The following is a 110,663-nucleotide window of genomic DNA, read 5'->3' as shown; positions in this document are numbered from 1 at the left end:
GAAGACATGCTGGCGCGGCGCAGGCGTGTCTACTTCACGATGATGACGGCCTGCCTGGTGCTCTTCGTGGGCGCCTGGGCCGTCGTACGGCTGTGGTCGGCGCCCGCCGCCATCGCGATGTGCTTCGTCGCCATGGTCATCCCCCCGGTCGCGGCGATGATCGCCAACCGGCGGGGGCCGGACGACCGCTGGTGGGACGACCCGTCCGGCGACCCGCAGTCCGACCAGTGGTGGGACGAGCTCGACGGCAAGCGGCGCCGCGACTAGTACACGAGCGCCTGGGTGCCGTCGGCCATCGACTCGCTGACGAAGACCTGCGCCCCCGCGATCCGCACGCCGTCCAGCACGTCCTTCTCGGTGATCTCCCGCCGCGCCGCGCACTGGGTGCACAGCGTGATCCGGCCGCCCGCCAGGATCGAGTCGAGCAGGTCCGGCAGCGGCGCCGCGTGCGGCAGCTCGAACTCGGCCGCCCGCCCCGGCAGCGCGAACCACGAGGACTCGCCGGTCAGCCAGAGCGACACCTCCACCCCGCTGGCCACGGCGACCGCCGCCACCGTGAAGGCCTGGGAGCAGCGTTCGGGGGCGTCGGCCCCTGCGGTCACCTTGATCACGAGCTTCTTCGCCATACGCCGCACTGTAGTGCGCGGCGGGGAACCTCACACGGAGGGCCGCCTCCCCACCCATTACGCTGGGACCTGGCCCCTTTCTTCGCCCACACCGCTCACCGAGGAGCACCCTGTGCTTGAGGCTTTCTTCTCCGCCCTGCTGGTCCTGGTCTGCGTCGGCGTGCTCGGCTTCGCCGTCCTGACCGTGAAGAAGCTGTACCAGGGCCAGCGCTGACCACTCCTACAGATCGACAGAGCTGCTGATGATCGAGATCCCGTCCGACCTGAACCCCGAGCTCGTCCCCCTCGCGTTCCTCCTGGGCACGTGGGAAGGCGCGGGCGTGTCCGACTTCCCGGGCGCCGAGAAGTGCAACTTCGGCCAGTCCGTGACCTTCAGCCACGACGGCCGGGACTTCATCGAGTACGTCTCCCGCACCTGGGTGCTGGACGCCGAGGGCAACAAGGTCAAGCCCCTGGAGTCCGAGAGCGGCTACTGGCGCATCGACAAGGAGCGCAAGGTCGAGATCGTGATGGTGCGCGACCAGGGCATCGTCGAGGTCTGGTACGGCGAGCTCGCCGACCAGAAGCCGCAGATCGACCTGGTCACGGACGCCGTCGCCCGCACCGCGGCCTCCGGGCCCTACAGCGGCGGCAAGCGGCTGTACGGCTATGTGAAGGGCGACCTGATGTGGGTCGGCGAGAAGTCGACGCCCGAGGTGCCGCTGCGGCCGTACATGTCGGCCCACCTGAAGAAGGTCGTCACGCCCGAGCAGGTCGAGGCCTGGGCCAAGGACCTCGGCGACCTGCCGGACGACGGCATCGCCTTCTTCAAGTAGTCCCGCTTCGCGCGGGCCGGGGAATCGAGGGTCGGTGCTCCTACACTGGACGGCGTGGTGAGCACCGACTGGAAGAGTGACCTGCGGCAGCGCGGCTACCGGCTGACTCCCCAGCGCCAGCTCGTGCTGGAAGCGGTGGACGTGCTGGAGCACGCGACGCCCGACGACATCCTCACCGAGGTCCGCAAGACGGCCTCCGGGGTGAACATCTCCACCGTCTACCGGACCCTGGAGCTCCTGGAGGAGCTGGGGCTGGTCAGCCACGCCCACCTGGGCCACGGCGCGCCGACGTACCACCTCGCCGACCGCCACCACCACCTGCACCTCGTCTGCCGTGACTGCACCAACGTCATCGAGGCGGACGTGGCGGTGGCGGCCGAGTTCACCGGCAAGCTCCGGGAGACCTTCGGCTTCGACACCGACCTGAAGCACTTCGCGATCTTCGGGCGGTGCGAGGACTGCACAGCCAAACGTACGACTAACGGGTCGTAGGCTTGCTGCCATGAAGAGCCCTCTGCTGTCCCTGCCCGGCGCCGTGCCCGCCGAGGGACGCGACGAAGGTGTCGCCGCCCACTACGGCGACCTGTTCCGCGAGCAGCGCGCCCTCGCCGCCGGCACCGGCCTGGTCGACCTGAGCCACCGCGGTGTCGTCACCGTCACCGGCGCCGACCGGCTCAGTTGGCTGCACCTGCTGCTCACCCAGCACGTCAGCGAACTCCCGGCGGGCCACGCCACCGAAGCGCTGATCCTCTCCGCGCACGGCCACATCGAGCACGCCCTGTACCTGGTCGACGACGGCGAGACCGTCTGGGCGCACGTCGAGCCCGGGACGCAGGAGGCGCTGATCGGCTACCTGGAGTCGATGAAGTTCTTCTACCGCGTCGAGGTCGCCGACCGGACCGGGGACATCGCCGTCGTCCACCTCCCGGCCGGTTCCATCGCCGAGGTCCCCGAGGGCGTCGTCGTCCGGGAGACCCCGCACGGCCGCGACCTGTTCCTGCCGCGCGCCGACCTGGAGGCGTACGCGGCGGACCACGGGCCGCTCGCCGGGATCTGGGCGTACGAGGCGCTGCGCGTCGAGGCGCACCGGCCCCGGCTCGGCTTCGAGACCGACCACCGCACCATCCCGCACGAGATCGGCCTGATCGGCACCGCCGTCCACCTCCAGAAGGGCTGCTACCGGGGCCAGGAGACCGTGGCGCGCGTCCACAACCTGGGCAAGCCGCCGCGCCGGATGGTCTTCCTGCACCTCGACGGCAGCGAGGTGCACCTGCCGCCGCACGGCACGCCGGTCCGGCTGAAGGCGGACGGCGAGGAGGGGCGGCAGCTCGGGTTCGTCACCACCTCCGTACGCCACCACGAGCTCGGGCCCATCGCGCTCGCGCTGGTCAAGCGCAATGTGCCGGTGGACGCGGAGCTGATGGCGGGCAGCACGGCCGCCGCCCAGGAGACGGTCGTGGAGCCCTAGGGACCGGCCCTAGACGTCGACGACGATCGTGAACGGGCCGTGGTTCGTGAGCGAGACCCGCATGTCCGCTCCGAACCGGCCCGTCTCCACCGTCGCCCCCAGCTCGCGCAGCCGGGCCACCACCTCGTCGACCAGCGGTTCGGCGACCTCGCCCGGCGCCGCGGCGTTCCAGGTGGGGCGGCGGCCCTTGCGGGCGTCCCCGTAGAGGGTGAACTGCGAAATCACCAGGAGGGGTGCGTTCACGTCCGAACAGGACTTCTCGCCCTCCAGGATCCGCACCGACCACAGCTTCCGGGCGAGCTGCGCCGCCTTCTCGGCCGTGTCCTCGTGGGTGACGCCCACGAGCACGCACAAGCCCTCGCCGACGATTTCCCCGACGGTCTCACCGGCGACGACGACCTTGGCCCCGTCGACCCTCTGTACCACTGCACGCATACAGACCAACCTATCCGCGTCCGAACGGGTGCAGGCGCCTGCATTGACACTGGCACAAATGGCACCATGCCTCTCAGGCGGTGCTTTCCGCACCGGTCGAGGGGACGGATTCCTATGAGCACACCTGGCGCCGGGCAGACGCCACATCCCGCACCGATGACATGTGCCGGTGGCAGAGGGGCCCTGCGGCCACCGGCCCAGCGGACCGGTGACGCCGTCCTGCCGGAGGCGCGGCAGCACGACCTGAAGGCCATGCGGTTGCCGGAGCTGCGCGCGCTGCGCCGCGACTCGCACGGCGACGAGGCCGACCTGAGTTACGTACGGAGGCTGCTCCAGGGGCGGATCGACATCCTCCGCGCCGAGCTGGCGCGCCGCGGCGGTGCGCAGGTCCCGGTCGTGGACCGGCTGTCGGAGATCCTCGCCGACACCCCGTCGCGGCACCGTTCCTCGGCCCGCCACGTGACGGTGTCCACACCGCGCGGCGAGGAGTACCGGCGGCTGGCCGCCGAGATGCTCGCCGAGGTCGAGCTGTCGGACCTGACCGCCCGAACGGACGAAGAGCTGCACGCCGCGATGGGGCGGCTCGCACGCTACGAACAGCAGGTCTCCCGGCGCCGGCAGCAGCTCCAGCGGACCGCCGACGACTGTAGCGCCGAGATCGCCCGCCGGTACCGTGAAGGCGAAGCGCAAGTAGACGATCTGCTCCGCTGACCCGGCAGGGGCGGTCGCCGATCCGGAAGGTGCGCCGTCATGACCTCCTCCGCCACCACCGTCATACCCCCGGTCCTCGCCGAGGTCGTCCGGTCCGGATTCGTCGAAGGGCATCACCGCGGGTCGCTGGTGCTGCTGGCCGCCGACGGCACCGTCGAGGTGTCGGCCGGCGACCCGGCGGCGCCGGTCTTCCCCCGCTCGTCCAACAAGCCCATGCAGGCCGCCGCGGTGCTGCGGGCCGGCCTGGACCTGTCGGCGGAGGCGCTGGCCCTGGCCACCGGGAGCCACTCGGGCGAGCCGTTCCACCTCGACCTGGCCCGCAAGGTGCTCGCCGATCACGGGTTCACCGAGGCCGACCTCCGGACCCCGCCCGACCTGCCACTGGACCCGGTGGAGGCCGAGGCGTACCTGGCCGCCGGCAAGGTCCGGGAGCGGATCACCATGGACTGCTCGGGCAAGCACGCGGCGATGCTGGCCGCCTGCGCGGTGAACGGCTGGGACCACGGCTCCTACCTGGACCCGGCCCACCCGCTCCAGCGGCTGGTCCTCGACGAGGTGGGCGCGGCGGCCGGCGAGGACGTGCCGGTGGTCGGCACGGACGGGTGCGGCGCGCCGCTGATGGCGATCAGCCTGGTGGGGCTGGCCCGGGCGTTCCGCTCGTACGTGCTGGCCGAGCCGGGGACGCCGCAGCGGCGGGTCGCCGACGCGATGCGCGCGCACCCCGAGTACGTGGCGGGCACGCGGCGCCCGGACACCTGGCTGATGCGGGAGGTGCCGGGGACGCTGTCGAAGGTGGGCGCCGAGGGGGTCCAGGCGGTCGCCCTCGCGGACGGCCGGGCGCTCGCCTTCAAGATCGACGACGGTTCGGCGCGGGCCCGGGGCCCGGTCCTGGCGCGGGCGCTGCGGATGCTGGACGTGGACGCGCCGGTGCTCGACCGCATCGCCGACGTACCGCTGCTGGGCGGCGGGCAGCGGGTGGGCGAGATCCGGGCGGCGTTCTGAGAGGGGTGCCGTGGGCGGCAGGGGTGCGCCCGGTGCCCGGTGAAAACCGGGTGCGGCCGGCGGCCGGCGCCGCCTAGCGTGACGCCCATGAGCGTCGACGTCCGCACGGTCACCGCGTCCGAGTTCCCCGACTGGCTGCGCGCGCTGCGCACCGGGTTGCTGCGGCCGCCCGTGGTGCCGGACGGGGAGGCCGAGCGGCGCCTCCCGCACATGGACCTGGCGCGCACGCAGGGCGCGTTCGAGGCGGGCCGGTGCGTCGCGACGTTCCGGTCGTTCGCGCAGGAGCTCACCGCCGTGGGCGGCGCGCCCGTGCCCGCGAGCGCGGTGTCCAACGTGACGGTCTCGCCCACGCACCGGCGGCGCGGCCTGCTCACGCGCATGATGCGGACCGAGCTGGCGGCGGCCAAGGAGCGGGGCGAGGTCCTCTCGACGCTGATCGCCGCCGAGTACCCGATCTACGGGCGGTACGGCTACGGCCCGGCCACCTGGACCACCGAGTGGACGGTCGACCTGCGGCGCGCCGGCCTCGACCCGCGCTGGTCGGGCCCGGAGGATGGCGGCCGCATCGACCTGATCGACGCGCCCGACATCCGCAAGCTCGGCCCCGCCCTGCACGACCGGCTGCGCGCCGTGCGGCACGGCATGGTCAGCCGCGGCCAGCGCGGCTGGGACGTGTTCACGGGCGCCGTCCCGCAGCCGGGCGGCGAGCCGTTCACGGAGCCCTTCTACGCCACGTACAGCTCGGCCTCCGGCGAGGTGGAGGGGTACGCGGCGTACACGGCGGACGACACGTGGGACGATGCCAAGCAGCCGCTGAACACGGCGACCGTGCGGGACCTGATGGCGCTCACCCCGGCCGCCGAGCGCGCGCTGTGGCGGTTCGTCTGCTCCATCGACTGGGTCACGCGGGTCAAGAGCGGCTACCGAGCCCCGGACGACCTTTTGCCGCTGCTGCTGCCCGACCCGCGCGCGGCGCGCGTCACGACGCACGCCGACTTCCTGTGGGTGCGCATACTCGATGTCGTACGAGCCCTGGAGTCCCGTACCTACGGCACCACCGGCACGCTGGTGCTGGAGGTGCGGGACGCGGCGGGCCTCGCGGGCGGGCGCTACCGGCTGGACGCCTCGCCCGAGGGGGCGGCCTGCGCCCCGACGCGCCAGGCGCCGGACCTGGTCCTGGACGTCGCGGAGCTGGGCACGCTCCACCTGGGCGACGAGTCGGCGGTGCGGCTCGCCGCGCTGGGGCGCGTGGCGGAGTCCACCCCGGGCGCGGCGGCGGTGGCGGACGTGCTGCTGCGCACCCCGCGCCGGCCGTGGTGCCCGGACGTGTTCTAGTCCCCGCGGCGGCCCCTGCGCCCCGCCCCTGTGCGGATCACCTCCCGTCTGGCACCCTCGTCGTACCCCCGGCCCCCGACCCCTGGCGGCATCTGTGGACCACGACCTCACCGACGTCATCGACGGCACCCAGCACGTCCTGTTCGGCTTCGACGGCCCGCTGCTGCGTGCCGCGGCGACCGGGTGGCCCACGCCCTACGCCGACCCTCTGGTCCGCACCCTGGCCGCGGTCGGCACGGGTCTCGCCGTGGTCACCGACACCGCCCCGGCGGCGGTCTCCCGCTACCTCGCGGGGCGGGGCCTGGCCGACTGCTTCGGCCCGCACATCCACGGCCGCGTCGAGGACGCCCTCGCCTCGCTGGGCGCGTCGCCCGCCGTGTCCCTGCTGATCGGCAGCACGCCCGCCGACCTCGCCGCCGCACTGCGGGCGGGCGTGCCGTTCCTCGGCTACGGCCGCGACGAGCACCACGTCGAGCTGCTGCGCCGGGCGGGGGCGCAGCGGGTGGTGCCGTCGCTAGAGCCGGTGCTCACCGCCGTACGCGCCGCCGCCAAGTCCGGTTGAGGCCCACCGCGCGTCGCGCCACGACGTGCGTAGGCTCATCGGCATGAGCGGGTTGCGCGAACGCAAGAAGCGGCAGACGTACGAGGCGATCTCGGAGGCGGCGATCGCCCTCTTCCTGGACAAGGGCTTCGACCGGGTGTCGGTCGCCGAGGTCGCCGCGGCCGCCGACGTCTCCAAGCCGACGCTGTTCCGCTACTTCCCGGCCAAGGAGGACCTGGTCCTGCACCGGTTCGCCGACCACCGCGAGGAGGCGGCCCGCGTGGTCCTGGCACGGCCGGACGGTGTGGGCCCGCTGGACGCCCTGCACCGCCACTTCCGCGACGGGCTCGCGCGCCGCGATCCGGTGACCGGGTTGAGCGACGACCCCGACGTGCTCGCCTTCCACCAACTGCTGTACGGCACGCCCAGCCTGGTCGCGCGGCTGTACGCGTACCAGGGCGCGTCCGAACGGGCGCTGGCCGACGCGCTGGGCGGTGGCGTCCGGGCGCGACTGGCGGCGGGTCAGATCGTCGCCGTACAGCGGGTTCTGGCGGAGGAGAACTGGCGGCGCATCGAGGCGGGCGAGGCCGCCGACGCGGTGGAGGCGGACGCGGTCTCCGCCGCCGACCTGGCCTTCCGGCAGCTCGCGGAGGGGCTCTCGCCGTAAGCGGCACGAACGGCCTTCGAGCGGCAGGACCGCCGCTCAACGGCAGGACCGCCGCTCCCTCCTCCGGGCGAGCGGCGGTCCCGTTCGGGTGGCCGGCTACCACATCACGGGCAGCCGCTCCGGGATGCGCTTCATGAACCCGGTCCGCCACACCAACTGCTCGATCGGCACCGCGAGCTGGAGCCCGGGCATCCGGTCGAGCAGCGTCTCCAGGGCGATCTCCGCGTGCTTCTTGCCCAGCGCGGTCGCCGGGCAGTAGTGCCGGCCGCCGCCGAAGGAGAGGTGAGCCGTGTTGTTCTCACGCGTGAGGTCCACGGTGTGCGGGTCGCTGAACACCTCGGGGTCGAAGTTGGCGCCCTCGACCAGTACCAGCACCAGGTCGCCCTTCTTCACCTCCACGTCCCCGAGCGTCACGTCCTCCATGGCCAGGCGGGGCAGGCCGTCGCCGATGGACAGGTTGATCCGCAGCAGCTCGTCCACGGCCGCCGGGATCTTGGTGCGGTCCGCGAGGAGCTCGGCGGTCAGCTCGGGGTGCTGGATGAGCGAGACGAGGGCCATGGTCAGGAAGCCGGCGGTGGAGATGACCCCGGCGCCGAACATGGTCACGCCGACCGTCGCCAGCATCTCGTCCGTGAGGTGGTCGTACTCCGGGTCCTCGCGCAGCGCCGCGAGTTCGGCCATCAGCCCGGTGGTGGCCGGGTCGTCCAGGCGCTCCACCATGTAGGCGATGTCGCGGTCCCAGTTGAGCTTGGCGCCCGCGATGGGACAGGCCGAGTTCATGAACGCGATGTCCAGGCTGCGCATCAGCTTGGGCGCGTCCGCCTGCGGGATGCCGAGGATGTGGCAGTGCATGGCGGCGGAGTACGGGTCGGCGAACTGCCCGCGCAGGTCCGCCGGGGCGCCCTCGGCCATGAGCGCCTCGACCAGCTCGGCGGCGTTCGCCCGCATCCAGTCGGCGAGGCCGGGCGCCTTCGGGTTGAGCGCCTTGAGCACCGCCTTGCGCAGCCCGGCCCCGGTGATGTTGCCCATGTTGTTGACGACCTCGGGCGGGATCGTCAGCGCGTACTGCCGTGGCACGCCCGGCGCCGAGGTGTCCTTGAGGCTGAACCGCTGGTCCTCCAGGACCTGCTTGCACAGGGCGTGGGAGGACACCAGCCACGCCTCGTCACCGGCGATGGTCCGCACCCGCTTGACCGGCTCCTTGCGCAAAGTCTCGATCTCGGCGGGCAGTTGGTCGCCGCGCCAGGAGAACGGGAAGTCGACGATCCCGTCGAGCGCGGTCGCGACGGGCATGGTTTCAACGGACATCGGAGGAGTCTCCTTCGGCGGCGTGCCGCGCGGGCTGGGCGGGGGTCACGATCGCGTGGCCCTGGTTGCGGGAGGCGCGCAGTCCGGAGCCGCGCGAGTAGAGCAGCTCGGCCATCGGCAGTAGCTGGTGGTAGCAGTTGAGGGAGGACGGGACGCCCAGGATGGCCGGGGTGTCCAGGAACAGCGGCGCCTCGGCGCACACGTACTCCAGGCACACCGCGCGCTGCCGCTCGGTGGCGGTCTTCCCGCCCAGGACCTTGGAGGACAGGAAGGCGTCGATCAGCGCGTCGCAGGTCGCCCGGAAATCCTCGTCCACATCCAGTCGGCGGAGGAGGTGGTCGTGGATGGTCCGGTACGCCGGGTTGTCCTGGAACGCCGACATGGGGTGGGCGCGCAGGCGCCGTCCGTCCGGGTCGACGGCCGCGACGGCATTGGTGACCTTGGCCCGTACGCCCCGCAGGTTCTTCACGGCCTTGCGGCGGGCGTCTTCGGCGCTGTAGCCGGAGGCCTCGTACATCTCGGCCACGTGGAGGTCGGTATAGACGAAGTCCACCTGGTCGAAGTGGGCGATGCCCCAGCGCGCCAGGTCGGTGACGCGCTGGGCGGAGAAATAACTGTTGCCGGGTGACACACCGATCACGGCGTGGGCGCCCTCGGCGCAGATCACCTGGCAGTGGGCGGTGTAGGGCTGAACGGTGAACAGTCCGGCGGCAGTGTCCGGAGGAGTGAAGGCCTGGATCTCGAAGACGGTCTCAGTCGTCAACTGGAAGGAGTCCTTCGCGTCGCTAGTCCCAATGGAGCCTCGTGCTCCTGGTGTGGCGACGACGCCGAGAAGTTAGCTTCCGAACACGGAGAGTGTCAACGAGGCCCTCATCGTTTCCGGCCTGTACATGTCCTCTTACGGTGCGTGTAACCCGTGGTTCATCTTGAGGTCAAGTAAAAAACGTTACTCGGTTACGTTATTCTTGGCGGAATGACGTCACTCGACCATGAACTGAGCAAGGAACGGACCCACCACGACGCCTGCCGCGCGGCCCTGGACCGCATGGTCGACGGCGCCGCCCACCACGTCGTCACCGGCGAGGACGTCTCCGCGTCGGGCGCCGACGCCGAAGCCCTCGGCTACCACTTGCGCAGCCGGGCCAAGGAACTGCGCGAGGAGCCGCGCGGCCCGCTCTTCTTCGGCCGCCTCGACCACGAGGACGGCCGGCGCCACCACATCGGCCGCCGCCGCATCGGCGAACACCCGGCGGCCCCGCCGCTGGTCATCGACTGGCGCGCCCCCGTCGCACGCCCCTTCTACCAGGCGAGCACCCGTGACCCGCAAGGCGTGCTGGTGCGGCGGCGGTTCGGCTGGGCGCCGTTCAGCGACGGCGACTCGGCGGACCTGACGGGGCTGGAGGACGAGCACCTGACCGCGGGTGACGCGGGCCCCGGCGCGATCCTCACCGGCGAGATCGAACGCCCCCGCGTCGGACCCATGCGGGACATCGCGGCCACCATCCAGCCCGAGCAGGACGACCTCGTCCGCGCCGGGCTCACCGAATCCCTCTGCGTCCAGGGCGCCCCCGGCACCGGCAAGACCGCCGTGGGCCTGCACCGGGCCGCGTACCTGCTCTACACCCACCCGCAGCGCATCCGGCGCGGCGGGCTGCTGATCCTCGGGCCGAACCGCACGTTCCTGTCGTACATCGCCGAAGTCCTGCCCGCGCTGGGCGAGTCGGACGTCCGGCAGGCCACGATCGAGGACGAGGTCGACCGGGGCCACCAGGTGCGTGCGGTGGACTCGCCCGAGGCCGAGGCCGTCAAGCACGACGCCCGCATGGCCGGCGTCCTGCACCGCGCCCTGTACGCCCGGGTCGGCGCCCCCACGCAGCCGCTGGCCGTGCCCGACGGCTCCTACCGGTGGCGGGTGGGGCTGGACGAGCTGGCGGAGATCGTCGCGGACGTGCGGGCGGAGGCACCGCCCTACGCGGTGGGGCGCGAGCGGCTGCGCAGCCGGGTGGTGCGCGCGGTCCAGCTCCAGGCGGAGCGGCGGGCGGGGCCCAGGAGCGGGGCGTGGACGCAGCGGATCGGGCGGGCGCGGGCGGTGACGGCGTTCCTGGACGCCTGCTGGCCCAGGGTCACGCCGGAGGAGGTCCTCGCCGAGGTGCTGGCCGATCCGCGCGACCCGGCGCTCAGCGCCGAAGAGCGTGCGGCGATCCGGTGGGCGAAGCCGCCGCGTTCGTACCGGACCGCCCGGTGGAGCGCGGCCGACCTGGTGCTGCTCGACGAGCTCGCCGGGCTCGTCGAACGCCCCTCGGGCTACGGGCACATCGTGGTCGACGAGGCGCAGGACCTCTCCCCGATGCAGTGCCGCGCCATCGCCCGGCGCGCGGACTTCGGGTCCTTGACCGTGCTCGGCGACCTCGCGCAGGGCACCACCCCGTGGGCCGCCCGCGACTGGGCGGAGCACCTCGCCCACCTGGGCCGCGCGTCGGTCCCCGTGGTCGCCCTGACGACCGGGTTCCGGGCCCCGGCCGGGGTCGTCGCGCTGGCCAACAGGCTGCTGGCCGCACTGGACGTGGACGTACCGCCCGGAAGGTCACTGCGCCGGGACGGCGAGGTGACGGTCCGTGCGGTACGGGACGTGCGGGAGGCGGTGGCCGGCGCGGTACGGGCGGCGCTGACCCGCGAGGGCTCCATCGGCGTGATCGCCACGGAGGAGGCGGCCGGGGGGCTGCGGGCCGCGCTGGAGGCGGCGGGGCTGGCCGGGCCGCGGGTGACGGTGCTGCCCGCCACGCTGGCCAAGGGCCTGGAGTACGACCACGTCGTGGTGGCCGAACCCGCCGACATCGTGGCGGCCGAACCGCGCGGCCTGAACCGCCTGTACGTGGTCCTCACCCGCGCGGTCTCCCGCCTCGACGTCCTGCACGCCCGGCCGCTGCCTACACCGCTGCGGGACGGCTGACCGCCTCCGCCGGCGTGTGGCCGGCCTCGTGCGGCCGGCCCGGTCGCCGGGTGCGGCGCAGCACGGTGGACGCGATGGCGAGGGCGGCGACGAGGAGCCCCGTACCGACGGCGAAGGCCAGGCGGTAGCCGCCGGTCAGCGCCTCGGCCTGCCCGCTGCCGCCGGCGAGGAGGCTCTCCGTGCGGGAGGCGGCCAGGGTGGACAGGACGGCGACGCCCAGCGCCATGCCGATCTGCTGGGTGGTGTTGAACAGTCCGGACGCGAGCCCCGCGTCGTCCTCACCCGCGTCCGACATGCCGAGCGTGGTGAGGGCGGGCAGGGCCAGTCCGAATCCGGCGGCGAGCAGCATCACGGGCAGCAGGTCGACGACGTAGTTCGCCTGGACGGGGACACGGGTGAGCAGTCCGAGGACGCCGATCAGCAGGACCAGCCCGGTCAGCAGGACGTTGCGTTCACCGAAGCGGCCGATGAGGCGGGCGGAGACGCCCAGCGACACCGCGCCGATCACGGCGGCGGCCGGCAGCATCGCGAGGCCGGTGGCGGCGGCGCCGTAGCCGAGGACCTTCTGGAGGTAGAGCGCGACGAGCACCTGGAACGAGAACAGCGCGGCCACCATGAGGACCTGGACCAGGTTGGCCCCGGCGACGCTGCGGGAGCGGAGGACGCGCAGCGGCATGAGCGGGGTGGCGGCGGTGGCCTGGCGTATGACGAAGGCGGCGAGGAGTCCCAGGGCGAGGGCGCCGAGGCCCAGCGTGTGCGCGGAGGTCCAGCCGTACGCCTCGACCTTGACGACGGTGTAGATGCCGAGCATCAGCCCGCCGGTGACCAGGGCGGCACCGAGGACGTCGGCCCCGGCGGCCAGTCCCCGGCCTCGGTCGGCGGGGAGGACGGGAACCGCGACGGCGAGGGCGGCGACGCCGATCGGCAGGTTGATGAAGAAGATCCAGTGCCAGTCCAGGGCGTCGGTCAGGACGCCGCCGAGCACCTGGCCGAGGGAGGCCCCGGCCGCGCCGGTGAAGCTGAACACGGCGATGGCCCTGGCCCGTTCGCGCGGCTCGGTGAACAGCGTGACGAGGATGCCGAGGCTCACGGCGGAGGCCATCGCGCTGCCGGCGCCCTGGAGGAAGCGGGCGGCGATCAGCACGGCGGGCGAGCCCGCCACCCCGGCCAGCAGCGAGGCGGCGGTGAACACACCGGTACCCGCGAGGAACATCCGCTTGCGGCCGATCAGGTCGCCGAGCCGGCCGGCGAGCAGCAGCAGGCTGCCGAAGGCGATCAGGTAGGCGTTGACCACCCAGCTCAGGGCGGCGGGGGAGAAGCCGAGGTCGTTCTGGATGGCCGGCAGGGCGACGGTCACGATGCTGCCGTCGAGGACGGTCATCAGCATTCCGGTGGCGATGACGCCGAGGGCGAGGGTGCGTGGAGCGACGGTGCTCGGGACGAAGGACATGGCGGTCTCTCCTGTCGTGGGACGCGAGGCTGCGCGACAGGAGAGACCGTAGCAGATAGTTCTGTTGCAGACGATCTATTGCGGATTCTTTTGGGGATTGTGGGTGCGTGCTGTCGGTGTGGCGGTGGGTGCCTGCGGTGGGTGTTACTTCTCCCGCTGGCGGGCGCGCCGGGCCGGCCTGGGGCCCTCGACGGGGGTCGCCAGATGCCCCTCCACCAGGCGCTTCAGTGCCCGCAGGAGGGCCTCGCGGTCACCCTTGGGGAGGGCTGCCAGCGCCTCCGCGTGTACGCGGTCGACGATCTCCTGGCTCCGCCGCGCGACCCGGGCGCCCTCCTCGGTGACGGCGATGATCCGGGCGCGCCGGTCGGTGCTGGAGGGGCGGCGCTCGGCGAGCCCGGCCTCCTCCAGTGCGTCGACCGTGACGACCATCGTGGTCTTGTCCATGTCGCCGATCTCGGCGAGCTGGATCTGGGTGCGCTCCTCCTCCAGGGCGTGGACGAGGACGCAGTGCATGCGCGCCGTGAGTCCGATCTCCGCGAGGGCGGCCGACATCCGGGTGCGCAGGACGTGGCTGGTGTGGTCGAGGAGGAACGACAGGTCGGGCTCGGTGCGGGTGGGTGACATGGCGGTCATGCCCCCAGCGTAGCCATTCGGTCTGTGACGGATTATCCGAAACGAGACATTGCTCGGCTCAGTGCGTGATCGCCCGCTGGAGCAGGTCGTGCAGGGTGCGCTGCTGCTCCTGGGTGAGGCCCGCGAGGGGGGAGTCCTCGGTCAGCAGTTCCAGCAGCCGGCTCCGCAGCGCCGCGCCCTCGGTGGTGAGGACGAGCTGCTTGGCGCGCCGGTCGGTGGGGTGCGGGCGGCGCTCGATCAGGCCCTGCTTCTCCAGCTTGTCGACGACGAACGTGGCGTTCGAGGGCTCGCAGCTCATGCGGTCGGCGAGCTCGCGCATGGTCATCGGCCCGGTCAGCTCGCGCAGCGCGGTGGCCTGCGGGGCGGTGAGGCCCAGTCTGGCGGCGCGCTCGCGTACGTGTTCCGCGATCTGGTGGGCCATCCCGTTGACCAGGCCGCACAGCTCGCGCTCGGCGACGGCCTGTGCTTCCTGGTGCGTCATGGTGGCCAGCGTACCAAGCAACCCCATTCAGCCTGAATATTACGAGCTCGGATATTACTAGCTCTGATATTCCGAGCTTGAATGATTCAAGCTTGATGCATATGGTGATCGCCATGAGCATCCACACCACGCTGAACCACGAAGAACGACTGCGCCGTCCGTCGGTCATGCGATCGCTGCGGCTCGGTGAGACGAAAGTGACGTACGTGCCGGACGGGGCGGTGCAGTTGACGCCGCGCGGCTGGCTCCCGGCCACCACCGACGCCGTGTGGGAGGCCCATCCCGAGTACCTCGACGACTCCGGCCACCTCGTGGCGGGCATCGGCGGCCTGCTGGTCGAGCACGGCGACCGGGCCCTGCTGATCGACGCCGGCTTCGGGCCCCAGTCGTTCCCGGCCGAGCCCGGCAACGCGCACGGCGCCATCCACGGCGGGGCCCTGCTGGACAACCTGGCGCTCCTCGGCCGCCGCCCGGAGGACATCGAGGCGGTCGCCTTCACCCACCTGCACATCGACCACATCGGCTGGGCCTGGCACCCGGCCCCCGGCAGTGACCGCCCCGCCTTCGCCCGGGCCGACTACCTGGTGGCCGAGCCCGAGTGGACCCGGCGCCACCTGCTGGAGGCCCACGGCACCAGCAAGGAGACCCTCGCCGAACTGGCGCCCAGGGTGCGGACGGTGACCGACGGCCAGGAGGTCTTCCCCGGGGTACGGGTGCGGTTCGTCCCCGGCCACACCCCCGGGCATGCCGCCTACGTCATCACGGCGGGCGGGCGGCGGCTGATCGCCTTCGGCGACGCCCTCCACTCGCCCATCCAGGTCGCCCACCCGGAGTGGTCCGCGGCCCCCGACCACGACTCCGGCCAGTCGGCCGACTTCCGCCACCGGCTCGTCGCCGAACTCCAGCAGCCCGGCACGATCGGCTTCGGCATCCACTTCGCCGACGTGGTCTTCGGTCGCGTCCGCCCGGCCGCCCCCGCGAACGGAGGCCGGCCCGCCTGGTACCCCGTCGACGCCTGACCGGCGGCAGGGGGGCGGTGATGGCGGCGGCGAGGGTGATGGGAACACTTTTGCAAGCGCCTGCTTGCAAAAGTTAGCAAGTGGGTGCACCATCGGGGCATGGCATCACTCAACGTCGGCAATCTCGGCGAGTACCTGCGCGAGCAGCGGCGCAGTGCGCAGCTCTCGCTGCGTCAGCTCGCCGAAGCCGCCGGGGTGTCCAATCCGTATCTGAGCCAGATCGAGCGCGGGCTGCGCAAGCCGAGCGCGGAGGTGCTCCAGCAGGTCGCCAAGGCGCTGCGGATCTCCGCCGAGACGCTGTACGTGCGGGCCGGGATCCTGGACGAGCGGGAGCGCGAGGAGCTGGAGACGCGTGCCGTCATCCTCGCGGACCCGTCGATCAACGAGCGGCAGAAGCAGGTGCTGCTCCAGATCTACGACTCGTTCCGCAAGGAGAACGGACTCGATACGGAGACGAAGGGTGCCGATCACACCACCGAGGACGGCACCTCACCCGAACTCTGACTCTGCGATCCGGGAGGACCACAGTCGTGGCCATCATCGAAGAACTCCGCACGCCCCTCTACTTCGCCGCCGGTACGGCCGACCTCGCCGTGCAGCAGGCCAAGAAGGTGCCCGGCCTGATCGAGCAGATCGCCGCGGAGGCGCCCGCGCGCATCGACGCGGTGCGCAACACCGACCCCAAGGCCGTGCAGGAGAAGGTGAGCGCCCAGGCCAAGGAGGCCCAGGCCACCGTGCAGGCCAAGGTCACCGAGGTGCTCGGCTCCCTGGACACGGACCTGAAGAAGCTGGGCGAGAACGCGCAGCACTTCGCGCTGCGGAGCGTCGGCGTGGCGGCCGAGTACGCGGTCAAGGCGCGCGAGACGTACGAGAAGGTCGCCGAGCACGGTGAGCAGGCCGTGAAGCAGTGGCGCGGCGAGGCCGCCGAGGAGATCACCGAGATCGCCGTGGCCGTCGAGCCCGACCCGGAGCCGAAGACCGCGCCCGCCGCCAAGAAGGCCGCCCCGGCGAAGAAGGCCCCGGCTCCGCGCAAGGCGGCGGCGAAGAAGACGACGGCGTCGGACAAGTAGCGCGCACACCCGCCTCGGGGCGGAACGTGCCCGTCCACGGCCGCCCGGTCCGGCGTGGACGGGCACGTTCGGTGGACGGGCACGTTCAGTGGACGGGCACGTTCAGTGGAGACGGGGCCGTGCAGTGGACGGGCACGTTCAGGGGTGCCGGGGCGTTGTACGGGTACCTTGGCCGCGAGGCGCTTCACTCACTGACTAGGCGGTGCTCAGCATGTTGCTCGCAGGATTCAGCACGTTCCTCTTTCTGCTCAACCTCGCGATGCTCCTGATCGCCGTGGTCGCCCTGTTCATCGCGGCGACGGCACGCGAGGACGCCTACCGCGCCGCCGACAAGCAGACCAAGATGTTCTGGCTGATCATCCTGGGCGTCACGGTCGCGGTGAACCTGCTCGTGCCGATGCTGTTCCTGCAGATCGCCGGTCTCGTCGCCTCGATCGTCTTCATGGTCGACGTCCGGCCGGCCCTCCAGCAGGTGTCCGGCGGCGGGCGGGGCGGCCGGCGCGGCGGGTCCAGCAGCGACGGACCGTACGGCCCCTACAACGGCGGACGCTAGCGGCGGCGCGGCTTGCGGCGGCGGCCGGGCGCCGCCCCCTCGCCGGCCGCGCCCCCGGCGCTCTCGGCGGCCGTGCGCTCACGCGCGAGCAGCAGCACGGCCACGTCGTCCGTCAGCTCCCCGCCGTTCAGCTCACGCACCTCCGCCACCGCGGCCTCCAGCAGCTCCTCGCCGCCCAGGCCCGACGCGAGCTGGCGGTTGATCATCTCGACCATGCCGTCCTGGCCCAGCCTCGGCGAACCCGGCCCCGCCGAGCGCCCCTCGATCAGGCCGTCGGTGTACATCATCAGGCTCCACGAACCGCCCAGCTCCACCTGGCGGCGCGGCCAGCGGGCGCGCGGCAGCAGCCCCAGGGCGGGGCCGCCGTCCTCGTACGGCAGGAGCTGCGCGGCCCGGCCGTGCCGGGCTATCAGGGGCGAGGGGTGGCCCGCCAGGCACAGCCCGGCCCGGCGCCCGTCCGGCGCGATGTCGACCGTGCACAGGGTCGCGAAGATCTCCTCGTTGTCCCGCTCGTGCTCCAGCACCTGCTGGAGCGTCGAGAGCAGTTCGTCACCGCACAGCCCCGCCAGCGTCAGCGCCCGCCACGCGATGCGCAGCTCCACGCCGAGCGCCGCCTCGTCCGGCCCGTGCCCGCAGACGTCACCGATCATGGCGTGGACGGTCCCGTCCGGCGTCCGCACGGTGTCGTAGAAGTCGCCGCCCAGCAGCGCGCGCGAGCGCCCCGGCCGGTAGCGGGCGGCGAAGCGCAGGTCGGAGCCCTGGAGCAGCGGCGTGGGTAGCAGGCCCCGCTCCAGGCGGGCGTTCTCCTGGGCCCGCAGCCGCGACTCGGCCAGCTTCACCTGGACCGAGTCGGCCCGCTTGCGCTCCACGGCGTACCGGATGGCGCGGCTGAGCAGCGGTCCGTCCAGTTCCTCGCGGCACAGGTGGTCCTGCGCCCCGGCGCTCACCGCCGCGGCCGCCAGCTCGGCGTCGCCCGAAGCGGTCAGCGCCAGGACGGCGTGGCGCGGCGCGATGCGCAGCACATGGCGCAGCGGCGCCAGCCGGTCGTCGTCACCCGGCTTGCCGGCGGGCAGCGCGAGGTCGACGAGCACGCAGTGGACGTCGTCGGTGAGCAGCCGCTCGGCCTCGGTGAGGTTGCGAGCGGTACGGATGCGGACCCGGCCGCCGGACGCGTCGACCAGCTCCGGAACGGTGAAGGTGCCCGCCGGGTCGTCCTCGATCACGAGGAGGGTGAGGTCCGTGCCGACGGCGGCGGCCTGGGCGACGGCGGCCTGGGTCGGCGTGCTCGGAGTGCTCACCCTCTGTCGCGGTACGGGTACGGGCATCGGTTCGGTTTCCTTCCCTCCCCCCGAGGGCACGGTGGCACGTCGGTCGACACACCACCGACGGGGACCATAGCGGTCCGCGGTGGCCGAACGGAATGGAGATCGACGAAGAGCCGATGGCATATGCCGCGCAGCGGGAGGTAGTTGGGCACCGGGTCATGACGAACGTCACGCACCCCGTGTTGGCCCGGTCACATCCCGGGACGTATCCGGCAGCGTGACGTGCGCCTCACTTGTCCGGGCGTACGACTCCGAGGATCGCCATCGAGCCGGCGCCCGCAACCGTCACGTTCCGTCCCGGCCGGGGCGCGTGGATGATCGCCCCGTCCCCGATGTAGAGGCCGACGTGGCTGGCGTCCGCGTGGTAGATGATCAGGTCGCCGGGCCGCATGTCCTTGACGTCGATCCGGGGCAGCAGCCGCCACTGCTCCTGCGAGGTGCGCGGGATGCCCGTGCCGGCCGCGGCCCACGCCTGGGACGTCAGCCCCGAGCAGTCGTACGACCCCGGGCCCTCCGCGCCCCACACGTACGGCTTGCCGAGCTGGGCCGTGGCGAACTCGATCGCCTTCTTGCCCTGCGGGCTCGCGCTGCCGCCGATCTCCTTCAGCACGCCGGAGCCGAGCCAGGCCGTCTGTGCCTTGTCCTGCTCGTCCCGCTCCAGTTGCAGCAGCCGCTCGCGCTCCTCGGCCTCCAGTTGCGACTCCAGTCGCTTCGCGGCCGCGATCTTGGCCTCGATCTGCTTCTTCGTCCGGGCCTGCTGGACCCGGTTCGCCTCCAACTGCGTCCAGTGGGCGCTGGCGTCCTTGGTGTACGCCTCCAACTCGGCCTGGCGCTGGTTCAGTTCGGCGAGCAGGTCCTTGGTGGCCTTCTGGCCCTGGTGGAGGCGGCCGACGCCGCTGAGGAAGGCCTGCGGGTCGTCGGTGAGGACGAGCTGCGCCTCGTCGGGTATGCCGCCGTTGCGGTACTGCGCGCGGGCGGCCGCACCGGCCCGGTTCTTCAGGTCCGCGATCCGGGCCTGGCCGGCCACGATCGACCGCGCGAGCTTCACGATCTCGGCCGACTGCTTCTTCGCCCGCTCGTCGGCGAGGTTGTACGCGTCGGTGGCGGAGGCGGCCTGGCGGTAGAGGGCGTCGATCTCCCGGCGCACCTCCTCCAGGCTCTTGCCGGACGCGGGTCCGGGCGCGAGTCCCGGGGCGGGGGGTGCGGTGACGGGCGGGGGCGGGGTGGGTGCCGCGTACGCCGCCTGGACCGGTGACGCCAGCACGGTCAGAGCGCAGACCACGGTGATCGCGGCGGTGGCACAGCGGCGTCGGTTCACGGTTCCCCCATCTCCCCATCTGATTTACCGTCAGTAACTTCTGGCGCCGATCGAGATGGTGCCATGACGGTGGCGAAAACGACAGAGTCGTATCCACCCGTGTGGGACGAAAGATCGTCCGCGTGCGTTCCGTGCGGGAGCGGGCCGTTCAGTACGAGCCCGGCGCCAGCGCCGACCAGCGCACCGTCACCTCGCCCTGCCGCCACCGGCGCCGGGCGTCCACCAGCGGCCAGTCGGCCGCCAGGTCGCGCGCCGTCCTGATCCACCGCTGCCGGGCGCCCAGCGAGGCGTACGGCGCCGCCGCCGCCCACGCCCGGTCGAAGTCCCGCAGGAACGCGTGCACCGGCTCGCCCGGTACGTTCCGGTGGATCAGTGCCTTCGGCAGCCGCTCCGCCAGGTCGGAGGGGCGGTCCAGCGAGCCCAGCCGGGTGGCGAACGTCACCGTGCGCGGACCGTCCGGACCCAGCGCCACCCACACGTGGCGCCGCCCGATCTCGTCACACGTGCCCTCCACCAGCAGCCCGCCGGGCGCGAGCCGCGCGCACAGCCGCGCCCACACCGCCGCGACCTCGTCCTCGTCGTACTGGCGCAGCACGTTCGCCGCCCGGATCAGCGCCGGGGCGCCGTCCACCGGGACCTCGAAGCCGCCGTGGACGAACGTCAGCCCGTCGCGCGCGTAGGGCTGCGCGGCCGCCACCCGGGCCGGTTCGATCTCGACGCCCACGACGTGGGTGCGGGGGTCGGCGTCGCCCCGCAGCCGGTGCAGCAGCTCGACGGCGGTCCAGGGAGCGGCCCCGTACCCCAGGTCCACGGCCACGGGCGGCCGCTCGCTGCGGCGCAGCGCCGCGCCGTGGACGGCGGCGATCCAGCGGTCCATGCGGCGCAGGCGGTTGGGGTTGGTGGTCCCGCGGGTCGGTGTGCCGACGGGGCGGGTCCCGGTCGGGCGGGTGGTGCGCGGGGCCATGGGGACGAGGGTAAGGGCTGCGCGGACGTGTCCCCGTACGCGTAATGAATTGGCAAAGCGGAAATGCGGCGGGCCGGGCCGCTGTTGTCGCTTGGGAGGAGGGCCGTACGCACAGGCGCGCGCGTGTCCTCCGCTTGCCATGCCCGCACAGCGGAAGGACGCCGACGTGAGCCAGTATGTGTCCCGGTTCGCCGGCACCCTGGCGCCGCCGCACAGGCTCGGCGCGCCGCACCGGCTCCGGCTGCCCGGGCGGGCGCGGGTGCCGCGCCGGGTCGCCATGCTCAGCGTCCACACCTCCCCGCTGCACCAGCCCGGCACGGGCGACGCGGGCGGCATGAACGTCTACATCGTCGAGCTGGCCAAGCGCCTCGCCGCGATCAACATCGAGGTCGAGATATTCACGCGGGCCACCGCAGGCGGGCTGCCCCCGGCCGTGGAGCTGGCGCCGGGCGTCCTCGTACGCCACGTGGACGCCGGACCGTACGAAGGGCTCGCCAAGGAGGAGCTGCCCGCCCAGCTCTGCGCCTTCACGCACGGCGTCATGCGGACCTGGGCCGGGCACCGGCCCGGCCACTACGACCTGGTCCACTCCCACTACTGGCTCTCCGGCCACGTCGGCTGGCTCGCCGCCGAGCGGTGGGGCGTCCCGCTGGTCCACGCCATGCACACCATGGCCAAGGTCAAGAACGCGGCGCTCGCGGAGGGCGACACCCCCGAGCCGGCCGCGCGGGTCATCGGCGAGACGCAGATCGTGCGGGCGGCGGACCGGCTGATCGCCAACACCTCGGAGGAGGCCGACGAACTCGTCCGCTTCTACGAGGCCGAACCGTCGAAGGTCGCGGTCGTGCACCCGGGGGTGAACCTCGACCGGTTCCGGCCGGCGGACGGGCGGGCCGCCGCCCGCGCCCGGCTCGGGCTGCCGGCCGACGCGTTCATCCCGGTCTTCGCGGGACGCATACAGCCCCTGAAGGCCCCCGACATCCTGCTGCGGGCGGCGGCCCTGCTGCTGGAGCAGGACCCGTCGCTGCGGTCCCGGATGCTCGTGCCCGTCGTCGGCGGGCCCAGCGGCAGCGGCCTCGCCAAGCCCGAGGGGCTCCAGAAGCTCGCCGCGCGGCTGGGCATCGCCGATGTCGTGCGCTTCCACCCGCCGGTGCGGCAGGACGCGCTCGCCGACTGGTTCCGGGCGGCGTCCGTGCTGGTCATGCCCTCCTACAGCGAGTCGTTCGGGCTCGTCGCCATCGAGGCGCAGGCGGCCGGTACGCCGGTCGTCGCCGCGGCGGTGGGCGGGCTGCCGGTCGCGGTGCGCGACGGCTCGACCGGCTTCCTGGTGGAGGGGCACGACCCGGCGGACTACGCGGCCGCACTGCGCCGGTTCGTCGTCGACCCGTCGCTGACCGGCCGCCTCGGCGCGGCGGCGGCGCGGCACGCCGGGTCGTTCGGCTGGGACACCGCGGCGGCGGGGACGGCGGACGTGTACACCGCGGCCATGCAGGAACACCGCCGTGGCGTACGCTCGCGTCATGGCTGACGCCCGGAAGATCATCGAGTCCGCGCTGAACGACGCCGAGCTGACCTGGGAGTCCCCGGAGCCCGGCTCGTACGTCGTCACACTTCCCGGTACGCGCAAGCTGTCCACCACGCTGTCGCTGCGCCTGGGCCGCCATTCGCTGTCCCTGAACGCGTTCGTGATCCGGCACCCCGACGAGAACGAGCCCGGTGTCCACCGCTGGCTGCTGGAGCGGAACCTGCGGCTGTACGGCGTGGCGTACGCGGTCGACAGCCTTGGTGACATCTACCTGACCGGCAAGCTGCCGCTGTCCGCGGTCACCCCGGAGGAGCTGGACCGTGTGCTCGGCTCGGTCCTGGAGGCGGCGGACGGGGCCTTCAACACGCTGCTGGAGCTGGGCTTCGCGACGGCGATCCGCAAGGAGTACGCGTGGCGCGTCGCCCGCGGCGAGTCCACGCGCAACCTGGAAGCGTTCACCCACCTGACCCGTCCGGCTAACTGACCGACCCGGCCGGGTCGGGCCGGCCCGTGGCGACCCTGCACGGCCCCGCCCCGGCCGTCGTCCGTCTGCGCGACGTAACAACCCCGCCCGCACGACCCCTTCCACGCGCCCGTACCCCATGGCATGCTCACCGCAACCCCGCACATGAACACCGTTCACGTACGTGGAAAGGTGGGCCATGCTGACCAGACGCACCCTGCTCGGCGGCGCCGTCGCCGTCGCCGCGGCGGCCACCGCCCCGGACGCCGCCGCGCGCGAGCGGCGAACCGCCGCGCTGTGGCGGGAGTTCACGGCGGCGCCGTACACCCACCCGCAGATCCCGTACGTCGCCCGCGCGGGCCGCCGTGCGGGGGCCGTGGGGTTCCCGCGCCGTCCCGTGGTGGCCGACGTCGTGGCGTACGGGGCCAGGCCGGACGGCACGGAGGACGCCGCGCCCGCCATCAACCGGGCCCTCGGGGAGGCCAGCGCGCGCGGCGGCGGCACCGTCCTCGTCCCGCCCGGCACGTACCGCGTCGACGACGTCATCCGCATCGGCCACAGCCGCGTCACCCTCAAGGGCGCGGGCAGCGGGCGTACGAAGCTCGTCGCCACGAGGCACCTGACCGAACTGATCGGGCCGTACGGGTCACGTTACGGCGGCGACAAGTCGTCCTGGTCCTGGGCGGGCGGGCTCATCTGGCTGTGCCCGGAGGGCCGTTACGAGGACCTCACCACCGCGATCAAGGCCAAGGCGTGGCCCTTCGAGGGCTGGACCGGCAACCGGCGCGACCAGTGGCGCACGCTCACCACCGTGCGGCCCGCGCGCCGGGGCGACCGGTCCGTGACGGTCGACGACCCGTCAGCCCTCGCGGCGGGCGACCTCGTTCTGCTGCGGCTCGCCGACGACCACGCCCACACCCTGCTTCGGCACATGGCCGGCGACGGCCCCGGCCCCGCCGCGTACGCCTGGGACGACAAGACCAAGCTCCTCAGCTACGTCCCGTACGAGTGGCCCGTGCGCGTCCTGGGCGTACGGGGACGGACCGTCACACTGGAACGGCCGCTGCCCCTCGACGTACGGCCCGAGTGGGACCCACGGCTGACCACGCACGTGGCCGCGCTCACCGACTCCGGGGTCGAGGGGCTCACCCTGGAGGCCGTCGAGGCGCCACAGCAACCGCACCTGCTCGACAAGGGGTTCAACGGCGTCACCTTCCAGTGCGCCTACGACTGCTGGGCCGACGACGTCACCGTCCGCCACGTCGACAACGGCTTCGGGCTGGTCGCCGCGTCGGCGTGCACCCTGCGCCGCACGAGGGTCGCCGGACGGGGGACGCACCACCCGTACTTCTGCCGCGAGGGCTCGCACGACAACCTCGTCGAGGACTTCACCGTCGAGCGGCGCACCACCCCCGCACCGCCCGGCACCCAGCTCCACGGCATCAACGTGGAGGGACTGTCCAGCCACAACGTCTGGTCACGCGGGGAGATGGAGACGGGCACGTTCGACACCCACCGGGGGATGCCGTTCGCGAACGTGAGGACGCAGATACGGGTCCACAACGACGGGCGGCACGGCGGAGACGCCTCGGCGGGACCGCTGTACGGGGCCCGGTTCACCCACTGGAACGTCACCGTCACCAACCGGCGCGCCGGGCTGGTCCGGCTCGACGGCATCGCCCCGTACAGCGCGACCGTCGGGATCAGCGAGGTGCGGGAGTTCGACCAGATCGACGTCCCGGACTTCGCCGGCCCGCTCCACACACGTCTGGAGGCGTACGGCACCCCCGTGTCCGTACGCCCCCAGAATCTCTACGAGGCCCAGCGCGCCCTCCTCAGGCGGTGACCGCCTCCCGCTCCCGGGGCGGCGTCGCGGCCCCCGCCTCGGGGGCGTCCTCCTCCGGCAGGTTCCGCATCAGCAGCCAGTAGCCGAGCCCGGCCACCGTCCCGAGGACCGCGCACGCGCCCCACAGCCACTCCGCGCCGAACCGGTCGATCATCCAGCCGGACATCAGCGGCGCGATCAGCGCGGCGACCGACCACGACATCGTGTACACGCCCTGGTAGCGGCCACGCCCGTGGACCGGGGAGAGCCGCACCACCAGGCCCGTCTGCGTCGGGGCGTTCACGATCTCGGCGAGCGTCCAGACGCAGACGGTCAGCGCGTAGACGCCGACCGACCCGGCGAAGGCGGTGAGCCCGAAGCCGTACCCCGCCAGCAGCGACGAGGCGATCAGCAGCCGGCGCGGGTCGCGGTGCTCGATGTACCGGGTGACCGGGATCTGGAGCGCGACGATGAGGACGCCGTTCACCGCCATCGCCAGCCCGAAGTCCGCCGCGCCGAACCCGTCCGCGCCCATGGCGACCGGCAGCCCCACGTACCCCTGCTGGAAGATCAGCGAGATGAGGAAGGACAGGCCCACCACACCCATGAACCGCCCGTCCCGCAGGACCGTCCCCATCCCGACCTCCGGCTCCACGGCCTTCCCGGCGGCCGAGGGGGCCTGGGAGGGGCGGGACTCGGGCAGCTTGACGAAGATCAGGACCGCGCAGGTCAGGGTGAGGACGGCCTCGCCGAGGAAACCCGCGAGGTAGCTGTACTCCGCGATGAACCCGGCACCGGCGGCCGAGATGGCGAAGCCCAGGTTGATCGCCCAGTAGTTGAGCGAGAACGCCCGCATGCGGTCCTCGGGCCGGACGATGTCCGCCATCATCGCCTGCACGGCGGGCCGCGAGGCGTTCGACGCCGCGCCGACGACGAACGCGACGGCGGCGATCGCGACCGGGTGCTGCATGAAGCCGAGGACGGCGACCGAGACGGCCGTCGACACCTGGGCGATCAGCAGCGTGGGACGGCGGCCGAGCCGGTCGGTCATCACACCGCCGGCGACCGACGAGATGACGCCGCCGAGCCCGTGCAGGGAGGCGACCAGCCCGGCGTACGAGGCCGAATAGCCGCGCTCCAGGGTCAGGTACAGGGCCATGAACGTCGCCACGAAGGCGCCGAGCCGGTTGATCAGGGTGCTGGCCCACAGCCACCAGAACGCGCGCGGCAGGCCCGCGACGCTCTCTCTGGCCGCCCGTTTGAGCGTGGTGATGGACATGCGTAACCCCCCGTAAGCGGCTGACCCGGTGATCGCAAATTACGGGCTGCCGGTTGTCGGGGGCCACTCAATTGACGGGAGCCGTCAAGTGTCATCGGCGTCCATTAATCTCGTACGCATGGCCGACGCACCGTACAAGCTGATCCTCCTCCGCCACGGCGAGAGCGAATGGAACGCGAAGAACCTGTTCACCGGCTGGGTGGACGTCAACCTCACCGAGAAGGGCGAGAAGGAGGCTGTCCGCGGCGGTGAGCTGCTCAAGGACGCCGGTCTGCTCCCCGACGTGCTGCACACCTCCCTCCAGAAGCGCGCCATCCGCACCGCGCAGCTCGCCCTGGAGGCCGCCGACCGCCACTGGATCCCGGTCCACCGCTCCTGGCGCCTGAACGAGCGGCACTACGGCGCGCTCCAGGGCAAGGACAAGGCGCAGACGCTCGCCGAGTTCGGCGAGGAGCAGTTCATGCTGTGGCGCCGCTCCTACGACACCCCGCCGCCGGTCCTCGCCGACGACAACGAGTTCTCCCAGGCCGGCGACGCGCGCTACGCCACCATCCCGCCGGAGCTGCGCCCCCGCACCGAGTGCCTCAAGGACGTCGTCGTCCGCATGCTGCCGTACTGGTACGACGGCATCGTCCCGGACCTCCTCGCCGGCCGCACGGTCCTGATCGCCGCCCACGGCAACAGCCTGCGCGCCCTGGTCAAGCACCTGGACGGCATCTCCGACGCCGACATCGCGGGCCTCAACATCCCGACGGGCATCCCGCTGGTCTACGAGCTCGACGCCGACTTCAAGCCGCTCAAGCCGGGCGGCACGTACCTGGACCCCGAGGCGGCCAAGGCGGCCATCGAGGCGGTCAAGAACCAGGGCAAGAAGTAACCGCACACGGCAAGGGCCCCGTCCACGTGGTGGACGGGGCCCTTCACGTGCACGCCCGGCGGGTCAGCCGCAGCAGCCGCCGCACTGGCACGGCGCGCCCGACTGGCAGCCGCAGCCGCAGCCCGAGCCACAGCCACAGGCGCCCAGCACGGGCAGGCGGAGCACTTCGACGGGCACTTCCAGCTCGGGGTCGGTCATGGGCGTATCTGCCATGGGTCCCTCCTCGAAGGCGTACGTTCCAAGGCGTACGTCGCCTCTCCCCATTGCATGCCCAGCCGACAGGGCGCATCAACGGCGCACAGGTGTGCGGCCGCCCGATGCGCGCCCTTGCGCGACCCCTTCTTCCGGCGTCCCTCGCGCTGCTTCGCAGGCTTCGGGCCGCGTGTCGCCTTCGGCGACCGTCCGCGACCCGGGCGCGGCCGCCCGGTGCGTGCCGTTACGCGCCCTCGACCGGGGCCTCCGTCTGCTGGAGCTCGTCGGCGACCCCTTCTTCCGGCGTCCCTCGCGCTGCTTTGCGGGCTTCGGGCCGGGTGTCGCCTTCGGCGACCGTCCGCGACCCGGGCGCGGCCGCCCGGTGCGTGCCGTTACGTGCCCTCGACCGGGGCCTCCGTCTGCTGGAGCTCGTCGGCGTGCTCGCCGGTCACCAGGTAGACCACGCGCTTGGCGACCGACACCGCGTGGTCGGCGAAGCGCTCGTAGTAGCGGCCCAGCAGGGTGACGTCGACCGCGGTCTCGATGCCGTGCTTCCAGCGGTCGTCCATCAGGTGCTGGAAGAGCGTCCGGTGCAGCCGGTCCATCTCGTCGTCGTCGTGCTCGAGCTGGAGCGCGAGGTCGACGTCCTTGGTGATGATGACCTCCGCTGCCTTCGCCATCAGGCGCTGCGCGAGCTGGCCCATCTCCAGGATCGTGGCGTGCAGGTCCTGCGGCACCGCCGCGTCCGGGAAGCGCAGCCGCGCCAGCTTGGCGACGTGCTGGGCAAGGTCCCCGGAGCGCTCCAGGTCCGCGCTCATCCGCAGCGAGGTCACCACGATCCGCAGATCCGTCGCCACGGGCTGCTGGCGCGCCAGCAGGGCTATCGCCCGGGCCTCCAGGTCGTGCTGAAGGTCGTCGACCTTCTGGTCGGCCGCGATCACGGCCTCCGCCAGCTTCAGATCCGCGTCGAGCATCGCCGTCGTGGCGCGCCCGACGGCCGAGCCGACCAGCCGGGCCATCTCGACCAGACCCTCGCCGATCGAGTCCAGTTCCTCGTGGTACGCGTCCCGCATGGATGTCCCTCTCTCAGTGCGAACCTCAGGGGTCCGGGTGGGCTCGGACCCCTACGCTCCCACGGTCCGAGTCCAAAAAGTCCGGGGCCTCCCTCACAAGTGAACCGTCACTTTCCCCTCGGTGAACTCTGAGCGACGACTGTTCGAGCACGCCCCCTGATGGCTGGGAGAGTGTCCGAGCGCCCGCATAACCTGGATGCATGGACGTGAACGCGGCGGTCGCCGCATTGGCCGCGATCGCCGGCGCGTGCACCGGCGTGATCGCCATGCTGGCGTTCCGCTGGAGCGAGCGCGACCAGGCGAGACCCACCCGGACCTCCCTCCACACGGACGCCGTACTGCCGCCCGGTGTGGACACGGTCCTGTCCGTACTGCGCTCCTCCGCCGTCGTCCTCGACGAGAGCGACTCCGTCGTCAAGGCCAGCTCGGCGGCGTACGCGCTCGGGCTCGTCCGGGGCGGCAAACTCGCCGTCGAGCCCATGCTCCACATGGCCCGCGACACCCGCCGCGACGGCGAGATACGGCAGGTCGAGCTGGACCTCCCCCGGCGCGGCACCGGGCGCGGCGAGGCCCTCGCCGTCTCCGCCCGCGTCGCCCCCCTCGGCTCCCGCCTCGTCCTGCTCCTGGTCGAGGACCTCACCGAGGCCCGCCGCATCGAAGCCGTACGCCGCGACTTCGTCGCCAACGTCAGCCACGAGCTGAAGACCCCCGTCGGCGCCCTGTCCCTGCTCTCCGAGGCCGTCATGGACGCCTCCGACGACCCCGAGGCGGTCATGCGCTTCGCCGGGCGCATGCAGATAGAGGCGACCCGGCTCACCAACCTCGTCCAGGAGCTCATCGACCTCTCCCGCGTCCAGAACGACGACCCGCTGGAGGACGCCGAGCCCGTCCGGGTCGACGAGCTCGTCGCCGAGGCCATCGACCGCTCCCGGCACACCGCCTCCACCAAGCAGATCACCATGGCCGCCGGCGGCACCGCCGACCTGCACGTCTGGGGTCACCGCGGCCAGCTCGCCGCCGCCCTCGGCAACCTCGTCGAGAACGCCGTCAACTACTCCCCGGCCCACACCCGCGTCGGCATCGCCGCCCGCCGGGTCACCGCGCCCGGGGGCGACCAGATAGAGATCGCCGTCACCGACCAGGGCATAGGCATCCCCGACAAGGACAAGGAGCGCATCTTCGAGCGCTTCTACCGCGTCGACCCCGCCCGCTCCCGCGCCACCGGCGGTACGGGACTGGGCCTCGCGATCGTCAAGCACGTGGCCGCCTCGCACGGCGGGGAGGTCACGGTGTGGAGCACCGAGGGTCAGGGCTCCACGTTCACCCTCCGCCTCCCCGAGGCCGGCGCCGGACGGGACCGCTCTTCGCGGTCCCACCACGACCACACCACCACCGAACCGCTCACAGCCCCGGAGGTCCTTCCGTGACCCGAGTGCTCGTCGTCGAGGATGAGGAATCCTTCAGCGACGCCCTGTCCTACATGCTCCGCAAGGAAGGCTTCGAGGTCGCCGTCGCGACGACCGGGCCCGAGGGGCTGGATGAGTTCGAGCGCAACGGCGCCGACCTCGTCCTGCTCGACCTCATGCTGCCCGGCCTGCCCGGCACCGAGGTCTGCCGCCAGCTCCGCGGCCGGTCGAACGTTCCGGTGATCATGGTGACCGCCAAGGACAGCGAGATCGACAAGGTCGTCGGACTGGAGATAGGAGCCGACGACTACGTCACGAAGCCCTTCTCCTCCCGTGAGCTGGTCGCCCGCATCCGGGCCGTCCTCCGCCGCCGCGGCGAGCCGGAGGAGGTCGCCCCGGCGGCCCTGGAGGCCGGGCCGGTCCGGATGGACGTGGACCGCCACGTCGTCACGGTCGCGGGCGGCAAGGTCGACCTGCCGCTGAAGGAGTTCGACCTGCTGGAGATGCTGCTGCGCAACGCGGGCCGGGTGCTGACCCGGATGCAGCTCATCGACCGGGTGTGGGGCGCGGACTACGTCGGCGACACCAAGACCCTCGACGTCCACGTCAAGCGCCTCCGCGCCAAGATCGAACCCGACCCCGGCGCCCCCCGCTACCTGGTCACGGTCCGGGGCCTGGGCTACAAGTTCGAGCCGTAGGCCAGCCCCTGCCGCCGGACGGCGTCCGGCGCGGCGCTCCCAAGCCCGCGCGGCGCTCCCAAGCCCGCGCGGCGGTGCAAGCCCGCGTATCGGTGCAAGCCCGCGTAGCGGTGCGAGGGGCGCGGAAGGGGCGGTCACGTCCGAGCCGTAGGCCGGCGCCCGGCCGTGGCCCGGCGGACAGCACGAGGGGCGCCCCACCACTGGTGGGGCGCCCCTTCCGCGTACGTGTGCCTCAGTGACCTGCGCCGTGCGACGCCGAGGCGGAGTCCGACGGGGTGGCCGACGACGCCTCGTCGCCGCCCGCCGGGGCGCCGGGGGTGGCGGTCGGCGAGACGGTGGCGGCGTCGGTGGGGGCGCCCGACGGCGGGGCGGGCGGGACGGACGTCGGGGACTGCTCCGCCGGCTTCTGCGGGACCTCCGCCGGGCCGTAGCCCGCGAAGTAGCTGGTCGCCGGGATGACGAACGCCTTGAGCTCGACGTCGCCGGTCTCGCTGAGCTTGAAGACGACCTCCTGCGCGTTGCCGTCCTGCGCGGCCTCGCGGCCCTTCTCGATCACCGCGGAGGCGTTGCCCTTGCCGCCGATGAGGACCGAACCGCCCGCCGGGACGGTGATCGGGCCCGAGCCGCTCGCGGCGGTGAGCTTGACCTCGGCGTTGCTGCCGGGCAGCTCGATGGCCTCCAGGGTCTCCGCCTTGGAGCCGTTGTTGAAGATCATCGCCGAGACGACGGCGGGGCCCTCGGCGTCGAGCTTCGGCTGCGTGATCACCATCGCGTTCTGGATCTTGACGGTGCCGACGGAGGTGGCGGCGTTGTCCGGCTTGACGCCGAGCGTCTGCGCGTCGTTGCCCGCACCGCAGGCGGAGAGCGAGGCGATCGAGATCACGATGGCGGTGGCGGCGAGGGCGCCGCGTCGAAGGCTGCGGCTCACGGCGGCGGCAACTCCTAGGACGTACGGACGGAGGGACGGGCACGGTGTGGTGGTACTGGCTGTCCGCCCGACCCCGGGATCGGGCCCGGGGATCAGTCGGCGCGCTCAGGTTACCGACCCCTCCACCCCGCCCCGCACCCGACCCGCCCCACTCCCGTGTCGGGGTCCGGGGGCGCCGCCCGTACGCCGGCCGCTCCCGTGTGCTTCGTTCCGCGTTCACATAACCGCTCTTGATCAATTCCGGGGCGGTCCCGCATTCCTCGTGAAATGCGCCGCTCGATCACGCTTCGCCAAGCTCCGCGATCAACGCGCGACCCGCACTCGGTCAATTTCGACAATCGTCCGGCATCGCCGTCCGTACGAGTGAGCGGCCGCCGAACGGAGTACGGGAAGTTCACCTCCTGGAACCCGGCAAATCGGGACGATCGGGCCCTTCGGACCGCCCGTGGAGGGGTGTGACGTGCCGGTTTCAGGCCGCCCGCGCAGCCGCTCCGACCTGCGAATACCCCCTTCCGGAACCCCTCCGCAGCACGTTCCTGTTGCTGTTGTCAAGCCCCGAGATATGCCCTGACCTGCGAAAACGCCATTCAGAAGAAGCCGTATCCGTGTTACCCTGGATAGCCACGGAAGGGGTACCTGTCACATGACGTTCAAGGTTGGCGACACCGTGGTCTATCCCCATCACGGGGCCGCGCTGATCGAGGCCATCGAAACTCGCCAGATCAAAGGCGTGGACAAGACCTACTTGGTGCTCAAGGTCGCCCAGGGCGACTTGACGGTTCGTGTGCCAGCGGACAATGCGGAGTTCGTCGGCGTGCGCGATGTGGTCGGTCAGGACGGACTGGACCGGGTCTTCGAGGTGCTGCGCGCACCGTACGCCGAGGAGCCGACGAACTGGTCCCGTCGCTACAAGGCAAATCTCGAGAAGCTCGCCTCCGGCGACGTCATCAAGGTCGCCGAAGTGGTGCGTGACCTGTGGCGCCGCGAGCGTGAGCGCGGTCTGTCCGCCGGTGAGAAGCGCATGCTCGCCAAGGCGCGCCAGATCCTGGTGAGCGAGCTCGCCCTCGCGGAGAACACCAACGAAGACAAGGCCGAGGCCCTGCTCGACGAGGTCCTCGCGTCCTGACGTGTCGCACGACGCGTCTCACACAGAGCGCGTAGCTGATGTGAAGCGATGCCGCGGTGCCCGCTGACATGCTGTGACAGACAGCTTCGTCGCCGGGCGCTGCGGCATGTCCGGCTCCAGCACGCTTCATCCAGCACGCTCTCGCTCTGCCCGGGCAGCTCGCGCAGCTCGCTCAACCAGTGGTCACGGAAGGGTCCGGTCAAGGCGTTGCGCCCGCCCCGCTGAGGCCATACCCATATCGGCCGAGTCAACAAACCTGCCGGAGTGCAACCGATGTCTGACGCAGCACCCCCTGCCCGCACCGCCGCGGTGATCCCCGCGGCCGGCCGGGGCGTACGGCTCGGCCCGGGCGCCCCCAAGGCGCTCCGCGCCCTGAACGGCACGCCCATGCTGATCCACGCGGTCCGCGCCATGGCGGCCTCCCGCGCGGTCTCGCTCGTCGTGGTCGTCGCCCCGCCGGACGGCGCGTCCGAGGTCAAGCACCTCCTCGACGCGCACGCCCTGCCCGAGCGCACGGACTACCTCGTGGTGCCCGGCGGCGAGACCCGCCAGGAGTCGGTCCGCCTCGGCCTGGACGCGCTGCCCGACGACATCGCCACCGTCCTCGTGCACGACGCGGCCCGCCCGCTCGTCCCCGTCGACACCGTCGACGCGGTCATCGAGGCCGTCCGCGACGGCGCCGTCGCCGTCGTACCCGCCGTGCCGCTCGCCGACACCGTCAAGCAGGTCGAGCCGCGCGAGAAGGGCGAGCCCGAACCGGTCCTCGCCACGCCCGACCGCGCCACCCTCCGCGCCGTACAGACCCCGCAGGGCTTCGCCCGCGCCACGCTCGTCCGCGCGCACCGCACCGTCACCGACAACGTGACCGACGACGCGAGCATGGTCGAGCAGCTCGGCGAGCCGGTCGTGGTGGTGCCCGGCCACGAGGAGGCGTTCAAGGTGACCCGCCCGCTCGACCTCGTACTCGCCGAGGCCGTCCTCGCCCGGAGGAGGGCCAACGATGGCTTCTAGCCTGCCGAGCGTCGGCATCGGCACCGACGTCCACGCCTTCGAGAAGGGCCGCGAGCTGTGGTGCGCGGGCCTGCTCTGGGAGGGCGAGGAGTACGGGCTCGCCGGGCACTCCGACGGTGACGTCGCCGCCCACGCCGCCTGTGACGCGCTGTTCTCCGCCGCCGGCATCGGCGACCTCGGCGCCCACTTCGGGACCTCGCGCCCCGAGTGGTCCGGCGCGTCCGGTGTGACCCTGCTCGCCGAGGCCGCGCGGATCGTGCGCGCCGAGGGCTTCGAGATCGGCAACATCGCCGTCCAGGTCATCGGCGTACGCCCGAAGATCGGCAAGCGGCGCGAGGAGGCCCAGAAGGCGCTGGGCGCGGCGGCCGGCGCACCGGTGTCGGTGTCGGGCACGACGACGGACGGCCTCGGGCTCACCGGCCGGGCCGAGGGCCTCGCCGCCATCGCCACCGCGCTGCTCGTGCGCACGGTCTGACGGCGCGGGTTTTCCACAGGCGCGCGGGGCACTGGCACCGGCCCACTACCCTGGAGTGGTGACTATTCGTCTGTACGACACCAGCGCCCGGCAGATCCGCGACTTCACCCCGATCACGCCGGGCTGTGTCTCGATCTACCTGTGTGGCGCCACCGTGCAGGCCGCCCCGCACATCGGGCACATCCGGTCGGGGCTGAACTTCGACATCATGCGCCGCTGGTTCGCCTACCGCGGCTACGACGTGACGTTCGTCCGCAACGTCACGGACATCGACGACAAGATCATCGCCAAGTCCGCCGACCAGGGCCGCCCCTGGTGGTCGATCGGGTACGAGAACGAGCGCGCGTTCAACGACGGGTACGAGGCGCTGGGCTGCCTCCCGCCCACCTACGAGCCCCGCGCCACGGGTCACGTCCCCGAGATGATCGAGATGATGCGCGGCCTCATCGAGCGCGGCCACGGGTACGTGGCGGACGGCAGCGTCTACTTCGACGTGCGCTCCTTCCCGGAGTACCTCGCCCTCTCCAACCAGGACATCGACGACCTGCGGCAGCCCGCCGAGGAGGGCATCACCGGCAAGCGCGACCCGCGTGACTTCGCCATGTGGAAGGCCACCAAGCCCGGCGAGCCCGACTGGGAGACGCCGTGGGGCCGCGGCCGCCCCGGCTGGCACCTGGAGTGCTCGGCCATGGCGCACAAGTACCTGGGCTCCGCCTTCGACATCCACGGCGGCGGCCTGGACCTGGTCTTCCCGCACCACGAGAACGAGATCGCCCAGGCCAAGGCGTACGGCGACGACTTCGCCCGCTACTGGGTGCACAACGCCTGGGTCACCATGAGCGGCGAGAAGATGTCCAAGTCGCTCGGCAACTCGGTGCTGGTCTCCGAGATGGTCAAGCAGTGGCGCCCGATCGTGCTGCGCTACTACCTGGGCACCCCGCACTACCGGTCGATGATCGAGTACAGCGAGGAGGCCCTGCGCGAGGCCGAGTCGGCGTTCGCCCGCATCGAGGGGTTCGTCCAGCGGGTCGTCGAGAAGGCGGGCGTCGTCGAGCCGGCCGCCGAGGTCCCGCTCGCCTTCGCCGAGGCCATGGACGACGACATGGGCGTCCCGCAGGCGCTGGCGATCATCCACACCACCGTCCGGCAGGGCAACAGCGCGCTGGCCGCCGACGACAAGGAAGCCGCCGTCGCGCGCCTCGCCGAGGTCCGCGCCATGCTCGGCGTCCTCGGCCTGGACCCGCTCGACCCGCACTGGGCGGGCGAGGCCGACCGCGGCGAGGACCTCCACGGCGTCGTGGACTCGCTCGTCCGCATGGTCCTGGACCAGCGCGAGGCGGCGCGGGCGCGCAAGGACTGGGCGACGGCGGACGCCATCCGCGACCAGTTGGGCCAGTCCGGGCTCGTCATCGAGGACAGCCCCGACGGGCCCCGGTGGACGCTCGGCGCGCGCTGAGCACCACGCTGGCACACTTCATATATACGTACGCACGACACGCATCGACAGAGCAGGTAAGTCATGGCCGGGAACAGCCAGCGCAGGAACCGCCGCACGTCCAACAAGAAGGGCGCGACGGTCGGCAGCGGTGGCCAGCGGCGCCGGGGCCTGGAAGGCAAGGGCCCCACGCCGCCCGCGTCCGCCCGCAAGGGCCATGTGAAGAACCGCGTCGCCAACGCCAAGGCCAAGCAGGCGCACCGCCGCCAGGTCGCCCGGCGCGGCGGCAAGGGCCTGTCCGAGATGGTCGTCGGCCGCAACCCCGTCTTCGAGGCGCTGCGTGACGGCGTACCGGCGACGACGCTGTACGTCCAGCAGTTCATCGACAACGACGAGCGGGTGCGCGACGCGCTCAAGCTCGCGGCCGACCGCGGCGGCATCAACCTCATGGAGGCCCCGCGCGCCGAGCTCGACCGGATGACCAACGGCCTCAACCACCAGGGCCTCGTCCTCCAGGTCCCGCCGTACGAGTACGCCCACCCCGAGGACCTGGCCGCGGCCGCCTTCGACGACGGCGAGGACCCGCTGATCGTCGCCCTCGACGGCGTCACCGACCCGCGCAACCTGGGCGCCGTCGTCCGCTCCGTCTCCGCCTTCGGCGGCCACGGCGTGGTCGTGCCCGAGCGCCGTGCCGCCGGTATGACCGCCGGCGCCTGGAAGACCGCCGCGGGCACCGCCGCCCGCACCCCGGTCGCCCGCGCCACCAACCTCACCCGCGCCCTGGAGGCGTACCAGAAGGCCGGCATCACCGTCGTCGGCCTGGCCGCGGACGGCGACATGGAGGTCGGCGAGCTGGAGGCGCTCGGCGGCCCCGTCGTCATCGTCGTCGGCAGCGAGGGCAAGGGCCTGTCCCGCCTGGTCGGTGAGACGTGCGACCACCTCGTCCGCATCCCCATGCCGGGCGGCGCCGAGTCCCTCAACGCGGGCGTCGCGGCAGGTGTGGTGCTGTACGAGGCGGCCCGCCGCCGCGCGTGACGTTCCCCGGGGCGACGCCCCGCCCGCCGGGCTTTCCGGGACCCGTCATGATCTTGACGGGTCTCGGACATTTCCCACCCGTCAAGGCAGTGTCCTAAACCCACGTCACTCGGTTAGATGAGTGTGGACACCAGAACGCCCCGGCCCGGTTTCGACGATCAGCCTGCGCTGAGCATGGTCAAGGTGGATTGCGATCCCGCGCAGGTCATCGTGAACCACGCCAGTTTCCGTGTGCAGCTCGCCCCGGTGAACAAGCCCCGGTTGGCCGACACCACCCGAGTACCCGCCATGAGCGGCGCCGCCGCCGGCGGCGCGACGGCACGGCGGCGCGCGCCCGTCGTGTGGAGCGGGAAGTCCTCGCCCGGCGACCCCGGCGCGACCGGGCTGCTCCAGGCCGTGCGGGAATCGACGGCCGTCGACACGCTTGACGGCGGCGCCACCCAGGTCATCCCGCGCGTCGACCTCTCCGACGACACCATGCCGACCCCCGTCGTCGGCGCCCAGCGCGGCCCCGACGCGCCACCGCTGCTGCCGCCCATGCGCCGCGCCGTCGGCGCCTACGACGACCAGCCCCACCCGTACACCGACACGTACACCGACGCGTCCTCCGGCGCGTACTCCGACACGTACGAAGGCGAAGACGGCCGGGACGACGGCCGCGACGGCGACGGCCGCGATGCGGCCGGGGCGTACACCGGACCCGCCCACCGGCACGCGTACTACCCCGGCCGCCGGATGAACCTCGGCGTCGTCCTGCTGCCGCTGCGCGTGTTCCTCGGCTTCATCTCCATCTACGCCGGCATGGGCAAGCTCTGCGACCCCGTCTACTTCGACGGCGGCGAGCGCGGCTCCATGGTCAAGTGGCTCACCTCCCTGCACCCCTGGGCCCTCGCCGAGCCGCTGCGCGACTTCGCACTCGCCCACCCCGTCGGCGCCGGCCTCACCGTCGCCTTCGCCCAGGTCGTCGTGGGTGTCCTCACCGTGCTGGGGCTCTGGCAGCGGGTCGCCGCCGTCTTCGGCGCGATGCTGTCCGCCGCGCTGATCCTCACCGTGAGCTGGAAGACCGTCCCCGTCTACGACGCGCCCGACATCATCTACCTCGCCGCCTGGTCGCCGCTGATCATCGCCGGCGCGCCCGTCTACTCCATCGACGGACGCCTCGCCGGCGAGGCCTGGCGCACCCTCGGGCCCCGCTCGGCGCTGTGGGACCTGCGCCGCCGGGTGCTGCGGCGCGGCGTGGTCGTCGCCACCGTCGTGGTGGGCCTGACCCTGCTCATCGGCTCGCTCCTCGGCGGCGCCGTACGGTCCACCGAGATGGTCACCGTCCCCGGGCCCAACGACGACCCGACCAACCACCTGCCCGGCCGGCCGCTCCCCGAGGAGCCCGGCGAGCACTCCCCGTCGGCCAGCGAGTCCTCCCGTCGCCCCGAGCCCTCGGCGTCCGCGTCCGCCGGACCGACGGCGGAGGAGCAGGCGTCCTCCCCGGCCGAGGAGACCAGCGAGGCCGAGCGCATCGAGGAGGAGCGGCCGACCGCCTCCCAGGGCACCGGACAGCAGCCCCCGGAGCAGTCCGAGCCCGTGCCCCCGCCGTCCTCCAGCGCCGGCCCGACGTCCACGGGCGGCACCGGCAGCGGTGGCGGCACCGGCGGCGACGACGGTACGGGCGACGGCTCGGGCGGCAACGACGGCGGCTCGTCCACCGGCGGCAACCGCAACCCGATCGGCGGCCTGCTCGGCTGACGTACAGGGCAGGACACCACAGGAGGAAGGGGCGGTCACCGTGCCCACGGTGACCGCCCCTTCCGTATGCCCTCTTCCTGTGCCTGCTCAGTTCATGCCCGCCCACGATTCATGCCCGCTCAGGAGCCGGCCCGCTCAGGACCCGGCCAGCTCCTTCGCCGCCTCCTGGAGGTCCTTCGCGGTGTCGATGGCCCTCCAGTACGCCCCCTGCGGCAGCGGGAAGCCCGCCAGACGCCGCTCACGGGCCAGCCGGGGGAACGTGGTGCGCTCGTGGTCCCCGACGTCCGGGAGGAGCCGCGTGAAGGCCGGGGAGAAGACGTACACGCCCGCGTTGATGAGGTAGGGCGACGGCGGCGACTCGATGAAGTCGGTGATGTGCCCGAAGGTGTCCGTCTCGACGGCCCCCCAGGGGATACGGGGACGGGCCAGGGCGAGTGTCGCGGCGGCGTCGCGCTCGGCGTGGAACGCGGCCATCTCGCGCAGCGAGAAACGGGTCCAGATGTCACCGTTCGTGGCGTACCACGGCTCGTCGGGGAGCGGCAGGCGCGCGGCCGCGTACTTCAGGCCGCCGCCGCGGCCGAGCGGCTCGGGCTCCACAACGGTGGTGACGCGCAAGGGCAGTTCGGCCGTCGCGAGCCACTGCTGGAGCACCTCGGCGAGGTGGCCGCAGGAGACGACGGCGTCGGTCACGCCCTCGGCGGCCAGCCAGGAAAGCTGATGGCCGATGATCGGGGTCCCGGTTCCCGGGATCTCGACCATCGGCTTGGGGCGGTCGTCGGTGTACGGGCGCAGTCGTGAACCCTGGCCGCCCGCCAGGACCACGGCCTGCGTCGGAGAGGTGTGCATACCGCGCACGATAGGCGCACCTCGGTGCTGGTGATACGCCTCAGCTCTCGTGGGCGACGCCGGTGGCGTAGGACGTGTCGCACACGGGGCGGGAGTACGTCTGTGCCTTCACGGGGCCGTAGTGCTGGACGGCGGCACGGCCGAGCGCGCGGGCGATCGACATGCAGTGCCTGGCGAGCGACGGGCGCTCCTCCACCGCGCGCTGGAGGTGCGTGAGGGCGACACCCGGGTCCTTCTCCTGAAGCTCCGCGAGGAGCTTGTCGCGGAGAATATCCTGCGGGGCACGGGGCTTGGCCCGTACCGAGACGTTCTCCGAGGACGCGGTGAGCATCCGGGTCTGGGAACTGCTGCCCGCCCACGGGACGCTGGTGACCGCGAGAGTTCCGGAGAGCACCAGGACGACGGGCAGGACAAGGGCGAGAGAGCGGCCGATTCGGCGTGCGGTGTGGGTCACGGACGTGAGCGTAGCGGCCAGTGATGATTTGGAGACATTTAGTCACCCCCACGGGGGATGGTTCGATGCTCCTTTTCGAATCGGGTGTTGACGAACAGGGTCCGAATTGACCCGTGTGCCGGGGTATTTGTCGACATCCCGGCGCCCCATGCGAGACGGCCCCGCACCGAAGTGCGGGGCCGGGTACGCGTCTTGCCGGGATCAGTCGCTGAGGCGCTCACCGGTCGACGTCGAGAACACGTGGATCTCGTCCGGGCGCGGAACGACGTGCAGTACGGAGCCCTTCTCCGGGATGGAGCGGCCACCGACGCGGACCACCAGGTCCTTGTCCTCGCCGCCGACGCGGGCGGAGCCGTACACGTACCCGTCGGCGCCCAGCTCCTCGACGACGTTGACCGAGACGGCCAGGCCCTGGTCGCTCTCGGCGCCCGCGACGTCGAAGTGCTCGGGGCGGACGCCGACCGTCACGGTCGTGTCGCCCTTGCCGGACGCGGCGGACAGCGCCTCACGCGACACCGGCACGACGCTGTTGCCGAACTTGACGCCACCGTCGGTGATCGGGACCTCGACCAGGTTCATGGCGGGGGAGCCGATGAAGCCGGCGACGAAGAGGTTGGCCGGGCGGTCGTACATGTTGCGCGGCGTGTCCACCTGCTGGAGCAGGCCGTCCTTCAGCACCGCGACCCGGTCACCCATGGTGAGGGCCTCCACCTGGTCGTGTGTGACGTACACGGTGGTGATGCCGAGCCGGCGCTGGAGCGACGCGATCTGCGTACGCGTCGACACGCGCAGCTTGGCGTCGAGGTTCGACAGCGGCTCGTCCATCAGGAACACCTGCGGCTCACGCACGATGGCACGGCCCATCGCGACACGCTGCCGCTGACCGCCGGAGAGCGCCTTCGGCTTGCGGTCCAGGTACTCGGTCAGGTCGAGGATCTTCGCCGCCTCCTCGACCTTCTTGCGGATCTCCGCCTTGTTCACGCCGGCGATCTTGAGCGCGAAGCCCATGTTGTCGGCGACGGTCATGTGCGGGTACAGCGCGTAGTTCTGGAACACCATGGCGATGTCCCGGTCCTTCGGCGGCAGGTGCGTGACGTCACGGTCACCGATCCGGATGGCGCCGCCGTTGACGTCCTCCAGACCGGCGAGCATGCGCAGTGAGGTCGACTTGCCGCAGCCGGACGGGCCGACGAGGACGAGGAACTCCCCGTCGGCGATCTCGATGTCGAGCTGGTCGACGGCGGGCTTGGTGCCACCCGGGTAGATCCGGGTGGCTTTGTCGAACGTGACAGAAGCCATGGTGATGCGGTCCCTTCACCGGCAGGAACGTGCCGGACGATCCGAGTAAAGGAATGGAAGTGGTCTGGTCCACGCGAGTGAACCTGGGGTGACGCTACCTGGCGATATGCGGTCTGTCAGTAGGTGGCGGGAGGAAATGTTGGTGGTGGTGCGGTGGTGGCAGAGCACCGACCTTTTGACCTGTACCACGCGGAGCGGAGCAACGGATTTTTGACCCTTGTCTCCCCGGGGCTTGCTGCCCTCGCGGGCAACACTTCCTGCTTCATCACCCATCGCCGCCCGACCATGGCCCTGAAGGGCCACGCCCGGCCGGTCTTACGCGGGCTCCACAGACATGACGGCCGACGGCCCGTCGGTCCGTACCTCACTCCGGCTCAGGCGGCCGGCGCGTACTGCTCCAGCTCCGAGGCCCTGATCACCGCCGGCGGCGTCCTGCCCGGAGGAAGAGCGGCGGCCACCAGCCAGTAGAGCCGCATACCCTCGTCTCGGAGGTTCACCGCCGCGTTCACATCACGGTCGTGCACCACGCCACACTCCTTGCAGGTCCACTCCCGCACCGACACATCCAGACGCGGGCCCTTCGCATGACAGGCCGAGCAGCGGCGCGTCGACGGGAAGAAACGGTCCACGATCACCAGCGTCCGCCCGTACCACTCGCACTTGTAACGGAGCTGCCTCAGCAGCTCACCCCACGCCGCGTCGCGGATGGCCTGGTTCAGCTTCGCCTTCCGCCGCCGCCCCTTGCCGACCGCCGGCCGCATCAGATTGGCGATGGGTAGTTCTTCCACCACGAGCACTTGGTTCTCGCGCACGAGGCGGGTGGTGAACTGGTCCAGCATGTCCCTGCGGACGTCGGTGATCAGCGCGTACAGCCGGGCGATCTTCTTTCGGATCTTCCCTCGGTTCTTGGAACCCTTCTCCTTCCGGTGGAGCTGTCGCTGGAGGTCGGCGAGGTGCTTCGCGTACTTCTTCAAGAGGCGGGGGTGCTCCAGCTTCCGGCCGTCGTCCAGCGTGACCAGAGCGGCCAGCCCAAGATCGAGCCCGACGGCCTTGGGAGCCTGTGAGCCCGGTACGAAGGCGCCGGGCAAAGGCGCGATCCGCTCCTCCACCAGCATCGACAGGAAGTACCTGCCCGCCCGGTCCCGGGTCACCGTCAGCTTCACCGGCACCACACCGGCGGGCAGGGCCCTGGACCACCGCACGTCCAGCGGAGCCGCCTGCTTGGCCAGCGTCACCAGGCCGGTCCCCGGCCGCTCCAGGTCCTCAAGCCACCGGAAGCCCGTCCGGACGTACGTTGCCGAGTCCCGCGCGGTGCGCTTCCGCTTGAGCTTCGGAAACTTCGCGGCCTTGCGGAAGAAGCGCTGGAACGCTCCGTCCAGGTGGCGCAGGGCCTGCTGGAGAACCGTTGAGGAGACCGCCCGGAGCCAGGACGTGTCCTCCGCCCGGCGCCATCCGGTGAGAGCACGGCACGTCTCTGCGTATCCGACCGACACCCGGTGCCTCTCCCACGCCTCCGCCCGCAGGGTCAGGCCCTGGTTGTAGACCCACCGGCAGGCTCCGAAGGTCTGCTCAAGCTGCTCGGCCTGGTCACGCGACGGATAGAAGCGGAAGCGGTAGACCCGCTGCTGGGTAGCGGCCTCCTTGGGGCGCTGCTGCATCGGCCCGGACGCACGGCCGTGACGCGCATGCCGGTCGGCGATGCCCAGCACCTCGCGCTTGACGCGCTTGGCCTCTGGGCCCGTAACCCGTACCGGCCCCTCGACCGCATGTGTCATCCCCTTGCCCCCGATCCGATCTTCGGAACAGCACTCCAGTGCATTCAACGAACACCTGCACGGAAGGTCGCGGGCAAGAACTTCATGGTCTCGGGAATCCGGTGCTGTGTAGAGTGGGGGCGCCTCTCGCGTGCGGCTCGACGTACGCGATGCCGCCTTAGCTCAGCGGAAGAGCTCCCCACTTGTAATGGGATGGTCGTCGGTTCGATTCCGACAGGCGGCTCCAGCAAAACCGTGTCCCGGACCACTCAGGTCCGGGACACTTTGCGTTTGAGGGGTGTACCTGACGTGCCTGGGGAGGGGTGTGTCGGATGAGTCGTCGTTCGGGTGGGCTGATCGGGGCGTGGGCGGAGGCCCAGCGGCAGCAGCAGCGGCAGGCGGAGGCGCGGCAGAGGGCGGTGGGGCAGGAGCGTCTGCGGGCCGAGCGGGAGCAGCGGGCGTATGAGCGGGACATGGCGCGGATGCACCGGGAGCAGCAGGCGGCGTACCGGCGGCAGCGTGAGGCTGATGTTCTCCGGCGGTCGAGGGAGCTGGATGCTCGGGTCGCGGTGTTGGAGGGGTTGCTGGCGGCGGGGTGTCGGGCGCCGGCGTTTCGGGTGTCGGCGTTAAGGCGTGATGAGGCGGTGGAGCCGTTTTCGCCGGGGCCGTTGGGGCAGCCGGTGGTGATGCCGGATCCGGCGCGGTATCAGGCGCAGGGTGGGTGGACGGCGAGTGGGCGGGCGCAGGCGGAGCGGGAGGCGCGGGCGCGTTTCGAGCGGGATTGGTTCGCGGCGCAGGCGGCTGAGGCGCGGCGCCTGGAGCAGTTGGGGGCCTATCAGCGGCAGTACGAGGAGTGGGCGGCCGCCAGGGTGAGGGAGGTGCGGGAGCACAACGCGGGGATCGCGGGTTTGGTGGAGGCGTTGCGGTCGGGTGAGCCGGAGACGGTGGTGGAGTACTTTTCGGCGGCTTTGTATGCGTCGTCGGGGTGGCCGGAGGGTTTTCCGCGGCAGGTGTCGGCCGCATACGACCGGGGGGCTCGGCAGTTGGTGTTGGACTGGGAGCTGCCGGGGTTCGACGTGGTGCCGGAGGCCAAGGGTGTGCGGTATTTGGTCGGTACGGACCAGGAGAAGCTGATCGTCCGGCCGATGACGCAGCGGCGTGCGTTGTACCGGGATGTATTGGCGCAATGCGTGCTGTTGGCGTTGCGGGAGTTGTTCGCCGCGGATGAGGTGGGGGCGCTGAGGTCGGTGGCGCTGAACGGGTTCGTGGATGATCGCGATCCTGCGACGGGGCGGCCCGCGCGGGTGGTGCTTGCGGCGGTGCTGGTGGAGCGGGAGGTGTTCGAGGGGCTTCATCTGGAGCTTGTGGGAGCTGTCGAGTGCTTGACGGATGCGTTGCGGGGGCAGTTGTCGGCTCGGCCGGATCAGCGGGTCGCGGTTCGGCCGGTGCGGTCGCCGGAGCAGGTGGGGTCGGGCGTGGCGTCGCACGGGGGTGGTGAGGAGCCGGATCTGCTGGCGATGGATCCGGTGGAGTTCGAGGGGCTGGTCGCGGAGTTGTTCCGGGCGCGGGGGCTTCAGGCGGTGACGACGCAGCGGTCGAATGACGGTGGTGTGGATGTGGCTGCTGTCGATCCGGATCCGATCAGCGGTGGCTCGATCATCGTTCAGGTGAAGCGGTACCGGAACACGGTTCCGCCGAGTGCGGTGCGTGATCTGTTCGGCACCGTGCAGGGTGCGGGTGCGAACAAGGGCGTGCTTGTGACGACGTCGGGCTTTGGGCCTGGCTCGTATACGTTCGCCAATGGCAAGCCGTTGACGCTGGTTTCCGGGTCGGAGCTGGTGGACCTGTTGCATCGGCATGGTTTGCGTGGGCGTCTTGGGAACGAGTCGGCCGTGCCCGAGGCCGGGCCGGATGTGGGGATGGTGCCGGCGTCGGTCGATGAGGAGGTGGCTGATTTCAACGTGCTGGGTATGGACTGGTCTGGTTCGGTGGCTCTCGATGTGTGTGCGCTGGTGTGTGCGGGGTCGCGTGTTCTCAGCGACGATCACTTCGTGTTCTTCAACAATCCGGGGACGCCAGACGGTTCGGTGCGCATGATTCGTGCGTTCGCGGGGGACCGGGCTGCTGTTCGGGTGGCTTTTGACGGGTTGCCTGAGGGGGCTGACCGGCTGGTGTTGGTGGCTGCTGTGGATCCGGAGGTGAATCCGGATGCGGATTTGTCGGGGTTCACGGATGCGGGAATCCGGTTGCGTGATGCGTTGGGGGTGGAGCTCGATCGGTTGATGGTTTCGGACGGTCGGGCTGGGGAGACGGCCTTGGTGCTTGGGTCGTTCAGGCGCCGCGTGGGTGGTGACTGGGATTTCGTTCTGGGAGGCAGAGGCTATTCGGGCGGTTTGGCGGCGCTGGTGGGCGATTTCGGTATTGAGGTTGAGTAGTGGGCGTGGGCTGACTCATCGTTTGCCACCGTTACCCCGGGCGGCTGTGTCAGCCCCCACCTGCGGATCGGCTTTGACGTCGGCGGCGGCAGCGACAATGAGCGGTGACGGCTTCGACGGCTGGGGGACAGGATGCTGACCGGGATCGTGATCGACGCGCTGGATGTCACGCGCATGGACCGTTTCTGGCTGGACGCCACACAGGGCAGGACCGGCGGCCTGCAGTTGCGGTTCGAGCCGTGCGCGAGGCCGAAGCCGGTGCACAAGAACCGGCTCCACCTCGATCTGGCCGGTGGCCCGGACTGGCAGGGCGAGGTGGCGCGCCTGCTCGCACTTGGTGCGACGCGGGTCGACATCGGTCAGGGGGATGTCCCGTGGGATGTGCTGGCCGATCCGGAGGGCAACGAGTTCTGCGTGCTGCGTCCCGGTCATCCCGGTGTGCTCACCGACTCCGGTCTCGTCGCGGTCTGCCTTGACGTCGCCGAGGAGGACCGCTGTGCGCAGTCGGCCTTTTGGCGGTCCCAGGCGGGCTGGCACGCGGTCGAGTCCCACGACTGGGGGGTCCGGCTGCGCCGGAGCCCCTCCAGCACGGTCTCGCTGGTGATGGGGCCGCCTGCGGCCCCGAAGGCGGCGCGGAACAGGCTGCGCCTGGAGGTCACTCGTCCCAGCGGGGAGCCCGGCGAGTTCCTCGACGCCGCCGGGAACGAGTTCCACGTCACGTGCTGACCCCGCCGGGCCCGCCTTTCAGGGCCCGTCACGACATCCGTCCGGGGTCTTTGGCGTTTCCGTGTTCAGGGTCAGTGGCGGCCGGAGATGTGGTCGGCGAGGGTGGCGAGGCGGTCGGTGGTGGGGGTGTGGGTGGTGGCTTCTCGGCGGTCGGCGGTGCGGTAGGCGGCGTAGAGGGTGTGGACGCCGAGCCAGCGGAGGGGTTCGGGTTCCCATGAGCGGACCTTGTGGTTCACCCAGGGGAGGGTGGTGAGGTCGGTGGGGCCGGACTGGCCGGAGTCCTGCTGGATCAGGTCGCGGAGGGTGCGGGCGGCGAGGTTGGCGGTGGCGACGCCGGAGCCGACGTAGCCGCCGGCCCAGCCGAGGCCGGTGGAGCGGTCGAGGGTGACGGTGGCGCACCAGTCGCGGGGGACGCCGAGGACGCCGGACCAGGCGTGGGCGACGGGGATGCCGGCGAGGCGGGGGAAGAGGCGGGTGAGGATCTCGCGGAGGGCGTCGATGGTGGCGGGCTGGGTGCGGCCGTCGTTGTCGGTGCGGGAGCCGTAGCGGTAGGGGATGCCGCGGCCGCCGAGGGCGATGCGGTCGTCGGCGGTGCGCTGGGCGTACATGTAGGCGTGGGCCATGTCGCCGAGGGCTTCGCGGCCGGTCCAGCCGATGTCGTCCCACAGTTCCTGGGGGAGTGGATCGGTGACGATCATGGAGGAGTTCATGGGGAGCCAGGTGCGCTTGTGGCCCTTGAGGCTTGCGGTGAAGCCTTCGGTGCAGCGGAGGACGTAGGGGGCGCGGACCGTGCCGTACGGGGTGACGGCGTGTTTCGGCTTGATCTCGGTGACCGGGGTCGATTCGTGGATCGTGACGCCGAGGGCTTCGACGGTGGCGGCGAGGCCGGTGACCAGTTTGACCGGGTGGACGCGGGCGCCGTGCGGGGTCCAGCTCGACCCGACGGCGCCGGTGACGCGGACGCGGGCGGCGGTCTCGCGGGCGCCGTACAGTTCGCGGTCGGTCTCGCCGAAGGCCACCTCGACGGAGTGGAACGCCTTGAGGCGGGCCAACTGGGCGGGGCCGTAGGCGACTTCGAGGACGCCGCCCTGGTGGATGTCGGCGTCGATGTTCTCGTCGGACGCGACCTTCACGACTTCGGCGACGGTGTCGTTCATCGCCTGCTGGAGGCGTACGGCGGCCTCGTGGCCGTGTGCCTTGGCGTAGCGGCCGCGGCCGGCGATGCCGTTGTAGAGCCAGCCACCATTGCGGCCGGAAGCACCGTAGCCGCAGAACTTCGCTTCGAGGACGATGATGTTGAGGAAGGGGACGGCCTTCTTCAGGTAGTACGCGGTCCACAGGCCGGTGTAGCCGCCGCCGACGATGCAGACGTCGGCCGTGGTGTCGCCGGGGAGGGGCTCCCGGGGAGCGGGGGTGCCCTCCTGTGCGTACCAGAACGATATGCCGCCGTTGACGGTGCTCATGTGGTTCCTTGGGTCCATCGCCAGTGGGTGGGTGTGGACGTTATCGGATGGGGTGTGGAGTGATCGAGGTTCCGGCGGAGCTGGCGCGGGTCCAGAGCGAGATCAACGGCGCGGAGGGCCGGGCGTTCATCGCGGAGCTGCCCGGGCGGGCCGAGCGGTTCCTCCAGGAGTGGGGGCTGCGGCTCACGGGCCCGGCGATGCACGGGTGGTCGGCGCTGGTGCTTCCGGTCGTGGCGGGGGACGGTACGCGTGCCGCGCTGAAGCTCCAACTGCTGGACGAGGAGAGCGAGGGGGAGGGTGCCGCGCTGCGGGCGTGGGACGGCGCGGGCGCGGTGCGGCTGCTGAGGGAGGACGCCGGGACGGGGACGCTGCTGCTGGAGTGGCTCGATCAGGGGCGGTCGCTGTCGTCGGTGGAGGACTCGAAGGAGGCGACGCGGATCCTGGCGGAGCTGATGGCGCGGCTGGTGGCCGTGGACGCGCCGGCGGGGATGCGGAGTCTGGGCGACATCGCGGCCGAGATGCTCGACGACGTGCCGGACGCGGTGGCGGAGCTGGAGCGTGAGGACGACCGGCGCTTGTTGCGGGACTGCGCGGCGGCGGTCCGGGAGGTGGCGGGCGAGCCGGGGGACCGGCTGCTCCACTGGGACCTGCACTTCGACAACGTCCTGGCCTCGGGCCGTGAGCCGTGGCTGGCGATCGACCCGAAGCCGCTGGCGGGGGACCCGGGTTTCGAGCTGCTGCCGTCGCTGTTCAACCGGTTCGACGCGGGCGATGTGCTGTGGCGCTTCGATCTGATGACGGAGGTGCTGGGGCTGGACCGGGAGCGGGCGAGGGCGTGGACGCTGGGGCGGGTGTTGCAGGACTCGTTGTGGGACGTGGAGGACGGGGAGACGGTGCTGGAGGGTGAGCGGGTGGTGGTGGGGCGGCTGCTGTTGGGGCGGTAGGGCCTGGGGGTTGGGGTCGTAGGGGTGGGGCGGTGGTGCTGAGCGTTGGTACTTAGGCTGCCGTCATGATTCGTAGCGCTGTTGTCGATGACGTACCCGCCATTTACGCGATGGTCCGTGAGCTCGCCGAGTACGAGAAGGCCCTGGACGAGGTGCGGGCGAGCGAGGAGCAACTGCGGGAGGCGCTGTTCGGCGAGCGGCCCGCCGCGTTCGCGCACATCGCGGAGACGGAGGAGGGCGAGGTCGCGGGCTTCGCGCTGTGGTTCCTGAACTTCTCGACGTGGCGCGGGGTCCACGGCATCTACCTGGAGGACCTGTATGTGCGGCCCGAGCTGCGGGGTGGCGGGTACGGCAAGGCGCTGCTGCGGGAGTTGGCGCGGATCTGTGTGGCGCGGGGGTACGAACGGCTTGAGTGGGCCGTCCTGAACTGGAACACCCCGTCGATCGACTTCTACGAGTCGCTGGGCGCGCGGCCGCAGGACGAGTGGACGGTGTACCGGCTGACCGACGGGGCGCTGGCGGAGCTGGGGTCGTGATCACCCGGTGGTGCAGGTGACGGTGGGGCCGGTGAGCATCCCGCCGGTGCTCTCCTGGCCCCTGGGCGTCCAGTAGCCCAGCTTGGACACGACGGTGGAGCAGGCGGACTTGAGGGTGGCCCGGACGGTGACGGTGGTGGGCCGGCCCGGCTGGAGGTCGGTGAGGGCGCAGTCCAGTGCGTACAGGCTCCGGGTGGTGGAGGGGTAGCGGCCGGGGAGCGGGTTGACGCAGCGGCGGTCGGGCGAGGTGAGTTCGATGCCGGTGGTCTCCTCGCCGATGAGGCCGAGGCGGGCGCTGCCGTCGCCGTGGTCGCTGACGCGGGCGACGGTGTAGGTGAGGGTGGTGGTCGCGCCGGGCTTCAGGGCGCTGTGTGCCGGGGTGACGTCGACGCGGTGCGTGGGCTGTGGCTTGGCGTCGGTGAGCGTGACGGTGGCGCGTACCTGGCCGCGCAGGTCGGTTCCGGGCGGGTCGGAGCTTACGTGGACGGTGGCGCCGATGTCGTACGTGCCGGGGCCCGGGTAGTCGGCGCGGCCGGCGAGGGTGCCGGTGGCGGTGGGCGTGTGGGCGGGCGTGCCGTGGCGGTGGGCGGTCCAGGTGCCGGACGTGCGGCAGGCGGGGCGGGCCCCGGTGGTGCCCCGGCGGCAGGTGGCGGCGGCCGACACGGTCATGGTGGCGCCGGTGTTGGTGACGCACAGGGCGATGTCGGCGTACTGGCCGTGCGGGCCGCGGAGGGTGCCGCCGGGGGCGCAGTGGGTGACGGGGGTGGTGGGCGGTGGGGCTTTTTCGGCCGGTGCGGCGGTGGGTGGGTTGGGTGGGGTGGGTGGGGTGGCGTGGGCCGTGGTGACGGTCCACAGGAGGAGCAGGGACAGGGCGCTGAGCGCGTACAGGGCGGTGGGGGGTCTCTTGGCGGCGCGTGGTCGCGTGGTGCGGGTGGTCATCCTTGCCTCCAGCTAGGCGGGCCGGTGGGTCCGGGGGCCCGGTGGGCCCGGCCCGGTGGGCCCGGTGGGCTTGGTGGGCCCGGCCCGGTGGGTCCGGTGGGCTTGGTGGGCCCGGCCCGGTGGGCTTGGTGGGCCGGGTGGGCCGGGTGGGTCGGTGGCCCGGTGGCCCGGTGGGCCCGGTGGCTTGGATGGTGCGGGAGCGGGGTGCCGCCGGGGCCCGCTCCACGCCGGGGACTGCGCCGGTTCCGTTACGCGGGTTCACCCGGCGGGGTCAGGGGACCAGGACCACCTTGCCCATCGTGGCGCGGGTCTCCAGGGCGCGGTGGGCGGCGGCGGCCTCGGCGAGCGGGAAGCGCTGGACGGCGGGGCGGAGGCGGCCGGCGGCTGCTTCGGCGAGGGAGCGGAGCTCCAGGGTGCGTATGTCGCCGCCGGCTTTCCGGAGCATGACCGGGCCGAGTACGGACCGGGAGGTGATGGCGCGTTCGGCGAGCTCCTCGTCGGTGAAGGTGAGGGGTTCGCCGTCGTGCGGGCCCTTGCCGGCCCAGCCGAAGACGAGGTGGTGCCCGCCCTTGCCGAGGAGGTCGACGGCGGTGCGGCCGGTGGCGCCGCCGACGGAGTCGAAGACGACGGTGGCCTTCCTGTCCCCGAGGTGGGCGCGGACCCGGTCCGCCCAGTCGGGGAGCGTGTAGTCGACGGCGAGGTCGGCGCCGTTCGCCTGGACGCGGGCGACCTTCTCGGGGCCGCCGGCGAGGCCGATGACGGTGGCGCCGGCGTTCTTGGCGTACTGGACGAGGAGCGTGCCGATCCCGCCGGCCGCGGCGGTGACCAGGGCGACGCTGTCCGGGCCGAGTTCGGCGAACTGGAGGATGCCCATCGTGGTGCGGCCGGTGCCGATCATCGCGACGGCCTCGGCGTCGTCGAGGGCGGGCGGGACCTCGTGGAGTCTGGTGGCGTCGGTGACGGCGAGCTCGGCGTAGCCTCCCCCGGAGCTTCGCCCGGGAGGTGCCCCCAGGGCCATGCCGAGGTGGGCGACCACCCGCTTGCCGAGCCACCCGGGGTCGGTGCCCTCGCCGACCGCGTCGACCGTGCCCGCGACCTCGCGGCCGGGGACGGTGGGCAGCTCGGCGGGGGCGGGGTACGGGCCGCTCAGGCCCTGGCGCAGCGCGGTGTCCAGCAGGTGCACGCCGGCCGCCGTGACGGCGATCCGGACCTGGCCGGGGCCGGGGGTGGGGTCGGGCGTCTCCTCGTAGCTGAGGTTCTCGGCGGGGCCGAAGGCGTGGAGGCGGATGGCGCGCATGGTGGGCTCTCCTCTGCTGCCGCGGTACGGCTGGTACGGCTGGGGTACGGAGAAGAGCCTCCAACCTCAAGCGCGCTTGAGGTCAAGGGGCGTCGGGGGCGCCGGGGCCGTCAGGGGACGCGGGGGAAGCGGGACTGGAGGGTCCAGATCACCGGGTTGTCGGCGAGGCCCTCGTGCATGTCGGTGAGGTCCGCGATCAGGTCGTGGAGGAAGTCGCGGGCCTCCCGGCGCAGCGCCGCGTGGCTGAACGTGAGCGGGGGTTCCTCGGCCGGCATCCAGTCGGCCTCGACGTCCACCCAGCCGAACCGGCGCTCGAAGAGCATCCGGTCCGTGGACTCGGTGAAGTCCAGCTCGGCGTACTGCGGCTGCGCGGCCCGGCTGCCGCGCGGGTCGCGGTCGAGCCGCTCGACGATGTCGCACAGCGCCCACGCGAAGTCGAGCACCGGCACCCATCCCCAGGCTGTGGAAATCTCCCGGTCGGCCTTGGTGTCCGCGAGGTACACGTCGCCGCAGAACAGGTCGTGCCGCAGCGCGTGGACGTCCGCGTGCCGGTAGTCCGTCTGCGGCGGGTCCGGGAAGCGGCGGGAGAGGGAGTAGCCGATGTCGAGCACGTGGTCGATGGTGTCACGTGGCCTGCGGAAACGTCACCGCCGGGCGTTGCTATGATCCGCGCACTTGTGCGAGTGGCAGGCGATGACTGGGGGGTCGGGAGCCTGCCCGCGTTTACTCACGCTTCCTGGGGGGCCTCCTGTTGGCCGGATATCGCGTGCGCCGCCGTGCGCTCGCCACCACACTGATCACCGCCTGCGTCGCGGCGGGCGCCGTGGTCCTGCCGCTCGGCGGAGGCACCGCCGCCGTCGCGGCGACGCCCACCCCCGAGGTGGTCCTGGAGAACCCGAGCAGGACCACACCGCGGGCGGCGCAGATGCTGGCGGCGGGGGCCACCGGATTCCTGCACCGGCAGGGCGGGCGGGACGCCGAGGGCCTGCTGTGGACCTCGTACGCCGACGGCTCCACCGTCTCCGTCAAGGACGACAGCGGCCGGGTCTACGACGTCCCCTACGGCTGGGACTGCTACACCGTTTACTTCTCCTGTGAGGACGGGATGTACGGGCGCGGCGGAGACGTCGCCGCCATGCCGGAGCAGATGGCCCGTGGCCCGGTCCACCTGCGCGACATGGCCACCGGGGACCTCCTGGCCACGGTCGACGGCTTCGAGGGCGCCTACCAGGGCACCTTCGGGTCCGTCGTGGTGTCCGGGTACGGGACGGACGAGTTCGCCCTGACCGAGGTCGTCGACGGCGAGCAGCGCAGCCGCCCGGTGTCGGGCATCCCCGCGGGCGCCGACGGCGTGTCCGTGGCCACCGGTGACGCCGCGGGCGTCGTGGTGCACTACGTCTTCCCCGACGGCACCCGGCGGCTCGGGTACGTCGACTTCGCGACCGCGACGGCGACCGGCGTCTTCGACGACGCGGGAAGCGGCACGGGGGACGTGCTGCTCGACCGGACACGCATCGGCTGGTACGACGCCACCACCGCCACCCTCCGCCTCAAGCAGCGCTCCGCGCCGGCCGGCCAGGAGACGACGCACAAGCTGGCCGCGACCAGCGCGTACGGCTCCGACGCCGCGCTCGTCGGCGACTGGCTCGTCCTCGCCCAGCACCGGGGCGGGCCGGACCCCTCCCACCCCGTCGTGGCCGTGCCGCTCGACGGCGGCCCCGCCCGGACGCTGCTGACCCGCTCCGGCCAGGGCGTCCAGGCCGCGCCCGACGGCTCGGCGCTGGTCACCGGCGGCACGACCGCGACCGACTGGTGGGTGCGGCGGATCGCCCCGGGCACCGGCGGGGTCCCGGCGCTCACCAAGGTGCACAAGATTGCCCCGTACGAGGGACAGAAGGGTGCCCTGGCCTTCAGCCGCGGCCACCTCCGTGTCGGGTACGCCGCCGGCAGCACGCTCAAGACCAACTCCTGGAACCTGGGCGCCACCGGCACCCCCGTGCCCACCGCCCCCACCCCCGTCACCGGGCAGGGTGTCAACTCGGTGTGCCCCGTCTCCACGCTCATGTGCCGCGAGATCTGGCCGAACCACCACACCGGCGGCGACGTCATCCTGACGCAGAAGTACGGCGACCGGGACTCGGCGGAGGTGCTGAACGACGAGGGACGGGAGACCTACGGGGCGGAGTTCCCGGCGGGCGCCACCAAGGGCACGATCGTCGACGCCGCCGACGGCCACGTCGTCTACAACTCGCCCGGCGCCGCCCCCAAGCAGTACGTCGCCGAGCTCGGCCGGGGCATCAAGCTGACCGGCCCGGCCGGCGCCGCCGCCCTCGCCGGCCCCGTGGTGTGGCGCCCGACGGCCACGAAGGGCCAGCTCACCTCGTACGACCTGCGCACCGCGAAGACCACGAGCACGGTGACGGTCCCCGGCGCAACCTGCGTCCCGCAGGAGCTCCAGGCCGCCGGCAAGTGGCTGTACTGGAGCTGCGGCACCGCCGGGCCCGCCGGGGTGTACGACACGGTGCAGAAGACGTCCGTCCCGGTCGCCCCGGGTGACGTCCTGCTGGGCGACGGGTTCACGGTCCGGCACGACCACGCCGCCGGCACGCTGGTGACCACGGACGTCACGTCCGGTACGGCGCTCACCCGCACCCTCGCCGCCCTCCCCGGCACGGCGCTGACCACGGACCGCCGCTACCGCTGGGCCGTGGACGAGTACACCGGCATGGTGGCCTACGTCAGCGGCCCGCTGGAGCAGGTGCGCGTCGTCGGGACCGGAATCCGGCCCACCACCCCGCCGGCCGTGATCGGCTCCGAGGTGACGCCGTGGTTCTTCATCGGCACCACGTCCGGCACCTGGTACGGCGACTGGACGCTCTCGCGGCCCGCTGCCTCCTGGACCCTGACCATTCGGACCCTGACCGGCAAGGTGCTGCGCACCATCAGCGGCCAGGACGCCAGGGCCGCCGTCTCGGTGTCGTGGAACGGCCGCACCGACGCGGGCGCCTACGCCCCGAACGGCACCTTCCGCTGGACCCTGACGGCCGTACCCGCCGGCGGCGGGAGCGCCGTGGCGGTGGCCACCGGGACCAGCCGCGTCAGCAAAGGCTCCGCCGTATTCCGCGACTACACCAGCGACGGCGGCGACGCCGACGGGCAGGGCGACCTCGTGGCCCTCGACGCCTCCGGCACCCTCGCCATCCGCCACAAGCACTGGAACTTCATCGACGGCCCCTCGGGCGCCGGCTGGGGAACCTCCGTCGTGGCGGTGCCGTTCGGCGACCTCAACGGCGACCGGTGCAGCGACATGCTGGTCCGGATGAGCACCGGCGAGCTGCGCGCCTACAAGCCCGCCTGCGGGTCGGCGCCGACGCCCAGGACGGCGTACACCTCGCTGGGCACCACCTGGAAGCAGTTCAACGTCCTGACCTCGCCCGGTGACCTGACCGGTGACGGGCGCCCGGACCTGGTGGCACGTCAGGCGACCACGGGTGACGTCTACCTGTACGCGGACGACGGCGCGGGCAAGCTCAAGGCGCGGGGCCGGATCGGTACGAACTGGAAGGCGTACCGGGCGGTGTTCGGGGCCGGTGACCTCAACGGTGACGGCGTCGGCGACCTGCTCGCGGTGGACGGTGCCAACGCGCTGTGGCGGTACGACGGCACGGCGACGGGCACGGTCAAGCCGCGCGTCCTGGTGTTCGGCGGCAACTGGGCGAGCGGCCGCAACGCGTTCGTCGGCGTCGGTGACATCACCGGTGACGGCAAGCCGGACCTGCTGTCCCGGAACACCTCCGGTGCCCTGCTGCGCAACAGCGGCAACGGAACCGGGTCGTTCGGTTCCACGGTCGGGCTCGGTACGGGCTGGCAGGGCTACAAGGGCCTGTTCTGACCCGCCCGTCCGGCTCGCCGGTCACGGCAGCAGCCGCTGCTCCTTCGCCACCGCCACGGCGCCCGCCCTCGTGTCCACGCCCAGCTTGGCGTAGATGCGGCCCAGGTGGGTTTTGACCGTCGCCTCGCTGATGAACAGGGCGCGGGCGATCTCCCGGTTGCCGAGGCCCCGTGCGAGCTGGCCCAGGATGTCGCGTTCGCGGTCGGTGAGGGCCGGGGCGGAGGCGGCCGAGGCGGCGCGGCGGGCGACCGGGGCGGACAGGGCGGTGCGGCCCTGGGCGGCGGCGTGGATGGCGGCGAACAGTTCTTCGGGGCGCTCGGCCTTCAGGAGGTAGCCGGTGGCGCCCGCGCCGATCGCGCGGGTGACGTCGGCGTCCGTGTCGTACGTGGTGAGGACCAGGACCCGGACCTCCGGGAGGGTGGCGGTGATGCGACGCGTGGCCTCCACGCCGTCGATGCCGGGCCCGAGCTGGAGGTCCATCAGGACGACGTCCGGCCGCAGCTTGGCCGCCGTCGCCACGGCCTCCTCGCCGCTGCCCGCCTCGCCGACGACCTCGATGCCGGGGGCGCTGCCGAGCAGCGCGAGGAGCCCGGCGCGTACGACGACGTGGTCGTCGCACAGCAGGATGCGTACGGTCACCGGGGGGCCTCCAGGGGGATCGACACGGACAGGACCGTGCCCTCGCCGGGCGCGGACTCGACGGTGAGGGTGCCGCCGAGCTGCTCGGCGCGGGCCCGGATCGCGGGCAGACCGTGGCCCCGGGCACCGTGGCCCCGGACGCCGTCTCCCCGGACGCCGGGCGGCGGTACGGCCCCGGGGTCGAAGCCGCGCCCGTCGTCGGCGACGTCGAGGACGACCTGGTCGTCCAGGTAGGTGAGGGTCAGCGCGGCGGACGTCGCCCCGGCGTGCTCCCGTACGTTGGCGAGGGCGCCCTGCGCGATCCGCAACAGGGCCGACCGCACCCGGTCCGGCAGGTCGACCGGCGGGCCGTCCACCCGGAAGCCGACCGGGAACTCCGCCGACTCGCGGGCGGCAAGCCGGCGCAGCGCCTCCTCCAGGCCGCCGCCCCCGGCGAGGTCGGCGGGCGCCAGGTCGTGCACGAACCGGCGGGCCTCGGCCAGGCTGTGCTCGGCGGTCGAGGCGGCCGTACGGACATGGCGGCGGGCGGCCGCCGGGTCGGTGTCCCAGGTGCGGTCGGCCGCCTGGAGCAGCATCCGCTGGCTGGACAGGCCCTGGGTGAGGCTGTCGTGGATCTCCATCGACAACCGCTGCCGTTCGGCGAGGACGCCCTCGCGCCGCTCGGTGGCGGCCAGCCGTTCCGCCTGCCGCTGGGCGTGCACGAACACGGCGGTGGCGATGGCCGCGACGGCGGGCGGGGCGACCAGCAGGTTGGGGTCCAGGGCGCCGTCGGCCAGTCTGAGCTGGGCGGTCACGACGAAGACCGTCAGCAGGGCGACCAGCACGAGCGCGGCGCGCGGGCGCAGCGTACGCAGCCCGGTGTAGAACAGCGGGACCGCGCACCAGGCGAAGCTCGGCGCCAGCACCACCAGCACCATCCACACGGCGACGACCGTGCCCAGCCAGGGCAGTTGGCGTGGCACGGGCAGCACGTACAGCACCGCGAGCGCCGCCGACAGGGCCACCACCCACGGGCCCAGGTCCAGCCACGGGTGCCGCAGCAGGAACCGGACCAGCGAGGCGCCGAGCAGCGCGAAGAACGCGGCGTGCATCACCCGGGCCAGCCAGCGGGCGTCGGGGTCCTGCTCCACGTCCACCACTCCTCGTACCGGAATCCGGTCCTCACCGGAACCAGGTCCCATCCTCACCCGCGCCCGCCGCCCGGGCATCAACCGATCGGCTGACCCCGGACCCCCGGTTCCGCCCCCAGCATCGAAGGCATGACGAAGCACACCACGAAGAAGATGTCGCTGCGCGCCCGCCTCCTGACCGGCACCGTCGCCGCCGCAGCCCTCGGCGCCGGCACCTTCGGCGCCATGTCCGCGAACGCCGCCGAGCCCGCCCAGGCGCCCGCCGCGGCCGCCGCGACCACCGCCCACCCCGGCGACCTGACGCAGTCGACGCACCTGACCATCGACGCCGCCACCCGGGCCGCCCAGGCCGCCCTGGACGCCGCGGAGCGGGAGAACCAGCGCGTCACGGTGGCCGTCGTCGACCGCAACGGCAACACGGTCGTCACCCTGCGCGGCGACGGCGCGGGCCCGCAGTCCTACGAGTCGGCCGTCCGCAAGGCGTTCACCGCCGTGTCGTGGAACGCGCCGACGTCCGAGCTGGTCAAGCGCCTGGAGACCGCCCCGAACCTGAAGGACATCCCGGGCACCCTGTTCCTCGCGGGCGGCGCCCCCGTCGCCGCCAAGGGCGCCCCGATCGCCGGCATCGGCGTGGCCGGTGCGCCCAGCGGCGCCCTGGACGAGAAGTTCGCCCAGGCGGGTGTGGCCGCGCTCACCCGCTGATGCGGCCGGTCCACCCATACGATCATGGAGTGGACCCACGCCGCCCCTTGGCTCTCGCCGCCGTCGCCGTCCTCCTCGCCGCCGGCCTCACCGGCTGCACCGGCGAGGAGGACGGCGCGCGCGGCGGACCGGGAGCGGCCGGGCTGCGCGACCCGTACTTCCCGCGGCTCGGCAACGGCGGCTACGACGTACGCCACTACGCCCTCACCCTCGCCTACGAGCCCGGCACCGGCCGCCTCACCGGCACCGCCGACATCACGGCCCGCGCCACCCAGGCCCTCAGCGCCTTCAACCTCGACCTCACGGGGCTCACCGTCCACGGCACCACCGTGGACGGTGAGCCCGCCGCCGTGCGGCGCCAGGGCGCCGAGGTCACCCTGCGCCCCGGCGACGAGCTGAAGACCGGCGCCACCTTCCGTACCGTCATCCGCTACTCCGGTACGCCCGCCACGATCACCGACGCCGAAGGGGCGCGGGAGGGCTGGCTGAGGACCGCCGACGGGGCGGTCGCGCTGGGCGAGCCGACCGGTTCCACGGCCTGGTTCCCCGGCAACCACCACCCGTCGGACAAGGCCACGTACACGGTCACCGTCACCGTCCCCGAGGGCCTTGAAGCCGTCTCCAACGGCGAGCTGACGGAGCACCGCACCGGCGGCGGCCGCGACACCTTCGTGTGGCGCTGTGCCGAGCCGATGGCGAGCTACCTGGCGACGCTCGCCATCGGCCGGTACGAGACGAAGACCTCCCGTACCCCGTCCGGGATTCCGGTCCACACCGCCGCCCGCGGGAACCCCGCGCTGCTGGCCCGCATCCCGGAGCTGCTCGCCTGGGAGGTGGAGAACTTCGGCCCCTATCCCTTCTCCTCCACCGGCGCGATCGTCGACCCGGGGCTCGACGTGGGGTACGCGCTGGAGACACAGAACAGGCCGTTCTTCGGCCGGGGCACCTTCGACGCGTCGACGCTCGTCCACGAGCTCGCCCACCAGTGGTACGGCAACTCGGTGTCACCGAAGTCCTGGCGGGACATGTGGCTGAACGAGAGCTTCGCGACGTACGCGGAGTGGCTGTACGCCGAGGACTTCGAGGGCAAGCCCGTCCGGAGCAGCTTCGACGAGGCGTTCGCCGACGACGAGAACTGGGCCTTCCCGCCGGCCGAGCCGCCCACGGCGGCCGACATCTCGGGCCCGCCGGTGTACGGCCGGGGCGCGATGGTGCTGCACAAGGTACGTCAGACGGTCGGCGACGACACCTTCTTCGGCATCCTCCGGGGGTGGGCGGCGAAGCACCGGCACGCCAACGCCTCGACGGAGGACTTCGTCCGGTACGTGGAAGGGGCGGCCGGCGAGGACCTGACGGAGCTGTGGGACACCTGGCTGTACGGCGAGGACCGCCCTACAGGTCCTTCCGCATGACCACGCAGTCCCGGCCGAGCCCGCGGTCGGGGCGGCGGTCGACCTCCTCGTAGCCGAGGGCCGACCAGAAGGCGATGGCCTTGGGGTTGTTCTCCAGGACGGCGAGCTTGATGCCCCGCCGGCCCTTCTCCCGGAACCGCTTCTCGACGATCTCGGCCAGCTCGCGGCCGAAGCCGACGCGGTGGTCCCGGGCGTGCACCATGAGCAGCCCGATCCACGGGTCGGGGTCGTCGGGGTCGTCCGGGTGGTGCGACCGTGTCACCGAAATGCCGATGACGTGTCCCGCCGAACGGGCCAGCAGCACCTCGGCGTCCGGGTGGGACAACTCCTCGGCGAGCGAGGCGGCGACCTGCTCGGGCCGGATGTCGTCGGGGTCCGGGAAGTCCCCGCTGAGCTGCTGGAACTCCCGGTTGGACGCGTACAGCTCGGTGAGCTCGGTGAGGAGCGGGCCGGGCAGGGCAGCGCCCTCGCCGACCTCCAGCGGTTCGACGATCATGCCGGAAACAGTAGGGCCCCGGCGCGGACTTCGCCGCCGGGGCCACCACCGGTGCCGTACGTCAGATGTTGACGCCGAAGTCGCGGGCGATGCCCTCCAGGCCGGAGGCGTAGCCCTGGCCGACGGCGCGGAACTTCCACTCGGCGCCGTGGCGGTACAGCTCGCCGAAGACCATGGCGGTCTCGGTGGCGGCGTCCTCGCTCAGGTCGTAGCGGGCGATCTCGGCGCCGCCGGCCTGGTTGACGATGCGGATGTAGGCGTTGCGGACCTGGCCGAAGTTCTGCGAGCGGTTGACCGCGTCGTAGATGGAGACCGGGAAGACGATCTTGTCGACGTTGGCCGGGAGGGCCGCCAGGTTGACGTTGATCTGCTCGTCGTCGCCGCCGCCCTCGCCGGTGCGGTTGTCACCGGTGTGGACGATGGTCTGGTCCGGGGTGGACTTGTTGTTGAAGAAGACGAAGTGGGCGTCGGAGGCGACCTTGCCGGAGCCGTCCACGCCGATCGCGGACGCGTCGAGGTCGAAGTCGGTGCCGGTGGTGGTACGGACGTCCCAGCCGAGGCCCACAGTGACGGCGGTAAGACCCGGCGCCTCCTTGGTCAGCGAGACGTTGCCGCCCTTGGACAGGCTTACAGCCATGGAAATGCCCTTTCGTCGTCCGTACGTCGTACGGGATAACGCGCCGCACGGCGGGCTGGTTCCATGAACGCGAAACGGGATGACGGAAATCCGGATGACGTGACCGCGTCGGGACGGGGACCATGGAGGCATGTCCGGTCCCTATGTCATCCGTGGTTCGGTCTGCCTGCCGGAGGCCGAGCTGACGTGGCGTTTCTCCAGGTCGTCCGGGCCGGGCGGGCAGCACGTCAACACCAGCGACTCCCAGGTGGAGCTGCGCTTCGACCTGGCGCGCACCGAGGCGCTGCCACCGGTCTGGAAGGAACGCGCACTGGAGCGGCTGGCCTCCCGGCTGGTCGGCGGGGTGCTCACCGTGCGGGCCTCCGAGCACCGCTCGCAGTGGCGCAACCGCGAGACTGCGGCGGTGCGCCTCGCGTCCCTGCTCGCCGAGGCGACGGCCCCGCCGCCGAAGCCGCGCCGCCCGACGAAGATCCCGCGCGGCATCAACGAACGCCGCCTGCGGGAGAAGAAGCAGCGCGCGGAGACCAAACGCGGCCGCTCGTCCCGCGACTGGTCCTGACCGGCCCGCCCCCGCCCTCCGCCCCCGGCGGGCCCGTGCCCACCACCCACCGTCCGCAGTCGGCGTCCGGCGGGGTGAACGAGAGAAGGCGCCGCCTCGTCCCGTTGTGCCCACCCGTCCCGCCCTGCGGGACGACTGCCCACAACGTTAGGACAGATGCGTCAGGACAGGTGCCGGTAATTGCCCCGGAAGTAGGTCAGGGGGCCGGAGCCGTCGGCCGTGGGGAAGCCGACCGTCAGGACCCGGGCGATGACCAGGGTGTGGTCGCCCGCCGCCACGCGCTGTTCCGTGCGGCACTCCAGGGTCGCCAGCGCCCCGTTCACCAGCAGCGCGCCGGTCGCGTCGCCCCGGGTGGTGGGGAGGTCCGCGAACAGCAGCCGGTCGCTGACGCGGCCCTTCATCGCGAACCGGCCCGCGATCTGCCGCTGCCCCTCGGCGAGGATCGACACGCCCCACAGCGGCTGCTCCGCGAGCAGGTCGTCCATGCGGGAGCCCTCGCGGAGGCTCACCAGCACCAGTGGCGGGTCCAGTGACACCGACAGGAAGGCCGTCGCCGTCATGCCGACGTCCTCGCCCCGTGGGCCCTCGTCGGGGTCGTGGGCCGTCACCAGCACCACACCGGCGGCCAGCCGGGACATCGCGGCACGGAACTCGTCGTTGCTCACCCCCTCAGGATGAGGGACGGCGAGGGCGGGAGGCTGGGTCGTCGGCAACACACCAGGAACGCTAACCTCGCCCCCACCGCGCCCGCATCGGGCCGGAGGACCAGCCCGTGGTCCGTCCCGTGGTCCTAGGACCACGGCCCGGCGGGGCCCATACTGTGCCTTCGCGAGGAGTTCAACGGCCGGTTACCCGCAGTTCGTGTGGCTTCCGCAACCAACATCATCCTTTGTGACTTGAGTCACAGAGCGCAGGTTTTGTTGACCCTGTGTACCTGGGGCACAGCTCGCTGTGATTCAGTGGCGTGGACAGTGCAACACGAGCGCCGATGAGAACCCTGGAGTTGCTGTCGAGGTCTCGGGGAGAGCGAGCAATGGAGACCGAGTCGGAGCCGTACGTCCGTCTTGCGACCCTGCGGCAACTACATCAGGTCGTCGCCAACCTCAACACGGCCCGCAGTCTGGCCGACACGCTTCAGACCGTCGCCGACGGCGTCACCGCCGGTCTCGGCTACGAGCTGGCCTGTGTGAACCTCGTACGCCCCGACGGTGACCTGGTCGTCGCCGCGTTCTCCGGCAGCCCCGCCGCCGAGGCGCTCATCACCGGCCGGGTCGGCTCCCGCGCCTCCTGGGAACGGCGCCTGAGCATGGGCGAGGCGTGGGGCGAGCTCCGCTTCATCCCGCACACCGAGGGCTGGGTCCTGATAGAGGACGACGTGCCCCAGTGGCACACCGACGGACCCGAGCCCCGCTTCGAGGACGAGTGGCACCCCCGCGACCGCCTCTACGCCCCCATGTACGCCTCCGGCAGCGGCCGCGAGCTGCTCGGCGTCATCTCCGTCGACCGGCCGCGCAACGGCCGCCGCCCCGGCCCCTGGGGCCAGGAGGCGCTCCAGATGTACGCCTCCCAGGCCGCCATCGCGATCAGCAACGCCCGGCTGCGGGCCAACATGCAGCGGGCGCTCGTCCGCCTGGAGCGTGAGCAGCAGGCGCTGCGCGCCAGCGAAGAGTCGTTCCGTCAGGCCTTCGAGTACGCGCCCTCCGGCATGGCGATCGCCGAGATGGGCGGCGACCAGCACGGCCGGCTGCTGCGCGCCAACGACGCGCTGTGCCGGCTGCTCGGCCGCCCCTCCTCCGTGATGCGCCGGTACTCCTTCGCCGACCTGGTCCACCCCGAGGACATCGGCACCCTGCTGCGCACCTCCGCCGAGGGCGGCCGCGCCGAGCTGCGCCTCGCCCGCCGCGACGGCACCTATGTGTGGGTGTCCCTGCGCAACTCGGTGGTCGCCGACACCGCCGACGGGCCGCGTTTCCTGCTCACCCACGTCGAGGACATCGAGGAGCGCAAGCGCCACGAGCTCCAGCTCGCGCACCGCGCCTCGCACGACGCGCTGACCGGCCTGCCCAACAGCGCCGAGCTGCGCGCCCGGCTCAGCTCCCGGCTGTGCTCCCGCCCGCACGCGGTGCGCGCGACGGCGGCCGGGACGCACGCGGTGGACAGTGGCGTCGACAGCTACGACAGCGGTGAGTACGAGTACGGCGAGCACGCCTACCGGGGGGACGGCTTCGACTTCGGCGACGGCGCGGACGGCGGCGCGTACGACCACCATGTGCACGCCGTCGCGCCGGACAGCGAGGTCGACGACGGGACGAAGGGCCTCGCGGTCCTCTTCTGCGACCTGGACGGCTTCAAGTCGATCAACGACCGGTTCGGGCACCACACCGGTGACGCCGTGCTCATCGAGGTGGCCCGCCGCCTGACCGCCGGGGTGCGGGACGGGGACACCGTGGCCCGGCTCGGCGGTGACGAGTTCGTCGTCCTCGCCGACGGGCTCGGCGCGGCCGACGCCGCCGACCTGGCCGTGCGCCTCCGCAGCGCGATCATCCCGCCGATCCGGGTGGACGGGCGCGCGGTGCGGGTGGGGGCCAGTTTCGGGATCGGCTGGGCGGAGTGCGGAATGTCCGTCGAAGAGGTCCTGAACTCCGCTGACCAGCGCATGTACATCGAGAAGCGCTCCCGCTCGAAGGTTCACCGCCGGGCGGGGTAGACCGTTCGGGGTAGGCTCGCCCGGGTCGGTGACCGCTGGCGAGCAGGGATGAGGAGTGACCAGGGATGGCTGCCGGTAACAACGGCAACGGCGCGGGCACGCCCGAGGACGACGATCCGTTCGGCTACCTGTACGCGGACGGGCAGGCGTCGGGCGCGCAGGCGCCGCGGCAGGGCGGCGGCTACGGCTACCCGGGTCCGGCCGCTCAGCCGGGGGTGCCGAGGACGTCGTACAACCAGGTCAGAGCGGTCGGCGAGCGGCAGTACGGCGGTGCCCAGGTGCCGCCGCAGCAGCAGTACCAGCAGCAGTACGCCCAGCCGAGCCCCCAGTACGCGGCCCCGGAGACCTACCCGGGCGCGGACCGGACCCGTCCGGTGCCCCAGGCCCAGCCCCCGCGCGGCGGTCGCGGCGGCGGCCCCAACACCAAGGGCCTGCTGGTCGGCGCGCTCGCGGTCGTCGCGGTCGTGGTGACCGGAATCACGGTCGCCGTCCTGACCAACAACGGCTCCGACGACAAGGGCACCGACGCGGGCGGCAGCCAGTCCGCGCCGCCCACCTCGGTCCAGGAGTTCCCCACCGCCAAGCCCTCCGAGCCCACGGGCGAGCCCGTCGAGCTCCCCAAGCAGGACGCGGCAACGCTCCAGCTCGGCTCGCCCGCGATGCTCGCCAAGGACGTGAAGGGCGCCGAGGGCGCCGACGGTGCCTACGTCACCGGTTTCAACGCCGTGGGCGCCTCCGTCACCTGGAAGGCGGACGTCCCGGAAGAGGGCGACTACAAGCTGTACGTGCGGTACGCCATCCCGGCGAAGGACGCCAACGCGACCCTGACCGTCAACGGCAAGCCGAACTCCAATCCGCTCGGCCTGAAGAACTTCATCGGTTCCGCGGACCCGAACCTGGAGAAGAACTGGCAGACCACCTGGGCGCCGGTCACCCTCAAGAAGGGTGAGAACGAGCTGAAGATCTCCTGCGAGCAGGGCAACCAGTGCGACGCCCTGCTCGACTGGCTGGAGGTCCGGCGGGGCTGACGCTCCGCCCGGTGCTCGGGCCGGTCACCGTCAGGGGCGGGTCGCCGTCAGGGGCCCGTCACCGTCAGGAAGTGCGCCACCGTCGCGGTCATCGCCTCGCGGGCCGGGGTGAGGTACTTGCGGGGGTCGACCACCGAGGGGTGGGCGGTCAGGTGGTCACGTACCGCGGCGGTGAAGGCGGTGTTCAGGGCCGTACCGATGTTGATCTTGGTCATGCCGGCCGCGATCGCCGCGCGCAGTTCGGCGTCCGGGACGCCCGAGGAGCCGTGCAGGACCAGGGGGACCGGGACGGCCGTCTTCAGGGCGGCGATCAGGGTGTGGTCCAGGGCCGCCGTGCGCCGCGTCATCGCGTGCGTGGAGCCGACCGCGACGGCCAGCGCGTCGACGCCGGTGTCGGCGACGTACGCGGCGGCCTCCGACGGGTCCGTGCGGACGCCCGGGGCGTGGGCGTCCAGCGGAGGCTCGCCGTCCTTGCCGCCGACCCTGCCCAGCTCGGCCTCGACCCAGATGCCCCGCTCGTGACCCCACCGCACCGCCTCGGCGGTGGCCTTGACGTTGTCGCCGTAGGAGAGCTTCGACGCGTCGAACATCACGGAGCTGAAGCCCTCGGTGTGCGCCGCCCGCAGCAGTTCCGGGGTGACCACGTGGTCCAGGTGCAGGCCGAGCGGCGCGGTGGACGCGCGGGCGACGGCGGCCGCGGCGGCGGCGATCGCGGACAGGTCGCCGCCGTGGAACTTCACCGCGTTCTCGGAGATCTGGAGGATCGCGGGCCGCCCCACCCGTTCGGCCCCCGCCGCGATGGCCTCCGCGTGCTCCAGCGTGATGACGTTGAACGCGGCGACGGCGCCTGCCGCCGACCGGGCCCGGGCGATCAGTTCGGCGGTGGGGACGAGGGGCATGTGCGGTACCTCCGTTATGCGGCCGTGGCGTGCTCCGTCACCGTGACGCGGGAGAGCAGTTCCCGGTACGTCGTCATGTCGAACTCGCCCGCCGCCGGTGCCAGGACCGTCGCCGCCGACAGCGCCACCGCCCGCGCCAGCCGTTCCGGCCACGCCACGCCCTCGACCAGCCCGGCCAGCAGGCCCGCCACCGCCGAGTCGCCCGCGCCGGTCGGGTTGCCCTGCACGGCCGCCGGAGGGGTCGCCTGCCAGGTGCCGTCCGGGGTGACCGCGAGGAGCCCCTCCGGCCCGAGCGAGGCCACCACGGCGTGGGCGCCCCGGCGGCGGGCGTCGCGCGCGGCGCGCAACGGCTCACGTGACCCGGTGAGCCTGGCCAGCTCCTCCGCGTTGGGCTTGACCAGGTCGGGGCGGGCGGCGATGCCCCGGCGCAGCGGCTCGCCGCTGGTGTCCAGCAGGACCGGCACGGACGCGGCCCGGGCGCGGCGCACCAGCTCGGCGTACGCGCCGACGTGGATGCCGGGCGGCAGGCTGCCGCACAGGGCGACGGCGTCGGCGTCCCGCACCAGCTCCTCGTACGCGGCGAGGAAGGCCGACCACTCGGCGGGGTCGAGGGTCGGGCCCGGCTCGTTGAGCTGTGTGGTGTCACCGGTCGACGCGTCCACGACGGCCACGGTGCGGCGCGTGGTGCCGGCGACCGGGACGAGCGCGTCGCGCACGGGCAGCGGGGCGAGCATGCCGCGCAGCACGTCGCCGGTGGGGCCGCCCGCGAAGCCGGTGACCACGGTGTCGTGGCCGAGGGCGGCGAGGACGCGGGCGACGTTGACGCCCTTGCCGCCGGGGCGTTCGGCGACGTCGGTGACGCGGTGCGAGGCGTGGGGGGTGAGGGCATCGACCTTGTAGGTGATGTCGAGCGCGGTGTTGAGCGTGACCGTCAGGATCACCCGTAACACCCCCGAGTAGTACGTGCCCGCTTCAGCTTTCGGGGCCTGATCATGCCAAACCGAAGGCGGTTGGCCCAGACCCCTGGCCCAACCGCCTTGCAGTAATTCGATCAAAAATCAGCCCAGTTGGGGCTCAACCACCCATTCGCCCTTACGCATGACACCCACCAGGGTGAATGTGTCGTCAAGGACGACCAGATCGGCGTCCTTGCCGGGCTCCAGCGAGCCGACCTTGTCGTACACACCGAGCAACTTCGCCGGGTTGGCGGAAACCGCGCGCACGATCGACTCGACCGGCAGCCGGTCGATGGTCGCGGCCCGCCTGAACGCGGTGTCGAGCGTGAGCGTGGACCCCGCGATCGAGCCGCCCTCCACCAGCCGGGCGACCCCCTCGCGGACCTCCACCTCCAGGGGGCCCAGGTGGTAGGTGCCGTCGCCGAAGCCGGCCGCGTCCATGGCGTCCGTGATGAACGCGACGCGCTCCGGGCCCGCGTGATGGAACGCCAGCTCCAGGGCGGCCGGATGCAGGTGGGTGCCGTCGTTGATCAGCTCGACGGTGACCCGCTCGTCCTCCAGCAGCGCGGCGATCGGCCCGGGCGCGCGGTGGCCGAGGGCGGGCATCGCGTTGTAGAGGTGCGTGGCGACGGTGGCGCCCGCCTCGATCGCCTCGATCGTCTGCTCGTACGTGGCGTCCGTGTGCCCGACCGCGGCGATGACCCCGTGCTCGGCCAGCAGGCGTACGGAGTCGATGCCGCCGGGCAGTTCGGTGGCCAGGGTGACCATCTTGGCGTGGCCGCGCGCCGCGTCGATCAGCTTGCGCACCTCGGCCGGGTCCGGGTCGCGCAGCAGCGCCTCGCTGTGCGCGCCCTTGCGGCACGGCGAGATGAACGGCCCCTCGAAGTGGATGCCCGCGATGTCGCCCTGCTCGGCCAGCTCGGACAGCTCCCCGGCGCGGTGGGCGAGGAAGTCCATCTCGCCGGTCACGGTCGACGCGACGGTCGTGGTCGTGCCGTGCAGGCGGTGGGTGTGGACGCCGTGGAGGACCTCGTCCACGGTGCCGGACGTGAAGGAGGCGCCACCGCCGCCGTGGTTGTGCATGTCGACGAACCCGGGCACGACCCAGTGGCCGGTGAGGTCGAGCGCGGGGGGTTCGGCGCCCGCCGGGGTCACCTCCGCGATACGGCCGCCTTCGACGATCACCCGCCCGTTGTCCACGATCCCGGTCGGCAGCACCACGCGGGCGCCGGCGAGAACCTTGCGATCGGCCATCAGATCGGCCATCAGGCGGATACCTCCGAACTGGCGAGTAGGTCCCAGGCGAGGAGGCCCGCGCCCAGGCATCCGGCGGTGTCCCCGAGGGCCGCCGGCACGATGGCGGGCAGTTTCTGGAACGTCACGCGCTCCTCGACGGCCGCCCGAAGGGGTGTGAACAACGTTTCCCCGGCCTCCGCGAGACCGCCACCGATGATGAGCGTGCGCGGGTCCAGCAGGGTGAGCGCCGTGACCAGGCCGTCGGCGAGCGCGTCGACCGCGTCCCGCCACACCCGTACGGCCCGTTCGTCGCCCGACTCGACGGCCTTGGCGCAGTCCGCCGCGTCCGCCTCCGGGTCACCGCTCGCCGCCGCCCAGGCCCGGGAGACGGCCGAGGCCGAGGCGAGGGTCTCCAGGCAGCCGCGCTGCCCGCAGCCGCACGCGGGGCCGCCGGGGCGCACCACGATGTGCCCGATCTCGCCCGCGTACCCGTGCGCGCCCGCCTCGATGGCGCCGCCGATGCCGATGGCGCCCGCGATGCCGGTGCCCAGCGGCACGAACAGGAAGCGGTCGGCGCCCCGGCCGGCGCCCACCCGGCCCTCGGCCAGCCCGCCGGTGCGGACGTCGTGCCCGAGGGCGACCGGCAGGCCGCCGAGCCGCTCGGCGAGCAGGGCGCGCAGCGGTACGTCGCGCCAGCCGAGGTTCGCCGCGTACACCGCGAGGCCCCGGTCGGGGTCGACGATGCCGGGCACGGCGACCCCGGCGGCGACGGCACCGGTGCCGTACCGCTCGCGGCCGTGCGCGTACAGCTCGGCGGCGAAGCCGAGGATGGACTCCACGACCGCGTCGGGGCCGCGGTCCCGGCCGGTCGCGCGGCGCGCCTCGTACAGCAGGGCCCCGTCGGTTCCGACCAGGGCGGCCTTCATCCCGGTGCCGCCCACATCGAGGGCGATGACGTGTCTCACGGGGAACAGTGTCGCTCGTGAACCCGTGAAAGGTCTAGTCCACTTCCCGGGATTGTTGCTGCTGCATACAAATGGGCTACGAGGGCCACCGGTACGGGGTCACGCGGCTGGCCGCGCGGCTGGGCCACGAGGGCGACGGGAGCCACGGGGGCTACCGGGTCACGAGGAGAGGATGACGCTCCGGGTGAGGTTGCGCGGCCGGTCCGGGTCGTACCCCTTCGCCTCCGCGAGCGCCACCGCCAGCCGCTGCGCGCGGATCAGGTCCGCCATCGGGTCGTCGCCCCCGCGCGCGTGGAGCGTGCCGCCCACCCGCTCCACGTCCGCCGCCAGCCCCTCCGGCGCAGCGCCGAACACCCATGCCACCCGCCCCGGGCCGGTGATCGCGATCGGGCCGTGCCGGTACTCCATCGCCGGGTACGCCTCCGTCCACGCCCCCGCCGCCTCGCGCATCTTCAGCCCCGCCTCCAGCGCCAGGCCGTACGTCCAGCCCCGGCCCAGGAACGTCCACTGCTCGGCGCCCAGCACCGCCTCCGGCAGCGGGTCCGCCACCGCCGCCTCCGCGTCCGCCGCCGCCTCGGCGACCGGCTTCACGCCCGGTACGCCGGACACGTCACCCAGCGCGGCCCGCAGGAACGCCAGCGCCGTCGTCGCGAACCGGGTCTGCACGACCGACTCCTCGTCCGCCCAGTCCAGCACCGCGACGGCGTCCGCCGCGTCCATGACCGGCGTCTTCGGGTCGGCCGTCAGCGCCAGCGTGGGCGCCTTCCCGCGCACCCCGCCCAGGAGGTCCAACACCTCCGTCGTCGTACCCGACCGGGTGATCGCCACGACCCGGTCGTACGCGCGCGAGGAGGGGAACTCCGACGACGGGTACGCGTCCGTCTCGCCCTGCCCCGCCGCCTCCCGCAGCGCCGCGTACGCGATGGCCATGAACCACGACGTCCCGCAGCCGGTCACGGCGACCCGCTCGCCGGGCCGCGGCAGCCCCTCCCCGAACGACGCGGCCGCCTCGGCGGCCCGGCGCCAGCAGGTGGGCTGGGTGGCGATCTCTGCTGCGGTACGTGACATGGGCGCTGTGCTCCTACTGCTGCGGAGAGAGGTTGTGTTGGCCAAGCGATACCCAGGTGGTGTAGACCTCACCCACGCTGTGGGAAAATCACGGCTCAAGCAGGAATCAAAGGTGGGGAAGAGTTGTGCAGCGCCGCTATCCGGGCCGCCGTACGGGACTGATCGCGGCCGTGGCCGCACTGAGCATGGTGGCAACGTTGTCAGGCTGCGGGGCCGGTGACGACGGCGATGTGACCCTCAAGCTGGTGGCCGCCGACTACGGCAGCACCGACGGCAACACCTCCCAGAAGTACTGGGACGGCGTCGCCCGCTCCTTCGAGAAGACGCACCCCGGCATCAAGATCGACGTCGACGTCATGTCCTGGAAGGACGTCGACCGCGAGGTCGCCGAGATGGTCAAGAACGGCCAGGCCCCCGACCTCGCGCAGATCGGCGCGTACGCGGACTACGCCGACGCCGGCCAGCTCTACCGGGTCGACGAACTCATCCCCATCCCCACCCAGGCCAACTTCCTGCCCCTGCTCAGCCGGGCCGGCCGGGTCGAACGCGCCCAGTACGGCATGCCGTTCGCGGCCAGCACCCGGCTCCTTTTCTACAACAAGGGCCTGTTCGACAAGGCCGGCGCCAAGCCGCCGAAGAACTGGGACGACATCCGCGCCGCCGCCGAGAAGCTCAAGGGCGAGGGCGTGAAGTACCCCTTCGCGCTGCCGCTGGGCTCCGAGGAGTCCCAGGCCGAGACCATGATGTGGATGCTGGCCGGTGGCGGCGGGTACCGCGACACCAGTGACATCTCCTACGACATCAACTCCAACGCCAACATCGCCACCTTCACCTGGCTGAAGAACAACCTCGTCGGGCGCGGGCTGACCGGCCCGGTCGCCCCCGGCGACCTCGACCGGCAGGAGGCCTTCGACGCCTTCATCCGCGGTGACGTCGGCATGCTCAACGGCCACCCCACGCTGATGGAGGCCGCCGAGAAGGCGGGCATCCAGGTCGGCATGGTGCCCCTGCCCAGCCCCGACGGCGAATCGCGGCCGGCGATGGGCGTGGCCGACTGGATGATGGCGTTCAAGCAGAACGACCACCGCAAGCAGATCGGCGAGTTCCTGACGTACGTGTACGAGGACAAGAACGTGCTGGCCTTCTCCGACCAGTACGACATCCTCCCCGTCACGACCACCGCCAGCACCGCGATGCGCGCCGACACGAAGCACAAGGACCTGTGGCCGTTCCTGGAGGAGCTGCCCACCTCCGAGCTGTACCCGGTGGGCCAGACGTCCTGGGCCAAGGTGAGCGAGAGCGTCAAGAAGAACATCGGCAAGGCCGTCGCGCCGGACGGCGACCCGGACGCGGTGCTGTCGGGGATAGCGCGGGACGCCGAGGACGCGGAAGCGGCCGAGTAACTATGTTGCTCATATGACCGCCGAGCCACTCACCGACCGGGACCGGGCCGTCCTCGCCATGGAAGGGCGCTCCTGGCCCGGCCCCGGCGCCAAGGAACGCGCGATACGCGAGCAGCTCGGTCTGTCGCCCACCCGGTACTACCAACTGCTCAACGCGCTCCTCGACGACCCGAGGGCGCTGGAGCACGACCCGGTCACCGTCAACCGGCTGCGGCGCGTACGGGCGTCGCGGGAGGCGCGGCGCTGAGGTGTGCGCGGGCGGGGCCCTGGATAGGTTCCGTTGCATGGGCACCCCACCGGATTCCATGCCGCACTCCTTGCCGCGCCCGGCCACGGCCGCCGGCCGCGAGGGCCTCGCCGCCTTCCTGGACCGTCCCGGGCAGGCGGTCGTCGCCCTCGACTTCGACGGCACCCTCGCCGACATCGTGGACGACCCCGAGCAGGCCCGGGCCCACCCCGGTGCCGTCGCCGCCATCGCCGCGCTCGCCCCGCGCGTCGCGTCCGTCGCGGTCATCACCGGCCGCCCGGCGGGCGTGGCGGTACGGTACGGCGGCTTCGCCGGGGTGCCGGGTTTGGAGCACCTGGTGGTCCTCGGCCACTACGGCGCCGAGCGCTGGGACGCCGTCACCGGCACGGTCCGCGCCGCCCCCGAGCACCCGGGCGTGGCGGCCGTCCGCGCCGAGCTGCCCGGGTTCCTGGACCAGGTGGGCGCGTGGCGCGGCACGTGGATCGAGGAGAAGGGCCGCGCGGTGGCCGTCCACACCCGCCGCGCGGAGGACCCGCAGGCGGCCTTCGAGGCCCTGCGCGCCCCGCTGTCCGACCTGGCGGCCCGGCACGGCCTGGTCCTCGAACCCGGCCGCCTCGTCCTGGAGCTGCGCCCCCCGGGCGTCGACAAGGGCGTCGCGCTGACCGAGTACGTACGGGAGGTCGGTGCGGAGGTCGTGGTCTACGCGGGCGACGACCTGGGCGACCTGCCGGCGTTCGCGGCGGTCGAGAAGCTCCGGTCGGACGGGTTGCCGGGCCTGCTGGTGTGCAGCGGCAGCGACGAGGTCACCGAGGTCGCCACCCGCGCCGACCTCCAGGTCCCGGGCCCGGCGGGCGTGGTGGCCCTGCTGTCCTCCTTGGCGGCTGCCGCCGCCTGACCCTGTGCGTGGTGGGGCGTGGCCCCCTGCGGGCCCGGCCTTCGTGGGCCGGTGGCCGTCTCCCGCTCGAAAACCCGTGGGTGGGGGGCGTGGCCCCTCCGGGCTCACCTCCTCGAGGCCGGCGGCCTTGGGTGCCTTTTGAGGGAGCCGTTGCTTCGCCGCCAACCTCTGCGGGGGCGACCCTGCACGGCCCCACCCCGGCCGTCGTTCGTCTGACGGTCGGGGTCCTTCGCGGCGCGAAGCTGCCGCGTCACGGGGGTGTGGGGGCGTCAGCCCCCACGTGCTACCTCCCCGTCAGGGACGGAGCGCGGTGAGCTGGTCCAGGAACCAGCGGGCCGGGGGCAGGGACGTCGCCGCCGCGGCCAGGCGCTTGGTGCGGTCCGCGCGGTCGGTGGGGGACATGGAGAGGGCCTCGTGGAGGGCGTCGGCCGTGCCGACCACGTCGTAGGGGTTCACCGTGATCGCGTCCTCGCGGAGCTCCTCGTAGGCGCCCGCCTCGCGGGACAGGACGAGGGCGCAGCCGTGGTCGGAGACGACGGGGACCTCCTTGGCGACGAGGTTCATGCCGTCGCGGATGGGGTTGACCAGCGCGACGTCCGCCAGGCGGTACGCCGCGAGGGAGCGGGCGAAGTCGTCCTCGACGTGGAGGATGACGGGCGTCCAGCCGTCGACGCCGTACTCCGCGTTGATCTCGTCCGCGAGCTCGGACACCTGGGCGGTGTACTCGCGGTAGACCGCCAGGTCCTGGCGGGAGGGGTAGGCGAAGGCGAGGTGGACCACCCGTTCGCGCCACTCCGGGCGCTCGGCGAGCAGGTGCCGGTAGGCGAGGAGGCCGCGCACGATGTTCTTGGAGAGCTCCGTGCGGTCGACGCGGACGATCGTCTTGCGGCCGGGGCCGATCTGGTCGCGGAGGGCCGCCATCCGGTCGTCGACGTCGGGGCGACGTGAGCGGTCGCGGAGGAAGTCGCCGTCCGCGCCGAGGCCGTGCACGCCCAGTTCGGTGCGGCGGGGGCGGCCGTGGGCCCAGTGCTCGACGCTGGGCGGCATGTCCTTGGGCCAGAAGGTCTGTACGTCCATGTCCTTCAGGGACCGGCCGCAGCACGCCTGGAAGGCCTGGAGCCAGCGCCAGGTCAGGAAGCCGAGGCGGTCCGCGCCGAGCATGCCGAGCAGGAGTTCCTCGGCGATGTCGTCGGGGAGCATCGAGAAGTACTCCGGCGGCGCCCACGGGGTGTGCGAGAAGTGGCCGATCCGCAGGTCGGGGCGGAGCTCGCGGAGCATGCCGGGGACGAGGGCCAGGTGGTAGTCCTGGACGAGGACGGCGGCACCGTCGGCCGCCTCCTGCGCGAGGGCCTCGGCGAACGCCCGGTTGTAGAGGCGGTAGGCGACCCACTGCCGGCGGAACTCGGCGTCGAAGATGGGTTCCAGGGGCGTCTGGTACAGCATGTGGTGCACGAACCACAGCACCGAGTTCGCGATGCCGTTGTACGCGTCCGCGTGCACGCGTGCGTCGATGTCGAGCATCTTCACGCCCGGCTCGGCCGCGACGCCCCGCCGCACCGCCTGCCGGTCGCCGTCGCTCAGGGCCGCGCACACCCACAGCGCGCCCGCGTCCGGCCCGATCGCGGACAGTCCCGACACCAGCCCGCCCCCGCCGCGCCGGGTGTCGAACGTGCCGTCCTCGCGGGGGACGTAGCTGACCGGACCGCGGTTGGAGGCGACGAGAATCTGGGCTGCCATGGAGACGAACCTAGCCCGTAGCGGAAACGCTCAAACGTACGGCACTCACGCCACCCGGCGGCGCCGTGCGTACTCGGCCACCTCGATCATCGGCGGCCGCTCCTCGGTGTCGACCTCGTGCGTGCGCGGCACGAAGCCGTCGTCGCCCCGGTCGAACTGGGTGAGCCGGGGCCGCACCAGGTGCCCGCGCGACAGCCGGAGCTGGGCCGTGCGGTAGATCGCCGCCGCCATCCGGCCCAGCGCCCGCTCGTCCTGGTGCCGGTGCTTGCGCACGCCCACGTCCACCTGGGCGAGGGCGTCGAGGCCCACGGTGTGCAGGGCGTCGACGAGGAGGCCCAGCTCGACCCCGTACCCGACGGGGAAGGGGAGCCGTTCCAGGAGCGAGCGGCGGGCCGCGTACTCGCCGCCGAGCGGCTGGACGAACCCGGCGAGCTGGGGCCAGTGCAGGTTCAGCAGCGGCCGGGCGACCAGCTCGGTCACCCGCCCGCCGTGGCCGGCGACGCCCGCGAGGGGCCGGTCGTACATGGCCTTGACGAAGTGGACGGACGGGTCGGTGAGGAGCGGGCCGACGATGCCGGTGACGAAATCGGCCGAGAAGTCACGCAGGTCGGCGTCGACGAAGCAGACGATGTCGCCGCTGGTGGCGAGGAGGGAGCGCCACAGCACCTCGCCCTTGCCGGGGAGGGCGGGTATGCGGGGGAGTATCGCGTCCCGGTGCACCACGCGCGCGCCCGCGGCGGCGGCGACCTCGGCGGTGCGGTCCGTGGAGCCCGAGTCGATCACCACGAGTTCGTCGACGAGGGGGGCGGAGGGGGACATCAGGTCGCGGCGGATGATCGTGACGATGTCGCCGACCGTCGCCTCCTCGTTCAGCGCCGGCAGGACGACACTGACGGTCGTACGGTGCTTGGCCGCGAGCAGCCGGTCGAGCGGTCGGTCGGCCACGGACCAGGACCGCCGCTCCAGCCAGCGCTCCACCTCTTCCAGCACGTGATCTCCATCTCGCGTTTCGGACGACCATCTCAAGCGTCCGGGGGTTCGGTTACAGTCTTGAACAACGCGGATGACCGTCGCATGTCGGGTCCCCGTGCAGACAATCGAATACCGCTCATCCAGAGGGGCAGAGGGATACGGCCCGTTGAAGCCCCGGCAACCCTCCAGTCGGCACTCGCAAGATCTTGCGCGAGGCCCCGGCTAGGGAAGGTGCCAAATCCGTCTCATGGCGAAGTGCGCCATGAGGAAGATGAGGAGAAAGGGCCTCGCCTCCATGGCTGTACAGACTGTCGCCACCGCCAAGAACGTCGACCTCGGGCCTGCTTCCGCCCTCTCCTGTCGCGAATGCGGCGAGCGCTTCGAGCTCGGTCCCATTTTCGCCTGTGAGCTGTGTTTCGGGCCCCTGGAGATCGCGTACGACCTGCCGGTCGGCGACCCCGAGGGGCTGCGCAAGCGCATCGAGGCCGGGCCCGCGAACATCTGGCGGTACGCGCCGCTGCTCCCCGTCCCGGCGGACGTGACGGAGAAGCCGAACCTGAACCCGGGCTGGACCAAGCTCGTCCAGGCCGACAACCTGGGCCGTGAGCTGGGCGTCGAGCCGGGCCGGCTGTTCATCAAGGACGACTCCGGCAACCCGACGCACTCCTTCAAGGACCGGGTCGTCGCCCAGGCCCTGGAGGCCGCCCGCGCCTTCGGCTTCACCACCCTGTCCTGCTCCTCCACGGGCAACCTGGCGGGTGCCGTCGGCGCCGCCGCCGCGCGGGCCGGTTTCCGGTCGTGCGTGTTCATCCCGCACGACCTGGAGCAGGGCAAGGTCGTCATGGCGGCGGTCTACGGCGGTGACCTGGTCGGCATCGAGGGCACCTACGACGACGTGAACCGCTTCTGCTCCGAGCTGATCGGCGACCCGCTGGGCGAGGGCTGGGGCTTCGTCAACGTCAACCTGCGGCCGTACTACGCCGAGGGCTCGAAGACGCTGGCGTACGAGATCTGCGAGCAGCTCGGGTGGCGGCTGCCCGACCAGCTCGTCATCCCGATCGCGTCCGGCTCGCAGCTCACGAAGATCGACAAGGGCCTCCAGGAGCTGATCAAGCTCGGCCTGGTCGAGGACAAGCCGTACAAGATCTTCGGCGCCCAGGCGGAGGGCTGCTCCCCGGTGTCGGCGGCCTTCAAGGCCGGTCACGACGTCGTACGGCCCCAGAAGCCGAACACCATCGCCAAGTCGCTCGCCATCGGCAACCCGGCCGACGGTCCGTACGTGCTGGACATCGCGCGCCGGACGGGCGGCGCGGTGGAGGACGTCAACGACGAGCAGGTCGTCGACGCGATCAAGCTGCTGGCCCGGACCGAGGGCATCTTCGCCGAGACGGCGGGCGGGGTGACCGTGGGCGTGACGAAGAAGCTGATCGAGGCGGGCGTGCTGGACCCGTCGCTGACCACGGTCGTGCTCAACACGGGCGACGGCCTGAAGACCCTCGACGCGGTGGCCCCGACGACGGGCCCGACCGCCACGATCCGCCCGAGCCTGGACGCGTTCCGCGACGCCGGCCTGGCCTGACCTGACCCGAAAGGCACTACGAACATGAGCGTCAACGTCCGCATCCCCACCATCCTCCGTACGTACACGGGCGGCCAGGCCGAGGTCACGGCGGAGGGCGCGACCCTCTCCGAGGTCATCGAGTCGCTGGAGAAGAACCACCCGGGCATCGCCGCCCGCGTCCTGGACGACCAGGGCAAGCTCCGCCGGTTCGTGAACGTGTACGTCAACGACGACGACGTGCGCTTCGAGGACGGCCTGGAGACCGCCACCCCGGATGGCGCCGGCGTGTCCATCATCCCGGCCGTCGCAGGCGGCTGCTGACGTACGCAGCGTTACCTCCATTGCCCCCTCCGCGAGCTAAGCGGAGGGGGCAATTCTGCATGGTTGAGCGCGGTAGAGTTGGGGAAGTCCCCGCCGCTGCCAGTGCCGCCCGCATATGAGAATGCGGTGAGGCGGCGACAAGATGCAGTCAATGTGAGCTTGAGAGTTGCGCCATTTGCGCACTTTGCCGGGCCCGACTTGCCCGGGATTCTGGCCAATTCGGCCATCTTTTCCGTTCACCCGTGCTCGGAATTCTCGTCCGATTGACCTGTTGCAGACGGCAGTTGGGCAGATACATTCAGCGGCGGTCGACGCGTTCCGGCGCACGCCCGCACCTGTCAGCGGGTGAGGTCTGACCCGGGTCCGCGAAGTGCGGTCCTGTGCAAGGGCCAGTAATAGGGGAGTTAGGCATGGCTCAGGGCACCGTCAAGTGGTTCAACGCGGAGAAGGGGTACGGCTTCATCGCGGTCGACGGTGGTGCGGATGTTTTCGTCCACTACAGCGCGATCCAGATGGACGGCTACCGCACCCTTGAAGAAGGTCAGCGAGTCGAGTTCGAGATCTCGCAGGGCCAGAAGGGTCCGCAGGCGGACATGGTCAAGCTCGCCGCCGGCTGAGAGCCGCGTCGCGATCGACCGACCATCGACTGTCGACATCGCAAGTGCCGAGGGGCCCGCGTTCCAGGGGACGCGGGCCCCTCGCGCGTGTCCGGACCCGTGGCGGGCCCCTGTCTCGTATGCGAGAGGCGCTTGCACTCGTAGGGGTCGAGTGCTAATCATTGGCGTTAGCACTCTGAAGGTGAGAGTGACAACGAAGGACCGGGTCGGTGAGGTCCGCAGGCCGGTGGGGCAAGGAACCACAGGGGCATGCAGGCCGTCCGTCGCGGGCGCCAGCGCGGTCCGGAGCATCCACCCCAGTCCGGGAGGACCACTTCACATGGCCAAGATCATCGCGTTCGACGAGGAGGCACGGCGCGGCCTCGAGCGCGGCATGAACCAGCTCGCCGACGCCGTCAAGGTGACCCTGGGCCCCAAGGGTCGCAACGTCGTCCTCGAGAAGAAGTGGGGCGCCCCCACGATCACCAACGATGGTGTCTCCATCGCCAAGGAGATCGAGCTCGAGGACCCGTACGAGAAGATCGGCGCCGAGCTGGTCAAGGAAGTCGCCAAGAAGACGGACGACGTCGCCGGTGACGGTACGACCACCGCGACCGTCCTCGCCCAGGCGCTCGTCCGCGAGGGTCTGCGCAACGTCGCCGCCGGTGCCAACCCGATGGCCCTGAAGCGCGGCATCGAGACCGCCGTCGAGGCCGTCTCCGGCGCGCTGCTGGAGCAGGCGAAGGATGTCGAGACCAAGGAGCAGATCGCTTCCACGGCCTCCATCTCCGCCGCCGACACCCAGATCGGTGAGCTCATCGCCGAGGCCATGGACAAGGTCGGCAAGGAAGGCGTCATCACCGTCGAGGAGTCCCAGACCTTCGGTCTGGAGCTGGAGCTCACCGAGGGTATGCGCTTCGACAAGGGCTACATCTCGGCGTACTTCGCCACCGACATGGAGCGTATGGAGGCGTCGCTCGACGACCCGTACATCCTGATCGTCAACTCCAAGATCTCCGCGGTGAAGGACCTGCTCCCGCTGCTGGAGAAGGTCATGCAGTCCGGCAAGCCGCTGCTGATCATCGCCGAGGACGTCGAGGGCGAGGCCCTGTCGACCCTGGTCGTCAACAAGATCCGCGGCACGTTCAAGTCCGTCGCCGTCAAGGCCCCGGGCTTCGGCGACCGCCGCAAGGCCATGCTGAACGACATCGCCATCCTCACCGGTGGCCAGGTCATCTCCGAGGAGGTCGGCCTCAAGCTGGAGAACGCCGGCCTGGACCTGCTGGGCCGCGCCCGCAAGGTCGTCATCACCAAGGACGAGACCACCATCGTCGACGGTGCCGGTGACAGCGAGCAGGTCGCTGGTCGCGTCAACCAGATCCGCGCCGAGATCGAGAACTCCGACTCGGACTACGACCGCGAGAAGCTCCAGGAGCGCCTGGCGAAGCTGGCCGGCGGCGTGGCCGTCATCAAGGCCGGTGCCGCCACCGAGGTCGAGCTCAAGGAGCGCAAGCACCGCATCGAGGACGCGGTGCGCAACGCCAAGGCCGCCGTCGAGGAGGGCATCGTCGCCGGTGGTGGCGTGGCCCTGCTCCAGGCGTCCAGCGTCTTCGAGAAGCTGGAGCTCGACGGTGACGAGGCGACCGGCGCCAACATCGTCAAGCTGGCGCTGGAGGCCCCGCTGAAGCAGATCGCCGTCAACGGTGGTCTCGAGGGCGGCGTCATCGTCGAGAAGGTGCGCAACCTGCCCGTCGGCCACGGCCTGAACGCCGCGACCGGTGAGTACGTCGACATGATCGCCGAGGGCATCATCGACCCCGCCAAGGTGACCCGCTCTGCCCTGCAGAACGCGTCCTCCATCGCGGCGCTGTTCCTCACCACCGAGGCCGTCATCGCCGACAAGCCGGAGAAGGCCGCGGCCGGTGCTCCGGGCGGCATGCCGGGCGGTGACATGGACTTCTGATCCTCGCGGATCGGACACGTCCTTTCGTTCCGAGGGCGGTACCCCTTCTCCCAGGGGGTGCCGCCCTCGGGCGTTCTCCGCGTTCTACGCTGGTCTCATGGCCGTCGACGTCCTGACCGAGACCGTGATCGACGCCCCGTGCGACCTCGTCGCCGCGTACGCCGCCGATCCCTCGACCGCGCCCGAGTGGTACACGAACATCGTGTCGGTGGAGTGGGAGACCGAGTCGGAGGTCCGCGTCGGCGCTCGGGCCGCGTTCGTCGCCCGCTTCCTCGGGCGCCGGCTCGTCTACACGTACGAGATCGTCGAGTACGAGCCCGGGCGGAAGCTCGTGATGCGGGCGGATCAGGGCCCGTTCCCCATGGAGACCACGTACACCTGGGAGCCGTACGGGGTCGAGGGCGACCGCACGCGCATGACGCTACGGAACCGTGGCGGGGGCGGCAGCCGCCTCGCCGCCATGGCGGTACGGCGCGCCAACCGCAAGGACCTCGCCATGCTGCGGCACCTGCTGGAGACGCGGTACGGCCCCGGGGCCGTGTGAGCCTCGGGGCCGTGCGCGCTGCTCTTATCGCTTGAGGCCCGCTACGAACGCGGACCAGGCGGCGGCCCGGAACACGAGCTTGGGGCCGGTGGGGTTCTTGGAGTCACGGACGGGGACGATGTCGGGGTGGCCGTCGGCGACTTCGAGGCAGTCGCCGCCGCTGGCGCCGCTGTAGGTGGACTTGCGCCACGTCGCGACTTCGAGGCAGTCGCCGCCGTCGCCGCCGCTGTAGCTCGACTTGCGCCAGTCAATGATCTCGATCTTCATGGGCGTAATCCTCCGCCACTGATTCGATCAGGGCCAGGGATTCTTGGGGTGACAGTGCGCTGGCCCCGAGCAGATCGTAAGTCAGTTCGTACCGACTGACGGTGGCGGGGTCGTCCTGCAACTGTCCCGTGTTGAGCCCTTGCAGGTAGGCCAGCGGCGGTGCGTCGTCGAAGGCCATCAACTTGAGCGAGCCGTTCAGTGCGGAGTGCGCCCCCGCCCTGAACGGCAGCACCTGCACGATCACCCGATGGGAACGGCCCAACCCGGCGATGTGTTGCAGCGCCCCGGACATCACTCCCGGGCCGCCGACCGTCCGTCGCAGTACCGCCTCGTCCAGGACCGCCCAGAACAGTGGCTTCGTCGGGTCGTCCAGGATGTGCGCGCGGGCCAGCCTCGCCTCGACCAGGCCGTCGATGACGTCGTCCGTCGCCGTGGGCTGGTACGCCCGGAAGATCTCCCGCGCGTACGGCTCCGTCTGCAACACGCCCGGGATCAGCAGCGGCGCGTACTCCTTGATCGCCGTGGCGACCGCTTCCGCCTCCGCCGCCTCGGCGAAGTGATCCGGGTACCTCGACTTGTTGGCGGCCTTGCAGTTCCGCTGGAAGAAACCATTCGTGCCCAGTATGTCGTCGATCTTGGCCGCGATCTCGGGCTGCATCCGTCGTGTGCCCGACTCCAATTGGCCGATGAACGAGCCGCTCACGAAGAGCTTCTCGCCCAGTGCTTCCTGGCTCAGACGGGCATTTTCGCGGGCATGGCGCAGCTCGGCGCCAAGAAGTGCCCTGGGTGAGGAAGACGGGTCGAGATCCTTTGGACCGGGCATGTGTCAACTCCCGTTAGCACAGATGGGGTTGTTGGGCCGCCTTTGTGTTCAGACTAGCCGCCAATCGACCACGCTGTGTACAGAACCCGAACACTCAGCGTGGAGGTGCCTGGTCATGGGGATGCTGTCGGCCGAGCAAGTGGTGGCGCAACTGCGGGACGAGCTCCGCAGGGTGGGCGTGATCCTGCCGTCCCTGCGGGTCGACCCGGTGTCGGCCGCGAACGAAGTGCCGTACTCGCTGGTGGAGCTCGGCCGGTGCAACGTGGACACGGCCATGCGGCTGGTCGACGTGCTGCGCGGGGCCGGCCGATGAGCGCGCCCGAGTACATGATCGACTCCCGGGACGGGCGGGTCGGTGAGGTCATGGGGCACGTCGGCGGGTACGTACAACTGCGCCCGCCGGGCGGCGGCCGGGAGTGGGACTGCCCGCCCGAGGCGCTGACCCCCGCCCCGCCGGGCGAGGTTCTTCGGGCGCGCGTTCGGGAGTTGAACAGACAGGCTCGCCTGCCGTGAGAGTGCCGGGTTCGTGCGCTGCTCACACGATCGTGGGACGCTGAGAAAGGCGGCGCTTCCCCGGCGTCCCGTCGATCTACATTCGCCTTGATCCCGTCGACGCCTCCGAGGCCCTGCTGATCGTCGAGATCACCTCCAAGAACAACGCCACCGACGACCGGACCAGGAAGTACCACGCCTATGCGCGTGCCTTGGTCCCGATGTACCTGCTCATCGACCGGTACGACACCCGTGGCGCGATGGTCACCCTGTTCACGGAGCCGCAGGACGGCACGTACAAGCACTCCGACCGGGTGCCGTTCGGGAAGGTGCTCACCCTGCCCGAGCCGTTCGGGGTCGCGCTGGACACGGCGGCGTTCCCGGGCGGCGCGGCGGCCGACGCGTAGCGTCCGTACCCCGTTCTCATGTGACTCTCACCGGCGCCTTAACCCCCCATCACGCCGCCTCCATAGCTTTCGCGGCATGTTCTTCACCTATCTCCGGCGCGAGTTGCGCCGACGGCGGAAGGCGGCGTTCGTCGTCGCCTCGGGGCTGGCCCTCGGTATCGCGCTGGTCATCGTGGTCACCTCGGTCACGGCCGGGATGAAGCAGGCCCAGGACAAGGTTCTGGAGTCGCTGTACGGGCTGGGGACCGACATGACGGTCACCAAGGCCGCCTCACCGCCCGGGGAGGGCGACACCGTGCGGCGCCCGAGGTTCCGGTTCGACGCCGAGGACGACGGCGGCGGCGAGCAGAGCCAGGACGTCGTCATGGTCCAGGGGTTCGAGACGCTCGCGGCCTCGACCGTCGCGAAGGTCGGCGCGCAGGACGGCGTCGCGGAGGCCGTCGGCGGGCTGAACGCCCGGGTGATGAAGGTCGACGGGAAGTTCGAGCGCGGCCAGGCGCAGCCGGGCAAGCGGGTCCAGGGCGGCGGGGCGGACTTCGGGGTCGACTCGTACACCGTGTACGGGACCGACGTCGCCCACCAGGGTCTCGGGCCGCTGACGTCGTCGAAGATCACGGCCGGGCGTACGTTCACGGCCGCCGAGACCGCCGCGAAGGTGGCCGTCGTCGACAGCGCGTACGCCAAGGAGCAGGGGCTGTCCGTCGGGGAGAAGCTCACCATCTCCGGTACGGCGTACGGCGTCATCGGCATCGCGACCGCCGACAGCGGCGACGCCGCCGCCAACGTCTACCTGCCGCTCGCCGAGGCGCAGACCCTCGCCGACGCCAGGGGCAAGGTGACGACGGTCTACGTCCGGGCGACCGATTCGCAGCGGATCGAGGACGTCAAGGGTGCTGTCCTGAAGAACGTTCCGGGGACGACCGTCACCACGTCCGCCGATCTCGCCGACACCGTCTCCGGGTCCCTGTCGACCGCTTCCGGCCTGGCGGCGGGCGTGGGCAAGTGGCTGTCGATCGTGGTGCTGGTCGCGGCGTTCGTGGTGGCGGGGCTGCTGACGTCGTCGGCGGTGAGCCGGCGGGTGCGGAGTTCGGCACCCTCAAGGCGCTGGGGTGGAAGAGCGGGCGCGTCACCCGCCAGGTGGCCGGTGAGGCGCTGGTGCACGGGCTGATCGGCGGGGCGCTGGGGATCGGCGTGGGGCTGGCCGGGGCGTGGGCCATCACGGCGTTCAGCCCGACGCTCACGGCCGAACTGGGCGGGGGAGCGGGCGGCGGCCAGCGGCTCGTCGGCCCGGGTGGCGGGGGCGGGCCGGTGCGGGAGGTGGCGGGCCGCGCCCTGGACATCGCGCTCACCGCGCCCGTCTCGCTCACCACCATCGCCCTCGCCGTGGGCCTCGCCGTCGCGGGCGGGCTCGTCGCGGGCGGGTTCGGCGGCTGGCGCGCGGCGCGGCTGCGGCCGGCGGACGCACTGCGCCGCGTTGAGTAAACCCTTCTCGTACGACTGGAGTTGACAGCAGATGTACCAGCTCAGTGGCGTCACCAAGCGCTACCGGCGCGGCAAGGACACCGTGCGGGCCCTGGACGGAGTGGACCTGATCATCGAGGACGGCGGGCGGCTGGTCATCCAGGGCCCGACCGGCGGCGGCAAGTCGACGCTGCTCCAGATGCTCGGCGGCCTGGACCGGCCGACGGAGGGCAGTGTCGTGCTGGACGGCACCGACCTGGCCACGCTGCCCGAGGCGCGGCTGACGCGCGTACGGGCGGAGAAGATCGGGTTCGTGTTCCAGGGGTTCAACCTGGTGCCGACGCTCACCGCCCAGGAGAACGTGGAGACCGCCCTCGTACCGCTGGGGCTGAGGGCGGCGGAGCGGCGGGAGCGGGCGGGGCAGGCGCTGGTGTCGGTGGGGCTCGGGGAGCGGCGGGGCCATCTGCCGGGCGAGCTGTCGGGCGGGCAGCAGCAGCGGGTGGCGATCGCGCGGGCGCTGGTGAAGCGGCCGGCGGTGCTGCTGGCGGACGAGCCGACCGGCAACCTGGACGAGTCGACGCGCGACGAGATCATGGACCTGCTGGAGGGGCTGTGGGAGGAGAACGGGCTGACGTTCGTCATGGTCACCCACGACACCGCCCTGGCCCGGCGCGCGCCCCGGCTCGCCGTGATCCGCAAGGGCCGGGTGACGATCAAGGAGCAGGCGGTGGGGAAGGCGCCCTAACTGTTGCCGCACGGGCCTTTCCCTGAGGCAGGATGGGGGGCAACGGCGAAGGGGGAGGCGCGTCGATGGCCGATGGCATCGAGTTGACCGAGGCGGTACGGGTACTGCGGGACGAACTGTCCGTCGCTGCGGTGGCGGCGCAGGGTGAGCGGATCCGGTTCGAAGTCGAGGACATCACGCTGGAGTTCGAGGTCGAACTCCGGCGGGATGCCAAGGCGAAGGCGGGCTTCAAGGCGTGGGTCGTCTCTGGTGACCTGGAGGGCAGCGCGGGCCGGCGGCGGACCCAGCGCGTCTCCCTCACCTTGAGGGCCAAGGACGTGGCGACGGGCGCATCCGTGCGCATCGGCAACGAGAGGGAAGCGGACCTGAGCGCCTTTTCCGCGGGTACGGGTCGGCCGGTACACGGATAACGCGGGAGGCCTGTCGTGATCCTGTCGCAGCGGCGTATCGCCCTGGTGCACGCAGGGGCGCGGGGCAGCGGGTTTCTGCTGACCGGTCGGCTGGTGCTGACGGCCGCCCATGTCCTCAAGGAGGGAGCGCCGCCGAGGGTCGTTGTGCCCGGAGGGACGGGACTCCAGCGCTGTGAGGTGATCTGGTCACGCGACGACGACCGGTGCGACGCCGCTCTACTTCTCGCCGACGCCGACCTGGTCGACGAGGAGACCGCGGCTGCCTTCTCCGCCGTGGTGTGGGGCCGGGTGACAACGCTGGACCACCGCGCGGACTGCCAGGCCATCGGGTACCCGGATGCCGCATGGGTCGGTGACCGACCTGACACGGAGCAGCTTGTCGGCACGCTCAAACCGGGTAGTGCCGTGATCCGCGGGCGGTACGTCCTGGACAACATCCACGGCGCTCCGGCTCCCGGGGACGGCCCCTCGCCCTGGAGCGGCATGTCGGGAGCCGCCCTGTTCGTGGACGGGGTGCTAGTAGGTGTCGCCTGCGGAGACCCGATCGCCTGGGCCCACGGGCGGGTGGAGGCGGTGCCCGCGCACGTACTGATTGATGACGCGGAGTTCGCGGCTGCCCTGCGGCGATGCACGGGGCGCCCTCCGGTGGTGGCGACGATCGCGGGGGCGGCAGGGACCGGCGGCCGAGAGGAGGATCGCCTCGTCGAGGGTGGCCTCGGCAGGGGCGACGTGTTCCAGTGGGGCGGCGTGGACGCCGCAGACCCGGCCGGTTTCGGCGTCCACCGGCCCTTCGAGGCCTCCGGGCTGCCAGACCACATCGACTACGTACCCCGGGACAGTGACCAGGAGCTCGACGCCAGGATCAGCAGGCTTGCCAGTACCGGGGGGATGCTGCTGTTGACCGGTGACTCAGCGGCGGGCAAGACGCGGGCGCTGCTCGAAGCCATGCGGCGCAACCTCGGTGGGTGGTCGGTGTGCCACCCCGACCCGGATGCGCCGCTGACCGGCCTCGTGGACTCGGTGGCACGGCAGCCTGGCGGCCGTGTCCTGTGGCTGGACGACCTGCAGATGTACCTGCGCCCCGACGGACTCACGCCACGGCTGCTCCAAGAGCTCACCGAGCTGGGATGCGTCGTCCTGAGCACGATGCGCTCGGAGTTCTACCGGCCGCTGGTGAGGACCCGCTCCGAGCGGCAGGGGGCCGCCGACGTCGGGACCCAGCACAGTGCCGCCCGTGTCGTTCGGGCCGGTAGTCATTTGGTCCTCCAGCGCACCTGGACCGAGCCGGAACGCGAGCGCGCGCGGAAAGCGGTCGCCGACCCCCGCATGGCTGAAGCCCTCGCCGCCGACGCCGTGCACGGCGTGGCCGAGTACCTGGCGGCTGGTCCTCAGACCTGGAACCTCTGGAAGGAGGCCGCGCAGGCGAATGCCAACCCGCGCGGCGCCGCGCTTGTGGCTGCGGCCGTGGACCTCGCGAGGACCGGGCTGCGCAGTGCCGTGGAGAAGAGCGTTCTGGAGCATCTGCACGGGCGCTACCTCGACGCGCTCGGCGGCGCGGCCTTGCGCCCCGAACCACTGGAGGAGGCCTGGGAATGGGCCACCGAGGTGCTGCTCGGCGTGACCAGCCCGCTGATCCCCGCCCGGGACGGTCGGTGGCGACCCTTCGACTACCTTGTCTCCGCCACGGCGCGCACCTCCTCCATCGAGGAACTGCCCGAGGAGGTCTGGCGGGTGGCCGTGACCATGGCAGGGGACGCGGACTGGGACATCATGTCGCTGGCGGCGCAGGCGGCCGACCGCGTCGAGGTGGCCATCGGTCTACTGGTGCCTCGGGCCGAGGCGGGGAACGTGGACGCGATGGTCAACCTCGGCGTCGCGCTGCTACGCGACGAGAAGCGTGTGGAAGCGGAACGCTGGTGGGTTGAGGCGGCCCGGCGCGGTGACGGAATGGCGGCACACAACGTCGGTTGCCTGAAGGTCCACAGCGGCGACCTGACGGACGCCCGTAACTGGTTTCTCCGCGCAGTGGAGCAGGGAACGACGAACTCCTTCGCAGCGCTGGGCCGTGTTGCCGAGCTGATGGGTAACGAGCGGGAAGCGGCTGAATGGTGGCGAAAGGGCAGCGAGCGCGGAGACGCCGCGAGCGCCCTCAGCTATTCGGACGTCCTGCGCCGGGACTGGAACCACGCCGAGTCCCTCGACGCGCTGCGTGTGGCCGCTGAGGCGGGGCTGCCCTTTGCTGCTCTCTCGTACGCGGGTGTGCTGCTGTGCCGGGACGAGGTACAGCAGGCGAACGCGTTCCTCGGACGTGCCTATGCCGGTGCGCGCAAGGACGCCATGCTGATGGGCGACGCGACCGGTATGGCAATCGCCTCCGTAGTGTCGATGGCACTCGGCAACCTGGACGCCGGGCGCGAATGGGAGCGCAGGGCAACGGACGCCGGAAGTCCCGTGCACTGGACCGTGTTCGAACGGAAGGGGACCGAGCCCGGGTTGCGGGCCGTGGCGGTGGACCGGGGAATCGTGGAAAGGCTGGGCGAGAGCGGGGTCCGCGCGCTGATGGCGCACCTGTGGGCCGGGGACTGCATGGACTGCGGCCACCCGCTGGGAGAGGGCGTCCCGGCACTGTGCGTCGACGAGACCGCACCCCAACTCACCTATGCGAAGCTCTTCCACTTCGGTATGTGCCGCTTCCCGAGGTGGAACGACTCGGGCCTGGTGAGCATCATCTCGGGAAGCGGTGCCTCGTGGTGGACAGAAGCGCTGCTGGTTGGGGACCGGCCGGAGGACCAGCACGTCGTCATGGTGGTGAACCCGTCCGCCGAAATGCTGCGTCTCGAACCCGACGACAGCGGTTCCCAGGGGTGGCGCGTGGCCGGGCCCGTGACCGCTGGGGCAGACGCCGTGCTCAAGCCGATCAACGCACCCGGGGTGATGGACGCGCGTGGCCGTCTCGCTGTCGAGACGCGAGGCGCGCCAAGGGCCGGGCGGCTCGTGGGCGACGGGTTGGTCGTCCGACTCGGCATGGACGGTTGGGCGGTCGGCCTCACGCGGCAGTTCGAGCAGTGCCTGCGAAGGCGCGGTGGGTTCCTCCTCGTGGTGACGTCCGGACTCGGGCCGCCACCCCGTGACCGGGCCGACATCGACGCGGCTCTGGAGGCCGACGGCACGAGAGCGGGATGGATCTCCCTGGTCATGTGAGCACGTGCTTGTCGAGGCCGAAGAGGTACGTGGCGGCGAACCCGGCCACGTACCCGGTCAGCAGCCCGCCCGCGTAGACGGCGACGGTGGTGAAGGCGAGACCCTGGTCGCCGGCGAGGAGCGGGAACAGGGCCCAGCCGGAGGGGCCGATCGCCGTCGAACCGACGGTGGTGCCGAGCATGTTGAACAGTCCGACGAACCCGCCGCCGAACGCCCCGCCGACGCAGGCGGTGATGAACGGGCGGCCGAGGGGCAGTGAGACGCCGTAGATGAGCGGTTCTCCGACGCCGAGGAGCCCGGCGGGCAGTGCGGACTTGATGGTGCGGCGGAGGTCGGTGTGGTGGCGGAGGCGTACGTACACGGCTGCCGCCGCGCCGACCTGGCCCGCGCCCGCCATCGCGAGGATGGGGAGGAGGACGGTGTGGCCCTGCTGCTCGATCAGGGTGGTGTGGATCGGGATCAGGGCCTGGTGCAGGCCGAGCATGACGAGGGGGAGGAAGAGCCCGCCCAGGACGAAGCCGGCCACCGCTCCGGCGTGGGCGAGGAGCCAGTCGGCGGCGGTGCCGATGGCGGCGGACACCTCACCGGCGACGTACATCAGTCCGTAGACGGTGACCAGGCCGGCGACGAGGACGGTGAGGGTGGGCGTGACGAGGACGTCGAGGGCCTCGGGGACGCGGCGGCGGCACCACTTCTCGATGTGGACGGCGAGCACGGCGGCGGCGAGGGCGCCGAGGACGCCGCCCTGGCCGGGGGAGAGCTGCTGGCCGAAGGCCTCGACCTTGGCGACGCCCGCGTACACGACGATCGCGGCGACGGCTCCGCCGAGGATGGGGGTGCCGCCGAACTCCTTGGCCGTGTTGAGGCCCACGAACACGGCGATCAGCGCCATGAAGCCGGAGGCGATGGCGGCGAGGGCGGGCGTGAGGGCGGGCAGCCAGTGGAGGTTGACGAGCAGTCCGTTGAGTCCCGCGATGACGCCGCAGCCGATGAGGGCGGGGATGAGGGGGACGAAGATGTTCGCGACGCGGCGGAGGAGGAGCTTGGCGGGGGTGGCGTTCCTGGCCTTCTGGGCGGCCTTGATGGCTTCGCCTCTGGTGCTGACTCGGGTGTCCGCGAGGAGGGCCTCGAAGGCGGGCGTCACGCGGGCGACGGTGCCGGGGCCGAGGACGATCTGGTAGGTCTCGTCGTCCTCGACGACGCCGAGGACGGCGGGGTGGGCCCGCAGCGCCTCGTCCTGGACGAGGGCGCGGTCGCGGAGGCCGAGGCGGAGGCGGGTCATGCAGTGGGCGACGGAGGTGACGTTGTCGGCGCCGCCGACGAGGGGGAGGAGGGCGGAGGCGGTCGTACCGGGGTCGCGTGCGGGTGCGGTCATGCGCGGATGCTGCCAGGGGGCGGCGGGTTGTACGGCGGCTGCGCGCCGGTGGGTGGGTTGTGCCCACCCGTTCCTCCCCCTAGGACTACGTCACTGGGGGGACCCCCATGCGGAACGACTGCCCACAACCCACCGGCGGTGGTCGGCGGGACGACTGCGCACAACCCGTCAGCGCGCGTCGAGCGCCGCCCTCAGGTGGCCGTTCGTCTTCGTCAGGAGCGCGGTCGCCGTCTCCGGGGCCACGCCCGCCAGGAGCGTGAGGATCGCCGGTTTGACCTCGCCGTCCGTGGCGGTGAGGGCGGCCTCGATGTCGGTGTCGGACGCGCCCGTGGCGAGGGCGACGATGCGGTGGGAGCGGGCGCGGAGTTTGTCGTTGGAGGCGCGGACGTCGACCATGAGGTTTCCGTACGTCTTGCCCAGCCGGATCATCGTGATCGTCGAGATCATGTTGAGGACCAGCTTCTGGGCGGTGCCCGCCTTGAGGCGGGTGGAGCCGGTGAGGAGCTCGGGGCCGACGACGACCTCGATGCCGTGCTCGGCGGCGGCCGCGAGGGCGCTGCCCGCGTTGCAGGAGAGACCGATCGTCAGGGCGCCCCGGGCGCGGGCGTGTTCGACGGCGCCGAGGGCGTAGGGGGTGCGGCCGGACGCGGAGATGCCGACGACCGTGTCGGCGGCGGTGAGGGACAGGGCGTCCAGGTCGGCGGCCGCCAGGTCCTTGGAGTCCTCGGCGCCCTCGACCGCCTCCAGCATGGCCGTGGGGCCGCCCGCGATGAGGCCGACGACCTGGCCGGGCGTGGTGTTGAAGGTGGGCGGGCACTCGCTGGCGTCCAGGATGCCGAGCCGTCCGGCCGTGCCCGCGCCCGCGTAGACGAGGCGGCCGCCGCGTGCCATCCGGTCGGCGGTGGCGTCGATCGCGGCGGCGATCCGGGGGAGCTGGCCGGCGACGGCGACGGGGACGGACTGGTCCTCGGCGTTCATGAGGCGGGCGATCTCGGCGGTGGGGAGGCGGTCGATGTCCGCGAGTTCGGGGCGGAACGCTTCCGTGGTGAGGGCGGACAGCTCGGCAGGGTTCATGCGGGCGTGCTCTTTCGGCCGGTCAGCGGGTGCGGGGTGAGTGGCGGTGCGCGAGGGCCTCGTACGACGCGGAGAGGGCGGGGGCGGCCGTTTCGTACGTGCGCTGCGTGACGCCGGTGAACAGGCAGTCGACGACGAGGAGTTGGCTGGTGCGGGAGGACATGGCGGCGGGGCGCAGTTCGCTCTCGCGGGCCGTGGAGGTGGTGAGTATGTGGTCGGCGTACTGGGAGACGGGGCCGTCGGGGCGGCCGGTGATGGCGACGGTGGTCGCGCCGTGGTCGAAGGCGACGCGGAGGGGTTCTATGACGTCGCCGGTGGAGCCCGAGTGGGTGATGGCGATGGCGACGTCGCCGGAGCGGAGCTGGACGGCGTTGGTGACGGCGAGGTGCGGGTCGCTGTGGGCGTGGGCGATCAGGCCGATGCGCAGCAGCTTCTGGGCGAGGTCCTGGGCGACGAGCCCGGAGGCGCCGACGCCGTAGATGTCGGTGCGGCGGGCGGCGGCCAGGGCGGTGACGGCGGCGCCGAGCTGGACGGTGTCGAGTCCGGCGGCGGTGTCGGCGAGGGTCTGCTGCTCGTCGTGGGCGAGCTTGGCGACGACGTCCGCGAGCGGGTCGTCGACCGCGATGTCGGCGGTGACGGAGGGCGCCCGGCCGGACTGCTGCTGGGCGGCGAGCCCGGCGAGGGCGAGGCGCAGGTCGCGGTAGCCGGGGTAGCCGAGGAGGCGGGCGGTGCGCACGACGGTCGCCTCGCTGGTGCCGGTCAGTTCGGCGAGGCCGGTGACGGTGAGGGCGGCGCAGCCGGCGGGGTCGCCGGCGACGGCTTCGGCGACGCGCTGCATGGAGCGGGTCATGGACGGTGCGAGGGTGCGCACCTTGGCGGCCAGGGCGGCGGGGGCGGGGGCGGCCTCCCCGCCGGGTCTGCCGCTGCCTCTACTGCTGAAAATTTCCTTCACGTCATTGGTCACACCTGAAAGGTATTTTCAGCCCTGGGGGTCGTCAACCCCTCCCGGACCTGGGGTGACAATGGCTCCATGGACGCCGTAGACCCCCTGGAGCAGGCCCTGCACGCCGCGCGGGCCCTGGTCCTCGCCGACCTCATGGCGCGTGACGTCGCCGAGGCGGAGGTCGTCTCGCTCGTGGAGGACGCGGTGACGCACCGCCGCTGGTGGGTCGAGCAGTGGCCGGAAGGCATCGAGTACGTCGCCGGGCTGGTCGCCCAGGACGTCCAGGACGCGCTGCTGGAGCGGTACGGCCGCTGGCCGCTGTGCCCGGTGTGCGCCTCCGGCGACCCGCACGCGCTGGACGTGGAGCCGGAGTTGGGCCCCGACCCGCACTGGGTGTGCGGCAAGGCGGGCGTGGTGGTGGCACGGGTCGGCGGCCTTACGTGACGGTCTACATCGACCCGCCGAACTGGCCGGGCCACGGCCGCATGTGGTCCCACATGGTGAGCGACACGTCCTACGACGAACTCCACGCCTTCGCCGCCCTGATCGGCGCCCCGCCGCGCGCCTTCGACGGCGACCACTACGACGTGCCCTCCGAGCGCTACGCGGACGCGGTGGCGGCCGGTGCCGTGGAGGTGGGCTCCAAGGAACTCGTCCGCCGGCTCACGGAGTCGGGCCTGCGGCGCCCGAAGCGGCGGCCGGCTCCCTGACGGAGTCGCTCGACCCCGTCACCACCCGCGACGTGGAGCTGTGCAGGCGCAGGGCCACGGCGGCCGCCGCGAGGCCCAGGAGCGTCATCGCCGCGCCCGCCCATGCCGTGGCGGGGAAGCCGAGGCCCGCGTCGATGACCGTGCCGCCGAGCCAGGGGCCGCCGGTGTTGCCGAGGTTGAAGGCGGCGGTCGTCGTGGCGCCCGCGAGGGTGGGGGCCGCGCCCGCGACGTTGAACATGCGGGCGTTCAGCGCCGGGGCCGTGTAGAACGCCGAGACGCCGAGGAGGAAGGAGAGGACGATCGTGGCGACGGGGCTGGAGGCGAACACCGCGAGCGCCACCAGGAACACCGTCGACGCCGTGATGCCGCTGAGCAGCACCCCGAACAGGTGCGCGTCCGCGACCCGGCCGCCGATCGTCGTACCGATCAGCGCCCCGATGCCGAACAGGCCCAGCACGGTCGGCACCCAGCCCGCGTCGAGGCCCGCCACGTCGGTGAGCAGCGGCGCCAGGTACGAGAACGCGCAGAAGACGCCGCCCGCCGCGAGCGCGGTGACCGCGACGGCGAGCCAGACCTGCCGGTCGCGGTAGATCGTCAGCTCGCGGCGCAGCCGGGGCTTGTCGTCCGGGAGCGGGATGCGGGGGATCAGGGTCACCACGCCGACCAGCGCGACGGCGGAGGCGGCGCCGACCGCCCAGAACGCGGACCGCCAGCCCAGGTGCTCGCCGAGGAACGCACCGGCCGGGACACCGAGGACGTTCGCGATCGACAGCCCGCCGATCATCACGGCCATCGCCCGGGCGCGCGAGCCGACCGGCACCATCGCGATCGCGACGGCCGCCCCGACCGCCCAGAACCCGGCGCACGCGAGCGCGCTGACCACGCGGGAGGCGAAGAGGACGCCGTACGAGGGCGCCAGCGCGCCCACGAGCTGCCCGAGCCCGAACGTGCTGATCAGCGCGATGAGCGTGGTCTTGCGCGGCAGCCGCAGCGTGGCGACCGCGAGCAGCGGGGCGCCGATCACCATGCCGATCGCGAAGGCCGATATGAGGAGCCCGGCCTTCGGGATGGAGACGTTCATGTCGTCCGCGATCGGTGGCAGCAGACCGGACAGCATGAATTCGCTCGTGCCGAGCGCGAAGACGGACAGGCCGAGGATGTAGACGGCCAGGGGCATACGGGTGCGATCACGTTCGGCGGTAGAGGGCATGCCAGGGGTCAACGCGGCCGGGAGGGCTTACATTCCCGCTTGCCTTCTCCTCACGTTCCCGCTTGCCTTCCACCTTCCGCTACCTTCCCGATGACTCCAGCAGCTTCAGCTCCGTGGTCAGGTTCTGGCGGGCCCGCTCCTCCCACTCGCGCGCCCCGTGCGGGGTGCGGAACAGGCACGGCAGGCCCAGGAGCTGCCGCAGTACCGCCGCGCGGCCCTCCCGGAACGCGTCGTCCGGGACGAAGCCGTACTCCTCCCGTACCGCCGCCGCGTAGGCGGCGTACGCGTCGGGCGCGGCGGCCAGGACCGCCAGGTCCGCGTCGCACAGCACCTCGCCGTTGCGGTCGCCGTCCGCCGGGTCGTGGGTGATGGTCAGCCGGACCAGGCGGGCGACCTCCGCCGTACCGGCCGCGTCGACGCCCAGCTCGGGCAGGGCCCGCTCGGCGAGGCGGGCGCTGCGCTCCTCGTTGGTGGACCGCTCGGGGAGGTAGACGGCGTCGTGGAACCAGGCGGCGAGGCGGACGAGGTCGGGGTCGTCCGCGTGGTCCGCCAGCTCGTCGACGCGGTCGAGGACGGCCAGGAGGTGGTCGGTGGTGTGGTAGCGGCGCTGCGGCTCGGCCCAGCGGGCCAGGAGGTCGTCGGCGTACCGGTCGGCGTGCGGGGCGTCGTGCACGGCCGAGGCCCAGCGGCGGCGGAGGTCGTCGTGTGCGGGGTGGGACGGGAGGGGCGCCATGCGGTCATTGTGCCGGGTGCGGCGTTCCGGGTGCGGCCCGTTGCCAGGGCTGGGTGTGCACGGTTGGCTGGTGGACATGAGCGATCTACGTGACGTATCAGGTGTACGTGACCCCGAGCTGCCCGGGCTGCTGCTGCGTACCGAGCGCGACGCCCTGATCCCGCTGCTGCGCGGGGTGCCCGACGAGGCCTTCGCCGTCCGCACGTGCTGCCCCGGCTGGACGGTGCGGCACGTGCTGGCGCACTGCGCGGCGGCGCTGACGCGGGTGGTGGAGAAGCGTTTCGAGGAGGGCGTCTTCAGCCCCGAGTCCAACGAGCGGGACATCGCGGAACGCGCGGAGTGGTCCCACGCGGAGGTGGTCGACGAGCTGGAGCGCGGCATGACGGAGGCGGGCGCGGTGATCGCCGGGGCGCCGGACGGGCGGCAGGACGGCATCGCGCTGGGCGAGTGGGTGCACGCGGGCGACGTCCGGGAGGCCCTCGGCGAACCCGGCGCCTACGCGGGCCCCGGGCTCGCCCCGGCGCTGGGCCTGCTCGCCTCGGTCACCCGGGCACGCGGCACCGTGCCGCTCCACGCCGACCTCGACGACCGCGACGAGCCGCTCCGCCTGGGCGCCGCGTCCGGCGAACGGCCCCCGGCCCGCTACCTGGGCCCGGCGCCGACCCTGGTCCGCCTCTACGCCGCCCGCCCCCTCACGGGCACCCGCTACGAGCTCGCGGGCGCCACGGAGGCGGACCTGGTGCTGTTCGGCTGACGCGCGCGCGGCCCCCGGCCGGCCGCCGACCGGGTGCGGTCATGGCCGGGGGCGGACGTCCGGATCTCATTGTCCGGCAGTCGCCCGTCCGGAAGGCTCCCGTCTGTGACCAGTGCAGACGTTGGAGAGTCCATGCCGTCCTCCCCGCTCATACGTTCCTTCTCGCAGCTCGAAACGCTGGACCCGGATCGCCCCGTCGTCACCCTGTTCAGCGGTGGCCTGGACAGCTCGTACCTGCTGCTCCGGCTGCGCCGCATGGGTGTCCGTGACGTGCACGCCGTGAGCGTGGACATCGGCGAGGACGAGTCGAGCGGGTACAAGCGCCAGGTGGCCGAGGCCCTCGGGGCGACCATCCACATCCTCGACCGGCGCGAGGAGTTCGCCACCCGGTACGTCGCGCCCGCGATCGCCGCCCAGGCCGTCTACCTCGGCATCCACCCGGTGAGCTCCACCCTCAGCCGGCCGCTGATCGCCGACAGCGCGGTCGCGCTGGCCCGCGCCCTGGGCGCGCAGGCCGTCCTGCACACCGCCAACCGCTCGCAGAACACGCTGCGCCGCCTCAACGGCGCGCTGCGCCTCCTCCGCTACGAGGGCGCGTTCGGCAGCCCGTACGACCTCGATCCGGTGAGCCGCGACGACAAGCTCACTGAACTGCGCGCCGCGGGCATCGACCTGCTCGCCGGGCGGATCGTGAGCGGTGACTCCAACCTGTGGTGCCGCGAATTCGAGTCCGGCATCCTCGACGACCCCGAGCTGCACGAGGTCCCCGAGGAGATGTACGCCTGGAGCCGGCACACCGCCGCTCCCGGTGACACCGACACCGTGACGGTCACCGTGGAACACGGTCTGCCCGTCGCCGTCGACGGCGTACCGCTCCCCCTGACCACTCTGATCGACCAGCTCAACCAGCGGGTCGGCGCCTTCGGGCTCGGCCGCTACTCGGGTCTGGAGCACCTCGACCACGGCGAGAAGGTGCTGGAGATCCGTGAGATGCCGGCCGCCTGGCTGCTGCTGAACACCTACCGGCACGTCGAGAGCGCCTGCCTGGACGCCGAACTCGTCCGGGAGAAGCGGCACCTGGAGCAGTTGTGGGTGCGGGAGGCACTGGAGGGCCGGTGGTTCGGTGAACTGCGGCTCGCCCTCCAGGTGTTCATGGACGCCTGCGCGGCCCGCACCACCGGCTCGGTGACCTGGCGGCTGCGTACGGGTGGTGCCGACACCCGCGCGATCAGCACCCCTTCGCCGCTGTACCTGCGCGACCGCGAGGCGTGGGAGGAGCGGGCGATCGCCGCGGAGTCGGCGCCCTTCGCCCGTACCGCCCCGCTGCTCACCGCCGTCTGATCGCACCGCCTGATCGCACCGCCTGATCGCACCGCCTGATCGCGCCGGCTGACCGCACCGTCCGATCATCCCTCCGATCACCTCACCCACACCCCTTCCTCCACGGAGCACCTCGCCATGACCACGGCCACCGCCACCACCCACCCCGTCGCCCTCGACGCCGTCCGGGCGCTCGCCGGACCCGGCGGCCACCTGATGCCCTCCGCCGCGCTCTCCGCCCTGGCCGGGGTGGACGCCGACGACTGGGCCCGCTTCGCCGCGCACTGGGACGAGCTGACCCTCGACACGTACATGGCCGACGGCGGCACCTACCGCTACCGCCGCTACGGCCAGTTCGACCTCGACGCCGTCACCGGCGAGCTCACCCCGCTGCCGCACGCGCCCTACCGCCAGGAGTCGGAGATCAACCCGCTCAACGGCGGCATCGAGCGCGTCTTCGACCCGCTGACCGAGTCCTTCATCGGCGACCCGCTGCTGCGCTCCGTGCTCGTCGAGCTCGGCCGGATCTTCACGGCCGTCGACGGGACCCCCACCTGGAACGTGAAGCTGCACCCGTACCGCATCAACGCCTCCGCCGACCAGCAGGGGCAGCCCGCGCCCGAGGGGCGGCACCGCGACGGCGTCACCTTCATCACCTCACTGATGATCGGCCGCACCAATGTCACCGGCGGCGAGAGCGGTGTGTACACGGACGCGGGTGAGCACCTGCTGACCACTACGCTGTCCGAGCCCGGTGACCTGCTTCTGGGCGACGACCGCCGCACCCTGCACTCGGTGACCCCGGTGCAGCCGGCGAACCCCGCTCTCGCCGCGCACCGTGACGTCCTGGTGATCGCCTACACGGCGCGCTGAGCCGCGACGCCCGAGAACCCCCGTAGCCCTTCCGTCCGAGGAGCCCGCCATGTCCGTGACCGTCACCGCGGCCCGCCGCGCCTGGCTGACCGATCTGCCCGTCCTGCTGGTCGCGGTGGTCTGGGGTTCCAGCTACCTGGCCGCGAAGGGCGTCACCACGGGCCAGACCGTGCTGGCCGTCCTGGTGCTGCGGTTCGCCGTCGTGCTGCCCGTGCTGGTGGTCACCGGGTGGCGCAGGCTGCGCGCGCTGAGCGGTGCGCAGATACGCGGGGCGGGGGTCCTCGGGCTGATCCTGGCCGCCATCTTCCTGCTGGAGACGTACGGCGTCGTGCACACCTCGGCGACCAACGCCGGGCTCATCATCAGCCTCACGATGATCTTCACGCCGATCGCGGAGAGCCGGCTGCGCGGTACGCGCCTGCCGGGCTCGTTCGTCGCGGCGGCGGGCCTGTCGGTCGTCGGTGTGCTGCTGCTGACGCAGGGAGCGGGGTTCAGCGAGCCGTCCCTGGGCGACCTGCTGATGCTGGGCGCCGCCGTCGCCCGTACGGTGCACGTCCTGGCGATGTCGCGGATGCGGTCGGTGCGGGGCGCGGACGCCATGTCACTGACGACCGTGCAACTGGGCGGCTCGGTGCTGGTGTTCGCCCTGCTGTGCGCGGCCCCGGGGACGGGCGCCACCCCGTGGGCCGCGGCGGCGGACTTCGGGGCCGCCGAGTGGGCCTGGCTGCTCCACCTGTCCGTGTTCTGCACGCTGTTCGCGTTCTTCGTGCAGATGTGGGCGGTCCGCCGCACCTCGCCCTCCCGGGTCAGCCTGCTGCTCGGTACGGAACCGGTCTGGGCGGCCGTGGCCGGCATCGCGCTGGCCGGTGACCGTCCGGGCTGGCTCGGCCTGCTGGGCGTGGTGCTGATCCTGGCCGGCACGGCGTGGGGCCGTACGGCGGCCGACCCGGACACCGCCCGGCAGGCGCCCGCCGATGAGCCCGGGCCGTCAGCCGTCGAGCCAGCCGAGCCGGACGGCACACACCCCGGCCTGGAAGCGGCTGGCCGCCCCTAGCCGTTCGGTCAGCTCGGAGACGAGGCGACGGACCGTACGCTCGGACACCCCGAGCTTGCGGGCCATCGCCTCGTCCGTCAGCCCGCCCGCGAGCATGCGCAGCAGCTCCCGGTGTCTGCCCGTCGGCTGCCACTCGCCGTCGGCGCCGGGCGCCCCGGGGGCCGCCGCGGTGTCCTTCCCGGTGTCGTTCAGGACGGTCGACCCGGCCCAGCAGTGCTCGAAGATGCCGCGGAGCACCCCGACCAGGGTCTCGCCGCGCAGCACGACCGCGGCGATGCCTCCGCCCCCCGCCTCCTGGGACGGGGGCGCGGGCACGATGGCCAGGGAGTCGTCCACGATGATCAGCCGCAGCGGCAGGGTGTGCGCGGTGCGCACCTGGGCCCCTGCCGCGTTCAGCCGACGGAGATACGCCGTCATGTGCGGCACGGCCGCCGTGGAGGCCAGGTGCACGGTGCGGATGCGTACGCCGCGGCCGAGCGCCAGGCGGTCCCGTTCGAGGCCCGCCTCCACCATCCCGGCGGGCAGCGCACGGCCGGGGTGGAGCGACAGCACCTCGCTCTCGGCCCGCTGTGAGGCGTCCTCAAGCGCGGCCGACACGTTGTCGCCGCCGGTCACCACCTCCATCTGCACGGAGGACAGTTCCCTGGCGTGTACGGGCTGGAAGTCGGCGACGACCTGGGCGAGAGCGGACCGGGTCTGCTGCACGGCGGCCAGCAGGGCTCCCGTGTGCTGCTCCTCCTCCAGGAGCAGATTGCGCAACGCCGTGTCCGGCGCGAGCGCGGTCCAGCCGCTATGGGTGTCCGCGGAGGGGACGAACAGGCCGAGCCGGCCGAGCAGATGGAGGGCGTCTGCGAACTCCGTACCGTTCCAGCCGCGGTCCCGGGTGAGGATCTCCGGGCGCCAGCCCGCGTCATCCAGCGCTGTCCGGTACAGGTCCTGAGCCCTGGCCCGTGCGTCCACGCAGAACTCCCCCACCGCCATTGGGAACCGCCCCCCTGCGGCCCCCGCGACTGGGATCTTAGGAACAGGCCGCGCCCCCGGCCAGGGTGGTTCCGGCATACGGACGCCGCCCGACGCGTCCGCCCCCGGCCATGACCGGTCCCGGACTTCCGTGAGCCGTAGCCGGAGGGGAGCCACGGCGAACATGCTGATCCCACACCGACCGACGCTTTCCAGGGGGTCTCCCATGTCCGCTTCCGCCGCTTCCACTGTTTCCGCCGCTTCGGCTGTTTCGGCTGTTTCGGCTGTTTCCGCCGCTTCCGCCGCTTCCGCCGCTTCCGCTGCTTCCGCCGTCTCCGCCGCTTCGCGGGGCGGGGCCGTCCGTGGAGCCCGACGGCGGCTCGTCCGCGTGGTGACGGTGGTGCTCGCGGCGACGTTCGCCGTCGGGGGCGTCGCCGTGGCCGGCTCCGAGCCCGCTCCGGCGGCACCCCGCTCCTTCATCTGGGGCTGAGCGGTGGGGGAACAGCCCGTCGTCGCCGTCGTCGCGCCGCTGACCGGTCCGCGAGCCGCCTGGGGAGCAGTGCTGCTCGCTCAGGTGGAACAGGCCAGGGCCGAGGGCTCGGGCGCCTGCGCGTGGCACGTGCACGACGAGACGTCGGGGGCGGCGGCGGTCATCGCCGCGGGCGGTTACGCCGCGGTGGTCGGCCACAGCGACGCCGAACTGGCGCGTGCCGCCGTGCCCGCCTACCGGGCGGCCGGGGTGCCCTGCCTGTTGCCGTTCGTCCGGGCCGGTGACTGGCCGCTGAGCTGGGCCCCGGACGACACCGCGCTCGCCCGCACGGTGGTGGAGGGCGCGGTCGCCCTGGGAGCCGGCGCGCTCTCGGTCGTCTACGACAGGGGAGACGCCTGGGCCGGTCTGGCACGCCGCGTCAGGAGGGAAGCCGCCGCCGCGGGGCTGGCGGACGGCCCGTCCGGCGCAATTGCCGTGCTCGCCGCCCAGGAACGCTTCGCGCACTTCCTGCAAGCGGCGGGCCCGGGCCCGGTGCTGACCCCGGCGGAATGCGGCGTGCCCGCCTTCGCCTCCCTCGCCGCCGCGGCCCGGGGCCGCACGGTGTGGGCGGTCCACCCCCAGACGTGCGCGATCCGGCGCGCCCGCACGGCCGTGACGGCCCTCGCGGAAGCACTCTCCGAGGCCCCCGCTCTGCGCGGCCCCGCCCTCTCCGCCGCCATCCGCGCACGCTCCGGTGCCCTGCTGACCGCCACCTCCGGTGTCCTCGGCGACGGCTGGCGCATCTCCCGCCTGCCCGCGGTGTGCCACGTCAGGCCCGCGTCACGGGTCGCGCCGTGCGCTCCATTCGCGCGCCACGCCCCGTACTAGGGCCTCTCGTCACACGAGCCGCTGTTCGGCTGACGCCGACTCATGAGACAGGCACGGCCTGGCGGGATCACGGGTCGTCGGCAGCCCATGATCCGAGCGGAAGACCGTGCCTGTGAGCCGATGCCGGGTTCGGCACCGGTTGCGGAGAACGGCGGTTCTGGATCAGTCGGTTGAGCAGATGGTTGCGCAGAAACCGAGTTCGGCGAGCTGCTCGCTGACGAGCTGGCGCAGGTACTCCCGGCTGGGCGGCTCACCGGGATCGCCCTTGGGGCCGCGGGGTCCTCGCGGTCCGGCGGGTCCGGAGGGTCCCGGGTCGCCCTGCGGGCCCTGGGGTCCCGGGGGCCCTTGAGCCCCGGCGGGTCCCTTCCGGCCGTCGGCGCCGGCCGGCCCGTTGGCGCCGGGTTTTCCGTCCCTGCCGTCCCTGCCGGGCGGGCCTTCGGGTCCCTCCGGGCCCTGGGCGCCCTCCGGGCCCGGCGCGCCACGGGGGCCCTGAGGGCCGGGCGGGCCCTCCACCCCCCGCGGCCCTTCGGGTCCTTCCGGGCCTTGCGGGCCAGTGGGCCCCGGCAGGCCGCGAGGCCCTTCGGGACCTGCCGGGCCCTCCACCCCACGCGGTCCGGGAGGGCCGCACGGGCCCTCCGGTCCGGGCGGTCCGGACGGGCCCAGGGACCCGGGGGTTCCGGCGGGCCCGGTGGGACCCGCGGGACCGGTGCGCCCGGTGCAACCGGGCGGGCCCTGGGGCCCGGGCGGTCCCGGGGGGCCGGGCGGACCGGAGGGAGGTTCCGGAGCGGGGTCACACGGAGGCTTGGGAGCCGGGTCGCAGGGAGGCTTGGGAGCGGGGTCGCATGGCGGCTTGGGTTCGGGGTGGCACGGCGGGTTGGAGCTGTGGCCGCACGTGTCGTCAGGCGAGCAGTGCGCCTGTGCGGTGGCGGCTATGTTCTGGGCCCTGGGTGGTGTGGTCATGGCGCCTCCCGGCGTCTTTCAGCACACAAGGTGCGTTCGGCGGTGCCCGTCCCGCTCTGCCCACGGCAAACTGCACACCGGGCGAGGGAATGTCCCCGGTGCGCGGCGTACAGGACGGCTGCGACAGGAGCAGCGTCGACGCGTCGTCTTGTGGACGCCTCGTCCGGTGTCACGGTGTCTGGACAACCGTTCGCCGCTTCCCGTACTCGGCGTGAATGTCCCCGTTACTCCACGTGACGTAACGCCTGCCTTGGCCGCGTGGCGCAATCTCGCCATCGGAGCCGCCACTTCGCCGGGAGAGCCGCCCTGAGCGCGGACTCGCGCGGTGCCTCGGCGCCGTGTGGCCGGGCCGGGTGCGCGCCCCGGCCCGGTGCCCTTACGCCCGGCCGCCGTTACGCCCGGTGTCCTTACGCCCGGCCGCCGTTACGCCCGGTGCCCTTACGTCCGGCCGCCGTTACGCCCGGGCGTCGATCGCCGTGCGCCAGGTGCGGACCGCCGTGGGGGAGACCGGGGCGGTCCACCCGGCGGGACGGGCGGCGCCGCCGATGTGGAAGGCGGTGACGCCGCCCGCGAGGAGCGCCGGGACGTGGTCGAGGTGGAGGCCGCCGCCGACCAGGAGCTGGGGCTCGTAGCCCGGCTCGCCGCGCTGGGCGGCGGCGGCCTCGGCCAGCAGGGTCGGCAGGCCCTCCTCGACGCCGGCCGCCGAGCCCGCCGTGAGGTACGTGTCCAGGCCCGGGAGGTCGGCGAGCTGCTTGCGCGCCGCGTCCCGGTCGGCCGCCCGGTCGAGCGCGCGGTGGAACGTCCAGCGGCAGCCCTCCAGCTCGGCGACCAGCCGCTCGACGGCGACCAGGTCGACATGGCCCTCGGCGTCGAGGAAACCGAGGACGAACTCGTCGGCGCCCTCCTCGCGCAGCTCCCGCGCCACCCGTACGAGGGCCTCGATGTCGCCCGCGGCGAACCCGTCGGCCAGGCGCAGCATCACGCGCAGCGGGATGTCCACGGCGGCGCGGATCCGGGCGTAGGTCTCGCGGGACGGGGTGAGCCCGTCCGCGGCCATGTCCGTGATCAGTTCGAGGCGGTCCGCTCCTCCGGCCTGTGCGGCGATCGCGTCCTCGGCGTCGAGGGCGATCACCTCCAGGACTGCACGGTTGCTCACTGACGGCTCCATTCGCTACAGGTCTAGTCCAATGGCCAGCCTAATGCGCGTGCACCGTGAAGGCAGCCGTACGGACCTTCCCCTCGTGCCGGAAGTCCAGGAACAGCCGGTACGCACCCGCGCTCGGCGCCGTCGCCGTGAACGACACCTCCGGCCCGGCGGGCCCCTCGTGCGGGTGGACGTGCAGGTAGGCGAGGTCACCGGCGCGCAGCGCGACGAGGTGGCCGTACGCGCCCAGGTAGGGCTCCAGGTCGGTGACCGGCTTGCCGTTCCGGCTGATACGCAGCGTCAGCTCGCTCGCCCGCCCCGGCGCCGGTGCCCCGGCCAGCTCGACGCGGTAGCCGTCGACCTCCGCGACCCGGCTCGCCGCGGGCAGGGCGGCCGGGCGGTACGCCCCCGACACCGCGAGGTCGGCCCCGAGGGTCAGGGCTTTGCCGCCCACGGGCGTGAAGTCGGCGAACGCGCGGTAGTCGCCGGCCTTCGGCAGCTCGACCGGCGTGGACCAGGTGCCGTCGGCCCCGCGTACGGGGTGCAGGTGGCGGTAGACGGTCAGGTCGCGCGAGGCGAGGACGAGGTGCAGCTCCTTGCCGTGCTCGCGCTCGTACGCCGTGACGGCCCGCCCGTGCGCGTCCTCGATCGTGAACCGCAGCTCGCCCCGCTCGCCCGCCACGAGGGCCGACGGTCGCAGGGCGAGGGTGTGGCCGCCCTCGGAGACCTGGAGCCCGCCCGGTGCGGTGGCGGCGGGCGTGTCGTGGCCGCCGTGGCCGGGAGCGGGGGCGGCGGGCGTCTCGTGGCCCCCGTGCCCGGCGGCCGGGCGCTCCTCGGCCGCGACGACAGGGCCGACGCCCTTGCCGACCCCGTACGCCGTGCCGAAGGTCGCGGCGAGCGCGGCGGCGAAGGCGGTGATCTTCACTCCGGTGGTCACTCCGGCGTTCATGGCGTCTCCCTGGTGAGGCGTGGTCACTGGATACGCCGGTAAAGATACCCCGGGGGGGTATAAAGTCAAGCCCGGTGATCGCTTGCTTCTACTTACCCCCGGGGGGTATACATGGACTCCATCGAGACGACATACCCTGGATGGGTATCGATCCGCGAGGAGCAGCACTCATGAGCACCACGACGACGACACCCGGCCCCACCGCCGAGGTCGAGCTCGCCATCGGCGGCATGACCTGCGCCTCGTGCGCGGCCCGCATCGAGAAGAAGCTCAACCGCATGGACGGCGTCACCGCGACCGTCAACTACGCCACCGAGAAGGCGAAGGTGACGTACGCCGAGGGGATCGAGGTGGCCGACCTCATCGCCACCGTCGAGGCCACCGGCTACACCGCCGAGGAGCCGGAACCCCCCGCACCCGAGGCCCCCGGGGAACACCAGCCGGCCGACGAGCTGCGGCCGCTGCGGCAGCGCCTGATCACGGCCGTCGCCCTCTCCCTGCCCGTCGTCGCCATGGCCATGGTCCCGGCCCTCCAGATCGAGTACTGGCAGTGGCTGTCCCTCACTCTGGCCGCACCCGTCGTCACCTACGCGGCCTGGCCCTTCCACCGCGCCGCCTGGACCAATGCGCGGCACGGCGCCGCCACGATGGACACGCTCATCTCGGTCGGTACGTCGGCGGCGTTCCTGTGGTCGCTCTGGGCGCTGTTCTTCGGCACGGCCGGCATGCCCGGCATGACCCACCCCTTCGAGCTGACCATCGCCCGCAGCGACGGCGCCGGGAACATCTACCTGGAGGCCGCCGCCGGGGTCACCGCGTTCATCCTGGCCGGCCGCTACTTCGAGGCCCGCTCCAAGCGCAAGGCGGGCGCGGCGCTGAGGGCCCTGCTGGAACTGGGCGCGAAGGACGTCACCGTCCTGCGTGACGGCCGCGAAACCCTGATCCCCGTCGATGACTTGCGCGTCGGTGACCGCTTCCTGGTCCGGCCGGGCGAGAAGATCGCCACCGACGGCACGGTCGTCGAGGGCACCTCCGCCGTGGACGCCTCCATGCTCACGGGCGAGTCCGTGCCGGTCGAGGTCGGGGTCGGTGACACCGTCACGGGCGCCACCCTCAACGCGGGCGGCCGCCTGGTCGTCGAGGCCACCCGGATCGGCGCCGACACCCAGCTCGCCCGGATGGCCAAGCTCGTGGAGGACGCGCAGAACGGCAAGGCCGCCGCCCAGCGTCTGGCGGACCGCATCTCCGCCGTCTTCGTCCCGGTCGTGATCGGTCTGGCGCTCGCCACGCTCGGCTTCTGGCTGGGCAACGGGGCCGGTCTGACGGCCGCGTTCACCGCCGCCGTCGCCGTACTGATCATCGCCTGCCCGTGCGCCCTGGGCCTCGCCACCCCGACCGCCCTCATGGTCGGCACCGGGCGTGGCGCGCAGCTCGGCATCCTCATCAAGGGCCCGGAGGTCCTGGAGACGACCCGCAAGGTCGACACCATCGTCCTCGACAAGACCGGCACCGTCACCACCGGCCGCATGACCCTGCTCGCCGTCCACACCGCCGAGGCGGCCGACGAGGCCGAGGTGCTGCGCCTGGCGGGCGCCCTGGAGCACGCCTCCGAGCACCCCATCGCCCGGGCGGTCGCCACCGGTGCGGCCGAACGCGTCGGCGCCCTGCCCGCCCCCGAGGACTTCGCCAACATCCCCGGCCTGGGCGTCCAGGGCATCGTCGACGGCCACGCCGTCCTCGTCGGCCGCGAGCAACTGCTCGCCGACTGGGCCATCGAGCTGCCGGCCGAGCTGGAGCGGGCCAAGCACGAGGCGGAGGCGGCCGGGCGTACGGCCATCACCGTCGCCTGGGACGGCGAGGCCCGCGCGGTCCTGGAGGTCGCGGACGCGGTCAAGGACACCAGCCCTGAGGCGATCCGGCGGCTGCGCGCCCTCGGTCTCACCCCGATCCTGCTCACCGGCGACAACCGGGCCGTCGCGGAGGCCGTCGCCGCCGAGGTCGGCATCGACCAGGTGTTCGCGGAGGTGATGCCGGAGGACAAGGTCGACGTGGTCAAGCGCCTCCAGGCCGAGGGCCGGTCGGTCGCCATGGTCGGCGACGGCGTCAACGACGCGGCCGCGCTCGCCCAGGCCGACCTGGGCCTGGCCATGGGCACCGGCACGGACGCCGCCATCGAGGCGGGCGACCTCACCCTCGTGCGCGGCGACCTGCGAGCGGCGGCGGACGCCATCCGCCTCTCGCGCCGCACGCTGGCCACCATCAAGGGCAACCTCTTCTGGGCCTTCGCCTACAACGTCGCCGCCCTGCCCCTCGCCGCCGCCGGCCTCCTCAACCCGATGATCGCCGGAGCGGCCATGGCCTTCTCGTCGGTCTTCGTGGTCGGCAACAGCCTCCGGCTGCGCGGCTTCAAGCCGGTGGCGTAGGCGGGCGGGGACCGGCCCGCTGGGCGTCTGGCGAGTTCTTGTCAGGTGCGATGCCGGCGGATTCCCCACCGGTCGAACGGCGCATAAGGCAAGAGGGGGCGGCACTTCGAGCGAAAACACCCGGCCCACCCTTTTGCCTTGCCGTTCTTCCTTTTCGGGGTGGACATGTTCGATGTGGCAATTGTGGGCGCCCGGTGTGCAGGATCAACCACGGCCATTCTTCTGGCGCGGCGCGGATATCGCGTACTCATTCTGGAACGGGCCGAATTTCCTTGTGACACATTGTCCACGCTGTTCATTCATCTGCGTGGCATGGAATTACTGGCACAGTGGGGCCTGCTGGAGGACCTGCTGGCCACCGGCTGCCCGCCCCTGTCGGAACTGTCGTTCACGGCTCCCGGGGTACGGGTGGAGGGGCCGGTCGCGGCCGACGGGGACGTGCGGATGCTCTGCGCGCCACGGCGGTACGCACTGGACGAGGTCCTGGCACGGGCCGCCGTCGGGGCCGGTGCCGAATTCCGCCCGGGCGTCTCGGTCACCGGGCTGCACTGGGAGGACGGCGCGGTCGCCGGCGTGATCTGCCGGGCATCCGACGGGCGCCCCGCCGTCGAGCGGGCCCACCTCGTCGTCGGCGCGGACGGGAGCCGTTCGACGGTGGCACGCCTGGTCGGCGCCCCGTACACGCGGTGGGACGGCAGGCTCACCCGGGCCTGGTACACGTACTGGAGCGGCGTGCCCGGCACGTCGCTGCGGCTGTTCCTGGGTGAGGGCGTCGGCGGGGCCGCGATTCCGACCCACGACGGCCTGACGCTGATCAACGTGCAGTTTCCCGTCGAGCGGCCCCTCGGCGAGCGCTCCGAGCGCGACCGGTTGTACCTGGACCTGCTCGCGCGGGCGGCACCCGAACTCCGCGAGGCGGTGGCCGAGGGTGCCCGTCGGGAGGACCGCCTCTACTGCTGCGGGGACCTGCCCAACTTCTTCCGCCGGCCCACCGGACCGGGATGGGCGCTGGTGGGGGACGCCGCGCTCCACAAGGACCCCCTCGGCGCGCAGGGCATCGCCGACGCCTTCGAGCAGGCGGCGCTTCTCGCCGAGTGCCTGGGCGAGGGCCCGGGTGGGGACCTCGGCGACCGGGAGCGGACAGCGGCGGCTCTGGCCCGGTACGCCGCCACGCTGGAGAGCCGGTTCGCCGCGCCGTACGAGGAGAACCTGCGCCACGCGCGGCTGGCGGCGCCGGAGCAGGAGATGGCAGGACTTCGGGCGGTGCAAGGCGATCCACGATTCCGGGAAGCGTTTCTGCGTGCGCTTTCAGGGGCCGCCGATAAGCGGAATGAAGTCCACCGAATGGCGTAACCTCGCCACGCCGATTTTCGGTGCGCGGCGCGGGGAATTTTTTGATCCGACGGATGCGCGTCCCGGCTCCGAGGCCCGGCGTGCACGGTTCTCCACGGAAAGAGGCAGGGGATGGAAGACATCAACGACCTGTTCGAGGAAATGGCCGTTCCCGAGCCCGAGGTGACCGCTGGCTGTACCTGCAGTCACTGCATCGGGGTGTCGGACGAGGAATGCGAGACCGACTAGCCGATCGAGACGTGCCCCGCCCCCCTGGGGGCGGGGCACACCCCTCTCGCCGTCCGACCATGCCGAAGGTGGGCCATCATGAACGCGCACGCGAGCCAGCCGTCTTCCACCGCTCCGCCCATCGTCGCCCGGCCCGATGTCCGCCTCCTGGCGCGATCGGGCCTGCTGTACGTCTGCGCCAGCACCGGCACGCTGCGGCTGCGGGGAGCCTCCCTGGACGGACTCGACGGCCCTGACGACTTCGTGCGCGCGGACACCCTCCCCGAACCGGCCGTGACCGGACTGCGCCGGCGCGGGCTGCTCGCCGAGAGCGGCCCGGTGCCGGCCCATCCGCTGTACGACGTGACCGACGGCACGGTGCTGCTCGCCGGGCACGGCCCGGTGCAGGACGCCGTCCGCGGGCTCCTGGTGGCGGCAGGGGTACGGGTCGAGGACACCGGGACCTCCCGGGCCACCGACGGACGTGCGGCAGCACTGGTGCCGCTGTCGGCCGACGAGGGCGAACTGGGCGACTGGGCCCAGTGGTCGAGCAGGACCGGCGGCCCGGTGGTGGTGCATCTGAGCACGCCCACCCGGCTGTTGCTCGCCCGGCTGGACCCACCCGCCACCCCGTGCCCGGTGTGTCCGGTCCGGCGCCTGCGCGCCAACCACACCTGGCAGGCGATCGCCGACCTGCCTCTGGACACCCTCCTGGGCGCGGCGGACAGTGCCGCATGGCCCACCACGGCAATCGCCGCCGCCACCCTCGCCCATGAGCTGCTGCGGGCCCTGTCCGGCGCGACGCCCCACGACCCGCCGTACCTGATGGAACTGGACCACGCGTCGCTGGAGCGTACGCGGCACCGGCTGCTGCACACGCCGAACTGCCCCGGCTGTCCCGCAGGTGTCCGCCCCGCCCCCCGCAGTGACGCCCTGCCCGTAGCCGAGCCCGAGCCCGAGCCCGACAGCAGCACCGACTGGGAGCGCATGCGCCACGCCGTCGATCCGCTGACCGGGTTGGTGGCCGGGATGCTCGTGCGCGAGGACGACCAACCAGGCGCGACCACGAGCGCCTACACCACGGGAATGCCGACGACGACCTGGTTCTCCCCCGTCAAGGCCGAACCACAGGGCGCCGCGAACAAATGGGACCCCGACACCGCCCGGGTGTGCGCCCTCGGGGAGACCATGGAGCGGTACGCGGCGGGTGTCTACGATCCGGCGACGCTGGTGCGCTCCACCCTCGCCGCGCTGGGCGACGAGGCCGTCGATCCCCGCACGCTGCCCCTGGGCTCGGCCGCGGAGTACGCGCGCCTGCCGCGCTACGGCCCCTTCGACCCGGACGTCGAGATCGACTGGGTGCGGGGCGTCTCCCTGACGACCGGGCGCCCGCGCCACGTCCCCGCCTGTGCCGTCTACCTGCCCTACCGCTTCCCGCGTGGTCACAAGCCCTGGTACGACACGATCTCCAACGGCCTTGCCGCCGGACGCGACGCATCGCACGCGGCCCTGGCGGCGCTGATGGAACTGGTGGAACGGGACGCGGCTGTCATCTGCTGGTCCAACCGGCTCACCGTCCCCACCCTGGACCTGTCCCGCCTCCCCGACGGCCCGGCCCGCGAGATGGCCGGCCGGCTGACGGCGAGCGGCGCCCGCGTCCTGTGCAAGGACCTCACCACCGACCTCGGCATTCCGGTGGCGGGCGTGCAGGTACTCACCGGCACCGCCGGCCAACCTGTCGTCAGCCATGCGGCACGGGCGGCCCTCGACATGCATGAGGCCCTCCAGGGAGTCCTTGAGGAGGCGTGCCTGTGCCTGGAGGCCGTGGCGGGCACGCTGCCCACGGAAGGCGTCCCCGACGCCGACGCGGACCTGCCCACGGTCACGGATTTCGGCCGGTACTACTGCACCCCCGAGCGCCTCCACCACCTGCGGTTCCTGGAGGACGGCCCCCTGCACCCGCTGCCCGCCCCCCGGGCCCCAGGACGGTCCCCGCACGCCGACCTCACCGAAGCGGTCGAGCGGCTGGCCGCCGCCGGGTACGAGACCATCACCGTCGACATCACCCCCATCGACGTGCACGAATGCGGCGTGTCCGTCGTGCGGACGATCGTGCCCGGACTGTGCCCCATCACCCTTCGCCGGGACTTCCACCGCCGCGGCGGCCCCCGGGTCTTCCAGGCGCCCGTCACGATGGGGGCGCGCACCACCCCGCTCACGGAGGAGGAGCTCAACCCGATGCCGCACCCGTTCCTGTGACCACCGCCCGGAGGCCCCGCGTGAGCGATGCTCAGTACTACCGGCGCAATCCCGACGTGATCCCCGAATGGGGAGCCGACTCCGGCATGGTGCTGCGCGACTGCCGGCAGTGGCGGATGTTCCGTGCCCGGCCCGGCCTGGTCGCCCTCCTCTCCCACCTCGACCAGCCCCGCACGGCCGAGGATCTGCACGGCCGCTGGGACGAGTCCCCTGGCCCCGGTCCCGTGGCCGCGCTGCTGGAGAAACTGGCCGACACCGGCATCGTCCGGCGCTGCCAGGCCGACGACAAGGACGAGCCGGACGACGGGTGGAGCCCGTACGAACTGGCCGTCCACCGGCAGGCGGGCACCGCCGGCCTCACCGGCCGGGACCTCGGAGCCTCACCACCCGCCCGCCTCCGCCACGGCGAGGCCACCACCACCGTTCCGCTGCCCAAGGCCGCCGGCACGGACAGCCGGCCCCTGGCCACGGTGCTCGCCGAGCGCCGCAGCATCCGCCGCTACGCCGCCGAACCGGTGCCCCTGCCCACTCTGGCCGCCTTCCTCGAACGCGCGGCCCGCGTCCGCGGACACCTGCCGCCGCTCGCGTACCGGCAGACCCAGCGCCCCGCCCCGTCGGGCGGCGCACGCCACAGCCTGGAGATCCACCTCCTGGCCCGGGACGTGAGCGGACTCGAACCCGGCGCCTACCACTACGACCCCTTCGGCCACGTACTCGACCGACTGGCGCCCTGGGACGACGGCCTGACCGCGCTTCAGCAGCGGTTCATCGTCGCGCCGACCGGCATGGAGGCCCCGCCACCCGTCAGCCTCTACCTCACCTCGTGCGCGGAACGCACCGCCTGGAAGTACTCCCGCCTGGTACTCGCCCTGATCTACCGCGACACGGGCTGCCTCATGCAGACCCTGTGCCTGACCGCCACCGACCTGGGGCTGGCCGCCTGCCCGGTCGGGGCCATCGACGCCTCGCTGAGCGCCCCGTTCCTCGCCCCGTACCGCGACCGGCTGATCCACGTCGGGGGCCTGGCGCTCGGGCTGCCCGGCGCGGACCCGCCCCCGGCGGTGCTCCCGCTCCCACGGGACCCGTGAGGTCAGCCCAACTGCGGGGGCAGGGCCGCCGCATGGACGACCGTCAGGCCCGAGACCGCCCTGGTCAGGGCGACGTACAGGCGACGGAGGCCGGTGCGCTCGTCGGGTTCGCCGTCGACGACCGCCGCCGGCTCGTCGAGGACGACGTAGTCGTACTCCAGGCCCTTCGCCAGCGAGGCGGGGACCAGCGTCAGGCGGGACTCGGCGGTCGTCTCCTCGCCCGGCGACAGCCAGGCCAGGCCCGCCTCCCGCAGCGCGTCCGCCAGGACGGGGACGCGCGCGTCCGCCGCGATCAGGCCGATGGAGCCCTCGTGCCGGAGCGAGGCGCGGCACGCCGACACCACCGACGCCGTCAGATCCTCCACGTGGCGTACCTCCAGCGAGCCCGGCGACTCACGCACCGAGCGCACCTCCGCCAGCCCCGGCGACATGTGCGGCAGCAGCCGCGAGGCGTACGCGATCACCTCGCGCGGCACCCGGAAACCGGCCGTCAGCTCCTCCACCGCCGCGTCCGGCTTGCCCAGGTGCGCCAGGGCCTCCGCCCAGCTCGCCGTCGCCCACGGCGTCGTGCCCTGCGCCAGGTCGCCCAAGACGGTCGCCGAACCGGTCGAGCAGCGCCGCCCCACCGCCCGGTACTGCATCGGCGACAGGTCCTGCGCCTCGTCGAGGACCACATGGCCCAGCGACGGCGTGCGCTCCACCAGGTCGGCCGCCTCGTCGATCAGCACCGCGTCCGCCGCCGACCACTTCGCCGACTTCACGGAGCGCGGCGGCTTGGCCCACAGGACGGCCTTCTGCTCGTCGGCCGTCAGCAGCCCCTCCGCGTGCTCCGCCAGGAACTCCGCGTCGGACAGCAGCCGCAGCACCAGCTTCGCCGGGTCGACGGCCGGCCACACCGCCTTGACGACCGCCTTCACCGCCGCGTTCCGGGCCACCGCGTCCTGCACCCGGTCGTCCGGCGCCTCGCCCGCCTGCTCCATGCGTACCAGCACCGCGTGCGCGATCCGCTGCGGCAGGGCGTCACGCGCGGCCCCGTACCGGATGTCCCGGTCGAGCAACTCGGCGACGATCTCCTCCAGTTCGTACGCGGGCAC

General features: G+C 72.3%; 105 protein-coding genes, 1 tRNA gene, 2 pseudogenes and 1 riboswitch (1 of these 109 only partly in view). Of the genes and pseudogenes, 63 read left to right on the top strand and 45 right to left on the bottom strand.

Annotation, left to right across the window (positions count from 1 at the left end; genetic code table 11):
- Nucleotides 1-6 precede the first annotated feature (6 nt).
- On the top strand, nt 7-267 hold the full coding sequence (locus tag ACZ46W_RS21445) for a DUF3099 domain-containing protein (protein ID WP_468339738.1): 261 nt from the start codon (nt 7-9) through the stop codon (nt 265-267).
- Here the strand turns inward: ACZ46W_RS21445 and ACZ46W_RS21440 are convergent.
- Nucleotides 264-626 carry a DsrE family protein gene (locus tag ACZ46W_RS21440; RefSeq protein WP_468339736.1) on the bottom strand — a complete coding sequence of 121 codons (363 nt, stop codon included), beginning with the start codon at nt 624-626 and terminating at the stop codon, nt 264-266. The genes ACZ46W_RS21445 and ACZ46W_RS21440 overlap by 4 nt on opposite strands.
- A 242-nt stretch (nt 627-868) precedes the next feature.
- On the opposite strand from ACZ46W_RS21440, the gene ACZ46W_RS21435 reads away from it, so the two are divergent.
- Genes ACZ46W_RS21435 through ygfZ form a run of 3 tightly spaced genes read left to right on the top strand, consistent with a single transcriptional unit; the run spans nt 869 to nt 2,909 of the window.
- Nucleotides 869-1,441 carry a heme-binding beta-barrel domain-containing protein gene (locus tag ACZ46W_RS21435; RefSeq protein WP_468339734.1) on the top strand — a complete coding sequence of 191 codons (573 nt, stop codon included), beginning with the start codon at nt 869-871 and terminating at the stop codon, nt 1,439-1,441.
- A 54-nt stretch (nt 1,442-1,495) separates the two neighbouring features.
- On the top strand, nt 1,496-1,933 hold the full coding sequence (locus ACZ46W_RS21430) for a Fur family transcriptional regulator (RefSeq protein WP_366129022.1): 438 nt from the start codon (nt 1,496-1,498) through the stop codon (nt 1,931-1,933).
- A 10-nt stretch (nt 1,934-1,943) separates the two neighbouring features.
- Entirely contained in the window at nt 1,944-2,909 is a 966-nt protein-coding gene (ygfZ, locus tag ACZ46W_RS21425; RefSeq protein ID WP_468339731.1) for a CAF17-like 4Fe-4S cluster assembly/insertion protein YgfZ, read from the top strand.
- Nucleotides 2,910-2,918: 9 nt separating this feature from the next.
- On the opposite strand, the gene dtd is transcribed toward ygfZ, so the two are convergent.
- Nucleotides 2,919-3,344, bottom strand: coding sequence for a D-aminoacyl-tRNA deacylase (gene dtd / locus ACZ46W_RS21420; RefSeq protein WP_468339729.1), 426 nt, complete (start codon nt 3,342-3,344; stop codon nt 2,919-2,921).
- Between the two features lie 114 nt (nt 3,345-3,458).
- Here dtd and ACZ46W_RS21415 point away from each other — a divergent pair, with 114 nt between their 5' ends.
- The 5 genes from ACZ46W_RS21415 (at nt 3,459) to ACZ46W_RS21395 (ending at nt 7,600) form a co-directional block, all read left to right on the top strand.
- Nucleotides 3,459-4,055: an RsiG family protein gene (locus ACZ46W_RS21415; RefSeq protein WP_468339727.1), complete on the top strand. Its 597-nt coding sequence runs from the start codon at nt 3,459-3,461 to the stop codon at nt 4,053-4,055.
- A gap of 39 nt (nt 4,056-4,094) precedes the next feature.
- Entirely contained in the window at nt 4,095-5,057 is a 963-nt protein-coding gene (locus ACZ46W_RS21410; protein WP_468339725.1) for an asparaginase, read from the top strand.
- An 87-nt stretch (nt 5,058-5,144) separates the two neighbouring features.
- The gene (locus ACZ46W_RS21405; protein WP_468339723.1) at nt 5,145-6,392 is read left to right on the top strand and encodes a GNAT family N-acetyltransferase; all 1,248 of its coding nucleotides are present in this window, start codon (nt 5,145-5,147) and stop codon (nt 6,390-6,392) included.
- A gap of 94 nt (nt 6,393-6,486) precedes the next feature.
- Entirely contained in the window at nt 6,487-6,954 is a 468-nt protein-coding gene (locus tag ACZ46W_RS21400; protein WP_468339721.1) for an HAD family hydrolase, read from the top strand.
- Between the two features lie 43 nt (nt 6,955-6,997).
- Complete coding sequence (locus ACZ46W_RS21395) at nt 6,998-7,600, top strand: TetR/AcrR family transcriptional regulator (RefSeq protein WP_468339719.1); 603 nt, start codon at nt 6,998-7,000, stop codon at nt 7,598-7,600.
- A gap of 96 nt (nt 7,601-7,696) precedes the next feature.
- On the opposite strand, the gene ACZ46W_RS21390 is transcribed toward ACZ46W_RS21395, so the two are convergent.
- Together ACZ46W_RS21390 and ACZ46W_RS21385 are read right to left on the bottom strand one after the other, a co-directional pair.
- Nucleotides 7,697-8,908, bottom strand: coding sequence for a cytochrome P450 (locus ACZ46W_RS21390; RefSeq protein WP_468339717.1), 1,212 nt, complete (start codon nt 8,906-8,908; stop codon nt 7,697-7,699).
- A complete protein-coding gene (locus ACZ46W_RS21385; RefSeq protein ID WP_468339715.1) occupies nt 8,898-9,671 on the bottom strand; it encodes a cyclodityrosine synthase in 774 nt (257 codons plus the stop codon). Before ACZ46W_RS21385 ends, ACZ46W_RS21390 begins: the two co-directional genes overlap by 11 nt.
- Before the next feature lie 210 nt (nt 9,672-9,881).
- On the opposite strand from ACZ46W_RS21385, the gene ACZ46W_RS21380 reads away from it, so the two are divergent.
- Complete coding sequence (locus tag ACZ46W_RS21380; RefSeq protein WP_468339713.1) at nt 9,882-11,858, top strand: HelD family protein; 1,977 nt, start codon at nt 9,882-9,884, stop codon at nt 11,856-11,858.
- Here ACZ46W_RS21380 and ACZ46W_RS21375 read toward each other — a convergent pair.
- The 3 genes from ACZ46W_RS21375 to ACZ46W_RS21365 form a co-directional block, all read right to left on the bottom strand.
- Nucleotides 11,836-13,308 (bottom strand): MFS transporter, encoded by a 1,473-nt coding sequence (locus ACZ46W_RS21375; RefSeq protein ID WP_468339711.1) that lies wholly within the window; start codon nt 13,306-13,308, stop codon nt 11,836-11,838. The two genes, ACZ46W_RS21380 and ACZ46W_RS21375, sit on opposite strands and share 23 nt — an antisense overlap.
- Nucleotides 13,309-13,452: 144 nt before the next feature.
- On the bottom strand, nt 13,453-13,941 hold the full coding sequence (locus ACZ46W_RS21370; protein WP_468339709.1) for a MarR family winged helix-turn-helix transcriptional regulator: 489 nt from the start codon (nt 13,939-13,941) through the stop codon (nt 13,453-13,455).
- A 58-nt stretch (nt 13,942-13,999) separates the two neighbouring features.
- The gene (locus tag ACZ46W_RS21365; protein WP_468339707.1) at nt 14,000-14,422 is read right to left on the bottom strand and encodes a MarR family winged helix-turn-helix transcriptional regulator; all 423 of its coding nucleotides are present in this window, start codon (nt 14,420-14,422) and stop codon (nt 14,000-14,002) included.
- Between the two features lie 113 nt (nt 14,423-14,535).
- Between ACZ46W_RS21365 and ACZ46W_RS21360 the strand changes: the two genes are divergently transcribed.
- The 4 genes from ACZ46W_RS21360 (at nt 14,536) to ACZ46W_RS21345 (ending at nt 17,064) form a co-directional block, all read left to right on the top strand.
- On the top strand, nt 14,536-15,441 hold the full coding sequence (locus ACZ46W_RS21360; protein ID WP_468339705.1) for an MBL fold metallo-hydrolase: 906 nt from the start codon (nt 14,536-14,538) through the stop codon (nt 15,439-15,441).
- A 99-nt stretch (nt 15,442-15,540) separates the two neighbouring features.
- The gene (locus tag ACZ46W_RS21355) at nt 15,541-15,945 is read left to right on the top strand and encodes a helix-turn-helix domain-containing protein (protein ID WP_468339703.1); all 405 of its coding nucleotides are present in this window, start codon (nt 15,541-15,543) and stop codon (nt 15,943-15,945) included.
- Between the two features lie 26 nt (nt 15,946-15,971).
- Nucleotides 15,972-16,511 (top strand): hypothetical protein, encoded by a 540-nt coding sequence (locus ACZ46W_RS21350; protein ID WP_468339701.1) that lies wholly within the window; start codon nt 15,972-15,974, stop codon nt 16,509-16,511.
- Between the two features lie 211 nt (nt 16,512-16,722).
- On the top strand, nt 16,723-17,064 hold the full coding sequence (locus ACZ46W_RS21345; RefSeq protein WP_366129004.1) for a DUF2516 family protein: 342 nt from the start codon (nt 16,723-16,725) through the stop codon (nt 17,062-17,064).
- On the opposite strand, the gene ACZ46W_RS21340 is transcribed toward ACZ46W_RS21345, so the two are convergent.
- The 3 genes from ACZ46W_RS21340 to ACZ46W_RS21330 form a co-directional block, all read right to left on the bottom strand.
- Nucleotides 17,061-18,389, bottom strand: coding sequence for a PP2C family protein-serine/threonine phosphatase (locus ACZ46W_RS21340; protein ID WP_468339699.1), 1,329 nt, complete (start codon nt 18,387-18,389; stop codon nt 17,061-17,063). The two genes, ACZ46W_RS21345 and ACZ46W_RS21340, sit on opposite strands and share 4 nt — an antisense overlap.
- Nucleotides 18,390-18,618: 229 nt before the next feature.
- Entirely contained in the window at nt 18,619-19,707 is a 1,089-nt protein-coding gene (locus ACZ46W_RS21335; RefSeq protein WP_468339697.1) for a C40 family peptidase, read from the bottom strand.
- A 148-nt stretch (nt 19,708-19,855) separates the two neighbouring features.
- Nucleotides 19,856-20,671: a class I SAM-dependent methyltransferase gene (locus tag ACZ46W_RS21330; RefSeq protein WP_468339696.1), complete on the bottom strand. Its 816-nt coding sequence runs from the start codon at nt 20,669-20,671 to the stop codon at nt 19,856-19,858.
- A 166-nt stretch (nt 20,672-20,837) separates the two neighbouring features.
- Here ACZ46W_RS21330 and mshA point away from each other — a divergent pair, with 166 nt between their 5' ends.
- The 3 genes from mshA (at nt 20,838) to ACZ46W_RS21315 (ending at nt 24,505) form a co-directional block, all read left to right on the top strand.
- Nucleotides 20,838-22,199, top strand: coding sequence for a D-inositol-3-phosphate glycosyltransferase (mshA, locus tag ACZ46W_RS21325; protein ID WP_468339694.1), 1,362 nt, complete (start codon nt 20,838-20,840; stop codon nt 22,197-22,199).
- Nucleotides 22,192-22,680, top strand: a complete 489-nt coding sequence (locus tag ACZ46W_RS21320) for a type III secretion system chaperone family protein (protein WP_468339692.1) — start codon at nt 22,192-22,194, stop codon at nt 22,678-22,680. The genes mshA and ACZ46W_RS21320 overlap by 8 nt, the downstream gene beginning before the upstream one ends.
- A 178-nt stretch (nt 22,681-22,858) precedes the next feature.
- Nucleotides 22,859-24,505 carry a glycosyl hydrolase family 28-related protein gene (locus ACZ46W_RS21315; RefSeq protein WP_468339690.1) on the top strand — a complete coding sequence of 549 codons (1,647 nt, stop codon included), beginning with the start codon at nt 22,859-22,861 and terminating at the stop codon, nt 24,503-24,505.
- Here the strand turns inward: ACZ46W_RS21315 and ACZ46W_RS21310 are convergent.
- Nucleotides 24,495-25,763, bottom strand: a complete 1,269-nt coding sequence (locus ACZ46W_RS21310; protein WP_468339688.1) for an MDR family MFS transporter — start codon at nt 25,761-25,763, stop codon at nt 24,495-24,497. The genes ACZ46W_RS21315 and ACZ46W_RS21310 overlap by 11 nt on opposite strands.
- A 118-nt stretch (nt 25,764-25,881) precedes the next feature.
- On the opposite strand from ACZ46W_RS21310, the gene ACZ46W_RS21305 reads away from it, so the two are divergent.
- Nucleotides 25,882-26,640 carry a phosphoglyceromutase gene (locus ACZ46W_RS21305; protein ID WP_468339686.1) on the top strand — a complete coding sequence of 253 codons (759 nt, stop codon included), beginning with the start codon at nt 25,882-25,884 and terminating at the stop codon, nt 26,638-26,640.
- Between the two features lie 63 nt (nt 26,641-26,703).
- Here the strand turns inward: ACZ46W_RS21305 and ACZ46W_RS21300 are convergent, their stop codons facing one another.
- Nucleotides 26,704-26,853 (bottom strand): hypothetical protein, encoded by a 150-nt coding sequence (locus ACZ46W_RS21300; RefSeq protein ID WP_366128995.1) that lies wholly within the window; start codon nt 26,851-26,853, stop codon nt 26,704-26,706.
- A 371-nt stretch (nt 26,854-27,224) separates the two neighbouring features.
- The gene (phoU, locus tag ACZ46W_RS21295; RefSeq protein WP_468339684.1) at nt 27,225-27,905 is read right to left on the bottom strand and encodes a phosphate signaling complex protein PhoU; all 681 of its coding nucleotides are present in this window, start codon (nt 27,903-27,905) and stop codon (nt 27,225-27,227) included.
- A gap of 200 nt (nt 27,906-28,105) precedes the next feature.
- Between phoU and phoR the strand changes: the two genes are divergently transcribed.
- Both phoR and phoP read left to right on the top strand, forming a co-directional pair.
- Nucleotides 28,106-29,332 carry a two-component system sensor histidine kinase PhoR gene (gene phoR, locus ACZ46W_RS21290; RefSeq protein ID WP_468339682.1) on the top strand — a complete coding sequence of 409 codons (1,227 nt, stop codon included), beginning with the start codon at nt 28,106-28,108 and terminating at the stop codon, nt 29,330-29,332.
- Nucleotides 29,329-30,009 (top strand): two-component system response regulator PhoP, encoded by a 681-nt coding sequence (gene phoP, locus ACZ46W_RS21285; RefSeq protein WP_064067557.1) that lies wholly within the window; start codon nt 29,329-29,331, stop codon nt 30,007-30,009. The genes phoR and phoP overlap by 4 nt, the downstream gene beginning before the upstream one ends.
- Nucleotides 30,010-30,241: 232 nt before the next feature.
- On the opposite strand, the gene ACZ46W_RS21280 is transcribed toward phoP, so the two are convergent.
- Nucleotides 30,242-30,937 carry a DUF461 domain-containing protein gene (locus ACZ46W_RS21280; RefSeq protein ID WP_468339680.1) on the bottom strand — a complete coding sequence of 232 codons (696 nt, stop codon included), beginning with the start codon at nt 30,935-30,937 and terminating at the stop codon, nt 30,242-30,244.
- 643 nt (nt 30,938-31,580) lie between these two features.
- Between ACZ46W_RS21280 and ACZ46W_RS21275 the strand changes: the two genes are divergently transcribed.
- The 6 genes from ACZ46W_RS21275 to ACZ46W_RS21250 all read left to right on the top strand — a co-directional run bounded on the left by ACZ46W_RS21275 (nt 31,581) and on the right by ACZ46W_RS21250 (nt 37,759).
- Complete coding sequence (locus ACZ46W_RS21275; RefSeq protein WP_003953493.1) at nt 31,581-32,063, top strand: CarD family transcriptional regulator; 483 nt, start codon at nt 31,581-31,583, stop codon at nt 32,061-32,063.
- Between the two features lie 273 nt (nt 32,064-32,336).
- Nucleotides 32,337-33,074: a 2-C-methyl-D-erythritol 4-phosphate cytidylyltransferase gene (ispD, locus tag ACZ46W_RS21270; RefSeq protein WP_468339679.1), complete on the top strand. Its 738-nt coding sequence runs from the start codon at nt 32,337-32,339 to the stop codon at nt 33,072-33,074.
- On the top strand, nt 33,064-33,549 hold the full coding sequence (gene ispF, locus ACZ46W_RS21265) for a 2-C-methyl-D-erythritol 2,4-cyclodiphosphate synthase (protein WP_468339678.1): 486 nt from the start codon (nt 33,064-33,066) through the stop codon (nt 33,547-33,549). The genes ispD and ispF overlap by 11 nt, the downstream gene beginning before the upstream one ends.
- 58 nt (nt 33,550-33,607) lie before the next feature.
- Nucleotides 33,608-35,005 carry a cysteine--tRNA ligase gene (gene cysS, locus ACZ46W_RS21260; protein ID WP_468339676.1) on the top strand — a complete coding sequence of 466 codons (1,398 nt, stop codon included), beginning with the start codon at nt 33,608-33,610 and terminating at the stop codon, nt 35,003-35,005.
- 63 nt (nt 35,006-35,068) lie between these two features.
- Nucleotides 35,069-36,019, top strand: coding sequence for a 23S rRNA (guanosine(2251)-2'-O)-methyltransferase RlmB (rlmB, locus tag ACZ46W_RS21255; RefSeq protein WP_366128987.1), 951 nt, complete (start codon nt 35,069-35,071; stop codon nt 36,017-36,019).
- A gap of 117 nt (nt 36,020-36,136) precedes the next feature.
- Entirely contained in the window at nt 36,137-37,759 is a 1,623-nt protein-coding gene (locus ACZ46W_RS21250) for a DoxX family protein (RefSeq protein ID WP_468339673.1), read from the top strand.
- Nucleotides 37,760-37,894: 135 nt separating this feature from the next.
- Here the strand turns inward: ACZ46W_RS21250 and ACZ46W_RS21245 are convergent, their stop codons facing one another.
- From ACZ46W_RS21245 to ACZ46W_RS21230, 4 genes are all read right to left on the bottom strand, one after another.
- Entirely contained in the window at nt 37,895-38,605 is a 711-nt protein-coding gene (locus tag ACZ46W_RS21245) for a nucleotidyltransferase family protein (protein ID WP_366128985.1), read from the bottom strand.
- Between the two features lie 40 nt (nt 38,606-38,645).
- Nucleotides 38,646-39,059: a hypothetical protein gene (locus tag ACZ46W_RS21240; protein WP_468339671.1), complete on the bottom strand. Its 414-nt coding sequence runs from the start codon at nt 39,057-39,059 to the stop codon at nt 38,646-38,648.
- Between the two features lie 201 nt (nt 39,060-39,260).
- Nucleotides 39,261-40,358, bottom strand: a complete 1,098-nt coding sequence (locus ACZ46W_RS21235) for an ABC transporter ATP-binding protein (RefSeq protein WP_366128982.1) — start codon at nt 40,356-40,358, stop codon at nt 39,261-39,263.
- Between the two features lie 374 nt (nt 40,359-40,732).
- On the bottom strand, nt 40,733-42,133 hold the full coding sequence (locus tag ACZ46W_RS21230) for an RNA-guided endonuclease InsQ/TnpB family protein (RefSeq protein WP_468339669.1): 1,401 nt from the start codon (nt 42,131-42,133) through the stop codon (nt 40,733-40,735).
- Nucleotides 42,134-42,284: 151 nt separating this feature from the next.
- Between ACZ46W_RS21230 and ACZ46W_RS21225 the strand changes: the two genes are divergently transcribed.
- From ACZ46W_RS21225 to ACZ46W_RS21215, 3 genes are all read left to right on the top strand, one after another.
- Nucleotides 42,285-42,359: transfer RNA gene (locus ACZ46W_RS21225), tRNA-Thr, on the top strand.
- Nucleotides 42,360-42,444: 85 nt separating this feature from the next.
- On the top strand, nt 42,445-44,547 hold the full coding sequence (locus ACZ46W_RS21220) for a restriction endonuclease (RefSeq protein ID WP_468339667.1): 2,103 nt from the start codon (nt 42,445-42,447) through the stop codon (nt 44,545-44,547).
- A gap of 132 nt (nt 44,548-44,679) precedes the next feature.
- Entirely contained in the window at nt 44,680-45,273 is a 594-nt protein-coding gene (locus ACZ46W_RS21215; RefSeq protein WP_468339665.1) for a VOC family protein, read from the top strand.
- Nucleotides 45,274-45,344: 71 nt separating this feature from the next.
- On the opposite strand, the gene ACZ46W_RS21210 is transcribed toward ACZ46W_RS21215, so the two are convergent.
- Nucleotides 45,345-46,736, bottom strand: a complete 1,392-nt coding sequence (locus tag ACZ46W_RS21210) for an NAD(P)/FAD-dependent oxidoreductase (RefSeq protein WP_468339663.1) — start codon at nt 46,734-46,736, stop codon at nt 45,345-45,347.
- Between the two features lie 47 nt (nt 46,737-46,783).
- Here ACZ46W_RS21210 and ACZ46W_RS21205 point away from each other — a divergent pair, with 47 nt between their 5' ends.
- Complete coding sequence (locus tag ACZ46W_RS21205) at nt 46,784-47,680, top strand: aminoglycoside phosphotransferase family protein (RefSeq protein ID WP_468339661.1); 897 nt, start codon at nt 46,784-46,786, stop codon at nt 47,678-47,680.
- Nucleotides 47,681-47,745: 65 nt separating this feature from the next.
- Nucleotides 47,746-48,216 carry a GNAT family N-acetyltransferase gene (locus ACZ46W_RS21200; protein ID WP_468339659.1) on the top strand — a complete coding sequence of 157 codons (471 nt, stop codon included), beginning with the start codon at nt 47,746-47,748 and terminating at the stop codon, nt 48,214-48,216.
- Here the strand turns inward: ACZ46W_RS21200 and ACZ46W_RS21195 are convergent, their stop codons facing one another.
- From ACZ46W_RS21195 to ACZ46W_RS21185, 3 genes are all read right to left on the bottom strand, one after another.
- On the bottom strand, nt 48,217-49,155 hold the full coding sequence (locus ACZ46W_RS21195; protein ID WP_468339657.1) for a hypothetical protein: 939 nt from the start codon (nt 49,153-49,155) through the stop codon (nt 48,217-48,219).
- Nucleotides 49,156-49,426: 271 nt separating this feature from the next.
- Nucleotides 49,427-50,452, bottom strand: coding sequence for a zinc-binding dehydrogenase (locus ACZ46W_RS21190; protein WP_468339655.1), 1,026 nt, complete (start codon nt 50,450-50,452; stop codon nt 49,427-49,429).
- A 110-nt stretch (nt 50,453-50,562) separates the two neighbouring features.
- Nucleotides 50,563-51,063, bottom strand: coding sequence for a hypothetical protein (locus ACZ46W_RS21185; protein ID WP_468339653.1), 501 nt, complete (start codon nt 51,061-51,063; stop codon nt 50,563-50,565).
- 155 nt (nt 51,064-51,218) lie between these two features.
- Between ACZ46W_RS21185 and ACZ46W_RS21180 the strand changes: the two genes are divergently transcribed.
- Entirely contained in the window at nt 51,219-54,344 is a 3,126-nt protein-coding gene (locus tag ACZ46W_RS21180; protein WP_468339651.1) for an FG-GAP-like repeat-containing protein, read from the top strand.
- Nucleotides 54,345-54,365: 21 nt separating this feature from the next.
- Here ACZ46W_RS21180 and ACZ46W_RS21175 read toward each other — a convergent pair whose 3' ends face one another.
- Complete coding sequence (locus tag ACZ46W_RS21175; protein ID WP_468339649.1) at nt 54,366-54,983, bottom strand: response regulator; 618 nt, start codon at nt 54,981-54,983, stop codon at nt 54,366-54,368.
- Nucleotides 54,980-56,164 carry a sensor histidine kinase gene (locus ACZ46W_RS21170; RefSeq protein ID WP_468339646.1) on the bottom strand — a complete coding sequence of 395 codons (1,185 nt, stop codon included), beginning with the start codon at nt 56,162-56,164 and terminating at the stop codon, nt 54,980-54,982. Before ACZ46W_RS21170 ends, ACZ46W_RS21175 begins: the two co-directional genes overlap by 4 nt.
- A 78-nt stretch (nt 56,165-56,242) precedes the next feature.
- Between ACZ46W_RS21170 and ACZ46W_RS21165 the strand changes: the two genes are divergently transcribed.
- Both ACZ46W_RS21165 and ACZ46W_RS21160 read left to right on the top strand, forming a co-directional pair.
- Nucleotides 56,243-56,815 (top strand): GlcG/HbpS family heme-binding protein, encoded by a 573-nt coding sequence (locus ACZ46W_RS21165; protein WP_468339644.1) that lies wholly within the window; start codon nt 56,243-56,245, stop codon nt 56,813-56,815.
- Between the two features lie 29 nt (nt 56,816-56,844).
- The gene (locus tag ACZ46W_RS21160) at nt 56,845-58,227 is read left to right on the top strand and encodes a M1 family metallopeptidase (protein ID WP_468339642.1); all 1,383 of its coding nucleotides are present in this window, start codon (nt 56,845-56,847) and stop codon (nt 58,225-58,227) included.
- On the opposite strand, the gene ACZ46W_RS21155 is transcribed toward ACZ46W_RS21160, so the two are convergent.
- Together ACZ46W_RS21155 and ACZ46W_RS21150 are read right to left on the bottom strand one after the other, a co-directional pair.
- Nucleotides 58,208-58,723 carry a GNAT family N-acetyltransferase gene (locus ACZ46W_RS21155; protein WP_468339640.1) on the bottom strand — a complete coding sequence of 172 codons (516 nt, stop codon included), beginning with the start codon at nt 58,721-58,723 and terminating at the stop codon, nt 58,208-58,210. The genes ACZ46W_RS21160 and ACZ46W_RS21155 overlap by 20 nt on opposite strands.
- A gap of 61 nt (nt 58,724-58,784) precedes the next feature.
- The gene (locus ACZ46W_RS21150) at nt 58,785-59,360 is read right to left on the bottom strand and encodes a TerD family protein (protein ID WP_468339638.1); all 576 of its coding nucleotides are present in this window, start codon (nt 59,358-59,360) and stop codon (nt 58,785-58,787) included.
- 130 nt (nt 59,361-59,490) lie between these two features.
- Here ACZ46W_RS21150 and arfB point away from each other — a divergent pair, with 130 nt between their 5' ends.
- A complete protein-coding gene (arfB, locus tag ACZ46W_RS21145) occupies nt 59,491-59,919 on the top strand; it encodes an alternative ribosome rescue aminoacyl-tRNA hydrolase ArfB (RefSeq protein ID WP_468339636.1) in 429 nt (142 codons plus the stop codon).
- 161 nt (nt 59,920-60,080) lie between these two features.
- Here the strand turns inward: arfB and ACZ46W_RS21140 are convergent, their stop codons facing one another.
- Nucleotides 60,081-60,557: a flavin reductase family protein gene (locus ACZ46W_RS21140; protein ID WP_468339868.1), complete on the bottom strand. Its 477-nt coding sequence runs from the start codon at nt 60,555-60,557 to the stop codon at nt 60,081-60,083.
- A 395-nt stretch (nt 60,558-60,952) separates the two neighbouring features.
- Here ACZ46W_RS21140 and cdgB point away from each other — a divergent pair, with 395 nt between their 5' ends.
- Both cdgB and ACZ46W_RS21130 read left to right on the top strand, forming a co-directional pair.
- A complete protein-coding gene (cdgB, locus tag ACZ46W_RS21135; protein ID WP_468339634.1) occupies nt 60,953-62,626 on the top strand; it encodes a diguanylate cyclase CdgB in 1,674 nt (557 codons plus the stop codon).
- A 65-nt stretch (nt 62,627-62,691) separates the two neighbouring features.
- Entirely contained in the window at nt 62,692-63,654 is a 963-nt protein-coding gene (locus ACZ46W_RS21130) for a CBM35 domain-containing protein (RefSeq protein WP_468339632.1), read from the top strand.
- 47 nt (nt 63,655-63,701) lie between these two features.
- Here ACZ46W_RS21130 and ACZ46W_RS21125 read toward each other — a convergent pair whose 3' ends face one another.
- From ACZ46W_RS21125 to ACZ46W_RS21105, 5 genes are all read right to left on the bottom strand, one after another.
- Complete coding sequence (locus ACZ46W_RS21125; protein ID WP_468339630.1) at nt 63,702-64,553, bottom strand: class II fructose-bisphosphate aldolase; 852 nt, start codon at nt 64,551-64,553, stop codon at nt 63,702-63,704.
- A 14-nt stretch (nt 64,554-64,567) separates the two neighbouring features.
- Complete coding sequence (locus tag ACZ46W_RS21120) at nt 64,568-65,494, bottom strand: 1-phosphofructokinase family hexose kinase (protein WP_468339628.1); 927 nt, start codon at nt 65,492-65,494, stop codon at nt 64,568-64,570.
- A gap of 117 nt (nt 65,495-65,611) precedes the next feature.
- On the bottom strand, nt 65,612-66,775 hold the full coding sequence (gene nagA, locus ACZ46W_RS21115) for an N-acetylglucosamine-6-phosphate deacetylase (RefSeq protein WP_468339626.1): 1,164 nt from the start codon (nt 66,773-66,775) through the stop codon (nt 65,612-65,614).
- Nucleotides 66,775-67,710, bottom strand: coding sequence for an ROK family protein (locus ACZ46W_RS21110; protein WP_468339624.1), 936 nt, complete (start codon nt 67,708-67,710; stop codon nt 66,775-66,777). The genes nagA and ACZ46W_RS21110 overlap by 1 nt, the downstream gene beginning before the upstream one ends.
- 159 nt (nt 67,711-67,869) lie before the next feature.
- The gene (locus tag ACZ46W_RS21105) at nt 67,870-68,778 is read right to left on the bottom strand and encodes an SIS domain-containing protein (RefSeq protein WP_468339622.1); all 909 of its coding nucleotides are present in this window, start codon (nt 68,776-68,778) and stop codon (nt 67,870-67,872) included.
- A gap of 125 nt (nt 68,779-68,903) precedes the next feature.
- On the opposite strand from ACZ46W_RS21105, the gene ACZ46W_RS21100 reads away from it, so the two are divergent.
- The 3 genes from ACZ46W_RS21100 to otsB are packed head-to-tail and all read left to right on the top strand — an operon-like array spanning nt 68,904 to nt 71,323.
- On the top strand, nt 68,904-70,181 hold the full coding sequence (locus ACZ46W_RS21100; RefSeq protein WP_468339620.1) for an extracellular solute-binding protein: 1,278 nt from the start codon (nt 68,904-68,906) through the stop codon (nt 70,179-70,181).
- A gap of 13 nt (nt 70,182-70,194) precedes the next feature.
- The gene (locus ACZ46W_RS21095) at nt 70,195-70,428 is read left to right on the top strand and encodes a DUF3263 domain-containing protein (protein ID WP_468339618.1); all 234 of its coding nucleotides are present in this window, start codon (nt 70,195-70,197) and stop codon (nt 70,426-70,428) included.
- A gap of 37 nt (nt 70,429-70,465) precedes the next feature.
- Entirely contained in the window at nt 70,466-71,323 is an 858-nt protein-coding gene (gene otsB, locus ACZ46W_RS21090; RefSeq protein WP_468339616.1) for a trehalose-phosphatase, read from the top strand.
- Between the two features lie 294 nt (nt 71,324-71,617).
- Here the strand turns inward: otsB and ACZ46W_RS21085 are convergent, their stop codons facing one another.
- Complete coding sequence (locus ACZ46W_RS21085) at nt 71,618-73,060, bottom strand: alpha,alpha-trehalose-phosphate synthase (UDP-forming) (protein WP_468339614.1); 1,443 nt, start codon at nt 73,058-73,060, stop codon at nt 71,618-71,620.
- 45 nt (nt 73,061-73,105) lie between these two features.
- Entirely contained in the window at nt 73,106-74,050 is a 945-nt protein-coding gene (locus ACZ46W_RS21080; protein ID WP_468339612.1) for a glucosyl-3-phosphoglycerate synthase, read from the bottom strand.
- Nucleotides 74,051-74,165: 115 nt separating this feature from the next.
- Nucleotides 74,166-74,310, top strand: a riboswitch (SAM riboswitch).
- Between ACZ46W_RS21080 and thrC the strand changes: the two genes are divergently transcribed.
- The 5 genes from thrC (at nt 74,295) to ACZ46W_RS21055 (ending at nt 79,017) form a co-directional block, all read left to right on the top strand.
- Nucleotides 74,295-75,611, top strand: a complete 1,317-nt coding sequence (gene thrC / locus ACZ46W_RS21075; protein WP_468339610.1) for a threonine synthase — start codon at nt 74,295-74,297, stop codon at nt 75,609-75,611. Its footprint overlaps the riboswitch before it by 16 nt.
- A 24-nt stretch (nt 75,612-75,635) precedes the next feature.
- Nucleotides 75,636-75,914 (top strand): ubiquitin-like small modifier protein 1, encoded by a 279-nt coding sequence (locus tag ACZ46W_RS21070; protein WP_468339608.1) that lies wholly within the window; start codon nt 75,636-75,638, stop codon nt 75,912-75,914.
- Nucleotides 75,915-76,324: 410 nt separating this feature from the next.
- Nucleotides 76,325-76,531, top strand: a complete 207-nt coding sequence (locus ACZ46W_RS21065; protein ID WP_008743607.1) for a cold-shock protein — start codon at nt 76,325-76,327, stop codon at nt 76,529-76,531.
- Between the two features lie 319 nt (nt 76,532-76,850).
- On the top strand, nt 76,851-78,473 hold the full coding sequence (gene groL / locus ACZ46W_RS21060; RefSeq protein WP_468339606.1) for a chaperonin GroEL: 1,623 nt from the start codon (nt 76,851-76,853) through the stop codon (nt 78,471-78,473).
- A 97-nt stretch (nt 78,474-78,570) separates the two neighbouring features.
- Nucleotides 78,571-79,017: an SRPBCC family protein gene (locus ACZ46W_RS21055; RefSeq protein ID WP_468339604.1), complete on the top strand. Its 447-nt coding sequence runs from the start codon at nt 78,571-78,573 to the stop codon at nt 79,015-79,017.
- A 24-nt stretch (nt 79,018-79,041) separates the two neighbouring features.
- On the opposite strand, the gene ACZ46W_RS21050 is transcribed toward ACZ46W_RS21055, so the two are convergent.
- Together ACZ46W_RS21050 and ACZ46W_RS21045 are read right to left on the bottom strand one after the other, a co-directional pair.
- Nucleotides 79,042-79,284: a DUF397 domain-containing protein gene (locus ACZ46W_RS21050; RefSeq protein ID WP_468339602.1), complete on the bottom strand. Its 243-nt coding sequence runs from the start codon at nt 79,282-79,284 to the stop codon at nt 79,042-79,044.
- Nucleotides 79,265-80,107, bottom strand: a complete 843-nt coding sequence (locus ACZ46W_RS21045) for a helix-turn-helix domain-containing protein (protein WP_468339600.1) — start codon at nt 80,105-80,107, stop codon at nt 79,265-79,267. Before ACZ46W_RS21045 ends, ACZ46W_RS21050 begins: the two co-directional genes overlap by 20 nt.
- A 115-nt stretch (nt 80,108-80,222) precedes the next feature.
- Between ACZ46W_RS21045 and ACZ46W_RS21040 the strand changes: the two genes are divergently transcribed.
- The 7 genes and pseudogenes from ACZ46W_RS21040 to ACZ46W_RS21010 all read left to right on the top strand — a co-directional run bounded on the left by ACZ46W_RS21040 (nt 80,223) and on the right by ACZ46W_RS21010 (nt 86,823).
- Nucleotides 80,223-80,420: a hypothetical protein gene (locus ACZ46W_RS21040; protein ID WP_468339598.1), complete on the top strand. Its 198-nt coding sequence runs from the start codon at nt 80,223-80,225 to the stop codon at nt 80,418-80,420.
- Nucleotides 80,417-80,620 (top strand): hypothetical protein, encoded by a 204-nt coding sequence (locus ACZ46W_RS21035; protein WP_468339596.1) that lies wholly within the window; start codon nt 80,417-80,419, stop codon nt 80,618-80,620. Before ACZ46W_RS21040 ends, ACZ46W_RS21035 begins: the two co-directional genes overlap by 4 nt.
- Nucleotides 80,621-80,709: 89 nt before the next feature.
- Nucleotides 80,710-81,006, top strand: a pseudogene (locus ACZ46W_RS21030) (Uma2 family endonuclease); the annotation flags it as partial.
- Between the two features lie 76 nt (nt 81,007-81,082).
- Nucleotides 81,083-82,488 (top strand): annotated as a pseudogene (locus tag ACZ46W_RS21025) (ABC transporter permease).
- 31 nt (nt 82,489-82,519) lie between these two features.
- Complete coding sequence (locus ACZ46W_RS21020) at nt 82,520-83,212, top strand: ABC transporter ATP-binding protein (protein WP_468339594.1); 693 nt, start codon at nt 82,520-82,522, stop codon at nt 83,210-83,212.
- A gap of 65 nt (nt 83,213-83,277) precedes the next feature.
- Nucleotides 83,278-83,622 (top strand): trypco2 family protein, encoded by a 345-nt coding sequence (locus ACZ46W_RS21015; protein ID WP_468339592.1) that lies wholly within the window; start codon nt 83,278-83,280, stop codon nt 83,620-83,622.
- A gap of 15 nt (nt 83,623-83,637) precedes the next feature.
- Nucleotides 83,638-86,823, top strand: coding sequence for a tetratricopeptide repeat protein (locus ACZ46W_RS21010; protein WP_468339590.1), 3,186 nt, complete (start codon nt 83,638-83,640; stop codon nt 86,821-86,823).
- Here the strand turns inward: ACZ46W_RS21010 and ACZ46W_RS21005 are convergent.
- From ACZ46W_RS21005 to ACZ46W_RS20995, 3 genes are all read right to left on the bottom strand, one after another.
- Nucleotides 86,816-88,198: a PTS transporter subunit EIIC gene (locus ACZ46W_RS21005; RefSeq protein WP_468339588.1), complete on the bottom strand. Its 1,383-nt coding sequence runs from the start codon at nt 88,196-88,198 to the stop codon at nt 86,816-86,818. The two genes, ACZ46W_RS21010 and ACZ46W_RS21005, sit on opposite strands and share 8 nt — an antisense overlap.
- 168 nt (nt 88,199-88,366) lie before the next feature.
- A complete protein-coding gene (gene murQ, locus ACZ46W_RS21000) occupies nt 88,367-89,272 on the bottom strand; it encodes an N-acetylmuramic acid 6-phosphate etherase (protein WP_468339586.1) in 906 nt (301 codons plus the stop codon).
- Between the two features lie 22 nt (nt 89,273-89,294).
- The gene (locus ACZ46W_RS20995) at nt 89,295-90,236 is read right to left on the bottom strand and encodes a MurR/RpiR family transcriptional regulator (protein ID WP_468339584.1); all 942 of its coding nucleotides are present in this window, start codon (nt 90,234-90,236) and stop codon (nt 89,295-89,297) included.
- A 66-nt stretch (nt 90,237-90,302) separates the two neighbouring features.
- On the opposite strand from ACZ46W_RS20995, the gene ACZ46W_RS20990 reads away from it, so the two are divergent.
- Both ACZ46W_RS20990 and ACZ46W_RS20985 read left to right on the top strand, forming a co-directional pair.
- Nucleotides 90,303-90,659, top strand: a complete 357-nt coding sequence (locus ACZ46W_RS20990) for a hypothetical protein (RefSeq protein ID WP_366128936.1) — start codon at nt 90,303-90,305, stop codon at nt 90,657-90,659.
- Nucleotides 90,656-90,925: a DUF4031 domain-containing protein gene (locus tag ACZ46W_RS20985; RefSeq protein WP_366128935.1), complete on the top strand. Its 270-nt coding sequence runs from the start codon at nt 90,656-90,658 to the stop codon at nt 90,923-90,925. The genes ACZ46W_RS20990 and ACZ46W_RS20985 overlap by 4 nt, the downstream gene beginning before the upstream one ends.
- On the opposite strand, the gene ACZ46W_RS20980 is transcribed toward ACZ46W_RS20985, so the two are convergent.
- Nucleotides 90,879-92,102: a Cmx/CmrA family chloramphenicol efflux MFS transporter gene (locus tag ACZ46W_RS20980; RefSeq protein WP_468339581.1), complete on the bottom strand. Its 1,224-nt coding sequence runs from the start codon at nt 92,100-92,102 to the stop codon at nt 90,879-90,881. The genes ACZ46W_RS20985 and ACZ46W_RS20980 overlap by 47 nt on opposite strands.
- Nucleotides 92,103-92,214: 112 nt before the next feature.
- Nucleotides 92,215-92,868, bottom strand: coding sequence for an HD domain-containing protein (locus ACZ46W_RS20975; protein WP_468339579.1), 654 nt, complete (start codon nt 92,866-92,868; stop codon nt 92,215-92,217).
- Between the two features lie 76 nt (nt 92,869-92,944).
- On the opposite strand from ACZ46W_RS20975, the gene ACZ46W_RS20970 reads away from it, so the two are divergent.
- From ACZ46W_RS20970 to ACZ46W_RS20955, 4 genes are all read left to right on the top strand, one after another.
- Complete coding sequence (locus ACZ46W_RS20970; RefSeq protein WP_468339577.1) at nt 92,945-93,622, top strand: maleylpyruvate isomerase family mycothiol-dependent enzyme; 678 nt, start codon at nt 92,945-92,947, stop codon at nt 93,620-93,622.
- 132 nt (nt 93,623-93,754) lie between these two features.
- Complete coding sequence (locus tag ACZ46W_RS20965; RefSeq protein WP_366128930.1) at nt 93,755-94,963, top strand: argininosuccinate synthase-related protein; 1,209 nt, start codon at nt 93,755-93,757, stop codon at nt 94,961-94,963.
- Between the two features lie 117 nt (nt 94,964-95,080).
- Nucleotides 95,081-95,815: a 2OG-Fe dioxygenase family protein gene (locus ACZ46W_RS20960; RefSeq protein ID WP_468339575.1), complete on the top strand. Its 735-nt coding sequence runs from the start codon at nt 95,081-95,083 to the stop codon at nt 95,813-95,815.
- 49 nt (nt 95,816-95,864) lie between these two features.
- Nucleotides 95,865-96,869: a DMT family transporter gene (locus ACZ46W_RS20955; protein ID WP_468339573.1), complete on the top strand. Its 1,005-nt coding sequence runs from the start codon at nt 95,865-95,867 to the stop codon at nt 96,867-96,869.
- On the opposite strand, the gene ACZ46W_RS20950 is transcribed toward ACZ46W_RS20955, so the two are convergent.
- On the bottom strand, nt 96,804-97,829 hold the full coding sequence (locus ACZ46W_RS20950; protein ID WP_468339571.1) for a LuxR C-terminal-related transcriptional regulator: 1,026 nt from the start codon (nt 97,827-97,829) through the stop codon (nt 96,804-96,806). The genes ACZ46W_RS20955 and ACZ46W_RS20950 overlap by 66 nt on opposite strands.
- 493 nt (nt 97,830-98,322) lie before the next feature.
- On the opposite strand from ACZ46W_RS20950, the gene ACZ46W_RS20945 reads away from it, so the two are divergent.
- Entirely contained in the window at nt 98,323-99,186 is an 864-nt protein-coding gene (locus tag ACZ46W_RS20945) for a hypothetical protein (protein ID WP_468339569.1), read from the top strand.
- Nucleotides 99,187-100,600: 1,414 nt separating this feature from the next.
- Here ACZ46W_RS20945 and ACZ46W_RS20940 read toward each other — a convergent pair.
- Both ACZ46W_RS20940 and ACZ46W_RS20935 read right to left on the bottom strand, forming a co-directional pair.
- A complete protein-coding gene (locus ACZ46W_RS20940; RefSeq protein ID WP_468339567.1) occupies nt 100,601-101,302 on the bottom strand; it encodes a copper homeostasis protein CutC in 702 nt (233 codons plus the stop codon).
- A 40-nt stretch (nt 101,303-101,342) separates the two neighbouring features.
- Entirely contained in the window at nt 101,343-102,227 is an 885-nt protein-coding gene (locus ACZ46W_RS20935) for a hypothetical protein (RefSeq protein WP_468339866.1), read from the bottom strand.
- A 182-nt stretch (nt 102,228-102,409) separates the two neighbouring features.
- Here ACZ46W_RS20935 and ACZ46W_RS20930 point away from each other — a divergent pair, with 182 nt between their 5' ends.
- The 4 genes from ACZ46W_RS20930 to ACZ46W_RS20915 all read left to right on the top strand — a co-directional run bounded on the left by ACZ46W_RS20930 (nt 102,410) and on the right by ACZ46W_RS20915 (nt 109,569).
- Nucleotides 102,410-104,662: a heavy metal translocating P-type ATPase gene (locus ACZ46W_RS20930; protein ID WP_468339565.1), complete on the top strand. Its 2,253-nt coding sequence runs from the start codon at nt 102,410-102,412 to the stop codon at nt 104,660-104,662.
- A 165-nt stretch (nt 104,663-104,827) separates the two neighbouring features.
- The gene (locus ACZ46W_RS20925; protein ID WP_468339864.1) at nt 104,828-106,015 is read left to right on the top strand and encodes an NAD(P)/FAD-dependent oxidoreductase; all 1,188 of its coding nucleotides are present in this window, start codon (nt 104,828-104,830) and stop codon (nt 106,013-106,015) included.
- 306 nt (nt 106,016-106,321) lie between these two features.
- Entirely contained in the window at nt 106,322-108,481 is a 2,160-nt protein-coding gene (locus ACZ46W_RS20920) for a YcaO-like family protein (protein WP_468339563.1), read from the top strand.
- Between the two features lie 20 nt (nt 108,482-108,501).
- Nucleotides 108,502-109,569 (top strand): SagB family peptide dehydrogenase, encoded by a 1,068-nt coding sequence (locus ACZ46W_RS20915; protein ID WP_468339561.1) that lies wholly within the window; start codon nt 108,502-108,504, stop codon nt 109,567-109,569.
- Nucleotides 109,570-109,571: 2 nt separating this feature from the next.
- On the opposite strand, the gene ACZ46W_RS20910 is transcribed toward ACZ46W_RS20915, so the two are convergent.
- Nucleotides 109,572-110,663 carry the 3' portion of a HelD family protein gene (locus ACZ46W_RS20910; protein ID WP_468339862.1) on the bottom strand. It continues 855 nt past the right edge of the window, so 1,092 of the gene's 1,947 nt are visible here — the last part of the coding sequence; its start codon lies off the right edge, out of view; it ends in the stop codon at nt 109,572-109,574.

The sequence above is a fragment of the Streptomyces sp. NPDC031064 genome, from assembly GCF_055570965.1.
The sequence above is the reverse complement of the archived record's forward strand: the minus strand, read 5'-3'. Positions and strand labels throughout refer to the sequence as shown.

Excerpts from the sequence above, each read along its gene's own strand:
- ACZ46W_RS21125 (WP_468339630.1), bottom strand. The coding sequence starts at position 64,553 with ATGCCCCTCGTCCCCACCGCCGAACTGATCGCCCGGGCCCGGTCGGCG.
- ygfZ (WP_468339731.1), top strand. The coding sequence starts at position 1,944 with ATGAAGAGCCCTCTGCTGTCCCTGCCCGGCGCCGTGCCCGCCGAGGGA.
- ACZ46W_RS21195 (WP_468339657.1), bottom strand. The coding sequence starts at position 49,155 with ATGACCACCCGCACCACGCGACCACGCGCCGCCAAGAGACCCCCCACC.
- ACZ46W_RS21235 (WP_366128982.1), bottom strand. The coding sequence starts at position 40,358 with ATGGCTTCTGTCACGTTCGACAAAGCCACCCGGATCTACCCGGGTGGC.
- ACZ46W_RS21245 (WP_366128985.1), bottom strand. The coding sequence starts at position 38,605 with ATGCACACCTCTCCGACGCAGGCCGTGGTCCTGGCGGGCGGCCAGGGT.
- ACZ46W_RS21315 (WP_468339690.1), top strand. The coding sequence starts at position 22,859 with ATGCTGACCAGACGCACCCTGCTCGGCGGCGCCGTCGCCGTCGCCGCG.
- rlmB (WP_366128987.1), top strand. The coding sequence starts at position 35,069 with ATGGCCGGGAACAGCCAGCGCAGGAACCGCCGCACGTCCAACAAGAAG.
- phoR (WP_468339682.1), top strand. The coding sequence starts at position 28,106 with ATGGACGTGAACGCGGCGGTCGCCGCATTGGCCGCGATCGCCGGCGCG.
- ACZ46W_RS21165 (WP_468339644.1), top strand. The coding sequence starts at position 56,243 with ATGACGAAGCACACCACGAAGAAGATGTCGCTGCGCGCCCGCCTCCTG.
- ACZ46W_RS21310 (WP_468339688.1), bottom strand. The coding sequence starts at position 25,763 with ATGTCCATCACCACGCTCAAACGGGCGGCCAGAGAGAGCGTCGCGGGC.
- ACZ46W_RS20920 (WP_468339563.1), top strand. The coding sequence starts at position 106,322 with ATGAACGCGCACGCGAGCCAGCCGTCTTCCACCGCTCCGCCCATCGTC.
- ACZ46W_RS20960 (WP_468339575.1), top strand. The coding sequence starts at position 95,081 with ATGACCACGGCCACCGCCACCACCCACCCCGTCGCCCTCGACGCCGTC.
- ACZ46W_RS21275 (WP_003953493.1), top strand. The coding sequence starts at position 31,581 with ATGACGTTCAAGGTTGGCGACACCGTGGTCTATCCCCATCACGGGGCC.
- ispD (WP_468339679.1), top strand. The coding sequence starts at position 32,337 with ATGTCTGACGCAGCACCCCCTGCCCGCACCGCCGCGGTGATCCCCGCG.
- ACZ46W_RS21055 (WP_468339604.1), top strand. The coding sequence starts at position 78,571 with ATGGCCGTCGACGTCCTGACCGAGACCGTGATCGACGCCCCGTGCGAC.
- ACZ46W_RS21040 (WP_468339598.1), top strand. The coding sequence starts at position 80,223 with ATGGGGATGCTGTCGGCCGAGCAAGTGGTGGCGCAACTGCGGGACGAG.
- otsB (WP_468339616.1), top strand. The coding sequence starts at position 70,466 with ATGGGCACCCCACCGGATTCCATGCCGCACTCCTTGCCGCGCCCGGCC.
- ispF (WP_468339678.1), top strand. The coding sequence starts at position 33,064 with ATGGCTTCTAGCCTGCCGAGCGTCGGCATCGGCACCGACGTCCACGCC.
- ACZ46W_RS21155 (WP_468339640.1), bottom strand. The coding sequence starts at position 58,723 with ATGATCGTCGAACCGCTGGAGGTCGGCGAGGGCGCTGCCCTGCCCGGC.
- ACZ46W_RS21065 (WP_008743607.1), top strand. The coding sequence starts at position 76,325 with ATGGCTCAGGGCACCGTCAAGTGGTTCAACGCGGAGAAGGGGTACGGC.
- ACZ46W_RS21210 (WP_468339663.1), bottom strand. The coding sequence starts at position 46,736 with ATGAGCACCGTCAACGGCGGCATATCGTTCTGGTACGCACAGGAGGGC.
- ACZ46W_RS21355 (WP_468339703.1), top strand. The coding sequence starts at position 15,541 with ATGGCATCACTCAACGTCGGCAATCTCGGCGAGTACCTGCGCGAGCAG.
- ACZ46W_RS20980 (WP_468339581.1), bottom strand. The coding sequence starts at position 92,102 with ATGCCCCTGGCCGTCTACATCCTCGGCCTGTCCGTCTTCGCGCTCGGC.
- ACZ46W_RS21005 (WP_468339588.1), bottom strand. The coding sequence starts at position 88,198 with ATGACCGCACCCGCACGCGACCCCGGTACGACCGCCTCCGCCCTCCTC.
- murQ (WP_468339586.1), bottom strand. The coding sequence starts at position 89,272 with ATGAACCCTGCCGAGCTGTCCGCCCTCACCACGGAAGCGTTCCGCCCC.
- ACZ46W_RS20975 (WP_468339579.1), bottom strand. The coding sequence starts at position 92,868 with ATGGCGCCCCTCCCGTCCCACCCCGCACACGACGACCTCCGCCGCCGC.
- ACZ46W_RS21095 (WP_468339618.1), top strand. The coding sequence starts at position 70,195 with ATGACCGCCGAGCCACTCACCGACCGGGACCGGGCCGTCCTCGCCATG.
- ACZ46W_RS21415 (WP_468339727.1), top strand. The coding sequence starts at position 3,459 with ATGAGCACACCTGGCGCCGGGCAGACGCCACATCCCGCACCGATGACA.
- ACZ46W_RS21360 (WP_468339705.1), top strand. The coding sequence starts at position 14,536 with ATGAGCATCCACACCACGCTGAACCACGAAGAACGACTGCGCCGTCCG.
- ACZ46W_RS21130 (WP_468339632.1), top strand. The coding sequence starts at position 62,692 with ATGGCTGCCGGTAACAACGGCAACGGCGCGGGCACGCCCGAGGACGAC.
- ACZ46W_RS21250 (WP_468339673.1), top strand. The coding sequence starts at position 36,137 with ATGAGTGTGGACACCAGAACGCCCCGGCCCGGTTTCGACGATCAGCCT.
- ACZ46W_RS20970 (WP_468339577.1), top strand. The coding sequence starts at position 92,945 with ATGAGCGATCTACGTGACGTATCAGGTGTACGTGACCCCGAGCTGCCC.
- ACZ46W_RS21190 (WP_468339655.1), bottom strand. The coding sequence starts at position 50,452 with ATGCGCGCCATCCGCCTCCACGCCTTCGGCCCCGCCGAGAACCTCAGC.
- thrC (WP_468339610.1), top strand. The coding sequence starts at position 74,295 with ATGAGGAAGATGAGGAGAAAGGGCCTCGCCTCCATGGCTGTACAGACT.
- ACZ46W_RS21205 (WP_468339661.1), top strand. The coding sequence starts at position 46,784 with ATGGGGTGTGGAGTGATCGAGGTTCCGGCGGAGCTGGCGCGGGTCCAG.
- ACZ46W_RS21200 (WP_468339659.1), top strand. The coding sequence starts at position 47,746 with ATGATTCGTAGCGCTGTTGTCGATGACGTACCCGCCATTTACGCGATG.
- ACZ46W_RS21020 (WP_468339594.1), top strand. The coding sequence starts at position 82,520 with ATGTACCAGCTCAGTGGCGTCACCAAGCGCTACCGGCGCGGCAAGGAC.
- ACZ46W_RS21395 (WP_468339719.1), top strand. The coding sequence starts at position 6,998 with ATGAGCGGGTTGCGCGAACGCAAGAAGCGGCAGACGTACGAGGCGATC.
- ACZ46W_RS21305 (WP_468339686.1), top strand. The coding sequence starts at position 25,882 with ATGGCCGACGCACCGTACAAGCTGATCCTCCTCCGCCACGGCGAGAGC.
- ACZ46W_RS21035 (WP_468339596.1), top strand. The coding sequence starts at position 80,417 with ATGAGCGCGCCCGAGTACATGATCGACTCCCGGGACGGGCGGGTCGGT.
- ACZ46W_RS21370 (WP_468339709.1), bottom strand. The coding sequence starts at position 13,941 with ATGACCGCCATGTCACCCACCCGCACCGAGCCCGACCTGTCGTTCCTC.
- ACZ46W_RS20965 (WP_366128930.1), top strand. The coding sequence starts at position 93,755 with ATGCCGTCCTCCCCGCTCATACGTTCCTTCTCGCAGCTCGAAACGCTG.
- ACZ46W_RS21390 (WP_468339717.1), bottom strand. The coding sequence starts at position 8,908 with ATGTCCGTTGAAACCATGCCCGTCGCGACCGCGCTCGACGGGATCGTC.
- cdgB (WP_468339634.1), top strand. The coding sequence starts at position 60,953 with ATGGAGACCGAGTCGGAGCCGTACGTCCGTCTTGCGACCCTGCGGCAA.
- ACZ46W_RS20930 (WP_468339565.1), top strand. The coding sequence starts at position 102,410 with ATGAGCACCACGACGACGACACCCGGCCCCACCGCCGAGGTCGAGCTC.
- groL (WP_468339606.1), top strand. The coding sequence starts at position 76,851 with ATGGCCAAGATCATCGCGTTCGACGAGGAGGCACGGCGCGGCCTCGAG.
- arfB (WP_468339636.1), top strand. The coding sequence starts at position 59,491 with ATGTCCGGTCCCTATGTCATCCGTGGTTCGGTCTGCCTGCCGGAGGCC.
- ACZ46W_RS21070 (WP_468339608.1), top strand. The coding sequence starts at position 75,636 with ATGAGCGTCAACGTCCGCATCCCCACCATCCTCCGTACGTACACGGGC.
- ACZ46W_RS21215 (WP_468339665.1), top strand. The coding sequence starts at position 44,680 with ATGCTGACCGGGATCGTGATCGACGCGCTGGATGTCACGCGCATGGAC.
- nagA (WP_468339626.1), bottom strand. The coding sequence starts at position 66,775 with ATGGCCGATCTGATGGCCGATCGCAAGGTTCTCGCCGGCGCCCGCGTG.
- ACZ46W_RS21380 (WP_468339713.1), top strand. The coding sequence starts at position 9,882 with ATGACGTCACTCGACCATGAACTGAGCAAGGAACGGACCCACCACGAC.
- ACZ46W_RS21405 (WP_468339723.1), top strand. The coding sequence starts at position 5,145 with ATGAGCGTCGACGTCCGCACGGTCACCGCGTCCGAGTTCCCCGACTGG.
- ACZ46W_RS21375 (WP_468339711.1), bottom strand. The coding sequence starts at position 13,308 with ATGTCCTTCGTCCCGAGCACCGTCGCTCCACGCACCCTCGCCCTCGGC.
- ACZ46W_RS21050 (WP_468339602.1), bottom strand. The coding sequence starts at position 79,284 with ATGAAGATCGAGATCATTGACTGGCGCAAGTCGAGCTACAGCGGCGGC.
- ACZ46W_RS21220 (WP_468339667.1), top strand. The coding sequence starts at position 42,445 with ATGAGTCGTCGTTCGGGTGGGCTGATCGGGGCGTGGGCGGAGGCCCAG.
- ACZ46W_RS21085 (WP_468339614.1), bottom strand. The coding sequence starts at position 73,060 with ATGGCAGCCCAGATTCTCGTCGCCTCCAACCGCGGTCCGGTCAGCTAC.
- ACZ46W_RS21150 (WP_468339638.1), bottom strand. The coding sequence starts at position 59,360 with ATGGCTGTAAGCCTGTCCAAGGGCGGCAACGTCTCGCTGACCAAGGAG.
- ACZ46W_RS21340 (WP_468339699.1), bottom strand. The coding sequence starts at position 18,389 with ATGCCCGTACCCGTACCGCGACAGAGGGTGAGCACTCCGAGCACGCCG.
- phoU (WP_468339684.1), bottom strand. The coding sequence starts at position 27,905 with ATGCGGGACGCGTACCACGAGGAACTGGACTCGATCGGCGAGGGTCTG.
- dtd (WP_468339729.1), bottom strand. The coding sequence starts at position 3,344 with ATGCGTGCAGTGGTACAGAGGGTCGACGGGGCCAAGGTCGTCGTCGCC.
- ACZ46W_RS21300 (WP_366128995.1), bottom strand. The coding sequence starts at position 26,853 with ATGGCAGATACGCCCATGACCGACCCCGAGCTGGAAGTGCCCGTCGAA.
- ACZ46W_RS21170 (WP_468339646.1), bottom strand. The coding sequence starts at position 56,164 with ATGGGACCTGGTTCCGGTGAGGACCGGATTCCGGTACGAGGAGTGGTG.
- ACZ46W_RS21445 (WP_468339738.1), top strand. The coding sequence starts at position 7 with ATGCTGGCGCGGCGCAGGCGTGTCTACTTCACGATGATGACGGCCTGC.
- ACZ46W_RS21440 (WP_468339736.1), bottom strand. The coding sequence starts at position 626 with ATGGCGAAGAAGCTCGTGATCAAGGTGACCGCAGGGGCCGACGCCCCC.
- ACZ46W_RS21230 (WP_468339669.1), bottom strand. The coding sequence starts at position 42,133 with ATGACACATGCGGTCGAGGGGCCGGTACGGGTTACGGGCCCAGAGGCC.
- ACZ46W_RS21320 (WP_468339692.1), top strand. The coding sequence starts at position 22,192 with ATGGCTGACGCCCGGAAGATCATCGAGTCCGCGCTGAACGACGCCGAG.
- ACZ46W_RS21105 (WP_468339622.1), bottom strand. The coding sequence starts at position 68,778 with ATGTCACGTACCGCAGCAGAGATCGCCACCCAGCCCACCTGCTGGCGC.
- ACZ46W_RS20955 (WP_468339573.1), top strand. The coding sequence starts at position 95,865 with ATGTCCGTGACCGTCACCGCGGCCCGCCGCGCCTGGCTGACCGATCTG.
- ACZ46W_RS21365 (WP_468339707.1), bottom strand. The coding sequence starts at position 14,422 with ATGACGCACCAGGAAGCACAGGCCGTCGCCGAGCGCGAGCTGTGCGGC.
- ACZ46W_RS21435 (WP_468339734.1), top strand. The coding sequence starts at position 869 with ATGATCGAGATCCCGTCCGACCTGAACCCCGAGCTCGTCCCCCTCGCG.
- ACZ46W_RS20925 (WP_468339864.1), top strand. The coding sequence starts at position 104,828 with ATGTTCGATGTGGCAATTGTGGGCGCCCGGTGTGCAGGATCAACCACG.
- ACZ46W_RS21330 (WP_468339696.1), bottom strand. The coding sequence starts at position 20,671 with ATGGCCCCGCGCACCACCCGCCCGACCGGGACCCGCCCCGTCGGCACA.
- ACZ46W_RS21045 (WP_468339600.1), bottom strand. The coding sequence starts at position 80,107 with ATGCCCGGTCCAAAGGATCTCGACCCGTCTTCCTCACCCAGGGCACTT.
- ACZ46W_RS21140 (WP_468339868.1), bottom strand. The coding sequence starts at position 60,557 with ATGTCCCGGCTGGCCGCCGGTGTGGTGCTGGTGACGGCCCACGACCCC.
- ACZ46W_RS20990 (WP_366128936.1), top strand. The coding sequence starts at position 90,303 with ATGGACGCCGTAGACCCCCTGGAGCAGGCCCTGCACGCCGCGCGGGCC.
- ACZ46W_RS21015 (WP_468339592.1), top strand. The coding sequence starts at position 83,278 with ATGGCCGATGGCATCGAGTTGACCGAGGCGGTACGGGTACTGCGGGAC.
- ACZ46W_RS21410 (WP_468339725.1), top strand. The coding sequence starts at position 4,095 with ATGACCTCCTCCGCCACCACCGTCATACCCCCGGTCCTCGCCGAGGTC.
- ACZ46W_RS21345 (WP_366129004.1), top strand. The coding sequence starts at position 16,723 with ATGTTGCTCGCAGGATTCAGCACGTTCCTCTTTCTGCTCAACCTCGCG.